Here is a 115,343-nt window from a genome sequence, read left to right as displayed (position 1 = left end):
TCGCCGACGGTCTCGCAGCTGAGCAGGTCTTCCTCCGACAGCGCCGCGCCCAGACGGTCCTCGATGGCCACCATGCCGACGGCGAAGGCCACCGAGTCCATGCCGACATCGTCGACCAGCCGGGAGTCCCGGGAGATCCGGCTCACGTCGATGTTGAGCTCGTCGCGCAGGATGGCCAGGAGCTCCGGATTGACCGCTTCGGGCTGTGACAGTTCCATGGTCGGCGACCCTACACCTGAGATTTTACTCAGGGTAGCCTTACCGAAGGTGGCGTCAGCGCGTCGGGTCGGCGAGGGCGAGGCCCCCGATTCGGTTGCCACCGTCGATGGTGATCATCGCGGGCACGACTTCACAGGTGACCAGGCCGTGTTCGGCGGTCAGCTCCTCGACCAGGTCGAAATGCGCGGCGATGCGGTCGGGGCGGTCCAACAGCACGGTTGTGACCGGGACCTGACGGCCGAGTTGAAACATCCTGTCGCCGTGTGGCTCGTGCTCGCCGTGGAAGCCCCAGATCCCACGCAGCACGGTGGCCCCGGCGGACGCCTGCCGGGTGCGCAGTTCCTCGACAATGCGGCGGTGCGCCGGCACCCCGGCGCTGCTGTGGACGGTGAGCTTCTGCCACAGCGGTAGCCCGCGCGCATCGGTTGCGGGTAGCTCGGCGGGCCGGCCGAGCAGTTCGCCGTCGCGTTTACACACCTGGATGCGCTCCACGGTCGTCACAGCCGTCGGCAGCAGTTCGCGCAGCCGGGGCAGCGCCGCGCTCACCTGCCCGACATCCCCGACCGCCAGGATCATCACCGGCACCTCGGTGTTGGTGCTGAAGAACCGGGCCCGCCGCCGGACGCCGTGCTCGGTGCCGTCCACCCCGAGAAACGTTGTGGCGCCCGTGAACCCGAGTTGCCGCAGCAGTGCGCAGATCTCCCGGTGGGCGGGCCGGCCGGCGATCCTGGTCTGGCGACCGACATACACCGTCAGCTTGGCCGAGCCGGATCCGAGGGGAGCGGTCGAGGCCCGCTCCAGGGTGAGCACGCCACGGCTCAGCGCCGCGGCCACCGGCCCGGCCAGCTCCTGGATGCGCTCGGCGCTGTCCACGGCGGCCAGCGCCACCGGCAGATCCTCTGACGTCGACAGCGTGCGGTCGGTCCGCAGCTGGTGGCTGGGCCCGAACCCGCCGATGCCGCGCAGCACGACACTGTCGGCCACCTCCGCCCGGGCGAACAGGTCCAACAGTTCGTCGGCGAGGAATCCGCGCGCCCCGCGCTGCCGCTCCCCGAAGTAGGCGGTCAGCTTCAACAGATCGGTACTCACACTGCGCGCCCCATCAATTGGCCCACCCAGGCCGCCGCCAGTCCGAGCACCACACTGGCGGCGATATTCACCACGGCGGGCCGGTTCCGGCGCTCCTCGGCCAGCCGGTGCGTCTCCAGCATCCAGGTCGAGAACGTGGTGTAGGAGCCGACGAAGGCGGTCCCGGCCAGCAGCGCGGCCTGCGGGCCCAGGGCCAGTGCGCCCAGGAACCCGAGCAGCCAGGCGCCGCTGACGTTCACCGCGAGCGTGCCGAGCGGGAATCCGGTCGCGAAGCGCCGCGACACGGCGCGGTCGACGAGGTACCGGCACACCGCGCCGAGACCGCCGAGGACCAGTACCGCGCCCCACAGCACGGCGGTCACCGCTGCCGCCTCATCGCAGGGTTGCCCGTCGAACCAGCCCGGTGCTCAGCTGCATGGCCAACAGGCCCAGCCCCAGGCTGGCCACGGTGTAGCCGGCGGCCAGTAGGTAGTGGCCGTGTTCCAGCATCCCGATGGTCTCGACCTGCATGGTGGAAAAGGTGGTGAGCCCGCCGCACAGCCCGGTGCCGAGCAGCGGCCGGCGGTAGGCCGACACCGGCAGCCGTTCCAGCAGCCGGGTGGTGAAGTAGCCCAGCAGTGCGGCGCCGGCGATGTTGACGACGAAGGTGGCCCACGGCCAGTGCCCGGGCGGCACCGCGAGCAGGTGGCTCAGTCCGGCGCGGGCCAGCGTGCCCAGCGCACCGCCGGCGAACACCGCAGCCAGTTCCCGCCGGTCCGTGAGCGCCACACCGCAAAGTATGTACGCCGGCGAGCCGACAAGTAAGGTCGGCTCACAATGATGGCGCACGATCAGCCCGCGGTGCGGATCTCGGTGCTGGGTCCGATCCGGGCGTGGGTCGGCGGGCAGCCGGTCGATCTGGCCGGGCCCAAACAACGTTCGGTGCTGGTGCGGTTGGTGCTCGCGCACGGCGACGTGGTGTCGGTGGACCGGCTCATCGAGGATCTGTGGGCGGGGGAGCCGCCGCCCAAGGCGCTGGCCGCGCTGCAGGCCTACATCTCGCACCTGCGCCGGGTGCTCGAACCCGGACGCGAGCGCCGCGCCCCGGCCCGGGTGATCGTCAGCGCCGCCCCCGGCTACTGCCTGCGGCTGCCGGACGACGCCGTCGACATCTGGTCGCTGGAAGCCCGGATCGCGGCCGCCGAACAGCACACCGATACCCGCGCCCGGGCGGCCGTGCTGGAGGAGGTGGTCGCCGACTGGTCCGGCGATCCCTATGTCGAGGTCCGCGACGCGCTGTGGGCCGCCCCCGAGGTGGCCCGGCTGACCGAGCTGCGGCTCTCGGTCATCGAGGCGCACGCCGCCGCGCAGTCCGCGCTGGGGCAGCACGCCGCGGTGGCCCGGGTGCTGGAGGCGCCGGTGCGCGATCACCCGGACCGGGAAACGGCGGCCTGCCTACTGGCCGTCGCGCGGTACCGGCTCGGGCACCAGGCCGCCGCGCTGGAGGTGTTGCGGCGCACCAGCGACTACCTGATCGACGAACTCGGCCTGGAACCCGGCCGCGCCCTGCGGGATCTGGAGCGCGATATCCTGCGCCAGGCCGAGCACCTGGAACCGATCGCGGCGGCACCCACGCCCGCCGCGGCACCGCCGGAAGCGCCGCACCCCGCCCCGGACAACCCCACCCGCGGCCGGGTCGATGAGCTCGCGGCCATCGAGGCGGCCGCCGCGGCGGCCCTGCGCGGCGGACTGCGGGTGGTGTGGATCGGTGGCGAAGCCGGAGCCGGCAAGACCACGGTCGTCGAGACGGCGGCCGCCCGGCTGCGCGATGCCGGGTGGACGGTGGCCGCCGGGCGCAGCCCCGAGGTCGACGGTGCCCCACCGGGGTGGGCCTGGACCGAGGTGCTGGTGCCGTTCACCGGCCGCATCGCCGGCACCCCGCACGCCGGGCCGCTGGCACCGCTGCTGCACGACGGCCCGTCGCCCGGCACGCAAACCGCCGACGGCACCGTGTTCTGGATCGCGCACGCCCTGGCCGAGGTACTCGGTCAGGCCGCCGCCGAGGCGCCGCTGCTCATCCTGCTCGACGACCTGCACCGCACCGACGGCCTGACCCTGGAGTTGTTGCGGCTCACCGCCGACCGGCTCGGCGAGGGCCGGGTGCTCGTCATCGGCACCTACCGGCCCTCGGAGTCCGGTACCGAACTCGGGCAGGCTCGGGCCGCGCTGGCCAACCACACCGCCGCCCACCTGATGCTGGCCGGGCTCGACGATGCCGCGCTCACCGCGCTGGCCACCGACTGCGGACTGCCCGCGGTCACACCGGAGACCCTGCGGCTGTTGCGCGAACATACCGGCGGCAACCCGCTTTTCGTGCGGGAGCTGGCCCGGCTGATGGTCGCCGAGGGGCTCGACGCCGCGCACGGCGGTGTGCCCGCCGGGGTGGGCGACGTGCTGCGGCGCAGGCTGGCCCGGCTGCCACCGCAGACCGCGACCGCACTGCGGCAGGCCTCGGTACTGGGACGTGAGGTCGACATCACCCTGCTCGGCGAGCTGGGCCGCGCCGACGACGAGGAACTGCTCGATGCGCTGGAACCCGCCGTGCTGGCCGGCCTGCTCGACGAGCCGGTTCCCGGTCGGATCCGGTTTGCGCACAACCTGATCCGCGACACCCTCTACGGCGACACCTCGGTGCTGCGGCGTTCCCGGCTGCACGCGGCGGCCCTGGAGCTGCTGCGCAGACCCGGCCGCGGCGCCGACGCCGCGTCGCTGGCGCACCACGCCGTCGCTGCCGCCACCGCCGACACCGCCACCGAGGCAGCCGGATTCGCGATGGCCGCGGCACGCGACGCCGATGCGGTGGGTGCCCCGGTCGAGGCGGCGCGGCAGTACCGGGCCGCGGTGCGCATGCTCGGCCTCGCCGGCGCCGACTACGCGGCCACCGTGGCGGCCCGGTGTGGCCTGATCGCGGCGTTGGCGCGGGCCGGTGACGCGCTCGGATCACGGGAAGAGCTGCACGACACCATGATCGCGGTCGTCGAGTCCGACGATCTCGCGGTGCAGGTGCTGACCGCCGCGGACAGCCCGCTGGTCTGGCGGGTCCGTGCCGGTGACCACATCGACCCCGTCATCGTCGACCCGCTGCGCCGCGCCCTGGCCCGTGAGCAACCCCCGCACACCCGGGCCCGCCTGCTGATCACCCTGTTCACCGAACTGGAGGGCGCCGAACACGGCGAGGCGCTGGCGGCCAGCACCGAAGCGCTGCAACTGGCCAGGACGCTGCACGCCCAGGACCCGGTCGCCCACCAACGGCTGCTGTGCGCCGCGCTCAACGTCCGGGCCTTCGCCTGCCTGGGACCGGACCACGCCGCGCAACGGGAAAGCGTTGTGGCCGAGTTGCTCTCGGTGTCGGAAGCCTATGACGCCATCGACTACCAGGCGGTCGCGCACTGGTTCGCGTTCCTGGACGCCGCCGGGCGTTCGGATCTGGCCGGCGCGGTCAAGCACGTCGACGCCGCGGTGGCACGCGCGGGTACCGGCCAGATCGGCTTCCTGCTCGGCGTGCTCGACGCGTTCGGCGCGCAACTGACCGTGCTGGCCGGGCGCACCGACGAGGGGGAGCGGCGCTACCTCGCGGTGGCCGCCAAACTGGCCGAGTACGGCGTCGCCAACGGCGCACTCGTCGGCTTGGTCGGGCGGATCAGCGCCAACCTGGTCCGCGGCAGCCTCGCCCCGATGGCCGACGAACTCGTCGCCGTGCACCGGCAGGTGTCACGGACCATCGCCGAGGGTGCCGCGCTGGCCCTGCACCAGGCGGGCAGACCCGCCGAGGCCCAACAGATCTGGGCGGAGCGGATACCGCTGGAACGGTCCTACTACTTCGTGGCGACCGCGACCCTGCGGGTGCATGCCGCCGTCGCGCTCGGCGACCTGGACACCGCCACCGCCACGGCCGCGGAGCTGCTGCCGTACTCCGGGCGGATGGCGGGGCTGGACAACGGCACCCTGCTCACCGGCCCGGTGGACGCGGCGCTGGCGGCCGTCGCCGAGGCCACCGGGGACACCGGGGCCGCCGCCCGGTACCGGCGGGCGGCCGCCGAGCTGACCGAGCGGCTGGCCGCGCAGGCGCGCGCCCTGATCGACTGAGGGCCTACCCGAACACCGCGCGTTCGAACGAACGGTGCCGCCACGCCATGCAGCGCAGCAACATCATCAGCGGGGCGGGCACAGCGGCGGCCAGCGTGGCGCGCTCGGGGTCGGTGGCGACCGCGAGGATCCGCGGCCCGTCGAACGACAACCGACCGGTGCGCTGCGCGGCCTTCTCCACCGCCTGCCAGTCCTGGATCGAGACGTACCGGCGGATCACCGGGAACAGTTCGCGCTCCTCGTCGGCGATGTGCGCATTCAGCAACCGATGCAGGTCGGCCAGCCCGGCCGCCAGCGGCCGGGCCATCTCGGGGTCACCGCTGCGCCCGAACGCGGCCGCGGCGGCCCGCAGCCGGTCCAGCCGCGGGTCCAGGGCGGCGTGATCCTCGGTCAGCTCGCTCAGATCGACGAAGTCGCCCGCCGCGGCCTCGATCACCGGCCACAGCACGTCGTCCTCCATCGTGTGGTGGTGGTGGATCGACTCGCACATCAACGTGACGTAGCGGGCGATGGCGCGGGCACGCCGCGGCGGGCAGGGCAGCCGGCGCTGGGCGACCGCGGTGGTCAGGTCCGCGAGCCGGGAGGTGTCGGTGACCATCGCGCGGTGCGTCAGGGTGATTCCGCTGAGGTCGAGTTCCGGATTCGCGACGCGGGCGGGCTGGGCTGAACGTGAGGTATCGGTCATGCCGGTCACTTTCACCCGGCCCACTTGCGACGAACTTGTGGTCGGCTTGGGGTCAGGACAAGACAGCGGCACCGAGGGTAGGACAGGATGGACCCATGGTGGCCAATCCGCGAGCCGGGCAGCCGGCACAACCCGAAGATCTCGTCGACCTCGCGCATCTGGTCACCGCGTATTACACGGTGCAACCCGATCCCGACGACGTCGCCCAGCAGGTGGTGTTCGGCACCTCCGGCCATCGCGGCTCGGCCCTGGACGGCGCGTTCAACGAGGCGCACATCCTGGCCACCACGCAGGCCATCGTCGAGTACCGGGCATCCCAGGGCACCACCGGCCCGCTGTTCCTGGGCCGCGACACGCACGCGCTGAGCGAGCCGGCCTGGGTGTCGGCGCTGGAGGTGCTGGCCGCCAACGACGTGGTCGCCATGATCGACGCCGCGGACCGCTACACCCCGACGCCGGCGGTCAGTCACGCCATCCTGACCTTCAACCGTGGCCGCGATACCGATCTGGCAGATGGAATCGTCGTCACCCCGTCACACAACCCGCCGCGCGACGGCGGCTTCAAGTACAACCCGCCCAACGGGGGCCCGGCCGACTCGGATGCCACCAGCGTGATCGCCAAGCGCGCCAACGAGATTCTGCGCGAAGGTATCCGGGCGGTGAAACGGGTCCCGTTGTCCCGGGCACTGCAGATCGCGCAGCGGCACGACTACCTCAACGCCTACATCGCGGATCTGCCCCACGTGGTGAACCTGCACGCGATCCGCGCCGAGGGGGTACGCATCGGTGCGGACCCGCTGGGCGGGGCCAGCGTCGACTACTGGGGCGCGATCGCCGAAACCCACAACCTGGACCTGACCGTAGTGAACCCGCTCGTCGACGCCACCTGGCGGTTCATGACGCTGGACACCGACGGCAAGATCCGGATGGACTGCAGTTCGCCGAACGCGATGGCCTCGCTGATCGCGAACCGGGACCGCTATCAGATCGCCACCGGCAATGACGCCGACTCCGACCGGCACGGCATCGTCACCCCCGACGGCGGGCTGATGAATCCGAACCACTACCTGGCCGTGGCCATCGACTACCTGTACACCCACCGGCCCGAGTGGGCGGCCGGCACCGCCGTCGGCAAGACCGCGGTCAGCAGCTCCATCATCGACCGCGTGGTGGCCGGGCTGGGCCGGGAACTGGTGGAGGTGCCCGTCGGCTTCAAGTGGTTCGTGGACGGATTGGTGACCGGGACAATCGGTTTCGGGGGCGAGGAGAGCGCCGGGGCATCGTTCCTGCGTACCGACGGGACAACCTGGACCACCGACAAGGACGGCATCATCCTGGCGTTGCTGGCCTCGGAGATCCTGGCCGTCACCGGCTCCACCCCGTCGCAGCGCTACGTCGAACTCGCCGAGCAGTACGGGGCACCCACCTATGCGCGCATCGACGCCCCCGCCGACCGGGACCAGAAGGCCCGGCTGGCCAAGCTGTCCGCCGAGCAGGTGAGCGCCACCGAGTTGGCCGGCGAGCCGATCACCGCGAAACAAACCGCCGCCCCCGGCAACGGCGCCGCGCTGGGTGGGCTGAAGGTGACGACCGAGAACGCCTGGTTCGCCGCCCGCCCGTCGGGCACCGAGGACGTCTACAAGATCTACGCGGAATCCTTCAAGGGCCCGGAGCATCTGGCCGAGGTCCAGCAGGCCGCCAAGGATCTGGTGAATACAGTCATCGGGTGAGTTCTGCGCCCGAAGACAGCGACTGTCCGACCCCGACCAAGCGGACGCTTCCGCGCGAGGTCTGGGTTCTGGTCGCGGCAAACGTGGTGGTCGCGCTCGGGTACGGCGTGGTCGCCCCGGTGCTGCCGCAGTACGCCCGGCACTTCGGGGTCAGCATCGCCGCGGCCACCTTCGTCATCACCGCCTTCGCCGTGATGCGCCTGGTCGGCGCCCCGCCGGCCGGGTTCCTGGTCCAGCGGCTGGGGGAGCGTCGCGTGTACATCGGCGGCCTGCTGATCGTGGCGGTGTCGACGGCGGCCTGTGCCCTTGCCGAAACCTATTGGCAGCTGCTGCTGTTCCGCTCGCTGGGCGGAATCGGCTCGGCCATGTTCACGGTGTCCTCGCTGGGCCTGATGATCCGCATCTCGCCGGCCGACGCCCGGGGGCGGGTGGCGGGCCTGTTCTCCTCGGGTTTCATGATCGGCTCGGTGGGCGGTCCGATCCTGGGCAGCCTGACCGCGGGATTCGGTCTGTCCGCGCCGTTCCTGATCTACGGTGCCGCCCTGCTGGTCGCCGCGGCCGTCGTCTTCGTCAGTCTGCGCCACTCGCATCTGGCCGCCGCCGAGGAGAACGTGGATCCGCCGGTGCCGTTCACGACGGTGTTCCGGCACGGGGCGTTCCGGGCGGCACTGCTGTCCAACTTCGCGACCGGGTGGGCGTCGTTCGGGCTGCGGATCGCGTTGGTCCCGCTGTTCGTGGTGGAGGTGTTGGGCCGCAGCCCGGGGGTGGCGGGGCTGGCGCTCACCGCGTTCGCGGTGGGCAACATCTCGGTCGTGATCCCCAGCGGGTATCTGTCCGACCGGTTCGGGCGGCGCAAGCTGGTGATCTTCGGGCTGCTGCTGGCCGCGGTGTCGACCGGTCTGGTGGGTTTCAGCGAGTCGCTGACGGTGTTTCTGGTCGCCGGCTATGTGGCGGGTGCGGCCACCGGAATCTTCGTCGCGCCGCAGCAGGCTGCGGTCGCCGATGTGGTGGGCAGCAAGGCCCGCGGGGGCACCGCGGTGGCCACTTTCCAGATGATGGCCGACGTCGGCTCGATCGGCGGGTCGCTGCTGGTCGGTCTGATCGCGCAGTACCTGTCGTTTTCCTGGGCTTTTGTGATCAGCGGGTTGATCCTGCTGTTGGCCGCGGTGGGCTGGATGTTCGCCCCGGAGACCCACCGGGAACCGCCCGCGGGTCACACCCCGGCCCGCTCGATCGGCCCGGAGGCCGGTGGAGAGGTGCCCTGACCAGCCGTTTTGAACCTGCACGGTGCAGTGGTGTACCTTTCAACAGCACCACAAACGGGGCTATGGCGCAGTTGGTAGCGCACCACACTGGCAGTGTGGGGGTCAGGGGTTCGAATCCCCTTAGCTCCACGTTTGAAAGAACCCGCTCCGGCTTCGGCCGGGCGGGTTTTTTCATCGGCGCGCGGGTTCCCACATTTGGCGGTAGAGCCCGCACTTGTCGTGTTATGCCATATTCACAACAATTGTCTGCGAACAATTTTCGTAATGGCGCAACACACATTTCTCGGATGGACCGCTAAAGTATTGCTGGTGTTTCTCCTCCGCCGTGTGCGCCGTGTCGGCGGGGATACGTTGGTGGTGACCTGACGTGCCCGCCAGCCTCAATGGCTTGGTGGATCTGACCGCCAAGCGGCTCTTCACCGCCACCAGCGAAAACGCGGTCGAGGTCAGTGAGTTGGTGCTGACCGATTTGGCCGCATATCTGGGTCTTGATGTCGCATTTCTGCGCCACAATGATCATGATATTCACGCCACTCGGCTGGTGGCGCAGTGGCCGATTCGTACCTTCGTCCCCGATCCGGACCCGATCGGGGTCGTTTACTTCGCCGACGCGGACCCGGTGTTCGCAATGGCCGAATGGCTCAAAGAGCCGCTGGTGATCCGGCCGGAGCCGAAAACCGACGAATATCAGCAAACAATTCAACAGGGCACCGAGGTGCCGCAGATCTCGCTGGCCTGCGTGCCGCTGCTGTCCCATGACGTGACCACCGGGACGCTGGGGTTCGTCAAGTACGGCGACCGGGAGTGGCTGGAAGAAGAGCTCAACGCGCTGAAGACGATCGCGACCATGTTCGCGCAACTGCAGGCGCGGTTGCTGGCGATCGACCGGCTGCAGTACCTGGCCGAACACGACGACCTCACCGGACTGTGCAACAACCGGGTGCTCGCGCAACATCTGGACCGACGGCTGGAGGCCGGGCAGGACGGCCCGGTGGCCGTCCTGTTCACCGATCTCGACCGGTTGAAGTCGGTCAACGACCTGTTCGGTCACACCTCGGGTGACGAGCTGATCGCCGAGTTCGCCGGGCGGTTGCGCGAATCGGTGGGCGACACCGCGTTTCTGGCGCGCCAGGGCGGCGACGAGTTCGTGATCGTGCCGCACGGGCCACTGGAACTGCCGGAGGCCGAAGCGCTGGCCGACCAGGTCCGGCTACTGCTCAAGGAGCCGTTCACGGTGGGCCGCGAGTTCGTCCGGCGCACCGCCAGTATCGGTGTGGCGGTGGGCCTCCCGGGCAAGGATTCGGCATCCGACGTGTTGCGGCACGCCGATCTGGCGCTGGTGGCGGCCAAGGGCTCGGGCGGCAACGACGTCGCCGTCTTCACCGATGCGATCGCCCTGAAATACCTACTGCTCAACGATGTTGAGCTGCATCTGCGCGACGGCATCGAAAGCGGCGCCTTCGTGGTGCACTACCAGCCCGAGGTGGACCTGCGCACCGGCGAGGTGGTCGCGGTGGAGGCGCTGGTGCGCTGGAACCACCCCACCCGGGGCATGCTGCTGCCGAGCGCGTTCATGCCGGTGGCCGAATCCTCCAATCTGGCTGCGGTGCTGGGCCGCAAGGTGCTGCACGACTCCTGTGCCCAGCTGCGGCAGTGGCGGTCGTCGGGCCTGGCCCGGGACGTGAAGCTGAGGGTCAACGTGTCACCGGTGCAGCGGGTGGCCTACGGCTTCGCCGACCATGTCGCCCGGGTGCTCGAGGAGTTCGACCTGGAACCGGCATCGTTGAGCCTGGAGATCTCGGAGAGCTTCGTCACCGACGATGTCGACCTCAACGGCGACACCCTCACCGAGTTGCGGGCCCTCGGGGTCAGCCTGGCGCTCGACGAATTCGGGGCAGCCTACAGCGATCTCAGCCGGCTCAAGGCCCTGCCGATCGACACCCTGAAAATCGACCGGACGTTCGTGCAGGAGCTACAGGACGGTTCCGACGATCTGGCCATCATCCGGGCCATCGTGTCACTGGGCGAGGCCTTCGGCCTCGGTCTGGTCGCCGTCGGCCTGGAGACCGAGGCGGCAGCACAGACCCTGGTGCAGCTGGGTTGTTTTCAGGCCCAGGGCTTTCTGCTGTCCCCGCCTGTCGATGCGGCCGCCATGGCGAAGATCCTGGCGGCCGGCACCATCGACTGGCGGCGCGACTAACCGGACTTGCGTGCGGAGAGCAGCAGCGCGGGCAACCTGACCCGGCCCTTCGCGTCGCTCTCGAAGCTGTGCTCCGGCAGGTTCGGGACATCGGGCAGTTTCACCGCCACGAACGCGGGCTGCACGTTCTCGATGGTCCAGACCCGCGAGACCACCTCGCGCAGTTCGGCCTCGGTCACCAGGTTGGGCACCGGGAAAGGGGAGTCCGGCGGCAGCGCATCGGTGGTGAACACCAGCATGTGCAGGACCGCGCCGGGCGCGGACACCTGGTGCACCCCGCGCAGGTAATCCTCGCGCGCCTCGACCGGCAGCGAGTGGAACAGCGTGCAGTCGACGATGGTGTTGAACGGTTCACCGTCGACGGTGAGCGTGCGCAGATCCCCTTGGATGAAGCGCACATTGGTCAGATTGCGGGACTCCGCGGCCCGGGTCGCCGCCTCGATGGCGACGGTGGAGATGTCGGCGCCCACCACGTCATAGCCGTGCTCGGCGAGCGCCAGCGAGACGTCGCCGACGCCGCAGCCGGCGTCCAGTACGGGGCCGGTGATCTTGCCGGCGTCGATCAGCGCCGCGATCTCGGGTTGCGCCTCGCCGATGTTCCACGGCGGTGGCCCCGCGAAAACGTTGTCGGAGTAAGCAGCATCCCAATCCATCACCTCGGCCATAGCTGGCCAGCGTAGCGCCTTCAGCGCAGATGTTCGTCGAAGAAGGTGAGGATCCGTCGCCAGGCGTCCTCGGCTTCGGGTTCGGAGTAGTTCATCGCCGCGAGCCGTTCGATGACGGTGAACGGCGCCGGGATGCCGAAGTCGTTCATGAAGGCGTGGCCGACGTTCTCGTATTCCTTGATGTCGCGGGTGACGCCGCCCCTGGCCAGCACGGTCTCCAGATCGGCGGCCGATCCGGTGCGCGTGATCCGGTCCTTGGCCCCGTAACTGGCGACCACCGGACAGGATTCGGCCAGGGCTTCGATGTTCTTGGGGTTCAGGCCATAGTTCGGTGCGCTCGCGTCGAACAGTCCACTGGGCGAAAGTTGCAGTACGAAACCCGCACCCATGCAGAACCCGACCAGGCCCACCTTGCCGGTGCAGCGCGGGTCGGCCAGCAAGTGATCGCGGGCCGCGACGATGTCGTCGAAGCTGTCGCCGGTACCGGCGAAATGGGTGCGGATGGTGGAGATCATGCACCTGATCTTGAGTCCGCGGCTGTACAGCGCGGGGGCCAGCGTGAGATAACCGGCCGCGGCCAGGCGATCGCTGATGCGGCGCAGGTCAGCGGTCATCCCGCGGACATCCTGCACCACGATCACCGCCGGCCACGGGCCTTCGGTCGGGGGCACGGCGAGGTATCCGCGCAGCGCCCCGGCCGGGGCCGGGTAGGTGACCTTGGGCATGTGATTCCGTTGCTGTTCAGGTGATCTGGCGACACATCGGCAGACGGTGCGGGTGTACCGTCCGCCCAGCTTGTCATACCGCCCCACGGTAGGCGCGCATTGGATCCCAAGTTGGCTGTATTGTCGAGCGCATGACGGTCTTCCTGAGACCGCGCGTGCCGCCCGAGCCGACGAGTATCGACCGGATCCGCGACGCGGCCGTGCGGACCCTTGCCGACAAGGGTGTGTCGGCGACCTCACTGCGCGCGGTCGCCGAGGAGGCCGGCGTGTCGATCGGCCTGGTGCAGCACTACTTCCGCAACAAGGCCGGACTGGTCGCCGCCGTCGACGACTACGTGCTGCAGGTGTTCGGCGAGATCATCGAGGCGACGCCGATGCCGGAGTCGGCGACCGACAATCCGCACGGCATGGGCAAGCGGTTCGCGCAGCTGGTCGACGAGCATCCAGACCTCACCAACTACATCGCCCACGCTCTCATCGAAGGCGACAAGATCGGCTCGGTCATCTTCGACGGTCTGCTGCAGATCAGCGCGGCTCAGGGGGAGAAGTTCGCCGAGGCCGGCCTGACCCGGCCCGACCTCGACCCGGTGTGGGGCTCGTTGAACCCGCTGATCCTGCGGGTAGGCGCGGTGATCCTGCGTCCGCACATCGAACGCCATCTGCCCGGACCGTTCGGGTCCCAAGCGCAGTTGCAGCGCTGGGATGCGGCCGTGACGGCGCTGATCCGCAACGGCCAGATGGCCGAGTCGGACGACGAGGACGCCGACGACTGACCACATGGCGAGCGTTGATCCCTGGTGCGGGTGTTCGTGGGGTACGCCCCACCAGGGGTCAACGCACGGTCACCCGGGCCGGGATCGGTCCGTCGGGCACCATGGTGAAGGGCACCGCGAGCGGAAAGTCGTTCTCCAGGGCGGTGATTCGTGCCCGCCCGATGATGGTGGCCACCGCCAGCGTGGCCTCCAACATGGCGAAGTGATCGCCGATGCACGACCTCGGCCCGCCGCCGAAGGGCAGATACTGCCAGCGGTCCCGGTCCTTCGACCGCTCGGCGCTGAACCGGTCGGGGTCGAACTCCAGCGGGTTCTCCCACAGCGACGGGTCCCGCTGCACCGACATCCGGCCGAACACCAGCATCGTTCCGGCCTGCACCCGGTAGCCGGCGACCTCCACATCCTCGGTGGCCATCCGGCTGCCCGTCGGCCCCGGCGGGCACAGCCGCAACGCCTCCTTGACGACCTGCACGGTGTAGCCGAGCCGGTCGACGTCGGCGGTGGACAGCCGACGCTCACCGAGCGCCGCGACCTCGGCGGCGACCCGGTCCTGGATCTGCGGATGCCGGCCCAGCGACCACAGCGCGTAGGTCAGGGTGGTGGCCGTGGTGTCCTGACCGGCGAACAGGAAGATGATCATCTCGTCGCGGATCTCGGCGTCCGACAACGGCCGGCCGGTCTCCGGATCCCGGGCCGCGATGAGGGCGTGCACCAGCGGGGCGTCCAGGTCCGGGTCGGCCCGGCATGCCGCGATGATCTCGTCGGCCAGTCCACGGATGGTCGCGGTGGCCGCGTGCGCCCGCTTGCGGGCCCGGGTCGGGAACCAGGACGGGGCGCGCACCGGGCGCAACGCGCGGCTCACGGCGTAACTGGTGGCCACCCGCAGCGGTTCGGCGACGGCGTCGGCCCGCTCGTCGAGATTCAGCCCGAGCACCGAGCGGCCCAGCACGCGCATCGACAGCAGCCCGCACTGTTCGGCCAGATTGATTGTGCGGCCACCGGGATCGCCGCCGTCGAGCCACGCACCGGCGATCTTCTCGGCCGCCTCGGCCATGTGCCCGGCGAACGAGTCGACCCGCTGCTTGGTGAAAACCGGTTGCAGAGTGCGCCGCCGAGGTAGCCATTCCTCGTGCGGCAAGACGAAAAGGTTCCCGCCGATGAGGCTGCGCAGCTGCGCGGCGACCGCGCTGGTCTTGTCGATGGAACCGTCGCGGACACTGTTGATATCGCGGATTCCCTGAGGTGAGGTGGCCAACACGATGGGCGGCATCAGCCACCGCGGGCCGAGGGTGAACCGGGTGACCGGGCCACCCGCATCACGCAGGATGTCGGTCCCGGTGTGGAAGTTGCGCAACGCATCACGTCTTTGCCGGTACGGGAGCGGATTGAGCGGAGCCAGTGGCAGTTCGGCGACAGTGCGGCCGTGCCTGGTGTCGGGCAAAGCGATACCTCCGTTGGGTCGATTACCCCGCCCCCGTTGAATCGGACCTAGTGTACGACCCGACACCCTTGGCGTTCCGGCGCCGAGGACGATGCCCAGACGATGAGGAAAGCATGCCGATCGCTTATCGCGCACAGATTCTGGACCCGGCCGAGCCCGCGGACAACGCGGTCCTCGACGAACTCCGCCGCGACCCCGGCATCGAATTCCTGGACTATCACGGGCTGCAACTGGCCAGTCTCGAGGCGATGCGCCCGGCGCCGCAGGCCGAACTGGTGCACGAGCCTGGGCGTTGGGCCTACTACCCGTGGCGGCGCACCGTCATATCGGTGCTGGGGCCGCGCGCTTTTCGCGCGCTGCGGCTCGACCGCAACCGCAACAACATCACCGCCGCCGAACAGGACCGGCTCGGCGAGCTCGTCGTCGGCGTCGCCGGTCTGAGCGTCGGGCACATCATCGCCCACACGCTCGCGATGCAGGGCGTGTGCGGGCGGCTGCGGCTGGCCGACTTCGACGAGCTGGAGCTGTCCAACCTGAACCGGGTGCCGGCCACCGTTTTCGACCTCGGGGTGAACAAGGCGCACGTCGCGGCGCGCCGCATTGCCGAGATAGACCCCTACCTGGAGGTGGAGGTCTTCGACACCGGCCTGGACGTCGACAGTCTCGACGCCTTCATCGACGGCCTGGACATCGCGGTCGAGGAATGCGATTCGCTGCACATGAAGGCGGTCCTGCGGGTTGCCGCGCAGCAGCGGGGAATTCCGGTGCTGATGGCGACCAGTGACCGCGGGATCGTCGACGTGGAGCGGTTCGACCTCGAACCGGGCCGGCCGATCCTGCACGGGCTGCTCGGCCAGCTCGACATCGACCTGCTGCCGGGCATGACCAACCGGGAGAAGATCCCGCACATCCTGCGGCACCTGGAGGCCGACCGGCTCTCGGCGCGCACCGCGGCGTCACTCATCGAGATCGACAAGTCGCTGTCGACGTGGCCGCAGCTGGCCGCCGACGTCACCGTGGGCGCCTCCGCCGTCACCGAAGCCGCCCGCCGGATCGGTCTCGGCGAGGAACTGCGCTCCGGCCGCACCCGGCTCGACATCGGCGCCGCGCTGGACCAGATCGACGAGCCCGAGATGGGCCACCACACTGCGGTGGTGAGCGAACCGGTCACATCGGTGGCCGGAGCCGTTACACCGGGCGACCTGCTCGACGATCTCGCCACCGCGGCGATGCGGGCGCCCTCGGGGGGTAACGTCCAGCCCTGGCGGATCGAGGTCGGACCCGACGAGGTCAGCATCGAGATCGCACCCGCGCTCACCTCCACCATGGACGTCGGTTTCCGCGGCAGCGCGGTGGCCGTCGGTGCGGCGCTGCTGAACACCAGGATCGCCGCGGCGGCGCACGGTGCGCTGGGGGAGGCCAGCATCGTCGAGGAGGCCGGCGGTGTGCCGCTGCGGGCGCGGTTGCGCATCGGGGCGGGTGCCGACGAGGAACTGGCCGGACTCTTCGGACCGATGGTGGCCCGCGAGACCAACCGCCATCACGGCGAACCGCAACCCCTCGACGCCGATCTGGTGGCCGCGCTGACGGCCTCGGCCGAACGTGAGGGCGGCCGGCTGCACCTGATCACCGACCGAGACGATATGGACACGGTGGCAACACTGTTCGCTGCCGCCGACCGGATCCGGTTCCTCACCCCGCACCTGCACCGCGAGATGATCTCGGAACTGCGCTGGCCCGGTGACTCCGACCCGGACGCCGGCATCGACGTGCGCAACTTGGAATTCGACGAGGGTGATATGGCCGTTCTCGGGGTGCTGCGCCGCCCCGACGTGATGGCCGAACTGGCGCGGTGGAACGAGGGTTCGGCGCTCGGCGACGATATGCGCGACCGGATCCGGGCCAGCTCCGCGCTGGCGGTGGTCAGTGTGGCGGGCACGACGCTGCGCGACTACGCCACCGGCGGCGCCGCGGTGGAAGCGGTCTGGATCGCCGCCGGGCAGCGCGGTGTCGGCGCGCAACCGGTGTCCCCGCCCTTCCTGTACGCCAGGACCGCCGCCGAACTGCACCAGCTGTCCCCGGACCATGCCGACGAATTGGGCCGTCTGCAAAAGGAATTCGTCTCGCTGGTCGGGATCGACCCGGATGATTCGATCGCCCTGACGCTGCGGCTGGCGGCAACCCCGCCGACCTCGCTGCCCAGCCGACGGGACACCGGCCGGATCTCGGTCGTGCGCTAACCGGCCGCGGACGGTGTCAACGTCTGCCGCAGCACCTCTTTGGCGACCTTGCCGTTGCCGGTGAGCGGCAGCGCGTCCACGAACTCCACCCGGCGGGGCCGCTTGAACGCCGCCAGGTGCGCACGCACGTGGGCGATCAGGTCCTCGGCCAAGGGCCGTGCGCCGTCGTGGGCGACGATGACCGCGCAGATCGCCTCGCCCCAGTACTCGTCGGGCACGCCGATCACCGCGGCCTGGTCGACACCGGGATGCAGGGACAGCACGTCTTCCACCTCACGCGAGGACACGTTCTCCCCGCCGGTGATGATGACGTCCTTGAGTCGGTCGGTGACCACGAGTCGTCCGTCCTCGCCGATGAACCCGGCGTCACCGGTGTGCAGCCAGCCGTCCACGGTGGCCGGCCCGTCCGGCCAGTACCCGGATGCGACCTGGGCACCGCGAACCAGGATCTCGCCGTCCGTACCGATGCGGAGCTCGACCTCGTCGTGCGGGCGGCCCGCGCTGCGCAGCACCTGCGCATCGTCGCTGAGGTGGTCGGCCGGTCCGAGAAAGGTGATGTTGCCGCCCGTTTCGGTCATTCCGTAGCCCTGGTGGAATCCGACGCCGAGCCGATCGACGGCCCGGCGCAACAGGTCGGCCGGGATCGCCGCGGATCCGTACGCGATATCGCGCAGCGTGGGTACTGCCGCCCCGGTGGCCTCGAGGTGGGCGAGCAGGCTGTGCAACATGGTCGGGGCCAGTGAGCAGGACGTCACCCCGTGCGCATTGATCGCGGCGACGAACTCGTCGGCCCGGAAGGCGGGTACCGGCAGCACGGTGGAGGCCACGCTGTGGTGCACCAGCATGTTGTACCCGGCGATGTGGCACATCGGGAACGGCAGCAGATAGACCCCGCCGGGGCGCACCGCGCGGCCGGCGACGGTCCCGCGCACCGCGGTGGTGATGGAGCGGTGGGTGTGCAGCACCCCCTTGGGGGCGCCGGTTGATCCGCTGGTGAACAGCAGCCATGCCGGATCATCCGGCGCCACAGCGATATCCGGTTCGGTGTCGGAGTCCCGGTGCCACTCGGGGTCCTCGAAGGACACCGTGGGCCCGGCGGCGCCGCGCAACGGTTCGGTGTACCGGGCGTCCCCGAGGACGAGCGAGGGCGCGGCGCGGCGCACCTGGTCGATGTGCTCGTGCACGCTGAGCCGCTGATTGATCATCGTGAGGATGCGGCCGCTGCGCGGCACCCCGTAGTACAGCCGGGCGTAGTCGGCGCTGTTGTCGGCCAGCACGGCGATCCGGTCACCCGGGCTGCTGCGGGCGGTGATCCAGGAGGCGGTGGCCCGCACCTGGGCATCGAATTGGGCGAAGGTGACCGTGCCGCCGTCGGCAGTGATGAGCGCGGGCCGCTCCGGTGCGCGCCGCGCCGCGGCGGCCACCAGGCCGTGGATCAGAGCAGGGGTCATCGGGGGAGTACCGGTGCGCATGGTCCCTCCTAGTGGGAGACCGGCGTCGCGGCGTCCTCCCGGAAATCGGCGGGGCGGGGCAGCATCCACCGGTAGACGGTGACGCCGGGAACCATCACCGGCCACAGCGCACCGAATACTCCACTCACCAGAATCAGAGCGAAGTTCGCGGGGCGGCCGGCGGTACGGATTACCCGCCAGAACCACGCCGCACAGAATGCGCCTACCACCAGGTAGGCGACCACAGTGAGCGGCGAAAGGTCCATCGGAAAATCAGCGTACCGTCCGGCGGCCGCGGTTCACAGCGAAGTCGCTGCCGGCCGGTCAGGGCCGGGTCAGCTCCGCGTACCGGGTGAGGTGGTGGTCGGTGGAACCGAACTCGTACTGCACCGCGGTGAGCCGCTTGAAGTAATGTCCGATCGCGAGTTCCTCGGTCATGCCCATGCCGCCGTGCAGTTGCACCGCGTTCTGGCCGACGAACCGGGCGGCCCGGCCGACGGTGGCCTTGGCCGCCGAGACCGCGCGGGCGCGCTGCTCCGGTTCGGCCTCCAGGTTCAGCACCGCCAGGTACACCGCCGCCACCGACTGCTCGAACTCCATGTGCATGTCCACCATGCGATGCTGCAGGGCCTGGAAGCTGCCGATCGGGGCGCCGAACTGCTGGCGCTGCTTGCAGTACTCGACCGTGTCGGCGACCACCTTGCGCATGTTGCCGACAGCCTCGGCGCACACCGCCGCGGCGCCCTCGTCGCGGGCGCGGGCCAGCGAATCCCAGGCCCCGCCATCCGGCCCGAGCAATGTGGCGGGCACCCCGGCCAGTTCGATGTCGGCCGCCCAGCGGTCGTCGACGGTGCGGTAGTGGTGCTGGGTGAGGCCGGCCGGTGCCTGGGTCGGATCGCTGCCGGCCAGGTCGACCAGGAACAGCGACAGCCCCGCCGGGGTGTTCGCGGTGACCAGCAGGTGGGTGGCCAGCCGGGCATGCAGCACCACGATCTTGGCGCCGTCGAGCACCCAGCCGTCGCCCTCGGCGCGGGCGGTGGTGGTCACGTCCTGCCAGCGGTCACCGGAGGCGGCCTCGGCGGCGGCCAGTGCGATGACGGCCTCCCCGGCGGTGATCTGCTCCAGCAGCCCGGTGGCGATGTCGCCGCCGGCGCGCTGCAGCAGGCCGCCGGCCACCACGACGGTGTCGACGTAGGGTTCGACGACCAGGGCGTGTCCCAGCGCCTCGGCGATCACCATGATCTCCACCGGGCCGCCGCCGATCCCGCCGATCTCCTCGGGCAGTGCGGCGCCCAGGATGCCGAGTTCGTTGGCGAAGGACTGCCAAATCTCGGGCTGCCAGCCCGCACCGAGTTTGATGGCGCGCCGGCTGGACTCCAGCCCGTAGCGGGAGGCCAGGAATTTCGAGAGACCGTCGCGGAGTAGTTCCTGCTCGTCGGTTAGCTTGAAGTCCATCTACAGTCCCAATTCTGCTTTGGCGAGGATGTTTCGCTGAATTTCGTTGCTGCCGGCGTAGATCGAGCCGGCGCGGTCGTTGAAGTAGCGCAGCGGTGCGACGGCCTGCCACGGCTCGCCGGACAGGTAGTCGTCCGCCGGCGGTTCGAAGTCGGCGATCGGGCCGCCGGGGCAGGCGGCGTGCGGCTGGTAGGCGCGCCCGCGCGGACCGGCCGCCTCCATGGACAGTTCGGTCAGTGTCTGGCTCAGCTCGGTGGAGATCACCTTGAGCATCGAGGACGCGGCACCCGGATGGCCGCCGCCGGCCAGCGCGGCCAGCACCCGGTACTCCAGGATCTCCAGCACCTCGGTGCGGATCCGGGCGTCGGCCAGTTTCCGGGCGAAGGCCGGATCGTCGATCAGCTTGCCGCCGTTCGGGCCGGGCTGCTCGGTGGCCACCGCGGCGATGTTCTCGGCCATCACCTGCAGTGCGGGTGCGGTGGCGCCGCCACCACGCTCGAACTCCAGCAGGTACTTGGCGACGGTCCAGCCCTCGTCGATCTGGCCGATCACATTGGCCTTGGGGATCCGGACCTCGTCGAAGAACACCTGGCTCTGGACCTCTTCGCCGGAGGTCATCACCAGCGGGCGGATCTCGATGCCCGGGGTCGTCATGTCCAGCAGCACGAAGGTGATGCCCTGCTGCTTCTTGCCGGTGCGGGAGGTGCGCACCAGGGCGAACATCCAGTTGGCCTCGGTGGCGTGGGTGGTCCAGATCTTGCTGCCGGTGCAGACCAGGTCGTCACCGTCGTCGACGGCCGCCATCGTCAGCGCCGCGAGATCCGAACCCGCCTCCGGCTCGGAGTAGCCCTGGCAGAAGAACACCTCGCCGGTGAGGATGCGGGGCAGGAAGAAGTCCTTCTGCTCCTCGGTGCCGAACTTGACGATCGCGTGCGCCACCATCCGGATGCCCATCGGGGACAGCGACGGGGCACCGGCCAGCTGGGACTCCCGGCTGAAGATGTAGTGCTGGGTCAGGCTCCAGTCGCAGCCGCCGTATTCGACCGGCCAGGCAGGTGCTGCCCAGCCGCGTTCGTGCAGGATCGCCTGCCAGGCCAGGCTCGCCTCGTGATCGCTGTACACGCTGGTCATCAGCCGTCCGGCGCGTTGGATTTCCGGGGTCATCTTCTCCGCCAGGAACTGGCGTACCTCGTCGCGGAACGCGGTGTCCGCATCCGACCAGCTCAGGTCCATGAGTGCCTGCCTCTCCGTATGCTGTCTAACTTAGATATATAAGTAGCAGTTCGGCGGCGGGTTGTGAAATCTATCGCTCCCGGGTGCGCCTGTGATGTGGTCGAGCCACGGGCGATCGGCCCGGGTGGCCACCGCGTCACCGCAGGTGGTGGCGGTTTGGGGGTGCTAGGGTGAATCACTGCCGCGATACGTGCTGGCAAATTTGCGACGTCTACGGGCGGCGGGTTGTGTGCATTCGCTGCCGCTGAGAAGGCTCGGAATCATTCGATGTGAGCGATCGAAACCAGCGCGGACAACGGTTACCCGCGTCGGCCGACATCGCGCGGGCAATGATCCAGAGCTATCAAAGGGTTGCTGACGCACTATGTGGGACGAGATGGTCGACGTGGTTGCGGTGGGTGCCGGACCGGGAGTACTGGCCTGCGCGATCGCCGCGGTCGACGCCGGGCTGGACGTGTTGGTGGCCCGGCCGGGCACGGGCACCCCGGTCGATGTCAGCGGTCCGCGCGGCTGGCTGCCGGTCCTCGACGATCCCGACAGCACGGCATACTTCGACGCCCTGGCGGAGGAGCTGCCCACCGTGACGCTCGCCGACGACGCCGCTGAGCTGCAGGTCCGGGCGCTGCACGAGGTCCGGGTGGACACCTCCCGGCGCGCTCAGGTGGAGACGTTCGTCGGCTCCCGCCTGGGGGTCTGGGCGGCGACCTGCATCGCCTCGCCGTACGGGTTGCTCTTCACCCGGGTCGACCACTGGCCGACGACCACCATGCGGACGTCGGGCGGAAAGTCGTTCGAGGTCGCCACCCTCGACGAGACCGGCCCGGCCGACCGCACGTTCACCGAGCGGCTGGACGCGCTCGTGGCGGACCGCGACATCGACGTGGTCGAGGACAGCCCGCTGCAGCGTTTCGTGTTCGAGGAGGGCGAGATCGCCGGCGTGGTCGTCGATTCCCCGGACGGGCCGTGGGCGGTGCAGGCCCGCGTCGGCATCGTGGTGACGTCGCCGAACCCGGCACCGGCCGACGAGCGGATCCTCGCCGCCGACAGCCGGATCAGCCTGGTCGGGCTGAAGGCCGGCCGGTTCGGTCGGGTGGAGGTGCTGAGCGCGACCGAGAGCCAGGACGGCTAGGTGTTGTGACCTTGGAGGTTGTTGACGGCGTGGCGGCTTGAAATGGGGAGGACCTCCTGACGGAGTGGATGTGTCTGGCATCTATCCGTAGGAGGTCCTCGTGTCTCACGTTAACGCTCGCACCAACCTGTTCGCACGTCGCTTGATCGTGGAGCGTGTCACCGCGGGCTGGCCGCCAGCTCATGTCGCTGAACAACTGGGCATTTCGCGGGCCACGGTCTATAAGTGGCTGCGCCGCCATCGAGAGGGCGGTGAGGAGGCGTTGGCCGACCGGTCCTCGCGTCCGCACCGGATGCCGACGCGCACCAGTGAACACGTCGAGCGCAAAGTGCTCAGAGCTCGGCAGCGCCGCAAGCGCGGCGCGGTCGTGCTGGCCGCCGAGCTCGGGATGCACGCCTCGACGGTAGGCCGTGTCTTGGCGCGCCATCAGGTGCCGCACTTGAGTGCGATCGACCCGATCACGGGGCAGCCGGTGCGCTCGTCGCGGCGCAGCCCCAACCGCTATGAGTACCGCACCCCAGGAGCAATGGTCCACGTCGATGTCAAAAAGTTGGGACGCATCCCCAAAGGTGGAGGGTGGCGCCTGCACGGCCGCGACGCGAAGGTGTCAGTTGCCAACCGGCACAAGAAGACCAAGATCGGCTATGACTATGTGCACACCGCGATCGATGACCGCACCAGGCTGGCATACAGCGAAGTACTGCCCGACGAGAAAGACCTCACGTGCGCAGGATTCTTGCACCGAGCGATGGTGTGGTTCGCCGGCCACGGTGTGCGGGTGCGGCGGCTGCTGACGGACAACGCTTTGGTCTACCGGCGCGGCACCAATTGGGGCTGGGTGTGCACGGCCTGGGGACTGCGACGCAGGTTCATCAAGCCCGGCTGCCCCTGGACCAACGGGAAAGCCGAGCGTTTCAACCGGACCCTGCTCAATGAATGGGCCTACGCCCGACCCTGGACCTCCAGCAGCGTCCGCAAACGAGCACTTGACCGATTCCTGCGTGTTGACGACGGTTGAAAATCCGGCCAGTCGCGACGGTTGAAAAGTAGGCCACCCAATCAGATTGGATGGGTGATCTCCTTGGAAGACTGGGCCTTGATCCGGCACCTTCACCGCAGCGAAGGGTTGTCGCAGCGGGCTATCGCACGAGAGCTGAGCATCGCGCGAGACACGGTGGCCAGCGCGTTGGCCAGTGATGGTCCGCCGAAGTACGAGCGGGCGGCAGGTCCGTCGGCGATCACCGAGGTGGAGCCGCGGCTTCGGGCGTTGTTGTCGGTTTATCCCCGGATGCCGGCGACGGTGCTCGCCGAGCGGGTCGGCTGGACCGGCTCGATCTCCTGGTTCCGGGAGCGGGTCCGGGCGATCCGTCCGGAGTATCTGCCTGCTGATCCGGTCGATCGCCTCGAGCATCCGCCGGGTCGGGTGATCCAGTGCGACCTGTGGTTCCCGGCACCGAGGATTGCGGTCGGGTTCGGTCAGGAGGCGATGCTGCCGGTGCTGGTGATGGTGGCCGCGTTCTCGCGGTTCGTCGCCGCGGTGATGCTGCCCTCGCGCCAAACCATGGACCTCGTGGCCGGGATGTGGCAGCTGCTCTCGCAGAACTTCACCACGGTGCCCCACGAGTTGTGGTGGGACAACGAAGCCGGGATCGGCCGTCGCGGCCGATTGAGCGAACCCGTGACGGCCTTGGTGGGCACGCTGGGGTCGCGACTGGTGCAGATGAAGCCTAACGACCCCGAATCCAAAGGAATGGTGGAGCGAGTCAACCGGTATCTGGAGACCTCGTTTCTGCCCGGTCGCAGCTTCAGCTCACCGCACGACTTCAATGATCAGCTCGGGCAGTGGCTTCCGCTTGCCAACAACCGACGGGTGCGGGTGTTGGATGGTCGTCCGGTCGACTTCCTCGATATCGATCGCGCGCACATGCTGGCGCTACCACCGGTGCCGCCGACCGTCGAGACGGTGACCTCGGTGCGGCTGGGACGCGACTACTACGTGCGGGTGGCCGGCAATGACTACTCCGTGGACCCCCATGCGATCGGCCAACTCGTCGAGGTGAGCACCACCCTGAGCCGTGTGACGGTGACCCGGTCAGGGCGCCTGCTGGCGGCTCACGACCGCTGCTGGGCGGCGCGACAAACCCTCACCGATCCCACCCACGTGCAGGCTGCCGCGGTGCTGCGCCACCAGTTCCAGGCCGGCCCGCCTCCGGCGGCAGGTGATCAGCTGGTGCGCGACCTGGCTGACTACGACCGGGCGTTCGGCGTCGACTTCACGACGGGCACAGTCACTTCCGATGGTGAGGTGGCATAAGCATGGCCGAGGATCCGATGAAGGCCGTCCTGCACTACGCCCAGGCTCTCAAGGCGCCGCGCATCCGCGACTCGGCTGCCCGGCTGGCCGAGCAAGCCCGCGACGCGGGCTGGACCCACGAGGAATACCTCGCCGCGGTCCTGTCACGGGAGGTCGCGGCCCGGGAAGCCTCCGGCGCGGCGACGCGTATCCGATCCGCCGGTTTCCCGACTCGCAAATCGTTGGAGGACTTCAACTTCGATCACCAGCCGGCGCTGAACCGGGACATGATCGCCCACCTGGGCACCGGCGCGTTCCTGGCCAAGGCCTCCAACGTCGTTCTCCTCGGGCCGCCCGGAACTGGCAAGACCCACCTCGCGATCGGATTAGCGGTCAAAGCTGCCCAGACCGGGCACCGCATCGCGTTCGCCACCGCGGTGGATTGGGTGGCCCGACTCAAAGCCGCCCACAACGCCGGGCGGCTCCCTGCCGAGCTGGTCAAGCTGCGGCGCATCGGTCTGCTCGTCGTCGACGAGGTCGGCTACATCCCCTTCGAGCAGGACGCGGCGAACCTGTTCTTCCAACTCGTCTCCAGCCGCTACGAGCACGCCTCACTGATCCTGACCTCGAACCTGCCCTTCGCCCGCTGGGGCGACGTGTTTGGAGACCAAGTGGTGGCCGCGGCGATGATCGACCGCATCGTGCACCACGCCGACGTCCTGACCCTCAAAGGCTCCAGCTATCGGCTCAAAGACACCGGAATCGACACCTTGCCCTCCGCCAGAGCCGACAACACGGCACAATAACCACGACCACGTGGCCTACTTTTCACCGTCGCTTCTGGCCTACTTTTCGACCGTCGTCAACACTGCGCCGATACAACACTCAACGAGGCCACTCCGCCCTCGGCGGGAAACCACCCATCACCAGACTCGCCGCCTGACAACAACGTGTCAGGTCACAACAGCTAGGCGGAGAAGTCCACCGGTATCGAGCCCCGGCGCAGCAGCGCCTCCATCTGGTCACTGGGAATCGGGCGCGAGAGCAGGAACCCCTGCGCGCGGTGGCACCCGTGCCGCAGCAGGGTGCTGGCGGCCGTCTCGGTCTCCACGCCCTCGGCCACCAGTTGGAGATCGAACGCCTCGGCCAGCGCGATGATCGCCCGCACGATGGCCAGGTCGCCCGGATCGGCACCGAGATCCCGCACGAAACTCTTGTCGATCTTGAGCGCGTCGACCGGAAGCGATTTCAGCAGGGACAGCACGCTGTACCCCGTCCCGAAGTCGTCGATCGCGACCTGCACCCCGGCCTCGTGCAGCTTGGCCAGCGTCACCCGGGTGATCTCGATGTCTTGTACGACAATGCTTTCGGTGATCTCCAGGCACACCGAGCCGGGCGGCAGGCCGAACTCGGCCACGATCGCGGCGACCGACTCCGCGAAACCGTCCGCGACGAGTTGAACCGGCGACACATTGACCCGCAGGACTGCGTCGAGCCCGACGCCGTTGGCCCGCCAGCGGGCGAACTCGCCGCAGGCCGTGCGCATCACCCAGCGTCCCAGTTCGCCTGCGAGGTTGATGGATTCGGCCACCCCGATGAACGAGTCCGGGGCGAGCAGACCGCGGGTGGGGTGCTGCCAGCGGACGAGCGCCTCGGTGGCGAGCACCTTGCCGGTCCGCATGTCCACCTCGGGCAGGTACCGCAGGAACAGCGCGCCCGTCTCGATGACGTTCTGCAGGTGCAGTTCGATGTCGTTGCGGAACTCGCTCTCCAGCGAGATCGCATCCGAGTAGATGATGACCTGATTGCCGCCGGAGTTCTTGGCGGTGAGCACGGCCTGATCGGCGTGCCGCAACAGATCCGAGGTGGTGTCCCGGCCGGGCACGCCGACCGCGACCCCGATACTGACCGTGCGGGTGACCATCTCACCGTCGATCGGCACCTTCTTCGACAGCACATGCTGGAGCCGGTGGGCGAGCTCCTCGGCCGCGTCCACACCGGTCGGCGCGGCGGGCACCACCACGAATTCGTCACCGCCAAGCCGGACGATCATGCTGGGTCCGGCGGCCTGCGCCAGCCGCTCGGCCAGCACCCGGATGAAGCGGTCTCCCGCGGAGTGGCCGAGATAGTCGTTGATCGCCTTGAGCCGGTCCAGGTCGAAGAACAGCGCGCTGACCGGGCCGGGCTGGTCGGGCCGGAGCCGGGCCTCCAGGTGTGCCATCAGCGCCCGGCGATTGTGCAATCCGGTGAGGTCGTCGTGCTCGGCCAGGAACCGCAGCCGGTCCTCGGCGTACACCCGCGCCTGAACCTGGGCGAACAAGGTGGCGATGGCGGTGAGGGCATGGAGTTCCTCGGTGCTCCAGTGCCGGTCTCCGGCCGTGACGAAGCCCAGCATCCCGGTCGTGACCTCGCCGGAGCGCAGCGGCACGCAGGCCACGGTGGTCCCGGTGTCGCCGGTTTCGGGCCCCAGCACCACCGGTTCCATCAGGTTCTCGGCCAGCGCGTACACCGGTTCGGCGTCGGCGAAGTGGATCAACGCCAGCGGATCGGGCTGGACGTCGACCGGCCGGGGTGGCCACTCGGCGATCAGCCGGGTCGCGTGAATGGTGTGGTCATGGTGGCGTAGGAAGCTGGAATCGACGCCGAAATAGGTCACCAGTTCGGCCAGAACGTGCTGGCTGACGCCGGTTGCGGTGGCGGCGTCGACGGCGATCAGACGTGTGGCGACCGCGGTGACGACGAGTTCGAGGCTGCGGGGCACCTAGACCTCTCTGTGTGACGCACCTGGTCCGGTGCCGAACGCGAAGCACGGCCCCGGAAATACGCAGTGTCGGGCGCGTCGCAGAATCCGCTTCGGCCCCTGCTGCCGGCGGGTTCCGGGCAGCCTGCGGAGAGTCTATTGCAGACACCGGCGCGCATGGTGACATCCGCCGGTCGTGGCGCACCTGTTCGTCGGCGGGTCTGTTCGGGGCTGTCGGGGGTTTGGCGGTGGGCCGGCCGCCGATCAGACCCCGAGCTGGACGGCGCCGCCGAATCCGCCGATGTCCTCGAGCAGGGGCAGCAACACGCGGGACTCCGCGCGGGTGGCGATAATCTGTTGTGGGTCCGCGGTTCTGGTGAACTCGGCCTGATCCCACCACATCATCTTGGTCTCGTAGCGCTCGTCGGGGTACGGCGTGGCCGGGATCCGGGAGGCGACCACACCGCCGGAGGACCGCCATCGATCCAGCACGTGCGCCGCGGCGGTGGCCATGGCGAACTTCGCACCGAGAATGAAGGTGGCGTGCAGCGGCATACGCGCCAGAACGGACGTCAGAGCGCGGCTGTGTGGGTGTCCGGCGTCGGACCACGCGGTCTTGATCTCCACCACGCCGAACGGCAGCCGGTCATCGATCATCTTGCGTACCAGGGGAAGTGCGTCCTGTCCGGCCCACTCGACCACTGCGTGGCTCTCCTCGGCTTCGCGGTACGGTCCCTGGGCGCGGACGCCACCCACCACCCGGCCGGCGTCGTCGATCGCGGCGAGGAACAACGACGTCGCGACGGGGTCGACGAGTGTGCTCGGCTCGATGGCGCGCTCCACCCCGTGTTTGCGGTAACTGCGCAGTGCGCCGTCGATGAAGTCGTCCCACAGTTCCGGTTCGGCGGTGGGGGTCGACAGCACGAGCGTGCAATCCGTTTCGCGATCCCACCACTGTGCGGATGCATTGTCAGAGAGTCCGCGAAACGCGGTTTCGGCGACAGACACGCTCATTCCCGGACCCACCGATCAGTTGCCGGAACGCGACCTTAACAGGGTACGTTCCAGGGAGGCTATTTTCGAATAGTGCAGTTAAGTATCGCTATATCTAGGTGAGATACCAGCGGTAATTTATTGCCGATGCTGACAATTCGTTGCTGATCGAGCGTAGGTGTGGATTTGGCAACGGTGGTATTTAGCTGTAGATAGTGGTTATCTGGTAAGAAATTAGCTAACTCGTTAGATTTGGCAAATATGATTTGCCCGTCGCGAAGTTTTCTATATCAATCGCGTATCTGACCGTTTTGTTGGCATTCACTGCCACATCGGTGTGGTTTCGGTTCGGTGTAGTCGGGACCCGGTGTCCGGCCCGTTCGCAATACCGACTATGCATGAACCTGAAAAGTCGACGGCGCGGCCGGAGGAGGAACAGTGCAGGTTTTCAAGAATCTTGACGAATTGGTGGGCGCCCAGGGTGCCGAACTGGGGCCGACGGAATGGTTGGAGATCGGCCAGGATCGGGTCAATAAGTTTGCCGATGCAACAGAAGACCACCAGTGGATCCACATCGACCCCGAGCGCGCGGCCGAGGGTCCGTTCGGCGGGACCATCGCGCACGGACTGCTGACCCTGTCGCTGCTGCCGCACTTCAGCCACCAGCTCTACCGGGTGGAGGGCATCTCGCTGGCGGTCAACTACGGCTACAACAAGGTCCGGTTCATCACGCCGGTGAAGGTGGGTGCCCGGGTGCGGGCCCGCGGTGTGGTCAACGACGTCACCAAGCTCGACGGCGCCGCCCAGTCCACGGTCACCATCACCGTCGAGATCGAGGGTTCGGAAAAGCCTGCGGCAGTTGCGGAGTCGATCATCCGCTACATCGCCTGACATATCGGGCACGTGCAGCACGAAGGCCTCGGGTTACCCCGAGGCCTTCGGCGTTTCACGGCTGCTGTCAGGACGAGGCTTTGGCCTTGCGCTGAGCCGCCTTCACCAGCCCGCCGCCGATGATGAGCCGCTGAATCTCGCTGGTGCCCTCGTAGAGACGCAGCAACCGCACCTCGCGGTAGATCCGCTCGACCGCCACCTCGCGCATGTAACCGCTGCCCCCGTGGATCTGCACGGCGAGATCGGCGACCTTGCCCGCCATCTCGGTGCAGAACAGTTTCGCCGAGGACGGCGCGATACGCCGGTCCTCCTCGGTGACCCACAGTCGCGCAGCCTCTCGGACCAAGGCGCGACCGGCCATCACCCCGGTCTGCTGATCGGCGATCATGGCCTGCACCAGCTGGAAGTCGCCGATCGGCGTGCCGCCCTGGGTGGCCGTGGCGGCGTAGGCGACCGACTCGTCGAGGGCGCGCTGTGCGGCACCCACCGCAAGGGCGGCGATGTGCACCCGGCCACGGGCCAGCGAGGTCATTGCCGCCCGGTAGCCGACATCCTCGCTGCCGCCGACCAGCGCGTCGGCGCCGACGCGGACGTCGTCGAAGCTGACGTCGGCGGTCCACGCGCCCTCCTGGCCCATCTTGGCGTCCTTGGCGCCGATGGTGACCCCGGGGGAGTCGGCGGGAACGAGGAATACCGCGATTCCGGCGCCGTCGGCATCGGCCGGGCGGGTGCGGGCGAAGGTCACGAACAGATCGGCGTTGGGGGCGTTGGTGATGAAACGCTTCTGGCCGGTGATCACCCAACCGTCACCGTCATTGATGGCCTTGGTCCGCAGACCCGCCGGATTCGATCCGGCACCGGGCTCGGTCAGCGCGAACGAGGCGACCACCGCGCCGGAGGCGATGCCCTCCAGCCAGCGGGATTTCTGCTCGTCGGTCCCGAACCCGACGAGCACCTGTCCGGCGATGCCGTTGTTGGTGCCGAACATCGAGCGCAGCGCCAGGCTGGTGTAGCCGAACTCCATGGCCAACTCGACATCCTGGGCCAGGTTGAGGCCCAGCCCGCCCCACTCCTGCGGAATCGCGTACCCGAACAGGCCCATCTCCTTGGTCTGCTCGCGGATGTCGTCGGGCACCCGGTCGGCGGCCATGATCTCCAGCTCGCGCGGGACCACCTGAGTGCGGACGAACTGCCGGGTGGCGGCGAGGATGTCGGCGAAGTCTTCGTCGGACACGGCGGCGGTCGGATTGGCGGCCATCAGCGGCAACTCCTGAGATCGGTGCGATGAACGGAGGGGCGATTTGATACCAGAAATATCATATTTTATGTTTGGAACAATCTGAGCTCCAGGAAAGGGATGGACTGCCATGGCTCTGCTTGACGGTCGCACCGCGGTGATCACCGGGGGTGCGCAGGGGATCGGGTTCGCGATCGCCGAACGGTTCGTTGCCGAGGGCGCCCGCGTGGTGCTCGGAGACCTGAACCCGGAGGTGACCGAGGCTGCGGTCGCGGCGCTGGGCGGACCGAGCGTCGCCAAGGCGGTGACCTGCAACGTGGTCGAGTCCGCCGAAGTGGAGGCGCTCGTCGGGGCGGCCGTCGACACCTTCGGCAGCCTGGACATCATGGTCAACAACGCCGGCATCACCCGCGATGCGACCATGCGCAAGATGACCGAAGAGCAGTTCGACCAGGTCATCGCCGTGCACCTGAAGGGCTCCTGGAACGGCACCCGGCTGGCCGCCGCCATCATGCGCGAGGCCAAAAGCGGTGCCATCGTGAACATCTCCTCGATCTCCGGCAAGGTCGGGCTGGTCGGCCAGACCAACTACTCGGCCGCCAAGGCCGGCATCGTCGGCCTGACCAAGGCCGCGGCCAAGGAGGTCGCCCATCTGGGCGTGCGGGTCAACGCGATCCAGCCCGGCCTGATCCGCTCGGCCATGACCGAGGCCATGCCACAACGGATCTGGGACCAGAAACTGGCCGAGATCCCGATGGGCCGGGCGGCCGAACCCAGCGAGGTCGCCTCGGTGGCACTGTTCCTGGCCTCGGACCTGTCCTCGTACATGACGGGCACCGTGCTCGAAGTGACCGGCGGGCGGCACATCTAGATGGCCGAGTTCACCCAGGAAGCGGTCATCTGCGAACCGGTTCGCACCCCGATCGGACGCTACGGTGGCATGTTTGCGTCCCTGACCGCGGTCGACCTCGGTGTCGCGGCACTGCAGGGCCTGCTGGCGCGCACCGGCGTACCGGCCGACGCGATCGAGGACGTGATCCTCGGGCACTGCTATCCCTCCAGCGAGGCGCCGGCCATCGGCCGCGTGGTGGCACTGGACGCCGGTCTGCCGATCACGGTGCCGGGCATGCAGATCGACCGCCGCTGCGGATCGGGTCTACAGGCCGTCATCCAGGCCTGCCTGCAGGTGTCCAGCGGCAACAACGAACTGGTCGTCGCCGGCGGCGCCGAATCGATGAGCAACGTGGCCTTCCACTCCACCGATATGCGCTGGGGCGGATCCCGCAATGGGGTGCAGATCCACGACGGTCTGGCCCGCGGCCGGGTCACCGCCGGCGGCAAGAATTACCCGGTGCCCGGCGGCATGCTGGAGACCGCGGAGAACCTGCGCCGCCAGTACGACATCTCCCGTGCCGAACAGGATGAACTGGCGGTGCGCTCGCACCGGAAAGCGATCGCCGCACAGACCAGCGGAGTGCTGGCCGAGGAGATCATCCCGGTGACCGTTCCGGGGCGTAAAGGCGACACCGTCATCGACACCGACGAGCACCCGCGCGCGGACACCTCGGTGGAGGCGCTGTCCAAGCTGCGGCCGGTTCTCGCCAAGTCCGATCCCGATGCCACCGTCACCGCAGGCAATTCCAGCGGCCAGAACGACGCGGCCTCCATGTGCATCGTCACCACCGCGAAACGTGCCGCCGAACTCAACCTCAAACCCCTTGTCCGGCTTGCCGCCTGGGGACTGGCCGGAGTAGCACCCAACATCATGGGCATCGGCCCGGTGCCGGCCACCGAGCGGGCGTTGGCCAAAGCCGGCCTCACCCTTTCCCAGATCGACGTCATCGAACTCAACGAAGCGTTCGCTGCCCAGGCGCTGGCGTGCATGCGCGAATGGCGGTTCACCGACGCCGATCTGGAGCGCACCAACGTGCGCGGGTCGGGCATCTCGCTCGGGCACCCCGTCAGCGCGACCGGCGGGCGGATGCTTGCCACCCTGGCCCGCGAACTCGAGCTGCGCGACGCTCGGTACGGGCTGGAGACCATGTGTATCGGTGGCGGCCAGGGCCTGGCCGCCGTATTCGAACGGATTTCTGCATGACCAAACTTGCCCAGACCCCCGGCCTGACCGACGTCCAGGCCGAGATCGTCGCCACCGTGCGCCAGTTCGTGGACAAGGAGATCATCCCGAACGCCCAGGAGCTGGAGCATTCGGATACCTACCCGCAGCAGATCGTCGACCAGATGCGCGAGATGGGTCTGTTCGGGTTGATGATCCCCGAGGAGTACGGCGGCCTCGGCGAATCACTGCTCACCTACGCGCTGTGCGTCGAGGAACTGGCGCGCGGCTGGATGAGTGTCTCGGGTGTGATCAACACCCACTTCATCGTCGCGTACATGATCCGGCAGCACGGCACCGATGAACAGAAGCAGCATTACCTGCCGCGGATGGCGACGGGGGAGTTGCGCGGCGCCTTCTCGATGTCCGAGCCGGAGCTGGGCTCCGATGTCGCCGCGATCCGCACCAAGGGTGTGCGCGATGGCGACGGCAACTACACCATCACCGGCCAGAAGATGTGGCTGACCAACGGTGGCAGCTCGACGTTGGTGGCCGCGTTGGTGAAAACCGATGAGGGAGCGGACAAGGCGCACCGCAACCTGACCGCGTTCCTGATCGAGAAGCCCGCCGGGTTCGGTGAGGTGCTACCGGGGCTGACCATTCCGGGCAAGCTGGACAAGCTGGGCTACAAGGGCATCGACACCACCGAGATGATCTTCGACGGTTACCGGGCCCAGGCCGGCGATGTGCTCGGCGGAGTGCCGGGCAAGGGCTTCTTCCAGATGATGGACGGTGTCGAGGTCGGTCGGGTGAACGTCTCGGCACGGGCCTGTGGGGTCGCGCTGCGGGCGTTCGAGTTGGCCATTCGCTATGCGCAGCAACGCGAGACGTTCGGCAAGCCGATCGCCGGACACCAGGCGATCGCCTTCCAGCTCGCCGAGATGGCGACCAAGGTCGAGGCCGCACACCTGATGATGGTCAACGCGGCGCGACTGAAGGACTCCGGCGATCGCAATGACGTGGCTTCCGGTATGGCGAAATACCTTGCCAGCGAGTACTGCGCGGAGGTCACCCAGCAGAGCTTCCGGATCCACGGCGGTTACGGCTACTCCAAGGAGTACGAGATCGAGCGCCTCATGCGGGATTCCCCGTTCCTGCTCATCGGTGAGGGCACCAGCGAGATCCAGAAGACGATCATCAGCAAGAATCTGCTCGATGAGTATCGGATCTGATCCGGACTTCGCGGCTCGCCCGCAACTGTCCGACGACGTCGCCCGGGTGGTGCGGCGCCGGATCTTCGACGGCACCTACCGCGCCGGGGAGTATCTGCGGCTGGATCAGCTGGCCGCGGATCTCGGGATCAGCGTCACCCCGGTGCGGGAGGCGCTGCTGAACCTGCGGGCCGAGGGTCTGCTGGTGCAGCACCCCCGTCGCGGGTTCATGGTGCTGGAGTTCACCGCGCGCGACCTCGCCGACGTCGCCCAGGTACAGGCCTACGTCGGCGGGGAACTCGCGGCACGGGCGGCCGAGAACATCAGCGCCGAACAGCTTTCCGAGCTCAAGAAGATCCAGGACCAGCTGGAGCGGGCGTACGGGGAGTCCGATCCGGAGCGCACGGTGCGGCTCAACCACGAATACCACCGGCTGATCAACGTCGCCGCCGCCTCGCCCAAGCTGACCCAGTTCATGTCCGGGATCACCCGATACCAGCCCGAATCGGTGTTCCCGACGCTGCCGGGCTGGCCGACGCAGTCCATCAAGGACCACCGCCGGGTGATCGCGGCGTTCGAGAACCGCGATCCCGATGAGGCCCGGACGGCGATGGCCGAGCACTTCACCATCGGGGTGGACCCGTTGTGCGAGCACCTGACCGAGCTGGGGGTCATCGCGCCTATTTGACGTGTGTCAGAACTTGTTGACGTGCGTCAGTGCGTCTGGGTAGTGTTCCGCATCACAGCGACCCCGAGGAGTGACTGTGGTGCGAAGCCAGCCGCGGACGGCGATCATCGGTGCCGGGATCAGCGGGCTGACCGCGGGCAAGATGCTCAAGGACTACCGGATTCCCTATACGACCTTCGAGATGTCCGACCGGATCGGCGGCAACTGGGCGTTCGGCAATCCCAACGGGCTCAGCAGCGCCTATCGCTCGCTGCACATCGACACCTCCAAACACCGGTTGTCCTTCAAGGACTTTCCGATGCCCGCTCACTACCCCTCGTTCCCGCACCACAGCGACGTCAAGGCCTATCTGGACTCCTACGCCGATGCGTTCGGTCTGCTGGAGAACATCGAATTCAACAACGGTGTGCGCCACGCCCGTCCGCGTCCCGGCGGAGGCTGGCTGATCGAGGATCAGGCCGGGACGACGCGCGAATTCGACCTGCTGGTGGTCGGCAACGGGCATCACTGGGATGCACGGTGGGCCGAGTTCCCCGGCGAGTTCAGCGGTGAGTCGATTCACTCGCACAACTACATCGACCCGCAGACACCGTTGGCGCTGACCGGCAAACGGATCCTGGTTGTCGGGATCGGGAACAGCGCCGCCGACATCACCGTCGAACTCTCGTCGAAGACCCTGCAGAACAAGGTGACGCTGTCGACCCGGTCGAGCGCCTGGATCGTGCCGAAATACCTTGCCGGACAGCCCGGGGACAAGATCTTCAAGACCACGCCCTACCTGCCGCTGTCCTGGCAGCGCAAGGCGGCACAGGCCTTCGCCCCGCTGGTGGGTGCCGACCCGACCAAGTACGGTCTGCCGCCGGCCAATCACAAACTGTTCGAGGCGCATCCGACCCAGTCGGTGGAGCTGCCACTGCGGCTCGGTTCCGGTGACGTGATCCCGAAGCCGAATGTGTCGAGGCTCGACGGGGACACCGTGCACTTCGACGACGGCACCTCGGACGAGTTCGACGTGATCATCTACGCCACCGGATACAACATCACCTTCCCGTTCTTCGATCCCGATCTGATCAGCGCCCCGGAGAACCAGATCCGGTTGTACAAGCGGATGTTCAAGCCGGGATTCGAGGACCTGGTGTTCATCGGTTTCGCGCAGGCCATCCCGACGCTGTTCCCGTTCGTGGAATGCCAGTCCCGGCTGCTGGCGGCCTACGCAGCAGGCAGGTACGCGCTGCCCTCCGTGGACGAGATGGAGCGCGTCATCGACGCCGACCAACAGCTGCATGCCGGGCACTGCACCAACCGGGCCCGGCACACCCAGCAGGTCGACTACTTCTACTACGAACACGACATCCGCACCAAGGAGATCCCGGCCGGGATCAAGCGTGCCGCCGCGGCCCGCCCGGAACTCGCGCCGGTATGAGGTCGCCGACCGACCGCAGGCCGGCGCTGCGCAGCGACGAGCGCCGCGAGGCGATCCTGGACGCGCTGGACTCCTGGTTGCAGGAATCCAGCCTCGACGCCGTGAACGTCGCCGAGATCACCGCGCAGGCCGGCGTCACGCGATCGGCCTTCTACTTCTATTTCGAGAACAAGGCGGCCGCGGTCGCCGCGCTGATCGAACGCCTGGTCGCCGAGATCTTCGTGGTCAGCGACAAATTCACCACCGGCAGTGGGGCGCCAAGGGAGCGGGTGTACGCGATGCTGGAAGGTCTGTTCGACAGTGCGGACCGGTACCGGCACGTGTTCAGCGCCATGCTGGAGGCGCGCGGATCCAGTGCCACCATCCGCGAGATCTGGGATGACGGGCGGGATGCCTTCAAACCGTCGGTGACCGAACTGATCCGCGCTGAACGGGCGGAGGCATCGCCCGATCCAGAGGTGCTGGCGGCGGTACTGCTGGAATTCAACGACCGGATGGTGGAGCGGTTCCTCTTCGGCGGATCGCTGACGCGGGATCAGTTGATCGACGGAGCGGCCGCCATATGGCTGAGCACAATTTACGGAGATGGCCGATGACGCACCAAGAGTTGTCCTTCCAGTCACACGGAACACGCTGTAGCGGATGGTATTTCCGCGCCGACGGCGACCACGCCCGGCCGGTCGTGGTGATGGCGCACGGCTTCGGCGGCACGAAGGATTCCGGGTTGGCGCCGTTCGCCGAACGGTTCGCCGAGGCTGGTCTCGACGTGCTGGCCTTCGACTACCGCGGTTTCGGGGCCTCGGACGGCGAACCGCGCCAGACGATCTCGCTGGAACGGCAGCTGGCCGACTACAACAGCGCGGCCGACACCGCGTTGGCGCTGCCGAACGCCGACCGGGTGGTGCTGTGGGGTGCATCGATGTCGGGCGGCAACGTGTTGAGAGTGGCGGCCGGGCGGGCGGACATCGCCGCGGTGATCGCGTTGACCCCGATGACCAGCGGGTTGGCGGCCGGCCGGTCTTCGCTGGCCTCCAGCGGGGTCCTGACCGCCGCGCGCTGGACCGCCATCGGTTTGCGGAGCAAGGCGGCGGTGGCCCGCGGCGGCACCGCCACCCTGATGCCCATCGTCGGACGCCCGGGGGAGCCCGGCGCGCTGACTCTGTCGGGCGCGTACGAAAGCTATACCGCCATGGCGGGTCCGACCTGGCGTAATGAGATCGATGCCGGGGTGGGGATGGAGTTGGGTCGGATGAGCACGAAGGCCGCGGCGCGCAGCCTGCGGTGCCCGGTGCTCGTGCAGATCGGCGATTTCGACCGGTATGTGCCGGCCGGGGCGGTGGCCAAGACCGCCGAGTTGGCCCGCGCCCAGGTGCACCGGTACGCGTGCGATCACTTCGACGTGTGGCCGGGCAACGAGTGGTTCGACAAAACCGTCACCGATCAGGTGACGTTCCTGCGCCGGGTGTTGCAGCTGGGTTGAGATCGTGGGTGCGAAAGTGCCTACCTCGCAGCGACATTCGCGCGACTTCTTGTCTCAGAAATTTCTTTGACCCCTTTTGTCTCTGGTGTCACATTCTGCCGTTTTCTGTCGGTGGTCGAACGTATGTTCTAGCCATGAAGATCGATGTGGTGGCGAGCCGGGAGACGGTGCAGCACGCCCTCTCCGATCACGCCGCGTCGGTCAAGGCTTTGTTGGATGCCGATTTCACGGTGTTCGACACCGCGGAGTTGTTGGCCATCCAGTCCGAACGCGAACTGCGCGCCCGCGCCGAGGCGGTGATCGACCACCGCATCCAGGCCGCGCTGATGGACCGGGCCACCCCGCACGAGATCGGCGGGAAATCCTGGATCGATGTGCTGGCCACCCGGATGCGGATCAGCCGCGCCGAGGCTGCCCGCCGCGTCCGCGACGCTAAGGTGCTCGGGCCGCGGCACGCGATGAACGGCGACGTGCTCGCCCCGGTGTTGCCGGCATGCGCGACCGCGCTGGCCGAGGGCAGCATCGCCGGCGAGCACATCGCGGTCGTGCGCGCGACATTAAAGTCCGCGTCGGGGCGGATGAGTGGTAGCGACCTCGCCGATTTGGAGGCCAGCCTGGTCGCCGCGGCCAAGACCACCAGCCCGGAAACGTTGAAAGAAGCCGCCACCCGGGTGCTCTACAAACTCAACCAAGACGGCGACGGCCCCGATATGGCCCGGCACCGGCGCGGGATCACCCTCGGCGCGCAGGACGCCGACGGGATGGTCCGCATCACCGGCTGGGTGGATGCGGAGTTGGCCGCCTATCTCGGTACCGCACTGGAGGTGTGGGGCCGGCCCGGGATCAACAACCCCGACGATCCCGAACCCAAGCTCAACCCGGACCCCAACCCACTCGACGACGAGGCCCAACCGGCACCAGAGTGTGGCCCGGTGGACGGTGACGGCGAAGCAGAACCCGCGGACACCCCCGGCGGCGGCGAAGACCCGCGCCCCGCCGATTTCGGTGCCCTGGCCGATCTGGCCACCGGCGATACCCGCACCCGCGCCCAGCGCCACCACGACGCCCTCAAAGCAATCCTGCGTGATGCCCTGATGGCCAAAAACCTCGGCCAACACAACGGCATCCCGGTCACCGTGGTCGTCTCCACCACGCTGGCGGAGTTGGAAGCCGGGGCCGGGATCGCGGTCACCGGCACCGGCACCCTCATGCCCATGCCCGACCTCATCCGCCTCGCCGAACAGGCCTACCACTACCTGGTGGTCTACCGACAACACACCGCCGAACCCCTCTACCTCGGCCGCACCCGACGCCTGGCCAGCAAGGCCCAACGCCTACTGCTCTACAACCGCGACCGCGGCTGCACCCGCCCCGGCTGCACCCAAGCCGCGTGTCACTGCCAGGCCCACCACGCCCAGCCCAGCTGGAACAACGGCGGGCGCACCGACGCCCCCACCCTCGCGTTGGGCTGCGGACCCGACAACCGCCTCGCCGAAATGGGCTGGACCACCCGCATCGACCCCGACACCGGCCGCACCCACTGGTACCCACCCCCACTCATGGACACCGGCCAAGACACCCTCAACCACCACTTCCACCCCGAAGAACTCCTCGGCCCGGACCGCGACGCGGGTGACGAGGTCGACCCGTGACCGGGGCGCCATCCCGCCATACTGTAATACTTACAGTGGAATATTCGACGGCGATGGGTGCAGGCATGCCAGGCGTTCTCGACGGGATACGGGTGCTCGATTACGGGCGGTTCATCGCCGCGCCGTGGTGCAGCGCCATCCTGGCCGATATGGGTGCCGACGTGCTGCGGGTGGAGAAGCGCGAGGGCGGGGAGGACCGCTGGGTGCAGGCCGTCACCGACGGCGGCGAGGGCGGGACCTTTCTGCAGTGCAACCGCAACAAGCGATCCCTGACGCTGGATTCCACCACTGCCGAGGGCGCCGAGATCACCCGCAGACTGGTGGCGGGCGCCGATATCGTCATCGCCAACATGCCGGCGGCCGGGATGCGGGCCAGCGGCCTGGACTACGACACGCTCAAGGCCGTCAAGCCGGACATCATCCTGGCCAGCGCGACCGCCTACGGGGAGGGCGGCCCCTACAGCGAGAAGATCGGTTTCGACGGCGCCGGGCAGGTGATGTCGGGCGCGGTGTACCGGCAGGGCCTGCCGGACCAGCCGATCCGGACCGTGGTGCCCTACGCCGATTTCGGGACCGCGCTCACCCTCGCCATCGGCGTCATGATGGCGCTGTATCACCGTGACCGCACCGGTGAGGGCCAGCACGTGGAGGGAGCACTGCTGCCCACCGCGCTGATGCTGTCCAACGCCTTCCTCATCGAACGCGAACTGCTGCAGACCGACAAGCCGCGGATGGGCAACCAGGGCGCCTCGGTGGCACCGTGCGATCTGTACCGCACCGCCGACGACCAGTGGGTGCTGCTGCAGGTCGCCGGACAGCCCATGTTCAAGCGCTGGTGCCGCCTCGTCGGCCGCGAAGAACTGTTCGACGATCCACGGTTCGCCGATGACGACACCCGCTGGGCGAATGGTGACATCCTCAACGACATCATGTCGCAGTGGTGCGCCGACAAAACCAGGGCACACGTTCTCGAACTGTTGGACAAGGCGAAAATGCCCGCCGCCCCGCTGCATTCGACCCAAGATGTGCTCGACGATCCGCACGTCGCGGCGATGGGTTACCTGCAGCGGGTCCCGTTTCCCGGCGCCCCGCGCGATGTACCGATCATCGAGACACCGTTCCGGATGTCCGCCACCCCGGGCACCATCCGCCGCCGCGCGCCGTTGCTCGGTGAGCACACCGTCGAGGTGCTCGGCGAGATCGGCTACAGCGCAGCGCAGATCGAGGAACTGCGGGCCGCCGGCATCGTCTAGTCCAGCGGCGCCGCGGTCAGCAGTGCGCGGGCTTCCAGGTTGCCGTCCAGTGCACGCGTCACCCGGCGGGTGATCTGCCAGCGGCCGTCGACCCGGCGCAGCGTGAAATGATTCGCGCCGGCACGCGCCACCGTCCAGCGTTCCTCGCGCCGCCGGATCAACAGCGATTCGCACACCGCGTAGGCGTCGTCGCCCTGCACGTTCACCTGGGCGGGCCCCAGGAAATGCGCTGCGCCACCGGCAATCAGGCTCTGGTGGGCATCGGAGGCCACCATGGAGTGCACCTCGGCGCGGTTGCGCATGTTCCAGCCCTCGACCTGGTAACTGCCGTCCTCGCTCCACAACGCGGCGACTTCGTCGGGGGAGCCGGCGTCGACCAGCGGGCCGTAGGAGGCGATCAGTTGTGTGATGGCCACCCGGTCGGAGAGTTCGTGCACCCGTTGTTCGAGAGCGTGGAGACGGGCCTGGATGGCGGTGTGGTCGGTCATAGCGGATGTCCGATCTCGTGTAGGGCACTGAGCTGATCGAGGTAGTGATCGCGATTATCGGCGCGCAGGACGCAGGTGGCCAGGGTGGCGCCGGCATCGCGCAGCCGCTCCAGTTGGCCGCGGGTCCCGGCCGCGTCACCGAGCGGATCGCATGCCCGGCCGGTGGAGAGGACCACGTCGAACCCGGTAGGAGCCGGGTACCGCGCCAGGTACCCGGCGATCGTCTCGGGGGAGAGGCCGAACGGCATCCACCCGTCGCCCAGTTCGACGGCGCGGCGCAGCGAGCGTAGGGTGCGCCCGCCCACCCAGGCGGTGAGATCGGTTGTGGTGGCGTGCGGTTGAATCGCCAGCCCGTCGACGACGGGCCGGCCCCAGGCGGACCTCAACCGGCGCAGGGCGGCGTCCGCCTCGGCGCCGCGGTCGGCCCATTCGGCGCCCAGCAGCTCGAACTCCTCGCGCAGCGATCCGACCCCCACGCCCAGAATGGTCCGTCCGCCGCTGAGGCGGTCCAGCGTCCCGTACCGCTTGGCCAGCGCGACGGGGTGGTGGTAACCCAGCACCAGCACCGAGGTGGTCAACCGGATGCGCCGGGTGTGCGCGGCCAGAAACGACAAGGTGGCCAGCGGATCCCAGTACACCGAGCCGCGGGTGTCGGCGGCCGCGGCCGGGATCCCGACGTGTTCGGAGCAGGTCAGGTGGTGAAATCCGAGGGAGTCCGCCGCCGCGGCGATCACCGCCAGGTCCGCCGGACCGGCGTCGGCCTCCCAGGGGGAGGCGATGCCCGGTTGCTGAATGACCACCGGGGTGGACAGTCCCAGCCTCACCGGTCGGCCCCGCCGATCAAGCGGCGCATCACCTCGTCGGTGCGCAGGATGGTCGCGGCACGGTCCGGATTGCCATGGGCCAACGCCACGTTCGCATGCTTGGCGACCACGTGCACCGGCCCCCTGCCGAGCGCGGCCAGCCCTTCGGCGGCAACCTCCGCGGGTTCGGAGACCGCAATCCCGGGCACGTCGAAGTTCAGGCCGACGCGCTCCATGGCCGGCGTCCGGGTCACCCCGAGCACAAGTTCGAGCACATCGACGTCGTGATCGCGCAGCTCCAGCCAGAGGCTTTCGGCGAAGACCCGCCCGAAGGCCTTGACCCCGCCGTAGACGGTGTGCCGGTTGGAACCGAGGTAACCCGCCACGGAGCCGACCAGCAGGATGCCACCGCGGCGTCGGCGCCGCATCGCGGCCCCGAAATGGTGCACCAGGGCCAGCGGAGTGGTGACGTTCAGATCGATGACCCGGCCGAAGGCGGCCAGATCACCGTCCAGGAACTGGGCACTGTGGGTGTTGGCTCCCGCGTTGTGGATGAGCAGGCCCACCTCGACATCGGACACCGCGTCGGCGACCGAGCCGACCGAGGACGGGTCGGACAGATCGGTGCTCAGCGTGCGGACCTGCACGCCGAAATCGCGGCAACGCCGGGCGGTCTCAATCAGCGGCCCGGCCTTGCGCGCCACCAGCAGCAGGTGCATCCCCGCGGCGGCCAATTGCCGCGCGAACGCCGCGCCGACGCCTTCGGAGCCGCCGGTGATCACCGCCCACGGCCCGTACCTGGTGGTGTCGAAAACGGGGGCGCCCGGCCCGGAACCTTCGTAGGTCATGGTTCTGTTGTAGCATCCTTTTCAGTAATTTATAGAATTCATTCTAGTTTTCTGGAGGGCTGGTCCATGCCGCGCATCGGTACGCCCCGCGAGCCGGGGCAGGCATCGACGCCCCGACAGCTGGCCCGTAATGCCGCGATCCTGCGCGCGGCGCGGCGGCTGGGACAGTTGCACGGTCTGGAACGGGTCCAGATGTCCGACGTCGCCGCGGACGCGGGCGTCGCGTTGGGGACGCTGTATCGGTACTACCCGTCCAAACACCATCTGTTCGCCGCGGCGCTGGCCTCGTCCATCGCGGACCTGCCCGCACCCGCCGGCGCCCCGGCGGACCCGGCGGCAGCCGTCCGCGACTTCCTGGGTGCCGCGGCGGCAGACCTGCTGGCCGAGCCGCAGCTGGCGCGGGCGATGCTGGTGTCGGTCAACGTCGTCAGGTCCGGCACCGATACACCCGCCGATCCGGTGATGCCACAGCGCATTCTGGCGATCGCCGGGATCGAGGAACCCTCCGAGGAGGACCTCCGCCTGGTCCGCCTGGTGGAACAGTGCATGTACGGCATCCTGACCTGGGCGACCGCCGGACAGCTGGAGTCCACCGCCGCCGTCGCCGACGTCCGCTACGCCTGCGAACTGCTGCTGGCGCCCTGGCAGGATCAGGGCTGAGCCGCGAATATCTCCCGCAAGGCGTTGTTGTCGACCTTGCCGGTCGCGCCGCGCGGGATAGCATCCTCGTCGTCGAGTAGCAACCACCGGCTCGGCACCTTGAACGGGCTCAGTAGGGTACGGGCGGCGGCCCGCAGCTCGTCGGTGTCCAGGGTGCCGACCACCGCCGCCGCGACCCGATTGTGCTGTCCATCAGGGACATTGATGACGAACGCGGAGCGCACCCCGGGTATGGTGCGCAGTGCGCGCTCCACCTCACCGGGATAGACGCATGCGCCGCTCACCTTGAACATGTCGTCGGAGCGGCCGCGGTAGAACAGAAACCCGTCCTCGTCCAGATATCCGAGATCACCGGTGGGGTAGAAACCGTCGGGCGTGAAGACCTCTTCCCGACTGCGCCGGCAGATCCCGCGCAGGATGTGCCGACCGCGAATCTGGATCTGACCGAGCTGCCCGGCCGGCAGCGGGCGGCCGCTCTCGACGTCGACGATGCGTACGTCGTTGCCGGGGAACGGTTTTCCGCAGCTCCCGCGCGCGGATTCCGGCAGATCCCGGTCGGCGGGATACCCGCTGTAGGGGCCGAACGATTCGGTCATGCCCAACAGGGCGGCGCGGGCTCCCGGAGCCGACCGCAGGCCAGGAGGCAGCAGCGCCTCCAGGCTGCCGACCTGGAGGTCGGGCAAGGACTGTTCGCCCAGATGCCGGGCCAGCGCGACGGCCTGATCCGGCCATCCGCGGAACAGGGTGACGCGTTCGCGGCGCAGCAGTTCCAGTGTCGACCGCGGTGACGGGATCGGTTCGGTCACCAGTGTCGCGCCGGCGAGCAGGGCGGTGAGAATCCCGGTCCCGAAGCCGCCCACCCAGAAGAACGGCAGCGGCAGATACAGCCGGGTGTCCTCGGTGACGCGGCGTACGGACAATCCGGAACGTGTCGCCGCCAGCGCATTGCCATGGGAATGCAGCACACCCTTGGGGGCACCGCTGCTTCCGGAGGTGAACATGATGACCAGCGGATCGGCGGGCCGGACCGGCGGCGCAGTGGCGCTTCCGCGCAAGGCCAGGATCTCGGACGGGGTCCAGATCCGCTGCAGCGAAGGCACCGGGTCCGGGACGTAGCGGCGGCCGCGGAACTCCTCGACCGCGATCAGGTGCTGAACCGATGCGGTGCGTAACTGCGCGGTGAGTTCGGGTGTGGTGAGCAGCGTGCTCAACGGAACCAGCACTGCCCCGATCCGGGTGGCGGCCAGTGCAATGCGCACCCAGTCGGCACAGTTCGGCATGATCAGACCGAGCCGGGTGCCCTTGCCTATCCCGGCATCGAGCAGGCCGGACGCCAATTCCGCGGTGCTGCTGTCCAGTTCGGCATAGCTGATCCGGGTATCCGGGTCGATCGCCATCGGCCGGTGGACACCGGAGCGGGCGCGCAGCAGCGCATCGATCGTGTCAGTCATCGAAAAGCCTTGCCAGTGCGGGCATATCGACCTTGCCGCTGGACAGCACCGGGAGCTCGTCCGGCCGGCAGACCGCGAACCGGCGGGGCACCTTGTAGGCCGACAGATCGGTGTGCAGTGCACGCTGCAGCGCACCGGTGTCCACCGGCTCGTCGCTGACGATCACGGCGGCCACGATCTGGCCGCGCTCATTGTCGGGCAGTCCGGTCACGTGCGCGGTGAAACCCTGTGCGGCGATGGCCTGCACCACTTCGGCCGGGGTGACGTTGGCGCCGGCGGTCTTGATCATCGAACCGGCCCGCGCCAGATAATAGAAGTAGCCGTCCTCGTCCACCCGCACCAGATCTCCGGTGTGGAACCAGCCGTCGGCGTCGAAACAATCCTCCCGGGCGCGACCCTGATACCCCAGCATGACGTACGGGCCGCGGATGCAGAGCTCCCCGGTGTCGAGCACCTTGGTCTCGAAACCCGGTGCGGGACGGCCGAAACTGCCCCGCCGGTGCTCCGGCTGGTCGGTTTCGTCCCCGTCGATCAGCAGCACGCTGCCGGCCTCGGTCATGCCCAGCATGTTGTGCCGCAACTCCGGGTCGGCGGGCCGGGCATCGGGGGCCATGATCGGGTACAGGTTGCCGCGCTGCGCCGTGAACCGGCGGTCGGCGAAGCTGGGGTGCCGGGTCAGGTGCGCGATACCCGCGACGAAACCATTGGTGATGGTGGGCCGCACCGTGTCCAGCAGGTCCAGCGTCGCACCGGCATCGGTGGCGTTCGAGCAGACCATGGTGGATCCGGCCGCCAGGGTGGCGAGCAGTCCGAACGCGAACCCGCCGATCCAGAAGAACGGTGAATTGCAGAACAGCACGTCCGACGGTCCGAGCCCGCGGATCCGGTTCAGGTTGCGCTGGTGGCCGATCAGTCCGGCGTGGGTGTGCACCGCACCCTTGGGTGGGCCGGTGGAACCGGAGGTGTAGATGATCGCCAGCACATCGCAACCGTCCACATCGGCTTCGATGGCATGCAGGGCATCGCTGACGCCGGCGGCCGGGGGATCGAAGAGCACGTGGCGCAGGCACGGAATGTCGGCGGTGTCCGACAGCCGGGCCCGGTAGTCGTGGGTGCGGTACGACCCGGCGGACAACAGGATCGACACATCGCCGTCGATCAGCTGGGTACGCAGCTCGGCGCCGGTGGCGAAGGTGGAGAACGGCACCACCACCGCACCGATCCGCGCGGCGGCCAGCATCGCCACCACGAACTCCGGTCCGTTCGGGTAGAGCAGCCCGATATGGGTGCCCTTGCCGGCGCCCAGCCCGAGCAACCCGGCGGCCAGCTCACCGGAACGGACGTCCGCCTCGGCGTAGGACAGTGTCTGATCATCACAGATCAGCAGCGGGTGCCCGCCCCGGTCAGCACGGGCGGTCAGCAGGGTGCCGACGGTGTCAGACACGGCTCGCGAAATGTTCGCGGACCGCGCCGAGATCGGCCTTCCCGGACGGTGTCCGCGGAATCGCGTCCACGATCGCCAGGTCGGTGGGGATCTCGTAGCGCGCCAGCCGACCGGCCAGATAGTCGACCAGCTCGTCGGCAGTGGCCGAGGCGCCTGGACGCAACTCCACCATGGCCACCGGTGTTTCGCCGAGACGCTCGTCGGCCCGGCCGATCACCGCGGCGCCCCGCACCGCGGCGTGGCTCTCCAGCGCGGTCCGGACGTCGTCGGGCATCACCTTGAACCCGCCGCGGATGATGGCCTGATCGGCGCGGCCCAGGATCCACACGAACCCGTCGGCGTCGATACGGGCCAGATCGGTGGTGCGGATCCACCCCGAGCCCGGATCCATCTGCGCCGGTTTGACTTCCAGCAACCCCTTCTCGTCGGGGCCGAGCACGGTGCCGTCCTCGGCCACCACCCGCAGTTGGGCACCCGGATTGGCCCGCCCCACACTGCCGCGCTTGGACCGCCAGTACTGCTGGTGATCGGCCAGCGTCCAGGACGCCACGCCGCCGCCGAACTCGGTGGCGGCGTAGGACGTCAGCACCGGGATGCCGAACTTCTCGGTGAAGGCGTCGGCGTCGTCGGCCGACAGCGGGGCGGTACCGGAGGTGACCGCCCGCACGCCCGCGAGGTCATCGCGGGTCAGATCGGAATGCAACACCATCCGCAGCGCGGCGGGCACCAGCGAGACCGCCCGCGGCTTGTGCTCGCGCACCGCATCCGACCACCGTTGCAGATCGAATTTGGGCAGCAGCACGAACGGCCGCGCCTCGGCCAGGCACAGCAGCACCCGGAACACGCCGCCCACGTGCACCAGCGGGGAGTTCACGATGGCCACGCCGCGACGCAGTTCGGTGGGTTCCTGCCACGGTTCGCGACCCAGGACGCTGCGGGCCAGCATGTCGTAGGTCAGGTCCACCCGCTTCGGCGGACCGGTGGTGCCGCTGGTGAGCATCCAGACCGCGACGCCGGGACGGGCGGCCGTGTCGGTGCCGGTATCCCCGACGACGGTCGGGGCGGTGTCCAGGTCGGCGATGGTGACCGCGGTCCCGGTGAATGCCGGGGGTAGCAGCGTGGCGAGATCGTCGGCCAGTCCGACGATGACCGGCAGTGCCAGGTCGGCGATATCGGCGCGGGTGCGGTCGTCCCCGCGGGACGGGTTGATGACCACCACGGTGCCACCGGCCTCCAGCACCCCGAGCAGCGCCGCCACGTGCGGCGGGCTGTTGCGCAGCATGATGCCGACCCGGGCCCCCGCGGTGAGCGCACCGATGCGACGGGCCAGCGTCGCGAGGTGGCCCCACGTCGACCACTGGCCGTCGAACTGCACCGCGGGCGCCGACGGGTCGAGGTCCAGCACGGTGCCGATGCGACGGGAAAGCGGATGTGTCATCAGCGAATCCGGTGCGGTGTCTTGGGAACCGGCCGGGCCGCGAGCTCCTTCTTGGCGATCGGATTGCCCACCCGGGTGTAGATGAGCCCCTGATCCATCGCCGCGCGGTACGGCTTGTCCAGGGATTCCCACACCGCCTTGACGGTGCCCTGGGTGGCCGTAGGCGGTTTGTTGGCGATCGTCGCGGCGATGTCGTGCGCGCGGGTCCACAGATCCTCGCGGCCCACCACCTCGGTGACCAGGCCGATCTGCAGGGCCGTCTCGGCACCGACCCGTTCGTCGTTGCCCATCAACGCCATCCGCAGGGTGTGCGCCAGGCCCACCCGGCGCATCAGTCCGATCGGTTCCAGTGCGGACACCAGACCCGAGGTGACGTGGGAGTCGAAGAAGGTGGCCTCCGGTGAGCAGATCACCACATCGGACTCGTTGACGAAGTACAGCGCGCCGGCGGTGCACATACCCTGCACCGCGCACACCACCGGCTTCCACATCTTCTGCCACTTGGGGCTGAGCAGCTCACCGGGATCCTCGTGGTTCCACACGATCTCGGGTTGGCCGTAGCTGGACTTGATATCCAGGCCCGCACTGAAGGCCCGGTCACCAGCGGCACGCAGCACCACCGCGTTGATGCCCTCGTCGTCCTTGATGAGGTGCCAGGCGTCGCGCATCTCGTGGCACATCTGCCGGTTGAAGGTGTTCAGCGCGTCCGGGCGGTTCAGCGTGACCGTCGCCACCCGGGCGTCGTGGTCGAGGTCGAGCAGGATGGTGTCCATGGCTTACCGCGCCTGCCAGTTGGGGGCGCGCTTCTCCACGAATGCCCGCGGTCCCTCCAGGGCGTCCTCGGTGCGGGTGACGCGCTCGCGGAACGTCTCGGCCAGGATCTCACCCTCGTGCAGCGGCAGGTCGAGGGTTTTGTGGATCGCCAGCCGGGTACCGCGAACGGCCAGCGGCGCATTGAGATTCACCGTGTCGGCGATCTCGTGGGCGCGCTCCAACAGCTTGTCGTGCTCCACGATCTCGGTGATCAGCCCGAGGTCGTAGGCACGCTGCACGGTCATCCGCTCGTGCTTGCCCATCAGCGCCATCCGCAGCGCCACCGACCGGGGTAGCGCCTTGGCCAGTCGCACCATCTCACGGGCGGCGACCAGGCCGATGCTGACGTGCGGATCGAAGAAGGTGGCCTTGTCGGAGGCGATGACGATGTCGCCGGTGGTGACCCAGTCCAGGCCGGCGCCGCAGCAGATGCCGTTGACGGCCACGATGACCGGTTTGGTCATGCTGCGGAAGGGCGGGGTGCCCTCCTGCGGTGCCTCCCACTGCTCATAGGTGGAAAGGTAGGGCCGCTCGTTGACGACCTTGCCGTCGCCGGGAATCTCCTTGACGTCGGCGCCGGTGCAGAAGGCACGACCGGTGGCGGTGACGATCATCAGCCACACGTTGTCGTCGTCCTCGGCCCGCTGATACGCCGCCCGCAATTCGGTGATCATGTGCGGGGACAACGCGTTGAGCGCGTCGGGCCGGTTCATCGTGATGGTGGCCTTGTGGCCGTCCACCTCGTACTTGATGGTCTCGTACATGCTCACCTTTCAGCGCCTGTGAAGTTCAGCGACCTGTGAAATGCGGATCGCGGCGTTCCCGGAACGCGGCGAGTCCCTCTTTGAAATCTGCGGTGCGGCAGGAGAGTTCCAGGTTGGACAGCTCCTGGGTCATGGACTGCGCCAGGGTGGCGTGCTGGCCGTAGCCGATCGCCTGCTTGGCCAGCCCGATCGCGACGGTGGGCCCGCCGGCCAACCGGGCGAGCAGCGCATCGACCGCCGTGTCCACTTCGTCGGCGGGCACCGCGCTGTGGATCAGCCCCCAGTCGGCGGCCGCTGCCCCGCTGACCTTCTCGCCGAGCAGCAGCATCCGCTTGGCCCGGGCGATGCCGGCCAGTCGGGGGAGCAGCCAGGTGGATCCGGTGTCGGGGGTGAAGCCGCGGGACAGAAACGGTTCCCAGAAGGTGGCGGCCTCGTCGGCGATGGTGAAATCGGCGGCCAGCGCGAGGTTGCAGCCCAGGCCGACGGCCCAGCCTCGGACGGTGGCCACCACCGGCAGTTGGATGGTGGCGACGAGTTCGACGATCCGGTTCGCGCCGTGCGGGATGCGGCGGACCAGGTCCCCGGTGCGGGGGCGTTCACCCGAGCTGTTGGTGGCGACCCAATCGGCCCCGGTGCAGAAGTGTTCGCCGGCGCCGGCGATGTGCACCGCACGCAGGGAATCGTCGCTGGCAGCCGCGGTGAGGATGCTGACCAGGTCGTCGATCATATGGTGGCTCAACGAGTTTCGCCGGTCGGGCCGGTCGATGATGATGTGCAGCACGGAGTCCGCGCGGGTGGTGTCCACCGAGCCGTCGCTCACCTGGCACCCGGCCTTCCCATATCCATACAGTTGCCCATACAGTAGGCGATGCGGTTACTATCTTGTACAAGTTAGCAAGGAAAGGTCGTCGATGGAAGGACGTGCCCGGCGGATCCGGCAGCCACGGGTTGCCGAGATCGTCGCGTCCAAACTCCGCGACGACATCCTGTCCGGGCGGTTGCGCGCCGGCGACATCCTGCCCACCCAAGAGAACTTGTACTCCGAATTCGGTGTCAGCCCACCGGCGCTGCGGGAGGCCATCCACCTGCTGGAGACCGACGGACTGATCTCGGTGCGGCGCGGCAACATGGGCGGCGCAGTGGTGCAACTGCCGTCGGCCGAGCGCACCGCGCACATGATCGGCATGGTGCTGCAAACCCGCTCGGCCACCCCGGCCGATGTCAGCGGCGCGCTGCTGCATCTGGAACCCATCTGTGCCGGCATGTGCGCGGCGCGCGAGGATCGGCTCACCGAGGTGGTCCCGTATCTGCAAGCCGAAATCGACGTGCAGACAGCACAGTTCGAGGATTCGGCACAGTTCGTGCGCAATGCCCGCCGGTTCCACGAGGCGCTGGTGGCCCGGTGCGGCAACGAACCGATGATCCTGCTGATCGGCTCCCTGGAGATGATCTGGTCGGCGCACGAATCCTCGGTGTGGGGTGACGACGTCACCGAACACACCATGCGCGCCGCCCTGCGTGACCATCAACGCCTGCTCGACGCGATCACCGACGGTAACCCCGCACGCGCGACCAAGCTCGCCACCGACCATCTCACCGCGGCGCGACGGACCACCCTGGCCGCCGGAACCGACAAAACAATCGAAGCGAGGCTGATTTCGCATGACCGATGACCGGGTGCTGTTCGAGGTCGATGCGGAGAATCGCATCGCCACCATCACGCTGAACAATCCCAAGCAGCGCAACTCCTATGACGCCGCGATGCGCGGCGAGATCGCCCGCTACCTCGACATCGTCGCCGAGGACGATGACATCACCGTGGTGCTGTTGCGCGGGGCGGAGGGTGTGTTCAGTACCGGAGCCGATATGAACAACGCCTACGGCTGGTATGGCGGGGAAGGCAAGGAGCCGCCCAAGAAGTCCCGGCCCAGCCAGCGTCGTCGGCTCACGGTGGACCGCAAATCGTTCGACTTCTACCACAATTTCCTGGGCTTCCCGAAGGTCACCGTCGGCGAGATCAGCGGCTATGCGCTGGGCGGCGGTTTCGAGATGGCGCTGATGACCGACATCTCGGTGATCGGCCGCGACACCTTGATCGGCATGCCCGCCACCCGCTTCCTGGGCCCGGCTTTGGGCAGCCTGCACATGTTCTTCCACCGGCTCGGCCCGGTGCTGGCCCGGCGGATGCTGCTCACCGGCGACATCATCGAGGCCGGCTCCATCGAACATCTGGGCATCTTCACCGATACCTGCGATGCGGCCCAGGTCGAGGCCCGCGCCCGGTACTGGGCGCTGAAGGCGGCGAAGATGCCCGCCGACGGCGTGGTGATCGCCAAGGAGGCGTTCCGGCTCGTCGAGCAGAGCCAGGCCTACCAGGGCGAGGAGGTGGCCAGCTACCTGTTCCATGCCTACGGCACCAACCTGCAGTTCTCGCCCGGTGAGTTCAACTTCGTCAAGACCCGCGCCGAACACGGCACGAAAGAGGCGTTCCGGCTACGTGACGAGCATTTCCACGTCCCCGAACCCAGCTGACCCTCCCGCCGCCCGAGCGAACAAACGGGCGGGAAAGTAGGAGTGGGTCACAACGTTCTGTCAGTCTCGGTAACCGACCGGGCATTACAAATGCTAGCGTTTCTGTAAGTACGATCGTCAATCGAGAGATTCGAGGTTCCGCCCATGCCCAGCCCCGTCATCGTCGGTGCTGCTCGCACCGCCATCGGCCGGTCCTTCAAGGGGACGCTGGTCAACACCCCGCCCGAGGAACTGCTCACCCCGGTGCTGGCCGAGGTCGTGCGTCGGGCCGGTATCGACCCCTCCGCGATCAACGACCTGATCATCGCCGAATCCCAGTATGGTGGCGGCGATCTGGCCCGCTACTGCGCCGACATCCTGGGCTGGCAGTGGGTGCCCGGGCAGGCGGTCAACCGGCACTGCGCCGGCAGTCTCACCGCCATCGGCAACGCGTCCGCGCACGTCGCCTCCGGCATGGAGCGCGTCGTGATCGGCGGCGGTGTGCAGTCGCTGTCGATGACCCCGTTGACCAACTGGCGCATCCCCGGGCCCGAGCTCAAGTTCGAAGAGCGCTGGATGACGCCCACCCACGTCGAGACCCCCGACGCCCCGATGAAGGACATGTCCATCACGGTCGGCTGGAACACCGCGCAGTCCGCGGGCATCACCCGCGAGGACATGGACGCCTGGGCCGCCCGTTCCCACCAGCGTGCCGTGGCCGCGCAGGACGCCGGCAAGTTCGCCGACGAGATCGTGCCGATCAAGGTCACCCAGGCCGACGGTTCGGTCATCGAGTTCAGCGTCGACGAGCACCCCCGCCGTGGCACCACCGCGGAGAAGCTCGCCGAGCTCAAGGTCCTGCATCCGGAGATCGAGGGATTCTCCATCACCGCGGGCAACAGCAGTGGCACCAATGACGCTGCCGCTGCTGTCGCGGTGGTCGCCGACGACTACGCGGCAGCGGAGAACCTCAACGTGCTGGCCAAGGTGAAGGCCTGGGGCTCGGTGGGCGTGGCCGCCCGCGACACCGGTCTGGGCGGTGTGAAGGTCATCGGCCACGTGCTGGACCGGGCCGGCCTGAAGCCCTCGGATGTCGCGCTCTGGGAGATCAACGAGGCCTTCGCCTCGGTGCCGATCGCCGCTGTGCGCGAGTACGGCATCGACGAGGAACTGGTCAACTTCTCCGGCAGTGGCTGCAGCCTCGGACATCCGATCTCGGCCTCCGGGGCCCGGATGGTGACCACCCTGATCTACGAACTGCAGCGTCGCGGTGGCGGTATCGGTGTGGCCGCGATGTGCGCCGGCGGCGGGCAGGGCGGCGGTCTCGTCATCGAAGTGTGATCAGCATCGAGGTCTTATCTCAGGCGAGCACTGAGCTACCCGGCGGATTTACCCCGGCCCTTCGGGGCCGGGGTTTTCGCTTTCGAGCCGCCCTCCAGCCGTCGGGAGGCGTGCTCCAGGATGCAGTCCAGACCGAACTCGAAGTTGTTCTCATCCGAGGCGCCGAAGCTGTGTCCCTCACCGGTCACCTGCGCGAGCAGCGGTGCGACCTCCGGATCGATCACCAGGGTCTGGTCGTAGGCGCCCGGGCCCTCGTCGCCGGCCTGGTTCTTCTCGGCCAGGCGCTGCAGCACCACCGACCCGCGCACGTGCAGGGTCACCGCCGAGTAGGTGTCGAAGGCGTCCTCGGGACTCAGGCCGGCCTCGACCAACCCCGAGATCGCCTTCTCCATCTCCAGCACGCCGACCTTGGCGGCGCGCGGGCTCAACGCGGCCCGGATGAGGATGAGATCACACAGGATCGGATTGCCGACGAAGGTCTTGCGCATGGTCCTGGCGTGGTTGCGCAGGGTCTCGCGCCAGTCCTTGGCCTCGACATACGGTGTGGCGAAGACATACTCGCTCAGCGCGCGGTCGGTCATCGCATTCAGCAGGTCGTCCTTCTTGCGGAAGTACCAGTAGATGCTGGTGACGCCGACGCCGAGATGCTTGCCCAGCAACGGCATGCTGAGGTTGTCGATGCCGACCTGCTCGGCGAGTTCGAAGGCGCCCTTGATGATGTCGTCGGGGTTGATCGATCCGCGCTCGCGTCGCTGTCGTTTCTCAGCGACCGGTTGCTTGGCCACGGCGGCACCTCTTTCACATCGGATAGTGAACCGTCAAGCTTACCGGTAGCCATACCGTCGTGCGGGTATGCCGATTCTCGGCGGATTCGGCAGGCTACCGTAATACCTATAGTAATGTTTTCCGGTACCCATCTGACTTACTCAACGCCGATAAGCGAGGTTCACGAGTGGCCGACGAAATCCTGACCGAGCGCCGGGGCCGCACCCTGGTCGTCACCATCAACCGGCCGGAGGCGCGCAACGCGTTCAATCTCCCGGTGGCACAAGGCCTCGCGGCCGCGATGGACGAGCTCGACGACAGCCCGGAACTGTCGGTCGGCGTGCTGACCGGCGCGGGTGGGAACTTCAGCGCCGGCATGGACCTCAAGGCATTCGCCTCCGGTGAGCTACCGTACGTGCCCGGTCGGGGCATCGGGTTCACCGAGCGTCCGCCGCGCAAACCGCTGATCGCCGCCGTGGAGGGCTACGCGCTGGCCGGTGGCACCGAGATGGTGCTGGCCACCGACCTGATCGTGGCTTCCCGGGAGGCCAAGTTCGGCATCCCCGAGGTCAAGCGCGGCCTGGTGGCCGGCGGCGGTGGTCTGTTGCGCCTGCCGCACCGCATCCCGTACCAGAAGGCGCTGGAGCTCGCGCTCACCGGTGAGAACTTCACCGCCGAGCAGGCCGTGGAGTGGGGCTTCGTCAACAAGCTGACCGAACCGGGCGAGGCACTGGCCGGCGCGCTGGAGCTGGCCGAGAAGATCACCGCCAACGGACCGCTCGCGGTCGCTGCGACCAAGGAGATCATCGTCAAGTCCGCGGAGTGGAGCCAGGCCGAGATGTGGGAGAAGCAGAACGCCATCATGGCCCCGGTGTTCGGATCCAAGGACGCCATCGAAGGTGCCACCGCGTTCGCCGAGAAGCGGGCACCCAACTGGACCGGAAGCTGAGCGCTCGGAAGGCCTGAGAAGCAATGGATCTGGGGTTTGCCGGAGCGGCCACCGTGGTGGTGGGCGGGGGCCGGGGCATGGGCCTGGCCACCGCGCAATGTCTGGCCGATGACGGCGCGCGGGTGGCTGTCCTCGGCCGGTCGGCAGAGGTGCTCGACGCCGCTGCCGCGGACCTGGCCCGGCGGGGGAGTCCGGACGCGGTGGCGGTCGTCGCCGACATCGGCGACGACGCTGCGGTGCAACGGGCGTTCGCCGATCTGGCGCAGCGGTGGGACGGGCAGCTCAACGCCCTCATCAACACCGTCGGACCCGATGCCGCGGGCACCTTCGACGAGCTGACCGATCAGCAGTGGCAGGAGGCCTTCGACGCCGGGCTGATGGGCATGGTGCGCTGTGTTCGGGCCGCCCTACCGCTGCTCCGCGCCGCGGAGTGGGCCCGCATCGTGAACTTCTCGGCGCATTCGACGCAGCGGCAGAGCACCCGGCTGCCGGCCTACACCGCGGCCAAGGCCGCGCTGAACAGCGTGTCGAAAAACCTTTCCCTGCAGTTGGCGCCCGACGAGATCATGGTCAACGTGGTGTCGCCGGGCAGCATCTCCTCGGAGGCGCTGCTGGGCTGGGCGGAGTCGGTCGGGGTGGACGGCAACGACCCGTACGCCCTGATGTCGGCGATCGACGAGCACTTCGGCCACCCGGCGCACCTGCCGCGGACCGGCATGCCCGCTGAGATCGGGCCGGTGGCAGCGTTCTTGGCGTCGAAGCGGAACTCCTACATGACGGGTGCGAACGTCAACGTGGATGGCGGTAGCGACTTCATCTAGAAGGGGTTCGGCATGGCCACAGCAGCTGAGGCCACCCCGTTCAGCGCGCTCAGCTGGGCACCGCCGGATATCTGCACGAGACGCCGAGCTGGTGTGGTCCGATCGGCTCATCGAGGCGATGGACTTCGCCCGGGAGTCCGGGCTGGACCGGTTCGGCATCGACATGGGCTCGTGGTTGACCTGCTATCCGGGTCGACCGGACTACTTCACGCATTGGGCCGGCGCGTTCAAATACGCGGCGTCGCTGCTGGGACTGCCGGTCGGGGACCACCCGCATTCCCGCCCACCTCAGGCAGAGCTGCCCGAGGCCGCGAAGACCCAGATCGAGAAGGCTTATCGCAACCTCGGATTGATCCACCCATGATCCTGGCTTTTATGCAGGTCGAGGGCCGCATAAGCGGGTTGCGGAATGCACTACCGATAGGTATACAGTATGTATGTCTGAACGGGAGGGCTCGACCCATGACTGTTGCTGACAGTGTCGGTTTCGAGGTCGTGGGCAACGACGCCGTGCTCTACGAGGTCACCGAGGCCGGCGTCGCCGTCATCACGCTCAACCGGCCGGAGCGACTGAACTCCTGGGGAGCCGACATCTCCAGCGGCGTCTACGCCGCCTTCGACCGCGCCGAAGCCGATCCTGCGGCCCGGGCCGTCGTGCTGACCGGTACCGGGAAGGGTTTCTGCGCCGGCGCCTACATGGGCGCCATGCAGGACCTGGGGGAGTCGATCAGCGGCGATACCGACGTCAGCAAGATCGTCGGCGAGCGACACCCGCACTTCCTGACCACCCTGCGCAAGCCGGTCATCGCCGCGATCAACGGTGCCTGCGTCGGAATCGGCCTCACACACGCGCTGATGTGCGATGTCCGGTTCGCCGCCGCCGGCGCCAAATTCGCGACCGCGTTCCCGCGCCGCGGACTGATCGGTGAGTACGGCATCACCTGGATCCTGCCGCGGCTGGCCGGCTGGGGGGTGTCCGCGGATCTGCTGTTGTCCGGCCGGACCTTCCTCGCCGAAGAGGCTCTGCAACTCGGTCTCGTCAAAGCGGTTGTGCCGGCCGAGGATCTGCTGCCCACCGCGATCGCCTACGCAGAAGATCTGGCGCGCAACTGTTCACCGGCCTCGATGGCGGTGATCAAAGGCCAGTTGTACGGCGATGCAGGAGACCCGGTGATGGACGTCAGTGCCCGCGCCGAGAAGTTGATGCACGAATCCTTGGTGCGGCCCGATCTCATCGAGGGCATCTCCGCGTTCCTCGAGAAGCGGCCTCCGAATTTTCCGCCTTTACAAGAGCTTTGAAAGGTTGACCAACATGTCCGACACCCCGGAACGCCTGCCCTACCTGGCCGTCGACGTCGACAACCACTACTACGAGCCGGTCGACGCGTTCACCCGGCATCTGCCCAAGGAATTCCGCAGTCGCGGTGTGCAGATGGTGCAGGACGGTAAACGCACGCTGGCCGTGATGGGCGGTACGGTCAACCACTTCATCCCGAATCCGACCTTCGACCCGATCATCGAACCGGGTTGCCTGGATCTGCTGTTCCGCGGCGAGATTCCCGAGGGCGTGGACCCGGCCTCGCTGATGAAGGTGGACCGCCTCGGGGACCATCCCGAGTACCAGAACCGGGACGCACGACTCAAGGTGCTCGACCGGCAACGCCTCGAAACCGTGTTCATGCTGCCGACTTTCGCGTGCGGTGTGGAGGAAGGTCTCAAACACGACATCGAAGCCACCATGGCGTCGGTCCACGCGTTCAACATGTGGCTGGATGAGGACTGGGGGTTCGACCGGCCCGACGGGCGGTTCGTCTCGGCGCCGATCATCTCGCTGGCCGACCCCGTCAAGGCGGTCGAGGAAGTGGAGTTCGTGCTGAGCCGCGACGCCAAGCTGGTGTGCGTGCGCCCGGCGCCGGTGCCGGGCGAGGTCCGGCCGCGGTCGCTCGGTGACCCGGTCCACGACCCCGTGTGGGCACGGCTGGCCGAGGCCGGCGTCCCGGTGGTGTTCCACTTGTCCGACTCCGGATACATGGCGGTGCCTGCACTGTGGGGCGGCAGCGGCGTGTTCAAGGGCTTCGGCAAGCGGGATCCACTCGACATGGTGATCATGGACGATCGCGCCATCCACGACACCATGGCCTCGATGATCGTGCATCAGGTGTTCACCCGGCACCCCAAGCTGAAGGTGTGCAGCATCGAGAACGGCTCCTACTTCGTCTACCGGCTGATCAAGCGGCTCAAGAAGGCCGCCAACAATGCGCCGTACCACTTCAAAGAGGATCCGGTGGAGCAGCTGCGCAACAACGTCTGGATCGCGCCCTACTACGAGGACGACGTCAAGCTGCTCGCCGACACCATCGGTGTCGACAAGATCCTGTTCGGATCGGACTGGCCGCACGGCGAAGGGCTGGCCGACCCGACCACCTTCACCGCCGATATCCCGCAGTTCCCCGAGTTCAGCCTGGAAGACACGCGAAAGGTCATGCGTGACAACGCACTCGAAATGCTGGGCGATGTGAACCGGGTCGCGCCCGGTGCCCGTGATCTGGCCGCAACGGTCTGACGTCCGTGACCGAATGGACCATCGGCGCTGTCATCGACGCCATCGCCGATGCGGTACCGGAGCGGGAGATGACCGTGTGCGGGGCCCGGCGCACCACCTTCGCCCAGGGCGCGGACCGGACCCGGCGGCTGGCCAACTTCCTGGCCGGCCGCGGGCTGGGTGCCCACACCGAACGCGGTGCACTGCAGCGGTGGGAGTGCGGTCAGGATCGCGTCGCGCTGGTCATGCACAACGACCTGTACCCGGACATGGTGATCGGGTGCCTGAAGGCCCGCACGGTCCCGGTCAACGTCAACTACTACTACTCGCCGGGTGAGGTCGCCGACCTGCTGGCCTACCTGCGGCCACGGGCGATCATCTACCACCGGTCACTGGGTGCGAAGTTCGCTTCCGTCCTGAATGCCGATCTGCTCATCAGCGTCGACGACGGGGAGGGCGACGAGATTCCCGGTTCGGTGTCCTTGGACGAGGCGCTGCGCCAGGGGGATTCGGACTGTGCGGGACCCGGATCGCCCGACGATCTGCTGATGATCTGTACCGGCGGCACCACCGGACGGCCCAAGGGCGTGCTCTGGCGCCAAGGGGACATCTACGTGTCCTCGATGAACGGGGCCGATCACGAAGAGGTCGGCGAAATCCACCAGAAGGTGGCGAATGCCGGGCCGCCGTGGTTCGCGGTCTCCCCGCTCATGCACGCCGCCGGCATGTGGACCGCGTTCTCCGGCCTGTTGTCCGGCCAGACGGTCGTCCTGCACGACACCAAGACCCGTTTCGACCCGCGCACCGTGCTGGAAACCGCCGAACGGGAGAAGATCGGTCTGATGACCATGGTCGGCGATGCCTACGCCGCACCCCTGGTCGAAGAGCTCGGCCGGCGCAGCTACGACCTGTCCTCGATGTTCGCCATCGGCACCGGCGGGGCGGCGACCAACCCGAAACACCAACGGGCGTTGCTGGAACACATCCCGCAGATCACCATCATCAACGGCTTCGGCTCCTCGGAGACCGGCAACATGGGCTTCGGGCACACCCAGCGCCAGACCGAGACTGCCGAGACCTTCCAGCTCCGGCCGGGCGGGCTGGTGCTCGCCGAGGACTACAAGCGGTTCCTCGACCCCGGGGAGACCGAGGTCGGCTGGGTGGCCCGCAACGGCCGGATCCCGCTGGGCTACTTCGACGATGCCGAGGCCACCGCGAGGACCTTTCCCGAGGTGGACGGGCAGCGGGTGGTGGTTTCCGGGGACCGCGCGGCGCTGGAATCCGATGGCACGCTGCGGTTGTACGGCCGCGACTCGCTGGTGGTGAACACCGGTGGGGAGAAGGTCTTCGTCGAAGAGGTCGAGGCGGTATTGCGGACGCACCCGGCGGTCGCCGATGCGCTGGTGGTGGGGCGGCCCAGCGAGCGCTGGGGTGAAGAGATCGTCGGTCTTGTGTCCCTCCGTGCGGATGTGACCGCCAAGGTCCTGCGCGAGCACTGCGCGACCGGCCTGGCGCGCTTCAAGATTCCCAAGGATGTGCTGTTCGTCGAGCAGATCCGTCGACTGGGCAACGGCAAGGCCGACTACCGGTGGGCGAAAGACCACGCGAGGAAACAACTGGAGACGACGTCATGACAGAGCGGGTGAACCGTGTGATCGATTGCCTGGCCAACGTGCATTTCGGTGAGACGGAGAACCAGCCCACCTTCATGAAGAAGGTGCGCGACGACTATTTCAAGGGCCCGAAGTCGCTGTATGACCCCATCGACCTGGGGCAGATGATCGACGAGATGGACACCCACGGAGTGCAGCGGGCGATCCTGATGGACTCGCTGGCCAAACCGTCGGTGACGGCCCGCAAGTTCGTCGAGGCACACCCCGATCGGTTCTCGTTGGCGATGGGCGGGGTCAACCTGTTGCGCCCGATCCCGTCCCTGCGCGAACTGGAGGCCATCTCCAAGGATCTTCCGGTGGTGTACACCGTTGTGGGACCGAGCTTCTGGGGGGACGGCCAGTACCCGCCCAGCGATGCGGTGTACTACCCGCTCTACACCAAATGCGCCGAGCTGGAGCTGCCGCTGTGCGTGAACACCGGTCTGCCCGGACCGCCGATCCCCGGTGAGGTGCAGAACCCGATCCATCTGGACCGGGTGTGCGTGCGGTTCCCGGAATTGAAACTGTGCATGATCCACGGTGCGGACCCGTGGTGGGACGTCGCGATCCGGATGTTGATCAAATACCAGAACCTGCGTCTGATGACCTCGGCCTGGTCGCCGAAACGGTTGCCGGAGAGCCTGATCCATTTCATGCGGACCCGTGGCAAGACGAAGGTCATCTTCGCATCCGATTTCCCGGTGTTGCGGATGGAACGCGTGGTGCCCGAGGCGCTGGCCCTCGATCTGCCCGACGACGTGATGGACAACTACCTCTACAACAATGCCCACGATTTCTTCTTTGGGGAAGGCAACTGATGGACCGTTACGAACTGCGCAGGCTGGACTACAGCCTGACCGAGGATCACAAGGACCTGCAGGCTGCCTACAAGCAATTCTTCAAGACCCACTGCGACATCGAGGCGGTGCGCGCGGCCGAGCCGGCCGGCTTCGACAAGAGTCTGTGGGAACGGCTGTGCGGTATGGGTGCAACGACCATGGGACTGCCCGAGTCGGTCGGCGGTGACGGCGCCACGCTGGTGGACCTGACACTGGTCGCCGAGGAGATCGGCCGCGCACTGGCGCCGGTGCCGTGGATCGACCACGTCGTCGCGGCCCGGCTGCTGGCCCGGCTCGGTGCGCTGGAATCCGCGGAGATCGTGGCGGGCACGCAGCTGGTGGCGCTCGATCCCCAGCAGGTCGCGCCGACCGGACCGCGGCTGATCCCGGCCGGGTCGATCGCCGACCACCTCATCGTGTGTGACGGCTCGGACATTGTGCAGCTCGGGTTCTCGACCCGGCCGGCCAAGGTGGACAACATCGGCAAGCTGCCGATGGCCTGGGTGGATCCCGGCGCCGCCGACACCCGGGTGGTGCTGGCCAGCGGCGCCGGTGCCCTGGCCGAATATCAACGGGCCCTGGACGAATGGCGATTGCTCACCGCCTCGGCGCTGGTCGGTCTGGTCGAGGAGACGATGACCATCGCCGCCGAGTTCTCCAAGACCCGCTACACCCTGGGGGTGCCGATCTCGACCCTGCAGGGCATCTCGCATCCGCTGGCCAATATCGCCATCACCGTCCAGGGCGGGCGCGGGCTGGCCCGCCGGGCCGCGTGGTTCCTGGACAACGAACCCGATGAGCGGCCCGAACTCGGGCCGTCGGCGTTCGTGTTCATGGCCGAGGAAGCCGCCAAGGCCGCCACCATGGCCGTACACGTGCAGGGCGGGCTCGGTGTCTCGGCCGAGGCTGCCGCCACCGCCTATCTGGTCCGGGCCCGCGGCTGGGCACTGGCCGGCGGTGACCCGGGCGCCACCGCAGTCCGCATCGCCCAGATCGTCTCGGCTCGCGAGAGCCAGGAGGGATAACCATGGATTTCTCGCGTGTCGAACTGTCCGATGAGGACCGGGCCTTCCAGAACGAGGTTCGCGAACTACTGTCCCGGGTGGTCACCGAGGACGTCATCCGCCGCGACCGGGAGACCGGCGACAATTTCGACGAGGACGTGCACCTGGCCCTCGGCGCCGCCGGCTACCTGGAACGCGAGTTCAAGTCCGAGGCGGACGGCGGGTTCACCCGCACCCAGCGCCGCATCTGGGCGCTGGAACGGCGCCGCGCCGAGGTGCCGTGGGTGACCTGGGGGACCACCATCATGATCGCCCGTTCGGTGGCCAAGTTCAGTACCCCGGAGGTCCGCGACGAGGTGCTGCGCGGCGTTTTCGACGGCACCATCCGGATGTGCCTGGGTTACACCGAACCCGAGGGCGGCTCCGATGTCGCCACCTGCAAGACTCGCGCGGTCCGCGACGGCGACCAATGGATCATCAACGGCTCCAAGATGTTCACCACCGGTGCGCACAACTGCCAGTACACGTTCTTGATCACCAACACCGATCCGGATGCGCCGAAGCACAAGAGCCTGACCATGTTCCTGGTCCCGCTGGACACCCCGGGCGTGGAGATCCAGGGCATTCGCACCGTCGACGGGGACCGCACCAACATCGTGTACTACTCGGACGTCCGGGTCGACGACAAGTACCGGATGGGGGAGGTCAACGGCGGTTGGACGGTGGTGCGTGAGCCGCTGGACGCCGAGCACGGGGCGGTCGCCGCGGCCGACGACGGCCTCGACGACGTCGCGATCATGACGCATCAGGCGATGTTCATGGCCAACGCGGCCGACAACGTCGCAGCCCTGGCCGCCCGGACCGGGTCCATCGAGGACGGGTCGGTCGCCTACCGGCTGGGCCGTGCGCACGCCCGGTTGGAGGTGGCGCTGTCCAGCCCGAGTATCTTCGGCCGGGTCGCGATCGCGCAGACCATGCGCGACATCTCCCCGGACCTGATGGACATCGCCGGATCGGTTGCGGCGCTGCCCATCGGCACCGACGGTGGTGCCGACGACCGCAGCGAGTACGTGTACCGCTTCGCGCCGTTGGTCGGCATCTACGGCGGCACCCTGGAGGTGTTCCGCAATATGATCGCCCAGCACGTGCTGGGGATGGGCAAGCCCAACTACTCGCCGCCGGCCAAGAAGGTCTCGTGATGGCGGTTGTCGCCGACCCCGATTTGAAGCTGTTCTGCGACACCGCCCGTCAGCTGGTGGTCCGCAGCAACCGCTCCAGCTAACCGGACGTCGCACAGACCTCGGCGGGGCGCGGCACGCGCCGGATGCCGGCCCGGTACTGGCCGGCCACGCTTAGCACGCCGATGGCGGCCCAGACGAAGTTGGAAACCGCACTCGGCCATGCGCCGTACAGGACGCAGGCGATCCCGGCCAACGTGCCGCCGACGATGTTCAGGGCGGTATAGCGCCTGGAGGCATTCGACAGCCAGCCGCGACTCAGGGACAGATACGCCACCAGCGTGCCTGCCGTCCCGATCCATCCCAGCGTTGCCGCGATCATCTGTCCGTCCTCGAACTCGTCGTTTCACGGAAAGTATCGAGCTCGCAGGCGTTAAACGCAATTGAATAGAAATGCACATCCGATGTAGCATTTCTTAATGGACTTGGACCCGCGGAGGCTGCGATATCTGCTGGCCGTGGCCCGGGCCGGCGGTGTGCTCGCCGCGGCGGATGAGCTGCACCTGACACCGTCTGCGGTGTCCCAGCAGATCTCCCGGCTGGAGCGCGAGACCGGCCGGGTGCTGATGACCAGAACCACGCAGGGATCGGCACTGACACCGGAGGGCTGGGCGCTGGCCGAGGCGGCCCAGCAGATCGAGCAGACGCTGGTGGCCGTCGAGTCCCGGCTGGCGCGTGGCGACGCCGAGGTCCACGGGACCATGCGGCTCGGCAGCTTCCAGAGTTTCCTCACCGCGGTGATCGCCCCCTCGTTGCCGGATTGGCGCAGACAACTGCCGGGCCTGAGTTTCGAACTCGTCGAGGCCGACGAGGAACCGCTGATGCGCGCCATGAAATCCGACGAATTGGATGCTGCCATCGTGGAATTGGATGCCGAGGAGTCGCGGCGCCGGTTACCCACTGGGATGGCCGAGGTGCCGCTGCTGGATGAACCCTGGAAGCTCGTGGTCCCGGCCGGGACCATCGCGGCCGACGTCGCCGATCTCGGCCGGTTGAACCTGCCCTGGCTGGGGGTCGGTCCGGCCGCGGCGAGCACCCGCGCGGTGGCGCGGCTGCGTCGGGCCACCGGTATGGACCAGCCCACCGCGCATCGCTATTTCGGGACGCAGACCGGCTTGGCCTTGGTGGCGGCTGGTGAGGGCATGGCGCTCATCCCGATGCTCGCACTGCAAGGCATGCCCCAGGACGGCGTCGAATGCCTCGACGTACCCGGGCTGGGCATGCGCAGGATCGTGCTGCGCAGCTACCCGCGCAGCAAGCAGGCCAGTGACCTGGTGGACTCGGTCGTGGGGCTGATTCGCGATGCGGTGCAGCAGATCGGCACCGAATCTGGCGTCTGACCGGCGCCGCGCTCAGGGAGCGGTCAACACCGGTGGCTCGACGGCCGCGGGATCGGGGTTGGCGATCGGCAGCCCCATGAACCGCCGCGCGTTGTCACCCATGAAGTCATAGGTGCGCCGCACGTCCATGCCCTCGGCGTACTTCCAGTAGCCCCGGGGCTCGGGCAGCCCCTCGGGGTGCGGGTAGTCCGAACCGAACATGACCTTGTCCCAGCCGACGGTGTTGACGACGTCGGACACGCAGCCCTCCCAGAACGGGCTGACCCAGATGTTGCGGCGGAACACGTCGTGCGGATGCTCCGGGAAGTTCTGCGGCATCTTCTTCTGCAGATCCTCGAAGTCGTTGAACAGCGGGAAGATCCAGCCGCTACCGTTCTCCACGCTGGCGATACGCAGCTTCGGGAAACGGGTCAGGGTGCCGTGGCAGATCAGTGCGGTGATCATGTCGGCGATCTCGCGGTGGCCCAGCACCATCCAGCGGAACGCGCTCTGGGTCATGAAGTTCTGGGTGTGCGCCGGTTCCCACTTGTTGACGTAGTCGTCCAGTGGCGGGTAGCTGGCGTGCAGCACGATGGGCAGGCCGGCGGCCTCCACGTCCCGCCAGAACGGGTCGAATTCCGGCAGCGCGGGCGAGCGCCAGCCGTACAGGCCGTTGACCGGGCCCGGCTTGATCAACGCCGCCTTGGCGCCGTGGTCCAGGATCCACTCCAGCTCCCGCTGGGCGGCGTCGACCTCGGACAGATTGAGGATCGGGGTGGTGAACAGCCGGTCGGCGTAGTTGAACGACCAGTGCTCATGGATCCACTCGTTGAGCGCGTGGACGATCGCCAGGGTCAGCGCCGGATCGTCGGCGCTGGAATGCTCCACCAGGCTGCCCAGCGTCGGATAGTTCAGTGCCTCGGTCACCCCCTGACGGTCCAGTTCGGCGACCCGCGCTTCGGGATTGCGGGTGGCTTCCGGTGCTTCGATGGCCTTGCCCTGCATCTCCCGAAGCGTCAGGCCGTCGGTGTTCTCGCCGGCGAAGAACTTCTCGTGTGCACCTGGGGCGGCGACCCGTTCGAAGGTTGGGTTGGGGATGAAATCGGTGACCCGATTGTTGATCACCACCCGGGTCTGCCTGCCGAACTGGGCGTACTGCACGGCACGGCTGTACTTCTCGGGCAGGAACTTAGTCAGTGCGTCGCCGGTCTCGTACATGTGCTGGTCGGCGTCGAAGATCGGCGCGTCCCGGAACTGCTCGGTCATGTGGGTGGGTTCCCTTCTCTCGCGAGCAGACGCGAAGGGTCGCTATTCGGGGTGACTTTGCGGCCATTCACGTCTGTTCGGCAATGAAAGTCAAAGAGTGAGCACGGTGGCGCCGGCGGTGCCGGGCGCGCCGTAGAGCTGGGCGAAGCCCACCCGCGGATTGCCGGGTACCTGCCGGTCGCCGGCCTCGCCGCGCAGCTGGCGGACCAGCTCGTGGATCTGGCGCAGGCCGGAGGCGCCGATCGGCTCGCCGTTGGCGATCAACCCGCCGTCGGTGTTGATCGGCAGCGAACCACCGATCTCGGTGGCGCCGTCGGCCAGCAGCTTTTCCTGGTCGCCGTCGGCGCAGAAACCGCACTCGGCCATGTGGATGATCTCCGCACCGGCGTCGGTGTCCTGCAGCTGCACGACATCCACGTCTTCGGGTGCCACACCGGCCTTTTCGAAAGCCGCCCGTGCCGCATAGACCGTCGGTGCGACGTCCTCCACCACCGGCGCGCAGGTGGTGTTCACCTCGTAGGCCCCGTACCGGCGGGTACGGACCTCGACGGCCCGCAGATACACCGGCTTGGCGGTGTACTTGTGCGCCAGGTCGGCCCGGCACATCACCACCGCGGCCGCACCCTCGTCGGGCGCGCAGAACATGTACTGGGTCAGCGGGTAGTTCAGCATCGTCGAGTTGAGGATGTCGTCCTCACTGATCGGTTTGCGCCGGAACGCGTTGGGATTCAGCGCCCCGTTGCGGAAGTTCTTGTTGGCGACCTTGGCCAGGGTGCGCGCCGAGATGTTGTGCTCGTGCAAATACCGGTTGGCCTTCATACCGAAGAACTGGGTGGTCAGGTACTGGCCATTCTCGGCGTACCAGCTCGGCATGCCCACCAGGGCGGGGTCCTCGGTGAACGCACCGCGGGGATGCTTGTCCAGGCCGACGGCGATCCCGATGTCGTAGTCGCCCAACCGGATACCGTCCGCACACGCCTTGGCGGCGCTGGCCGCCGTGGCGCACGCATTGAAGACGTTGGTGAACGGAATACCGGACAGCCCCACCATGCCGACGATGGCGTCGGGGTTGGCGACCGTCCAGCTGCCGCCCGTGGCGGCCCCGATGTCCTTCCACTCGACCCCGGCGTCGGCGACCGCGGCGAAGATGGCGTCGACGCCCATCTCCATCGCGGACTTCCCCTCGAACCGGCCGAACGGGTGCAGTCCGACCCCGATGATGGCTACTTCATGCATGATCAGGCTCCTTGGACGGGTGCGAAGGCGAAGGTGACGAGTTCGTCCCCGTCGGCGTCGGTGGCGAACGGAATCATGGTGAGCTCGACCTCCATGCCGAACTCCAGCGCGGCCGGGTCGTTCTCGGTGAGCCGGCCCTCCACCCGTAGGACATCCCCGAGTTGCACGAGTCCGACGCCGAATGGCACGAACTCCTTGCCGGTGGGTCCCTTGTAGGGGGGACCGGGCGGGAATCCCTGGGTGGTCCAGGCCACCAGCGTGCCGCGCCGGGGCAGGTGGTGCGGGCTCATCGCATCGCTGCTGCACGCCGGGCACCGGCGCTGTACCGGGAAGGTGGTCTGCCCGCAGGTACCGCAGCGGGCCCCGATCAACGAGGGCTCGGCGTCGGGCCATGTCGATATCTCCGGTGCCAGCGCTTTCTGCATTCGGTTCTCCTCAAAGCGACGAACTCCACACGGCTACTGTAATTCTTACAGTAGCGTATCTGGTGGACGTTCGGAGAAGCCACGGAGGTGCGGTCAATGGCGGCAGAAGTCATCGAGCACAAGGCCGAACCCGAATTCAAAGCCGGGCCCGAATTCAAAGCCGGGCCCGAATTCAAAGCCGGGCCCGAATTCAAAGCGACGTTCTGCCGAATCTGTGAACCGCTGTGCGGGATGATCGCCACGGTCGAGGACGGTCGGCTGACCGCGCTGCGCCCCGACAAGGAGCATCCGCTCTCGGCCGGGTTCGCATGCCAGAAGGGCATCGCCTTCGCCGAGGTGGTCAACGACCCCGACCGGGTCACCACGCCGCTGAAGCGGACCGCGAGCGGATTCTCCCCGGTCGGCTGGGACGAGGCGCTCGATGACATCGCCGCCCGCTGCACCGCCATTCACCGCGACCACGGATCCGGCGCGTTCGGCTGGTACATGGGCAATCCTGCGGCCTTCAGCTATTCCCATCTGTTCGGCGCGATGGCGTTCGCCAAGGGAATCGGCGCCGACAGTCACTTCTTCACGTCCTCGACCCAGGACACCAGCAGCCGGTTGCTGGCCAGCCAATTCCTCTACGGGTCGCCGATGGCGGTACCCATCCCGGATCTGACGCGTTCCGATCTGCTCGTCCTCATCGGCGCGAATCCCGTTGTATCGCACGGAAGTTTCCTCACCGCACCGCGGATCAAGGACCGCATGCACGACATCGTGCGGCGCGGGGGACGGGTGGTGGTGATCGACCCGCGGCGCAGCGAGACCGCCGCCCAGTTCGAATGGCTCGGCGTCCGCGCCGACAGCGACGCGTTCCTGCTGATGTCGGTGCTGCAGGTGCTGTTCACCGAAAACCTGGTCAGTGACGGCGCGCGGGAGCAGGCCGACGGGTTGGAATGGTTGCGGGCCGCGTGCGAACCGTTCACCCCGGAGCAGACCCACCCACGTACCGGGGTGGCACCCGAAGCGGTGCGTCGACTGGCCCGCGATCTGGCGGCGTCACCGCGCGCCGCGGTGTACGGCCGGCTCGGGACCTGTGTGGGGCGCCACGGCACGCTGGTCACCTATCTCATCGATGCGGTGAACCTGGTGGCCGGCAACCTCGATCGCCCGGGCGGCAGCGTTTTCAGCACGCTGGGCATCCCCGGCCAGAAGTGGAGCGCCAAGGTGATGGGCGCTTCCCTACGCCGGGCCTACCGCACGAAACGCACCCGGGTGGGCGGGTTCCCGGCCGTGATCGGCGCCGAACCGGCGGCGCTGATGGCCAAGGAGATGACCACCGGGGGCCAGCGGCAGATCCGGGCGATGTTCGTGGCGGCCGGTAACCCGGTGCTGTCGGTACCCAACGGCCGAGAGCTCGAGGACGCGTTGGAGTCATTGGATCTGCTGGTCGGGCTCGACCTGTATGTCAACGAGACCAATGCGCACTGCGACTACGTCCTGCCCGTCACCACCATGTACGAACGCGACGACTTCGCGGTCACCTTCCAGCAGTTCCAGGCCACACCGTTCCGCCAGGTGACCGACGCGGTGGTGGCACCTGCCGGGCAGGCCCGTACCGAGTGGGAGATCATCGCGGACCTGATCGCCCGGACCGCCGTTCGCACACCGGTGTTCACCGCGCTGCGGGCAGCGTGGCGGATCGCGGCACGGCGTGGCAAGCGGTTGAATCCGCGCCCGGTGGTCGACATGATGATCCGGCTGGCCGACGGGGGTGACCGGTTCGGCCTGCGCCGCGGCGGGTTGAACTTCCGCCGGTTGAGCACCGCCCATCCGCACGGGGTGGTGGTGGCACCACATATCCGCACCGGAGTGCTCGACGAGGTGGTGGCCTACCGGGCGGGCAGGGTGCAGCTGGAGCACCGCGAGATCGCCGCGGAGCTCACCGCGCTGGCGAAGCGCGAACTGCCCGAGGGATTCCCGATGCGGATGATCGGGATGCGTGAGCCCCGCTCGGAGAACTCGTGGATGCACAACTCGCCGCTGCTGATGCGCGGCGAGCGGACCCAACGCGCGCTCATGCACGTCGACGATGCGGCCGCGCGGAACATCGCCGACGGGGACACCGCCACCGTGCGATCCCCGTTCGGGGAGATCGCGGTGCCGGTGGCCCTGACCGCCGACATCATGCCGGGGACCATCGCCATCCCGCACGGATGGGGCCATCGCGGAACCGGCGGCTGGCGGATCGCCAACCGGGCCGGCGGCGTCAACGTCAACCAGCTGATGTCCAGCGATCCGGCCGACGTCGAGGCTTTGGCGGGGATGTCCTGGCTGACCGGCATTCCGGTACAGGTGGCCGCGACCACCGGCGTGCACTGAGTTACTGTAAGTATTACTGTTGATGTATCGGTCCGGGGAGGGCAACTGGTGAGTGACGTAGTGGCGGACGCGCCGAGCGTGGAGATCGGCCGCCGCGCGGCCGTGCGCGCCGAGACCCGCATGCTGATCGACGGCGACCTGGTCTCCGCCCTGTCCGGTGAGCAGTTCGACAACCTCAGTCCGGCAACGGGTTCGGTGCTCGGTAGCACCTCGTCCGCCGGCGCGGAGGACATGGACCGTGCCATCGGTGCGGCTCGCCGGGCCTTCGACGATTCCGACTGGTCCACCAACCGCGCGCTGCGGCAGCGGACGCTGCTGCAACTGCAGGAGGCGATCGAAGCCGAATCCGAGGATCTGCGCGAGGAACTGATCGCCGAGGTGGGCTGCCCGGCGATGACGACGCAGAACGCGCAGCTGGACTGGCCGCTGACCGACGCACTGCGCTACCCGGCACGGATGATCGACGAGTTCGAATGGGAGCGCCGCCTCGACGGCGGAGGGTTGTTCGGGGACCGCAACGCGCGCACCGTGGTGAAGGAGGCCGTCGGCGTCGTCGCCGCCATCACCCCGTCCAACTTCCCGATCGAGGTGATCCTCAACAAGCTCGGTCCCGCGCTGGCGGCCGGCAACACCGTGGTGCTCAAGCCCGACCCCAACACCCCGTGGAACGCCACCCGGCTGGGCCGGCTCATCGCCGAACGCACCGACATCCCGGCCGGCGTCGTCAATGTGGTGCCCACCGCATCGAACGAGGTGGCCGGGCTGCTGGGCACCGAGCCGCGGGTGGACATGGTGTCCTTCACCGGTTCCACCGCGGTGGGCAGGCACCTCATGCGGGTGGGCGCGGACACCATGAAACGCACCTTCCTCGAACTCGGCGGCAAGTCGGCGATGATCGTGCTCGACGACGCCAACCCGGGACACGTCATTCCCGGCGCCATCGGTACCTGCGTGCACGCAGGCCAGGCGTGCGCGGCGAACACCCGGATGCTGGTGCACCGCAGCCTGTTCGACGAGGCGGTCGCCAACGTGACCATGGCCTTCGCCGGCGTGCCGGTGGGTGACCCGGCGTTGCCGACCACGCTGGTCGGCCCGCTGATCAGTGCGGCGCAGAAGCAACGGGTGCTCGACGCCATCGAGGGTGCGCGCCGCGACGGCGCCGAGATCGCGGTCGGCGGCGGTGAGCCCGACGGATTGGCCGAGCATCTGCGCGGCGGTCATTTCGTGGCCCCGACGGTGATCGTCGGCGCCGACCCGAGATCCTCCGTCGCCCAGGACGAGGTGTTCGGCCCGGTGCTGGTGCTCATCCCGTTCGACGACGACGACGAGGCGGTGCGGATCGCCAACGACAGCGCGTTCGGTCTGGCCGGCGCGGTGGTGTCGAAGTCTCCGGAGCGGGCCATGGGGATTGCCCGGCGGATCCGGACCGGCGCCATCGGCGTCAACGGCGGGATGTACTACGGCGCCGATGCGCCGTTCGGTGGCTTCAAGAACAGCGGTGTCGGGCGGCAGTGCGGCATCGAGGGTTTCGCGCAGTACACCGAGACCAAGACCATCGGGTGGCGGCTGCCGCGTCAGGGCTGACGCGCCAGCGTCTCGGCGCGGTCGAGGATGCAGGTGAGCACGTACTCGAAGTTGATGTCGTCGGCGACACCCATCCGGTGACCGCGCCCGGTCGCCTCCGCGATGTGCGGGGTGGCGGCGGCGTCGATGAGGCTGCGCTCGCCGTCCTGGCGTGGGGCGATACCGGGCATCTTGTCCTGCAGGCGTTCCATGATGACGGTGCCACGGACGTGGGTGGCGATGGCCGAGTAGGTGTCGAACGCGTCCTCGGAGGACAATCCAGCGCGGACCAGTGCCGCCACCGGCGGCTCCAGTTTCTGGATCGCGCCCTGTACCGCCGCCCGCCCGTAGGACCCGCGGATCAGGATCAGGTCACACAGGATCGGATTGGCCCGGAAGGTTTTCCGCATGATCCGGGCGTGATGGGCCAGTGACTCGCGCCAGTTGCCGGCATCGATGCTGGGGGCGGTGAAGTCGTACTCGTCGAGAGCGCGGTTGGTCATCGCGTCGAGCAGGTCGTCCTTGCGGCGGAAGTACCAGTAGATGCTGGTGACGCCGACGTCGAGGTGTTTGGCCAGTTGCGGCATGCTGAGGTTGTCGATGGACACCTCGGCGGCCACCTCGAAGGCGCCGGTCAGGATCTCCTCGACGCTGATCGACCCGCGTTCACGACGCTGACGTTTGGCGGCGGGTCTGGCGGCCATGAGATCGCTCGGCTCAGGAGACCGGATCGAAGGTGACCGGGACCGCGGTGGGGGACCGGAACGGTTGGCCGAAGATGTGCGGATCGGCCGAGGTGTCGAGGTGGATGTTGGTCACCCGGTTGAGCAGGCATTCGACCGCGACGCGGGTCTCCATCCGGGCCAGGTGCAGGCCGAGGCAGGTGTGCTCACCGGCGGCGAAGGTGATGTGCGGCACCCGTTTCCGGAAGATGTCGAACTCGCCGGCGCGTTCCCAGCGGTTCTCGTCGCGGTTGGCCGACCCGATGCAGACGTCGATGACGGCACCCGCGGGCAAGGGCACACCGCCGAGTTCGGTGTCGACGTTGGCCGAGCGCTGCACCGTGGTCAACGGTGTCTCGTAGCGCAGCCCTTCCTCGATCGCCTGCCCGATCAGCTCGTGATCGGCCTGTACCGCGGCGAACTGGTCGGGGTGAGTGAGCAGCAGGTACAGCAGGTTTCCCGAAGACCGGAAGGTGGTCTCCAGGCCGGCCGGCAACAGCAGGCGCAGGAACGAATAGATGGCTTCGTCGGTGAGCTTCTCACCGTCGACCTCGGCGGTGACCAGATCGCCGATGATGTCCTCGGTCGGTTTGGAGCGACGCAACTCGATCTGGTTGAGGAAGTAATCCTTCAGTGCTGCGGACGCCTCGAAGGCGCGCTTGTACTTGACGTGGTAGCTGATCAGTTCCACGGCGCGCTGCCGGAACCAGGCGAGGTCCTCCTCGGGCAGGCCCAGTAGCTTGGAGATCACCCGGGTGGGGAACTCGAAGGTGAAGTCGCGGACCAGATCCGCCCGGCCGGTGTCGATGAACTCGTCGATCAGTTGCTCGCAGATGGGCCGGACGATCTCGGGTTCCCAGCGCACCAGCGATTTGGCCTTGAACGCGGTGGTGACGAGGTTGCGGTGGGCGCGGTGCAGATGGCCCTCCATGGCCAGGATGGACGGTCCGATGAACAGCCCGATGGTGTCGTCATAGATCTTGGAATTGAACGACTTTCCGTCCCGGAACACGGTGTTCACCGCGTCGTAGGAGACCGCCGCGTACTGGTGTCGGGGCCGGAACTCATCGGGGGTCTTGGACCAGTCCATCACGCTGCCCTGGAACACCCCGTGCCGGGCGCGGTGCGCATCGAAGTACGGGTACGGGTCGCGGAGCAGGCTGAAGGATTCCCCCAATTCCGCCAAGAGGTCGGTTTCGTCCTGCGTCTGGCTGTTCACCCGTCGCCCCTGTCATCGTCGCACTGACCGAAGAACTACTGTAACGCTTACAGTAACACATCCCGTCCGGACGAAACGTGCCCTTTCCTGTGGCGATGCGGTGCGGTTGGATGGGGGTACGGCTAGTACCGTGAGCATTACCGGAGGGAGTTCAGGAGATGAGCGCAACCGATGAGCGGGTCGAGCCCCAGGTGAGCACCCGCGTCCTGCTGGAGCGTCAGCGGCAGGCGTTCATCGCGGCGGGCCCGCCGAGCGTGGCGTTGCGGCGGAATCGGATCGACCGGCTACTGGCCCTGGTCCTGGACAACACCGACGCCTTCGTCGACGCCATGGCCACCGACTTCGGCACCCGATCGCGGGCGGCTTCCCTGTTCACCGAGGTGGTCGGCATCATCCCGGTCATCGAGCACACCAGATCGCATGTGCCGCAGTGGATGAAGGCCACCAAGTTGATGCGGGCGGCACGCGCGGCCGGGTTGCGGGCCGAGGTCGAACCCGCGCCGCTGGGCGTGGTCGGCATCATCGGGCCGTGGAACTTCCCGCTGAACCTGGTGGTGCTGCCGGCCGCCGCCGCGTTCGCCGCCGGTAATCGGGTGATGATCAAGATGTCCGAGGTCACCTCGCACACCGCAGAGCTGATGGCCGACCTGGCGCCGCAGTACTTCGAACAGACCGAACTCGCCGTCGTCACCGGCGGGCCCGAGGTCGCCGCCGACTTCTCCCGGCTGCCGTTCGACCACCTGTTCTTCACCGGGTCGCCGTCGGTCGGGTCGCTGGTGCAGCGCGCGGCGTCGGAGAACCTGGTGCCGGTCACGCTGGAACTGGGCGGCAAGAATCCCGTCGTGGTGGCACCCGATGCGGACATCAGGCGTTCGGCCGCGCGAATCGCGCAGGCCCGCATGGTCAATGGGGGACAGGTCTGTGTCTGCCCCGACTATGTGTTCGTGCCCGAGGGTAGTGTGGCCCAGTTCGTCGATACGGTGCGCCAGACCTGGCAGGGCATGTTCCCGACGATCATCGCCAACGAGGACTACTGCTCCAGCGTCAACGAGGCCAACTTCGACCGGGTGGTCGGACTCGTCGAGGACGCCCGCGCACTGGGGGCGACGGTGCACACGGTGTCGCCGGCGGCGGAGGCGCTGCCCGACCGGGCCAGCCGCAAGATCGCGCCGACCATCGTCAGCGCCGTCGACGACCGGATGGCGATCGCGTCGGAGGAAATCTTCGGCCCGGTGCTGTCGGTGCTGGGCTATTCGGCGCTGCCCGAGGTGATCGACTACATCAACGCGCGCCCGGCGCCGCTGGTGGCCTACTGGTTCGGGCCCGACGGCGACCGGTTCCGGACCTTCGTGCGCAACACCCGCAGCGGCGGGGTGGCCCGTAATGACTTTGCCGCGCAGATGATCCCGTCCGCCGCGCCATTCGGCGGGGTGGGGCGCAGCGGGATGGGCGCCTATCACGGCAAGGCCGGGTTCGACGCCTTCAGCCATCAGCGCACGGTGGTGGGCACCGACCTGCCGTTCAGCATGACCGGTTCGGCAGCGCCGCCGTTCCGGCGAGGAATGAAGATGTATGCCGATGCGTCGCTGGCGATGGCCCGGCGGCGCACCCGGCGCCGCCTCAGGGACCGGTAAGGGCCTGCTCGCGGGCCCACCGGTAGTCGGCCTTGCCCGCCGGGCTGCGCTCGATGACCGGTCGGAACACCACCGCCTTGGGCAGCTTGTAGCGGGCGATGGACTGCTCGGCGTGCCGGATGAGTTCCTCGGCGTCGGCCTGCGTACCGTCGGCCAGGGCCACGACTGCTACCACTTCGCTGCCCCAGCGCTCGCTGGGCCGGCCCGCCACCACGACGTCGGCGACCGCAGGATGGGAGGCGATGGCGGATTCGACCTCCTCGGCGAAGATCTTCTCCCCGCCGGAGTTGATGGTGACCGAATCCCGGCCCAGCAGTTCGATGGCGCCGGTGTCGAGGTGGCGGGCCCGATCGCCGGGGATGGCGTAGCGGACGCGATCGATGGTGACGAAGGTCGCCGCGGTCTTGGCGGCGTCGTTCTTGTAGCCCAGCGGGACATAGCCGCGTTGGGCCAGCCAGCCCAGGTCGTCATGCCCGGGTTCCAGCACCGCACTGAAATCCTCTGCCACCACGCAGGTATCGGAGCCGGCGTTGAAGGTGCCGGTGGACACCGCGCCGCCGGCGGACATGTGGTTGAGCTGGGCGCCGGTCTCCGAGGAGCCGACCCCGTCGATCACGACGAGTCCCGGCTTGGCATCGATCAGCTGCTGCTTCACATACGGGGTGAGTTGCGCGCCCCCGTTGGCCACCACCGCCAGCGAGGACACGTCCGCCGACCCGGCCTTGATCGCGGCCAGCAGCGGCCGGGCCATCGCATCGCCGACCACGGTCGCGACCATCACCTTTTCCCGCTCGATGGTGCGCACCACCTCGTCGGCGTCGAAGCGGTCGACGGTGCTCGGGAACACCAGCGTCTGGCCGGTGGTCAGTGCCGTCATGGCCGCCCACTGCGCGGCCCCGTGGATCAGCGGCGGCAGGATCAGCAGCTTGGTGCCCGGATTCTCGGCGACGCGGGTCGTGATCTCCTCGACCGAGCCGACCCGGTCGCCGGTCATCATGTTGCGGCCGCCGAACGAGGTCATGAAGATGTCGTGCTGACGCCACAACACGCCCTTGGGCATGCCGGTGGTGCCGCCGGTGTAGAGCACGTACAGGTCGTCCGGGGAATGCTGGAGGGCAGGGGCGACTGAGTCCGAGTCCATGATCGAGTCGTAGTCGACCGCCCCGTCGAGCAGGTCGTTGCCGGACCCGTCGGCGATCTGGATGAGCACCTTCAGATTCGGCAGCTCGTCGCGGATCTCGGCGACCCGGGGCGCGAATGCGGCGTGATAGAGCAATGCCGACGCCGCGGAATCGGCCAGCAGGTACTGCAGTTCGTTCTTGACGTAGCGGTAGTTGACGTTGAACGGCGCGACCCGCGCCGCGAACGAGCCCAGCAGGCCCTCGACGAACTCCGGCCCGTTGTAGGCGTAGATGCCGAGCAGGTCCTGGCCGGTCTCGTGACCGGCCAGTCCGGTGCGTTCGGTGTGGCAGCCCAAACCACGGGAATTCAGGTAGGCCGCCAGCCGGTTGGAGCGGTCCACGACCTCGCGGTAGCTGTACCGGCGGTCACCCTGGATGATCAGTGGGCGGTCGCCGACGGCCGCGGCGACGGCTGCGGCGACGGCCGGGACGGTGAACTGCGCGGGTGCCTGCGGGGATGACTCAGCCATGGCGGCTCCATTCCTCGATGAGGTCGTCGGTCGTGGTCACGGTGGCCAGCAGGGCGAGACTGTTGTCGATGACCGCCTGGCCGTAGTCGGCGGGGACCCCCGCAACGGCGTCGCGGGGGAGCACCACACGGTAACCGGCATTGACGGCGTCCATGACCAGATTGGGGATCGCGATGTTCAACGAGACCCCGACCGCGACGATGGTGCTGACACCGAGGTTGCGCAGCACCGCGTCCAGATCGGTGCCGCCCATCGGGCCGACCCCGTGCCAGCGGTACAGCATCAGATCGGTTGGCTCCGGGCCGAATTCGGGGAGCAGGGTGGCGCCCTCGCTGCCGGGGGTGATGTCGACGGACCGTTTGCCGGCCGCGAACAGCCGGGCATTGTGGTTGGAACCGAGCCCGTCGGGCCGACGCTGCACCAGGCAGTGCACGACAATATGGCCGGCCGCGCGGGCCGCCGGGAGCAGCCGGGCGATGTTGGGCAGCGCGAGTCGCCGCGCCTCGGAGGCCAGCACCGCCAGTCCGGCGTTCGGCCCGACCACCGCACCCTGGAGTTCCTGGGTGACGATCGCAAGGGTCACGCGTTGGTCTTCTCGACCGGGGGCACCTCGTAGAACTGCTCGGCCCATCGGCGCATGGCCATATAGGGTTTCGCGTCGATCTTGGACAGCGACGGCCGTTCCACATACTTCTGGTAGCGCCAGATGTCGAGGTCGTCCCAGACCGTCACCAGGTACTGCTTCTCGACGCGTTTGCGCACCTCTTCCGGTGGCACGTCGCCGGTGTCCCCGGGTTCCTTGGGCCACCAGATCGAATAGAACATGTTCGAGTTGTGGTCATCGACCGGGGTGCACGCGAAGATCAGCCGGTGATTGGCGGCGCCCTCGAACGCACTGATGGCGAAGCCCAGCCCGGAGAAGTGGCTGTGGATGTAGAGCGACATCTTGTCCGGATCGTCGCTGCGCGCGTCGGGCCAGCCGGTGAGGAACCGCCACTCGTTGTCCACGACCTTCCAGTCCAGGCAGACCGGGGTGACGGTGGCGCGGTGCACGTAGCGGAAATGTGCACTGTCGGGGCCGTTTTCGGCGACGACCTGGGGATGCACCGGTTCGTTCTCGGCGAACCGGGAGAACTCCGGGAACGGCCGGTAGTAGGCGTTCGGATCGGTCTCGAACTGGGGGTGCTTCTCGAAGATGTCGGGCAGCTCCCACTTCGGCGGCTCACCGTGCGGCTGGTACCACATGAACACCACCCCGTGCTGTTCGACGACGGGGTAGACCCGCAGCCGGACACCCCGGTTCGGTTTGTCGGGCTGATACGGGATGTAGCGATTGGTGCCGTCGGCGCCCCAGCGCCAGCCGTGGAACGGGCACTCGACGCAGTCGCCGACGACCTTCCCGCCGTGGCCGAGATGGGCGCCGAGGTGCTTGCAGTGCGCCTCCATCAGGTGCAGGGTGCCGTCCTCGTCGCGCCACGCCACCAGGTCCTCACCGAAATATTTGAGCGCTTTGGTCTCACCGGCGACGAATTCGGCCGACCAGCCGATGACGAACCAGCCAGTGACTTTCCAGGTGAACGGAACTTCCACGGGAATACCTTCCGGATCCGAACCAGATACTGAACAGCTTACAGTAGTATCGTCCGGAACGGTCGAAATGCAAAGGAGCACGATGCCAGGTTTGCTGACGGACAAGGTCGCCTTCATCACCGGAGCGGCCCGAGGGCAGGGCCGCGCGCACGCGGTCCGGATGGCCAGTGAGGGCGCCGACATCATCGCCGTCGACATCGCCGGCCCGCTACCGCCCAAGGTGCCCTATGACTCGGCCACCGCCGACGACTTCGCCGAGACGGTGGATCTGGTCAAGGCGACCGGACGGCGCATCTTCCACCGGGTCGTCGACGTCCGTGACTTCGACGGGCTGAAGTCCGCGGTCACCGACGGGGTGGCCGAACTCGGGCGGCTCGATGTCATCGTCGCGAACGCCGGCATCACCATCGCCGAAGCCTGGCACGACATCACCCCCGAGTCGTTCCGCGACGTGATGGACATCAATGTCACCGGCACCTGGAACACCGTGATGGCCGGCGCCCAGCACATCATCGACGGCGGCCGCGGCGGCTCGGTGATCCTGGTGAGTTCCCTTGCCGGGGTGAAGATGCAGGCGTTCATGGTGCACTACACCGCCAGCAAGCACGCCGTCACCGGGATGGCCCGGGCGTTCGCCGCGGAACTGGGCCGCCACCACATCCGGGTCAACAGCATCCACCCCGGCCCGGTGATCACCGCGATGGGCACCGGCGACATGGTGGTCGCGCTGAACAAGGCGTTCGAGACCAACCCCACGCTGGTGCAGATGGGCACCCCGTTCACCCCCAACTGGATCGTCGAACCCGAGGACGTGGCCGCTTCCGCGGTCTGGCTGGCCTCCGACGAGGCCCGGCACATCACCGCCGTCGCGCTGGCGATCGACAACGGAATGGCGCAGTTCTGATGAGCGACCGTGAAGAGACCCGCGAGGCCATCCGCCAGCTCAAGGCCCGGTACTGCCGGCTGCTGGACACCAAGGACTACGAGGCCTGGAAGAAGGTGTTCGCGCCCGACGTCGTGGTCAAGTTGGACATGGCCATCTCCGTCGGCGGCGCCGACGGCCAGACCGCACCTCCGCTGAACGGGCTGGAGGAGTTCCTGCCGGTGGTGCTCGGTGGCGTCGAGCACGCGCAGACCAAGCACCATGTGCACACCCCGGAGATCACGCTGACCTCGGACACCACCGCCTCGGCGATCTGGGCGATGGAGGACCTGCTGTTGTTTCCCGACGGCAGTGAGCTTTTCGGGGCCGGGCACTATCACGAGACCTACGAGAACCGGGACGGCGACTGGGTCATCACCAGCCTGCACCTGACCCGGACCATCATGCGATTCAGCCAGGCGAAGTAGCCGAGCGTCATGGAGCGGTACGACGTCATCGTGATCGGAGCCGGATTCTCCGGCCTGTACGCGCTGCACAAGCTGCGCGAACAGGGGCTGCGCGTCCAGATCCTGGAGAAGGCCGACGCGGTCGGCGGCACCTGGCTGGTCAACCGGTACCCGGGGGCGCGCTGCGATATCGAGAGCATCGAATACTCCTACAGCTTCTCCGAGGAGATCCAGCAGGACTGGGTATGGACGGAATCGATGCCGGCCCAGCCGGAGATCGAGGCCTACCTGAACTTCGTCGCCGACCGGCTCGATCTGCGCCGCGACATCGCCTTCGGCACCGAGGTGCTCGCCATGACCTTCGACGAGGCGCAGGCACAGTGGCTGCTGGAGACCTCCGGTGGTGATTACACGGCGCCGTTCGTGGTGGCCGCGTCGGGAATCCTGTCGGTGCCGCTGGAACCCGACATCCCGGGCACGCGATCCTTCGCCGGGCAGTCGCTGTACACCAGCCGCTGGCCCGACGGCGTCGACCTGACCGGTAGGCGGGTCGGGGTGATCGGCACCGGTTCGACCGGGGTACAGCTGATCCCGGTGGTTGCACGGGAAGCCGGTCATCTCACCGTGTTCCAGCGCTCGGCGGCGTTCACCCTGCCGTGGACCGTGCGCGAGTTCGCACCCGGAGAACTCGACACGCTCAAGGCCGACTACGCCGGCATCCGTGCGGCCCAACGGGAACACCCGGTCGGCGCCGCCCGGCTGTCCGCGTTCTCGGTGCTGCTCGACATGCTGGGCAGCCCCCCGATCAAGACGGCCACCCGCGAAGAACAGCTTCGGGCGATCCAGGAACGCGGTGTGATGGGCGCACTCAACTGGGGCGACGTGTTCTTCGACATCGAGGCCAACAGGATGGCCACCGCGCTGTACGGGGAGGCCATCGCCCGCATCGTGCACGACCCCGCGACCGCGGCTGCCCTGGTGCCGACCCATCCGTTCGCCTGCAAGCGGCCGATCATCGATCAGGGCTACTACGAGACCTTCAACCGGGACAACGTCACGCTGGTCGATCTGCGCAACGGGCCCATCGTCTCGGTGACCCCGACCGGGATCAGCACCGAACAGGGCGAGGTGGACCTCGACGTCATCATCTACGCCACCGGTTTCGACGCGATGACCGGCGCGTTGAGCCGGATGAAGGTGCGCGGTCGCCACGGTGTCCTGCTGGGCGACTACTGGGCCGAGGAAGGGCCGTTGTCCTACCTCGGCCTCGCGGTGGCCGGGTTCCCCAACCTGTTCACCGTGCAGGGGCCGGGAAGTCCCTCGGCGGCAACCAATTTCGTAGCCGCCATGGAGCAGCACATCGAATGGATCGCTGACTGCATCGGATATCTGCGGGCGCACGGCCACCGCAGCATCGAGGCCCGGTCGGACGCTCAGCATGAGTGGATCGAGCACGCCACCTCGCTGGTGGCGCCGACGGTGCTGGTGCACCCGTCCTGCAATTCCTGGTACAACGGCGCCAATGTGCCCGGCAAGAAGCGGATGTACATGGGCTACACCGCCGGCATACCCGAATACCGACGTCGCTGCGATGAGATCGCCGCCAACGACTATCAGGGATTCACCCTTGCATAGAGCCGTTCAGATCGCCTGGGAACTCGCCTGCGTGCTGCCGCGATCGGTCGGTGCTCTTGCCGCCTCCGGGGACTGGAACGGGTTGTCCGGTAGCGGGTTACGCCAGCTCGGCGAGGTTGCACTCGATGAGCTGGTGGTCACCGGGATGACCCTGACCGCGCCACCCCCACAGCTGCCGCGGCCGCTGTCCGCCTACGCATACGCGGCGGCAGAACTCGGGGCCTTGGGCATCGACGGGGCGCACCGCGACCCCGCGCCGTTGCGGGTCGCCGACGTGCAGCGGCAGCGGTTCGGGGCGCTGAGCTTCGAGGAACTCAGCTTCGAGCACGAACCGGCGCTGCCCACCTCGCTACTGGCCGACGGTCACGGCGGCCCGGCGACAGCGCGGGTGCGGCTGTACCGGTCGGATGAGCACCGGCCCTGGGTGGTGTGGATTCACGGTGCCGGGCAGGGCGACCCGATGGACCTGCTGGTGGCGCGCGTGCGCCGGTTGAACGCCCTGGGATTCAACGTCGCGCTGCCCGTACAACCCGGGCACGGGGTGCGTCGGCGTGAGTGGCCGGAGTACCCGGCCCGGGATCCGCTGGCCAACGTCGCCGGCATGATGCGGGTGGTATCCGAGGTCCGTGCGCTGCTGGGTTGGCTGGCGGCGCAGACGGATTCGATCACCGTGGCGGGACTGTCGCTGGGCAGTGCGGTCGCCGCGCTGGTGGCACACCTGGACGCCCGTGCGACCGGGGTCGCCTTGTACACACCGATCCTCGGGCTCAACACCATGATCGGACTGCACCTCGGTCGCTGGGGTGAGCCGGGCCGGGCCGCTGGTGAGCTGTTGTTGTCGGATACCGTCTCGGCGATGACCTCGGTGATCGACCCGCTGGGCACCGTGCCGGTGACCGCACGGCGGTTGATCGTCGGAGCGTGGCACGACCAGATGGCGATGCGGAGTTCGGCACTGGCCATGCACGACCGGTGGGGAGGCGAGTTGCACTGGCATGACGGCAGCCATGTCGGGCACCTGTTCTCCGGCGGGGTGCACCAGGTGACCGAACGGTTCCTCAGCGCGGTGTAGCGCCGTAGCTGGCGATGATTCGCTCTCGGACACAAGTGATCTCGTGATCGAGGTCGTGCTCCTCGGGCAGCGTCACCCACTGGAATGCGATACCGAAGATCGACGAGGTGATGTCTTGGCGCGCGGCCTCGACATCGAGGTCGGGGCGCAACGAGCCGTCCTGGATCCCGGCCCGCAGCGCGGCGTCGATCTTGACCGCGGCATTGGCCAGTTGCGCGCGCACGCTGTCGCGCAGCGGCGATGTGGTCTTGACGGCCTCGAACGCCGAGACGAACATCGCCCGGGTGACCGCCGGGTCCTCGGCGTGCAGGTGCTGGACCCGGTCGAAATGGGCGAGCACCCGGGCCAGCCCGTCGGCGTTCGGATCGGCTTCGGGATTGAGCTGGGTGACGTAGCCCTGCTGGAAAGCGTCCAGGATGGCGTCCTTGCTGCCGTAGCGCACGTGCACCATCGCCCTGCTGTAGCCGGCGCGGCGGCCGATCTCGGCGGCCGTGGTTGCCTCCCAACCTTTTTCGACGATCAGCTCAGCGGCGGCCTGCAGCAGCCGACGCGAGGACTGCTCGACGCGTTCCGGCTGGCTGAGGCCCTGGGCGGGGGACGGCACCCTTGCATATTAGACGCCCGACAACTAACTTAGTTGCTCTGCGTCAAATTTCTGCGGAGGTCGAGGATGACATCACCCGCTGTGCCCGTGCCGGTCCCGTCGAGTATCGACGAGGTGACCGCGCAGTGGCTGACCGCCGCATGGGGAGGCGCACCGACGATCACGGCGGTGCGCGCCGAACGGATCGCCGAGGACACCGGCTTCTCGGCACGGCTGTACCGGCTTTGGCTGACCGGCGACGAGCCCCCGGCCTCGGTGATCGTCAAACTGCCCGCGGAATCGGAGGCGCGCGGGGGCATGGAACTGCTCGGCGGCTATCGCCGGGAGTTCGCGTTCTACCGGCACATCGCGCCGACGGCGCCGCTGTCCACCGCGCACTGCCACATCGCCCGCATCGAGGGAGACACCTTTGTGCTGGTGCTCGAGGACCTTCAGGACTGGGATAACGCCGATCACCTGGCAGGGCTGTCGCTGGACCGCGCCCGGTTGTGTGTGGCAGCGCTGGCCGATCTGCACGCATGGTCGGTGCGCCGGGCCGACCCGGTTGCGCTGCAGGACTTCCCGGCCATCGACAACCAGTTGACCCGCGATCTGTTCCTGCCGGCCTTCACCCCGGGCTGGCACCTGTACCTGGACAAGACCGGCCGGTCAGTGCCGCCCGCGGTCGCCGACTTCGCCGAACGGTTCACCGAGCTGGCCCCGCAGGCGCTGAGCGCACTGACGGAACGACCGATGTTGCTGCACGGCGACATTCGTGCCGACAACATGTTCTTCCGGGGTGAGGAGCTCAAGATCGTGGACTTCCAGCTCGCGGTGCGGGGCGCGGGGGCCGCCGATATCGCCTACCTGGTCAGTCAGGGCCTGCCCTGTTCCGTGCGTCGGGGGCACGACGAGGCACTGGTGCACGGTTACCTGGAGGCCTTGGCGCAGCGCGGCGTCACCGACTACGGATTCGACGAGGCCTGGCGGCACTACCGCCTCGGTGTGGCCCTGCTGCTGTACATGCCGGTGGTGGCACTGCTCACCTGGGATGTGGTGCCGGAACGGTCACGACAGCTGTGCGTGACGTTGATCGACCGGGCGGTGGCGGCCATCGAGGACATCGGCGCATTGGAGGAGTTCGCATGACCCGCACCGCCCGTGAGGTCGTGGAGCTGTACAACCTGGTGGTGTGGAACGAGCGGGACTTCGCACTGGCCGACGAACTGATGGGGGACACCGTCATCCGCCACGATGTGGGGGAGGCCCAGACGCTCACCCACGACGAGGCCGTCAACCGCGTCGTCGACCACTGCGCGATGTTCGACAGCATCCGCTTCGACCTCAATCTGGTGGTCGCCGACGACGAGCACGTCGCGATCGTGTACCAGTCGCCGATGCGGACCACCGACGGGACCGAGCTGACCATCAGCAGTATGGAGATCTTCCGGGTGATCGACGGCCGTATCACCGAGGTCTGGAATTGTGGCTACAAACAAGGAGTGTGGGCGTGACGTCCAGCGGGCAGGAGCGAAGCGACATGGGTAATGACAAGGGCGTGCTGGACGAACTCGGGTACTACCTGCTGGCCGGGGCCGGCGGTGAGGGCCCGGCCACGCTGATGGACGAGGCGCGGCGCGGTGAGGAACTCGGGTTCGGCACCGGATTCATCTCCGAGCGCTGGAACGTCAAGGAGGCGTCCTCGCTGACCGGGGCGGCGTTGGCGGTCACCAGCAGGCTGCAGATCGCCACCGCGGCCACCAATCACAACACCCGCCATCCACTGATCACCGGATCCTGGGCCACCTCCATGCACCGGCTGTCCGGCGGGCGATTCACCCTCGGCCTGGGCCGTGGCATCGCCGCGATGTATGGGGCGTTCGGGGTACCGGCCGTGACGACGGCCCAGATGGAGGACTTCGCGCAGGTGATGCGCCGGCTCTGGCACGGGGAGCTGATCTTCAACCATGACGGGCCGATCGGCAAGTACCAGTTGCTGTTCCTGGACCCCGACTTCCGCGAGGACATCCGGCTGGCGATCGTGGCGTTCGGCCCGCAGACCCTGGCGCTGGGCGGCCGGGAGTTCGACGACGTCATCCTGCACACCTACTTCACCCCGGAGACCCTGCAGCGCGCGGTCAAGACGGTCAAGGACGCCGCCGAGAAGGCCGGCCGTGACCCGGCGCGCGTGCGGGTGTGGTCGTGCTTCGCCACCGTCGGCGATCACCTGCCCGAGGAGTTACGGCTGAAGAAGACCGTGGCCCGGCTCGCCACCTACCTGCAGGGCTACGGCGATCTGCTGGTGAGCACGAACAACTGGGATCCCGCTGTGCTGGAACGCTTCCGCGCCGATTCGGTGGTGCAGTCCGTCGCGGGCGGGATCGACCACAAGGCCACCGCCGAGCAGATCGAGCACATCGCGACGCTGATCCCGGATGAGTGGCTGGAACCGTCGGCCACCGGGTCCTCGCAGCAGTGCGTGGACCGGATCCGCCAGGAGTTCGACTATGGTGCCGACGCGGTCATCCTGCACGGCGCCACCCCGGACGAGCTGGAACCCATCGTCGCCGAGTATCGCGCGTCCGCGTAGTGATTTGTGGAGTTCTCGTCGGAATCATTGATACGAAAACTCCACAAATCGCAATGGATGGAACCGATCGGCGGGCTGCTGCGTCCACCTCAGTATGCTTGCCGACCTGCTGCGCAGCCACGACGGCGTCATCACCCTGGCTCAGGCGAACCAGGCCGGGCTCGGCCGTGACGATGTGCACTATCGAGTGCGCACCGGTCAGTGGCTACGGTGCGGGCGCGGAGTGTATTTCGCCGATGATCGCGAATACACCGACAGGGCGCGGATCCGAGCCGGGGTGTGGGCTTATGGCGAGGACGCCGTGGCCTCCGGGCTGACCGCAGCCTGGTGGCATCGCCTCACACAATTCGCACCGAACACAGTCGAGGTGACGGTGCTACGGAAACGCCGCCTGCGCATCAGTCCTGGCACCACACTGCGCCGTCGCGACCTCGATCCCGGTGAGGTGGTGGTACGGGACGGCCTCCGAGTGACATCGCTACCGCTGACAGTCGTCGAAGCGGCGGTGCGGCGGGGCGGCGGGGCCAAGCTGATGGATAACGCGCTGCAGCGCCACGTCGACCTGCGCGCGCTGTGGAAGGCGCACCTCAACAACAAGGGCCGCCATGGATCGCCCGCCGCACGAACATTGTTGCGCGCAGCCGAGGACGGAACCCGATCCGCTGCAGAGCGGCTGCTCGGGAAGCTCCTTCGCGGGGCGGGCATCACCGGGTGGAAAGCCAACTATCCGGTGGCCGGTTACAAGGGCGATTATGTGTTTCTCGACTGCAAGTTGATCCTGGAGACTGACGGTTTCGCCTTCCATAGCGATGTCGACGATTTCAACCGTGACCGGGTACGTCAGAACGCACTGATCCTCGCCGGCTATCAGGTGCTGCGATTCACGTGGCTGGACCTCACCGAGTACCCCGAACGTGTCATCGCCCAGATTCAATACGCGCTCACCCGGTGATTTGTGGAGTCCTCGTAGGAACCATTCCGACGGCAGCTCCACAAATCACGGCAGAATGACCGTGCGCTGTACCGGTTCGGCCGCGGCCTGCCGGGCCCGCAACCCGCGCTGCAGCGCGGACAGCAGCTGATCGCGGGTTTCGCGCGGATCGATCAGCTCGTCGAAGCCGAGGTGATCCGCGGAACGGTAGGACGCGGTCAGCTCGGCCTCGCGCAGCAGCGCCGAGAGATCGGCCTCGGCGTGCGAGGCCTTCGACAGCGCCGCGGCGCTCATCGCCCCCATCGTCGCACCCGGGAACGCGAACGTCGCCTCCTGGCTGTCGAATCCCAACAGCGACATCACCATTGAGCCGAAGCCGTATGCCTTGCGCAGTGTCACGTGCAGTTTGAGCGTCGTCGCCGCGGTCTGCGCGGCGAACATCCGTGCCCCGGCCCGCAGCACCCCGGTCTTCTCCGAGCGGCTGCCCGGCAGCATGCCCGGGTTGTCGGCCAGGAACACGATCGGCAGGTGGAACGAGTCGGCCACCATGATGAAATGCGCGGCCTTGTCGGCGGCGTCGGCGTCGATGGAACCGGCCAGCACGTTGGGCTGATTGGCCACCACGGCGACCGGGTGCCCGCCGAGATGGGCCAGCGCGCAGATGATCGCCTTGCCGAACTGAGGCTGGACCTCGAACCAGTCGGTGTTGTCGAAGATGACGTCGAGCACCGACCGCATGTTGTAGACCCGCCGGTTGTCGCGGGAGATGATCTCCAGCAGTTCCGGGGTGGGCCGCGGGGCGGCGTCCTCATCGAACGGCAGCGGTTCGGGGTAGGACCATGCGCTGGACGGAAAGTAGGACAGATAGCGGCGGATGTCGTCGATGACGGCCTCGTCGGTGTCCGCGTGGTTGTGCACGACACCGCTGTGCAGGGCGACGCTCGGCCCGCCGAGGTCCTCCTTGGTGATCTCCTCGCCGGTGGACTCGCGCACCACCGGCGGCCCGGCGGTGAAGATGGCGCCTTGGCTGCTCATGATCCGGAAGTCGCTGACGGGGGCGACCAGCGCGCCGTGGCCGGCCGACGGCCCGAGCACGGCGGCGACGGTGGGCACCCGGCCCGAGCATTGTGCCTGCGCGATCAGGTCGGTGGGGGTGCGGCCGTAATGCGCACCGGTGGGCCGGAATCCGGCGCCCTCCAGCAGCATCACCAGCGGGATCTTGTCGCGCACCGCGAGTTCGGCCAACCGGTAGCGTTTGGCGTTGCCGGTCGAGCCGATGCTGCCGGCCAGGGTGGTGAAGTCCTCGGCGCCCACCATGACCGGCGATCCGTTGATCAGTCCGGAGCCGGTGACGATCCCGTCCGCGGCGATCTCCCCGCCGGCGAACGTCCCGAACTCACGGAACGTACCGGGATCCAGGAGCCGGTCGATGCGGGCACGGACGTCGAGCTTGCCCTTGGCGCGATGCTTGGCGACACGGTCCGGTCCGCCCATGGCCAGGGTGTGCTCGCGACGACGCTCCAAATCGTCGAGGGTTTCCTGCCAGTCGGGGGTGTTCGTCATACAGGAGTCCTGTTCTCGGTGACCGTCGTCGGTTCGTTGACCATACTGAAGTGCTTACTGTAGCGTCCCCCGCATGGGTAATGTCGCCCGGCTGAGCATCGATCGTGGTATCCCGAGCGACCTCACTGCCGTCCCGGCGCGGGCACGCGAGATCGAGCAGCAGGGCTACGACGGCTGCTGGACCGGGGAGATCAATCACGACCCGTTCCTGCCGTTGCTGCTGGCCGCCGAGCACACCTCGCGGCTGCAGTTGGGGACCAGCATCGCGGTGGCCTTCGCGCGCAACCCGATGCTGGTCGCGCAGCTGGGCTGGGACCTGAACAGCTACGCCCAGGGCAGGTTCATCCTCGGGTTGGGCACCCAGGTTCAGGCGCACATCGAGAAGCGCTTCTCGATGCCGTGGAGTCACCCGGCCCGGCGGATGCGCGAGTTCGTCGCCGCGGTCCACGCGATCTGGGACACCTGGCAGAACGGGGTGCGGCTGAACTTCGAGGGCGAGTTCTACAGCCACCGGCTGATGACGCCGATGTTCACCCCCGAGCCGCAGCCCTACGGGGTGCCCAAGGTCTTCGTCTCGGCCGTCGGTGACCTGATGACCCGGGTGGCGGGGGAGATCGGTGACGGTCTGATCGCGCACGCCTTCACCACCCGCCGCTACCTGGACGAGGTGACCGCGCCGGCCCTGCAGGCAGGTCTGGACGCCGCCGGGCGGTCCCGAACGGACTTCGAGTTGTGCTGCCCGGTGTTCGTGGTGACCGGCGAGACCGAGGAGCAGTTCGCGGCGTCGGCGGCCGCGCACCGCAAGCAGCTCGCGTTCTACGGGTCCACGCCGGCGTACCGGAAGGTTCTCGATCTGCACGGGTGGGGCGGGCTGCACGACGAGCTGCACCGGCTGTCCCGGCTGGGGGAGTGGGACACCATGGCCACCCTGCTCGACGATGAGGTGCTGGAGACGTTTGCGGTTGTTGCCGAATTGCCGGATGTGGCAGAGGTTTTGGTGCGCCGCTGTGCAGGTGCCATCGACCGGGTGCTGCCCGGGTTCCCCGCCGGCATGTCGGAAGCCGCCATCGCGACGGTGCTGGATGAGGTTCGGCTACGCCGGGATGCCGTGAATGCCAATGCTGATGCGTGAGAAGAGGTTCACCGTGGACAGGATCGGCGGCAAGGCCGTGGCGATCACCGGCGCGGCTCGGGGCATCGGGTATGCCACCGCCGAGGCACTGCGCGACCGTGGCGCACGGGTGGTGATCGGCGACCGTGACGTCGAGGCGCTGCAGGCCGCGGTGTCGACGCTGGGGCCCGACCGGGTCAGCGGCCACCCGCTCGACGTCACCGACCGCGAGTCGTTCACCAGCTTCCTGAAGCACGCACACGTGGACGGCGGCGGACACATCGACGTGCTGATCAACAATGCCGGCGTGATGCCGATCGGCGGGCTCCTCGACCAGTCCGAGCAGGCACTGCGCTCGGCCATCGAGGTGAACTTCTACGGGGTGATCACCGGGTGCCAGTTGGTGCTTCCCGAGATGATCGACCGGGGTGCCGGCCATATCATCAATGTCGCCTCGCTGGCCGGTCTGATGCCGGTACCCGGTCAAACCGTTTACGCCGGAACGAAATCCGCGGTGATCAGCTTCTCCAGTGCGATGGCCGACGAATTCGCCGACCGCGGCATCCAGGTCAGCGTGGTGATGCCGCCGTTCACCCGCACCGAGCTGATCTCGGGCACCGCACAGACCCGGGCGAACCGGCCCGTCGAACCGCAGGACATCGCGGCGGCCATCGTGCGCGCACTCGACAAACCCAAGACGCATGTGTCCGTGCCCGGTGGAATCCGGTTCGTGCTCGGCCCGCTGGGGCTGCTCGGCCCGCGCGGCCGGCGGTGGGTGAGCCGCCGGGTCGGCACCGACAAGGTGTTCCTGGAATTCGACACCGCCGCCCGACAGGGCTATGAGCTACGCGCGCAGGCAGCCCTGGGCGTGGTGGGCGAGGAACTTCAACCGTGACAGCCGAATCAGTCGACGTGACCAACAGTGAGGAGCCGCCGGTGAGCACACCGACGATGGACGAGGCCGCAAAGGTCCTGGCCGACCCGAAGGCCTACACCGACGAGGCCGGGCTGCATGCCGCGCTGACCCACCTGCGGGCCAACGCCCCGGTGTCCTGGGTGGAGGTCGAGGATTACGCCCCGTTCTGGGCCATCACCAAGCACGCCGACATCATGGAGATCGAGCGCGCCAACGACATCTTCACCAACTCGCCGCGCCCGGTGCTGGTCACCAAGCAGGGCGACGAGCAACAGGCCGCGGTCGGCATCAAGACGCTGATCCACATGGACGATCCCCAGCACCGGGACTTCCGGGCGATCGGGGCGAACTGGTTCCGGCCCAAGGCCATGCGCGCGCTCAAGGACCGGGCCGACGAACTGGCGGTGCAGTTCATCGACAAGATGGCGGCCGAGGGCCCGGAATGCGACTTCGTCCAGCAGGTCGCGGTCAACTACCCGCTGTACATGATCATGACGCTGCTGGGGGTGCCCGAGTCCGACTTCGCCTCGATGCTGCGCTGGACGCAGGAACTGTTCGGCAGTGACGACGAGGAGTTGCAGCGCGGCACCATGGAGGAGAGCATGGGCGCGCTGCTGGAGATGTTCGGTTACTTCACCGAGCTGACCGCGTCGCGCCGGGCCAACCCGACCGATGACCTGGCCTCCACCATCGCCAACGCGACCATCGACGGCAAGCCGCTCGACGACATCGAAACCGTCTCGTACTACGCAATTCTGGCCGCCGCCGGGCACGACACTTCCAGCGCGAGCATCTCCGGGGGGATGGCGGCGTTGCTGCAGCACCCCGATCAGCTGGCGCGGCTGCGCAACGACATGAGCCTGATGCCGCTGGCGGTCGAGGAGATGATCCGCTGGACCACACCGGTCAAGGAGTTCATGCGGACCGCGCAGCGCGACTACGATCTGCGGGGCACCCGGATCAAGGCGGGCGAGTCGGTGTTGCTGTCGTACGTATCCGGCAACCGGGACGAGGACGTGTTCACCGACCCGTTCACCTTCGACGTGGGCCGCGATCCCAACAAGCACATCGCCTTCGGCTACGGGGTGCATTTCTGTCTGGGTGCGGCGCTGGCCCGACTCGAGATCAACAGCTTCTTCTCCGCGCTGCTGCCGCGCCTGGAGTCGGCCGAACTGGCCGGCGAACCGGCCCACATGGCCACTACGTTCGTCGGTGGGCTCAAGCACCTCCCGATCCGGTACCGGCTCAAGGACTAGTCAATCGTATGCGCGGTGGGTTCGCAGGTTGACCGCCCGCGGAGAGAGCAGATGGCTGCGTTCCTCTTCGGTCAGTCCTCCCCAGATGCCGTAGGGCTCTTCGAATCTCAGCGAGTGTTCATGGCAGTCGACCCGCACCGGGCACTGCCGGCACACCCTCTTGGCCCGTTCCTGACGGTTGTGCCGCGCCCGGCCCCGCTCGCCGTCGGGGTGGAAGAAGATCGACGGGTCCTCACCCCGGCATCGGGCGTCGGCATGCCAGCGCCAGGTGTCCGGGCCTGGCGAGTGCTGAGGGTGGCGCGGCATGAGATCTCCGATCCGTCACCGGGCGGTCCTGCGCTGCACCTGGGCGTAGGCCGCGGTCGCCGCCAGTGCCATCAGGCCGACCAGCAGGTACTGCCAGGCCTGTGACAGGTTCAGGAAGATGGTCGCGTTGCTGATCACCTGCAGCAGCAGCACGCCGAACAGCACACCGACGAAACTGCCACGGCCACCGAAGATCGATGCACCGCCGAGCACGACCGCGGTGATGGCGGCCAATGTGTAGGTGATACCGGCGGTGGGATCGCCGACCCCGATCTGGGCCATCAGCATCAGTGCACCGATCGCGGTCAACAGCGAGCTGGACACGTAGGCGATCATGTGCACCGCGTCGACCCCGACCCCGCGCTTGCGCGCCGCCGACTCGTCGGAGCCGGATGCCCGCAGGCGCAGACCGAAGGACGTACGGCGGGAGGCGAACTCGAAACCGACGAGCAGTGCGATGCCGACCAGCACGGCGATCGGGAAGGGGCCGATCCGGGTGTTGAGGGCCTCCACCACATCCAGCGCGATGATGCCGCCCGGGGCGTCACGCAACACCAGCGACAAACCCTGCAGGCCGGTGAAGGTGATGAGGGTGGCGACCACCGGCACCACCTTCGAATAGCGCACCATCGCGCCGTTGGCCAGCCCGACGGCGGCGGCCAGGGCGAACATCAGGACCAATCCCAATATCCACCAACCGAAACCGTAGCCCTCGACGATGAAGAACGATGCGACCACCACCAGCGTCCCGCTCAGCGGGCCGACCGACAGGTCGATCCCGCCGGTCAGCATGACGACCAACTGCCCGGCCGCCAGGAACAGGACCGGCGCCATCAGCATCAGCAGGTTGGCGATGTTGAACTCCGACAGGAACCTGCCGTTCACGGCGGTGGTCACCGCGCCGAGGGCAAGGATGACCGCCAGCAGCACCAGACTCGGTGACTGCTGGCTGCCGATCAGCCGCCGCCAACGCGATGGTGTGCCGACGCGCGGCGCCGTGGTGCCGGCACCGGTGCCATCCGTGGCGTCGGTGCGGTCTGCGGTCAGTGAGGCCTGGGTGATCGCGTGCTCGGTGACCTCGTCGCCGATCAGTTCGGCGACCACCTGCCCACGGGAGAAGACCAGCACCCGGTCGCACAGGCCGGCGAGTTCGACGTCGTCGGAGCTGAGCACCACCACCGGGGTGCCGTCGTCCGCGACCCCGCGCAGTCGGTGGTAGATCTCGGAGCGGACCCCGACGTCGATCCCCTGGGTCGGTTCGTCGCAGAGCAGCAGTTGCGGTTCGGACAGCAATGCCCGGCCCAGCACCACCTTCTGCTGGTTGCCGCCGGAGAGCGTGCCCACCTCGGTGTCGATGGTGGCGGTCTTGACGCCGAGCTCACACACCTGCCGTTCGGCGAGGTCGCGCTCGGCGGCGGAGGAGACGAAGCCACCGCGTGACACCTCGGGAAGCGTGACCAGAGAAAGGTTCTCGCGTACCGACAGGATCGGTGCCAGCCCCTCGATCCCGCGCTCCTGAGGCATCAGGATGATGCCCTTGTCGCGGGCGGTGCGCGGTGAGGACAGCCGCAGCCGCCCGCCGTCCATCGACAACTCGCCGTGCGAGGCCACCGCGCCGCCGAGAGCGCGGATGAACTCCCGCTGGCCGTTGCCCTCGACACCGGCGAGACCGAGGATCTCGCGCTTGCGGATGACGGTGGACACACCGGGGGCGCCGGCGGCGCCGAAGTCCGCCAGGACCACCGCATCCGGGCCCGGATCGGCGGCGCGGTCGGGGAACAGCGCCTCCACCGTGCGTCCCGCGATCAGCGTGACGATCTCGTCCTCGGTGACTTCGGCGGCGGCGAATCGGCCCCGGATCTGACCGTCGCGCAGCACGGTGATGCGGTCGGCGAGCTCGAAGACATCGGGCAACCGGTGGCTGATGTAGATGATCGCCACCCCGTCGGCGGACAACTCGCGGATCAGCCGGAACAGCCGGGCGGATTCGGCGGCGGCGAAGGGTTCGGTGGGTTCGTCGAGAATCAGCACGCTGGGGTTGCAGGCCAGCGCTCCGCAGATCTCGATGATCTGTTTCTCCGCCAGGCCCAGCTGCCCGGCCGGCCGCGTCGGGTCGATGGCGATGCCCATCGGGGTGAGTTTGCGGGTCGCCCAGGCATCCAGGTCGCCGAGCCGGGGCCGCAGGCTCGGCGGGACGGCCAACGCCAGGTTCTCGGCGACGGTCAGGTCGGGCAGGATCGCCGGAATCTGGTATGCGATCGCCAATCCGGCTTCCTTGGCCGCCCGCGGTGACGCCGACGTCAGCTCGTCGGCGCCGATGCGGACGGTGCCGCGATCGGGGGACAGGGCCCCCGAGGCGACGGCCATCAACGTCGACTTGCCGGCCCCGTTGCCGCCGACGAGAGCGTGCACCTCACCGGGTGCGGCTTCGAAGCTGACGTCGTCGAGCGCCGTGACGCCGGGGAAGGTCTTGGTGACGCCCGACACCGACAATCCGCGACGGGTGCTGGGGGACTGGGGGCTGGGGTGATTGGTCATCGGTAGATCTCCGCGAGTTTCTCGGTGCTCAACTGGGATGAGGTGACGGCGCTCGCGGGCAGGTCCGGGTCACACACCGGGGTGAGTGCGGGGTCCAGCGAGTCCATGACGAACGGCACGTTGACGATGTCGGGTTCGGGCTCGGGAATGCCCTGAGCCGCCGCGACCGCCTTGCGCAGCGCCAGCCTGATGATCCAGGTGCGGGCCGTGACGGCGACCGCCTCGAACTGCGGCTGGCTCGGTTTGTTCTCCAGATAGGCGCAGGCAAATCCGTTGTTGTCGTTGGCTGTCCATACCGGCAGCGGCCGGCCGGCCTGCAGGAACGCCCGGATGCCGCCCAGGGAGCTGTCGCCGGAATCGGTGATGACGGCGTCGATCTTGGGATACTTGGCCAGCAGCCCGGCGACCACCCGCTGGGTCTGGGCCGGATTCCAGCCGGTGTCGATCGGGGCACCCGGATCGTTGAGCAGCGTGACACCCGCACACTCGGGATTGTCGGCGAGTTCCTGCTCGATACCGTGAATCTCGCTGAGGCTCTGCGCATTACCGGGGGTTCCGCCGAGGAAGATGGCGTTGCCGCCCTCGGGCCCCAGCGCCTGGCACACCCACCGGGCCCATTTCGCACCGTCGGTCACGGTGTTGTGCCCGACGAAGGCGGTGTAGTCCACACCGGGTGTCCCACCCGGGCTGGCGGTGTAGGGCACCACGGCGACACCGGCTTCGAAGGCCTCCCGCAACGTCGGGATCAGGGCCGGACCGGCATCGGGGAACACCACCAGTGCCTGCACACCGAGTGCCACCAGCGCCTTGATGTCGCTGATCGCCTTCTGCGGGTTGTTCTGCCCGTCGGCGTAGGGCAACACCTCGATGTTGGGACACTTGGCGGCCTCGTCCTCGAACTCGGCGCGGGCTGTCTTGCGGAAGGCATTGTCGCCGACGCCGTCGGCGAGGGCCACCTTGATCGGGGCGTCACCACAGAAATCGGTGATCGGCCGCAGTTCGTCGACCGATCCGCTGAGGCTGGGGTCCAGGTAGACCGGGGCGACCTCGAAGGCCGCCGGCGCACTGAACGGCCCTCCGGCGCATGAGGTGACGGTGAGGCCGGCCAGCACTGCCGCGGCTGCCGCCCGGATTCGAGTGTTCACGCGAATTCTCCTGTGGTTCGGGATATCAGGACTGAGCCGAGGTGCTGCGGAAGCTGACGAAGCGTCGCCAGTCCACCCCACGCAGCACGATGGCGGCGGCCAGCACGAAGGCCTGGACGAGCAACTGCATGGCGGTCGAAGCGCCCGCGGCCAGCACCACCTGTCCCAGCTGGGTGAGGAACAGTGCTGCGATGGCGGTGGCGACGATCGACGACACACCGCCGCGCAACAGCGTGCCACCCAGTACGACCGCGGCGATGGTGGTGAGCTGATAGCTCTGGCCGAGTTGCAGATCGGGGGTGCGCAGGTAGGCAGCCAGCAGCATGCCCGCTGCGGCATAGGCGATGCCGGCCAGGACGTAGGCCATCACGCCGGTGGTCGAGGTGCGCAGACCGACCATGCGGGCGGCGGGCACACCGGCGCCGACGGCCACGAACCGCCGGCCCAGCGCGCTCTGCTTGAGCAGCAGTTGGGCGAGGATCACCATGACCACCGCGAGCAGGAACACGGTGGGGATGCCGGCGACCGAACTGACCGCGAAGGCGCTGACCGCCGGGTCCGCGGTGCCGGGGAAGCCACCCGAGATGACCAGGACCAGCCCGGTCAGCAGGGAGTTGACCGCCAACGACGCGACGAACGCGGCGACCGAGAAGTGCACCACCGCAACGCCTATGACCACCCCGGACAGTGCGCCCGCGGCGATCCCGAGCACGATGCAGGTGGCGGTGGGCAGGCCGCCCTCGGCGAGTTTGGACACGCACACCGCGGCGACGGCCATCACGCCGGGCACCGACAGGTCGATCCCGCCGTGGGTGATCACCAAGGTCTGGCCGAGCGCCGCGATCGCCATCACGCCGGCGAACGGCAGCATGGCCGTCAGAGCGGACGCCGTGATACTGCCGGGGGCGATCAGCGGGCTGATGACGAACACGACGACCGCGAGCAGCCAGATCGGGGCGAACCGATCGGTCCGGATCCGGTGCAGCAGGGCTGCGCCACCGGACGGTGCCTTTCTGTCCGGGTCGGTGTCTGAGGTGAGGGTTGGCATGTCGGATTCCTCGGGGTGTGAGTGGTCAGATGCTGGTGTAGCCGCCGTCGACCGCCAGGGCGGCGCCGGTGACGAAGCTGGCGTCGGGACCCAGCAGGAAGGCGATGGTCGAGGCGATCTCAGAGGCCTCGGCGATGCGCCCCATCGGGTGCGCGGCGTAGAGGGCTTGGCGGGCGGCCTCGGGATCGGGCTGTGATCCGAGGTATGTCGCCGACTGCCGGGTCTCCACCGTGCCCGGGCTCACGACGTTGGCCCGGATGCCGCGTGCGGCGTATTCGACCGCGATCTGGCGGGTCAACTGGGCGACGGCGCCCTTGGAGGCACAGTAGGCCGCCTGGTTGGGCAGCGCGACGGTGCCGGAGATCGAGGACAGGTTGACGATCGACCCCGACCGGTTCGCGGCGGTGAGCCTGCCGACGAATTCGCGGCAGATCAGGAACACCCCGGTGACGTTGACGGACTGCACGGTGTTCCAGTCCGCAAGGGTGGTCTCGGTCAGTGGTTTGGAGATCATCACCGCCGCCGAGGTCACCAACCCGTCGACCCCGCCGAAAGCGTCATAGCCCGCGTCCAGCGCGGCGCGTGCCGACCGCTCGTTGCTCACGTCGGCGGTCACGGTGACCACTTCCGAACCCGTGGCCCGCAGCTCGCGGGCGACGTCCTCGAGGTGATCGCCGTTGATGTCGACCAGCACCAGACGGTGTCCGCGCTGGGCCAGCAGCGCGGCGGTACCTGCGCCGATTCCGCTGGCCGCACCGGTGATGAGGGTGGTGTTCGCGGCGATCGCGGGGTCTTTTGTCATGAGGTGAAACGCCTTTCGACATACTGCATGCAGCACGTAGAGTATCCCAGGTCACACAGATTGACATGCTGCATGCAGCATGTCAATCTGGGGCGGCGGGAACGTGGAAGCGAGGAACAGGGTGTCGGAGACTGTGTCAGAACCGGGCGGTGTTGCCAGTTCGGCGCCGCAGGTCGCCGTCGCGCAGGTCCCTGCCGTGCTCGGCGATCCGGACGCCAATATCGCGTCGACCGCGCGCTGGATGGCCGAGGCCGCCGGGCGGGGCGCACAGCTGACGGTCTTCCCCGAATGTGCGCTGTCGGGCTACATGATGGACAGCCGCGCCCAGGTGGCGGCCGCCGCCATTCCGGCGACCGCGGAGCGGTTGGCCCCGCTCATCGAAACGGCCTCGGCGACCGGCACGTTCGCGGCGATCGGGCTGCTCGAACGCGATGGTGACCACATCTACAACTCCGCGGTGCTGGTCGGCCCCGACGGGCTGGTCGGTTCCTACCGCAAGCAGCACTTGCCGCGACTGGGCGCCGACAACTTCGTCGACCCGGGCGACGGCATCGCCCCGCGGGTGTACGACATCGGCGCGTTCCGGGTGGGAATGATGATCTGCTTCGACCTGCGCTTCCCGGAATGTGCCCGGGAGCTCGCCCTCGCCGGCGCCGATGTCATTGCCATGCCGACCAATTGGCCGATGACGGCGGGATTCCTGGCAGATCACATGACGCGGGTGCGGGCGGTGGAGAACCTGGTCTACCTGGCCGTCTCCGACCGCTGCGATCAGGAGGCCGGGATCGACTTCTTCGGCCGCAGCCAGGTGGTGGCCCCGGCTGGGGATGTGCTGGTGGATGCGGGACGCGCCGAGGGCATCGTCCTCGCGCCGATCGACGTCACCCGATCCCGCACCAAGACATTGACTTTCGACGATCCGCCGTACTCGTTGCCGGTGTTCGACGGCCGCCGCCCCGAGCTCTACTCGGCGCTCACCAATCCCATCGACAACTAGCAGAAAGAGGCCGACATGTGTGGCCCCGGCATCATCAACGAGCAGTCCCGCAACCTCATCGCCGCCCAAGCGGCGAAGTTCCGCGAGATCACCATGAGCCCGTTCGGCCCCGACGACGAGATCGGCATGCTCAACCTGATCAGCGCCGAGAAGTCGCGTGAGGTCATGCGTGCCGCCGACGGCGGCGCGGCCATCGACCTGTCGGTGGACTATTTCATCGGGATGCCGTCCTGGACGAAGGCCGGGGACCCCGGTTTTCAGCAGTGGATGACCCACACCCCGGCCGGCACTGTGCTCGACGACATCACCGGAGTCGGCGTGGACCAGAACCACCTGGTGGCCTACTCGGGTGATGCGATGTCGATGTACACCCACTGCGGCACGCATATCGACACGCTCAACCACTTCGGCTATCACGGCAAGATCTTCAACGGATACGAAGCGGCGCAATGTATCAGCTCGCGCCATTGGATCAAGTGCGGTGCCGACAAGTTCCCGCCTATCATCACCCGGGGCGTGCTGTTCGACATCGCCGGTCTGCACGGAGTGGACGTGCTGCCGGACAACTATGGTATCGGTGCGAAGGATCTTGCTGATGCGTTGAAGCGGCAGAACGTCGAATTCCATCCGGGCGATGTGGCATTGGTGCGCACCGGCCGGATGCGGTACTGGCCCGACAGCGACCGTTACATCGATGATGCCCCGGGCCTGAACCGTGCGGGCGCCGAGTTCCTCGCCCAGGCAGGTGCGGCCGTTATCGGCGGCGACAACCTCGCGCTGGAGCAGTCGCCGTCTCCGGATGCCGAGAACTGGCAGGTGGTGCACACCTACCTGCTGGCCGAGGCCGGTGTGCCGATCATGGAGGTCGTCGACTGCGAAATCCTGGCGGCCGAACGACTTTACGAGTTCGCGTTCATCGGTGCCTGCATGAAGGTGCGCGGGGCCACCGGCGCCCCGATGCGCCCACTGGCCATGCCCCTGCTGTCGCGTTGATTCGGCGCTCCGAGATCTGAGGAACCACATGTCTGACACTTCCGGCTACCAAGCCGGCACGTCCGCGGTCGACAGCAGTCGCACGTCCTACGGCGATGCGGGGTTCAGCCGCTACCTGCGCCGTGCCTTTCTGGCCTCGGCGGGTTATGACGACGAGAGCCTGGAACGGCCGATCGTCGGAATCGCGGTCACCCAATCGGATTACAACACCTGCCATCGGGACATGCCGGCGTTGCTGGCCGCGGTCAAGCGCGGCGTCGAGCAGGCCGGCGGCCTGCCGATGGACTTCCCGACCATCTCCCTCGGCGAGATTCTGACCTCGCCGACCACCATGCTGTTCCGCAATCTGATGGCGATGGACACCGAGGAGATGATCCGGGCCCTGCCGATGGACGCGGCGGTGCTGCTCGGTGGCTGCGATAAGACAGTGCCTGCCCAGCTGATGGCGGCCGCATCCTCCGACATTCCGGTGATGCTCGAGGTGGTCGGACCCATGATGACCGGGTCGTGGCGCGGTGAACGGTTGGGTGCCTGCACCGACTGTCGACGGTTCTGGGGTGCGCACCGCGGTGGAGAACTCGACGGTGACGAGATCGTCTCGGTGCGTCAGGAACTGGTGTCGACCACCGGAACCTGCACGGTGATGGGCACCGCGTCGACCATGGCGTCGCTCACCGAGACTCTGGGGATGATGCTGCCCGGCGGCGCGACCCCGCCCGCGGTGAGCGGGGCCCGGCTGCGTCACGCCACCGAAACCGGCAGGCGAGCAGTCGAACTGGCGCGTACGGGTGGTCCGCTGCCGCGCGAGGTGATGACCCGCGAGGCCTTCGAGAACGCGATCCGGGTGCTGGCAGCGATCGGTGGCTCGACCAACGCGCTGATCCACGTCATCGCGGTGGCGCGCCGGGCCGGGGTCGACCTGCAGATGTCGGACTTCGACACGATCGGTTCCGACACTCCGCTGTTGGTGGACTGCAAGCCCTCCGGCGCCGGTTACATGGAGGATTTCCACCGCGCCGGTGGAGTTCCCGCACTTCTGGCCGAACTCGCCCCGTTCCTGCACCGGGAACACCGCGGCGTCAGCGGTCGGTCGCTCGGCGAACTGATCGAGGAGACTGAGGCACCCGCCCAGTGGCAGAACACCATTCGCCATCTCGACGACCCGTTGGGCCCCCCGGGCGCGCTGGCGGTGCTGTCGGGATCGCTGGCACCCAACGGGGCGATCATCAAGGCGTCGGCGGCCAGTCCGGACCTGATGCAGCACACCGGCCCGGCACTCGTGGTGGACAACCCGGCCGACGCGGCTGCGATTCTCGACGATCCCGACCTGGATGTGACGCCCGACCACGTGCTGGTGATGCGGTACTCCGGGCCGGTGGCTGCCGGTATGCCGGAGGCCGGGGCGCTACCGATCCCGGCGAAACTCGCCAGGGCCGGAGTGCGTGACATGGTGCGGGTGTCGGATGCCCGGATGAGCGGCACCTCCTACGGCACCGTGGTGCTGCACTGTGATCCCGAAGCGGCAGTGGGCGGTCCACTGTCGGTGGTGCGCAACGGCGATCTGATCCGGCTGGATGTCCCGAATCGATCGATCGACCTGCTGGTCTCCGAAGAGGAGATCGCCGAGCGGTTGAAGTCGTTCACCCCACCGCCGCGTGCGGCACGGGGATGGCGGCGTCTCTACGAGGAGACCGTCCTGCCCGCCAGCCAGGGCGCCGACCTGTCATTTCTGTGAAATCTCGCCCGACACAGACAAAGGAAGTAGCACGGCGCATGCTGCATGCATTTATGCTGGCGGAAATGAGTCGGCACAGCAGGGAGACGTGAATCGTGTTCGACGCCGGGCAGGTATCGCTGACCGATCGAGTCTATGACGAGCTGATGCGCGCCATCCGGGCGGGTGAGCTGCAGCCCGGCACCATGCATTCGGTGGTGGAGATATCGGGCCGGCTCGGGGTATCCCGGACCCCGGTACGCGAGGCGCTGTTGCGTATGGCGAGTAACGGTATGGTCCGGTTCGAGCGCAGCCGCGGTGTCCGCATCCTGGAGGTGTCCACCCGCGACATCGAGGAGATCTACTCGCTACGCATGATGCTGGAGGTGCCGTCGGCCTACCGTGCCGCCGAGTTGCTCACCGACGAGCTGCTCGGCCCGGTCGAGGACGCTTTCGAACGCATGCGGGAGGCAACCGCGGCCGGGGACGAATCCCTGTTCCAGGCGGCCGATGTCGATTTCCACGCCGCGATCCTCAACGCTGCGGGCAACCGTCGGGTGACCGAGGTGGCGGCCAACACCAGGATCCAGATGATGGACAGGGGACTGTCCACGACGGCGACCCGAACCCTGGCCGACATTCTGTTGGTGCATGAACGCATCCTGGACGCGATCCGCGGCCGGGATCCGAGGGGGAGCGCCGAACGGATGCGCGATCATCTCGTCGAGACGACGCAGTTGCTGCTCACCCAATCCACCGGAGATGACACCCTGGCGAAGAAGTACCTGCCCCCGCCGCTGCCGGTCGACTGACCCGCGCTCGGGGAAACGGGGTCAGCAGCAGCGCGCGCCCGGGTTGGCATCGGCGGCGGCGTGCCGCATCCGCCAGTACTCCCGCTCACTGGGCACCGGCGCACCGGGATGCGCGCGGCCCAGATGTTCGACGTAGCGCCGATAGTGGTTGTCGCCCATCAATGATGCCCAGTACCAACCGATCTTGCCGATGACGGCGGCAACTCGTCCCATAGCTTGCTCACCTCCTTCTCGGTGGCCGTCGGCCGAAGGCCGGACGGGGCGAAGATCCGTGACGGCACCGGTTCGTCGTCGGTGAGCGGCCGGCCGACACCTCGGATCGACCGGATCGCCACGACCACCCCGGCAGCGAACACGATGAGCACCAGCACCGCGAACGCGATCGACAGCGTGCCCTGGATGAACGTATTGCGGATCACCGCGTCGATCTGCTCGGGTGTCTTGGCCGCACCGAAGGACGACTCACCGGCCTCCTTGGCCGCGACGTACTGCGAATGCTGCTTCCAATAACCGACTTTGGGGTCCGCGGAGAAGATCTTCTGCCAGGACGCGGTCATCGTGACCACCAGATCCCAGGCCAACGGCAGACCCGGTATCCAGGCCCATTTGAGGTAGCCCTTCTTGATGATCACCACGGTGACCACCGTCAGCGCGATGGCCGCCAGCAGCTGGTTGGCGATACCGAACAGCGGGAACAGGGTGTTGATACCACCCAGCGGGTCGGTCACACCCATCAGCAGGATGGAACCCCACGCCGCGACCACGACGACGCTGCACGTCCACGCGCCCACCCGCCAGCTCGGATCCCGCAGCTTCTTCAGCGGCCCACCGATGTTGGCCAAACCATCGGACAGCATGAAGCGCGCCACCCGGGTGCCGGCGTCGACCGTGGTGAGGATGAACAGCGCCTCGAACATGATCGCGAAGTGATACCAGAACGCCTTGAGGTTCGGGCCGCCGAACACCTGCAGCACCTCGGACATGCCGAAGGCCAACGTCGGTGCGCCACCCGTGCGGGAGATGATCGAGGACTCACCGACCCCCTCGGCGGCCGCGTCGATCTCGGCCGCGGTGATGGGCGCCCCGGACAACCCGAGGCCGTTGACGTAGTCCGCCGCGGATTCGGCCGCACCGCCGGTGGCCGCCGCCGGGGCGTTCATCACGAAGTACAGGTGCTGATTGAGGATGCACGCGGTGATCAGCGCCATGATGGCCACGAACGATTCGGTCAGCATCCCGCCGTAGCCGATCAGCCGCATCTGGCTTTCCTTCTCCAGCAGCTTCGGGGTGGTGCCCGAAGAGATCAGCGAGTGGAACCCGGATAGCGCGCCGCACGCAATGGTGATGAACAGGAACGGGAACAGCGCCCCGGCGAACACTGGACCATCCCCGCGAGTGGCGAACTGCGAGATGGCCGGGGCCTCCATGAGCGGGCGTGCGAGCACGATGCCGACGGCGAGCAGGGCGATGGTGCCGACCTTCATGAACGTCGACAGATAGTCCCGCGGGGCCAGCAGGAACCACACCGGCAGCACCGAGGCGGCCAGGCCGTAGATGATGATGCACCAGGACAGCGTCACCTTCGACAGCGTGAACCAGTCCGCACCCCAGGCGGTTTCGGCGACCCAGCCGCCGGACACCACGGCCAGCAGCAACAGCGCCACACCGATCAGCGAGACCTCGGACACCCGGCCGGGGCGCAGGAACCGCAGATACAGGCCCATGAAGATGGCGATCGGGATGGTCATCGCGATGGAGAACACCCCCCACGGGCTCTCGGCCAGGGCGTTGACCACCACCAGCGCCAGCACCGCCAACAGGATCACCATGATGATGAGCACGCCGACGATCGCCGCGACACCGCCGACGGCACCGAGTTCGTCACGCGCCATCTGTCCCAGTGAGCGGCCGCGCCGCCGCGTCGAGATGACCAGCACCAGGTAGTCCTGCACGCAGCCGGCCACCAGTGCGCCGACGATGATCCAGATGGTCCCCGGCAGGAAGCCCATCTGGGTGGCCAGCACCGGGCCGACCAGCGGACCGGCACCGGCAATCGCGGCGAAATGATGCCCGAACAGCACCCGCCGGTCGGTCGGCATGTAGTCCGTGCCGTTCTCGAAGATCTCCGCCGGCGTCGCGTTGTCGTCCCGCGGTTTGACGATCTTCATCTCGATCAGGCGGGCATAGAACCTGAAGCCGATGACATAGGTACAGATCGCGGCGATGACGAACCACACGGCGTTGACCGTCTCGCCGCGGAAGAACGCGATGATCGCCCACGCGATGGCGCCCGCCACCGCGATGACCCCGAAGATGATGCGGTGCCGCACGGTGATCGGGGACCGGTCGATGATCGCCACAGGCGGCAGATCCGGGTCGGTACGTACGAACGTGATGTCGCCGCGGTGCTCTTCAGTGCGTTCCGGGGCGCTTGGAGATGCCATGCTCTGAATCCTTGCACCGCACCTGCGCGACATTGGGATTTTCCGGTCATCCGTTGCGTTCGTAGTGTTCACGGACGGTGTCGACCGTGTCGGCCTCCTCGGCGGTCTTGTCCTCGCGGTAGCGCAGCACCCGGGCGAAGCGCAGCGCCATGCCGGCGGGATAGCGGGTGGAGCCCTGCACACCGTCGTAGGCGATCTCCACCACCTGCTCGGGCCGGACCTTGACCACGTACCCATCGGTCGGGCCGTCGGCCAGTTCGGTGAACCGCCGGGTCTGCCAGTCCAGCATGGTGTCGGTCATCCCCTTGAACGTCTTGCCGAGCATGACGTAGCCGCCGGTCTCCGGGTCGCGGGCGCCGAGATGGATGTTGGACAGCTTTCCGGTGCGCCGTCCCGAACCCCACTCCACGGCCAGGACCACCAGGTCCAGGGTGTGCACCGGCTTGACCTTCAGCCACGCCGCGCCGCGCCGGCCGGCCGCGTAGCCGGCACCGGGGTCCTTGGCCATCACGCCCTCGTGCCCGGCGGCCAGTGTCTGCTCCAGGAACCGCTGTGCGGCAACGGGGTCCGCCGTCGCCAGCCGACGCATGCGTTGCGACTCGGGCACCACCTCGTCGAGCGCAGCGAGCCGCTCGGCCATCGGTGCGTCCAGCAGGTCGACGCCGTCGCGGTGCAGCAGATCGAAGAAGAACACCGACAACGGCTCGCGGCGTACCTCGCCGGACCGGGTGCCGAACCGGGACGCGGTCACCTGGAAACGGTGCGGCCGGCCGTCCGGACGCAGCGCGATGGCCTCGGCGTCCGCGATCAGCCGGGTCACCGGTAGCGCGAGCGTCGCCGCGACCACCTCGGGCAGCCGCGCGGTGACATCGTCCAGGCTGCGGGTGTAGATCGAGACGGTGTCCCCGGCGCGGTGCACCTGCGCCCGGGCGCCGTCCAGCTTGGATTCGAACAACGCTGTGCCGCCGAGCTTGTCGAGCGCGTCCTGCACCGAGGTCGCGGTCTGGGCCAGCATCGGCCCGACCGGCCGGCCCACCTGCAGGGTGAACCGGTCGAGTGCGGACTCGCCGCCGGTGAGTGCGGCGGCCGCGACCACCGGCAGATCCCCGGCCAGCATGGCCGCCCGCCGCACCGCGGCCACCGGTACCGCGGCGGCCTTGGCGACGGAGTCGACCATCACCCCGGCCAGTGCGCCCTGTCTGAGCTCACCACCGAGCAGTCGCCGCAGGAACTGCTGTTCCTCGCCGGTGGCGGCGCCGAACAACGCCCGCAGCCGATCGGCGCGCTGGGCCTGAGACCCACGCCCGGCGAGTCCCTTGATCGCCGAGAACGCGGCGTCCACGGCCCCCACCGTGAGGGTGGGGGAGCCGGCCGGCTCGGGCAGGGTGCGCAGCGCGGCCCAGCCGACACCGATCTGGCGCTGCGGGAGCTCCCCGGACAACCACGCCACCACCACCGCGATCTCGGCCGGCGAGTCGAGCGCGGACAGCGTCTCGGCCACCCGCGTCACCTTGGCCAGGCGCGCGGACAGGGCGCCCACCGCGGTCGAGGTGGCCGCAATCTCGGCGAGTAGCATTCGTCCAGCCTGCCACCGGGGACCGACAGAACTTGAGGGAAAGCGTGCTCAGCAGCCGACTCAGTGGTTCCCTTGACGGTATGACCGCCTCAACGCACCTCCGCGCCCGGGAGCGCCGTTCATGAAACGGGGCCGCGGGCGTGGGCGGCGCTCTACCGAACTGCAGCACCGGACGGTGTGGCAGGGGGCCGCGATGCTGTTGGCGCGGCCGGATGACCGCCTGCCGGCCAGGCTGGCGGCCGTGGAGGAGATGCTCGGCCACCTCGACGGCGGGTACGCGCTGGCGTTGGGCCGGGCCGGGGCCGGTCTGCGCAGCCTCGATCTCAAGACCGCGATCCTGAGCTACGCGCTGACCTTCGAATCCGGCGGCCGACGCGGCCTGCTGCTCACGAACTGGATGGCCGAGGACAATCGCGACCGGGTGGTGTACCGGCAGGCATTCGTGGATGCCTACCGCGCGGCCGGGGTGCCCATCCCCGGCGGCGCGATGCCCGACCATCTCGCGGTGGTGCTGGAGTTCGCCGCGCACGCCGACCCGGACGCCGGCCGGCGACTGCTGGTCGCGCACCGGGTGCCGATCGCGGCCCTGCACCGGGTCCTCGACGAGGCCCATTCGCCGTACGCGTACGCCGTCGCGGCGGTGTGTGCCACGCTTCCCGAGGTGGCCGCGGAGGAACTGCACAGCCTGCCGATCGGCGGACCGACCACCGGAGCCGTCGAACAGCCCCACGTCCATCTGGACACCCCGCCGAACGGTCGCTGAACCCTCCTGCCCCGGGAATTCGCTGAGCCGGCCGCAGTAACACCTCGACAGGGCGGGGACAGCGGGCGGGTCGCCACAGCAAATCTCTGGTGTTTCGCTGTGCAGCAGAACACCGGGAAGATGCCCAAAACCCTACTGAGCTGCCGTTTCGGGTGGTTCGCTAGAACGTGTGAAAGCGGCGATCGAGCCGACCACCGGCTCCACGCGTACGGCGAACCTCGGGCTCGCCACCTGGGTCTCGGCCATCAACTTCTGGGCCTGGAACATGATCGGCCCGCTGTCGACCACCTATGCCGGCGATATGCGGCTGTCGAGCACCGAGGCCTCGATGCTCGTCGCGACACCCATTCTGGTCGGTTCGCTCGGCCGTGTGGTGGTGGGATCACTCACCGACCGGTTCGGCGGCCGCACCATGTTCATCGCGGTCTCACTGGCCTCGATCCCACCGGTGCTCGCGGTCGGGGCGGCCGGTGCGGCCGGTGCGGCGGGCTCCTACCCGCTGCTGCTGGTCTGCGGGTTCTTCCTCGGCATCGCCGGCACCATCTTCGCGGTCGGTATACCGTTCGCCAACAACTGGTATGAACCCGCCCGCCGCGGCTTCGCCACCGGCGTGTTCGGCATGGGCATGGTCGGCACCGCGCTGTCGGCGTTCTTCACACCCCGGTTGGTCGGCTGGTTCGGGCTGTTCAGCACGCACGTGATCGTGGCGGCAGCACTGGGACTGACCGCGCTGCTGTGCATCGTCGTCATGCGGGACTCGGCGGCGTTCCACCCCAACACCGACCCGGTGCTGCCCAAACTGAAGGTCGCGCTCAAACTCCCCGTCACCTGGGAGATGTCGTTCCTCTACGCCGTCGTATTCGGCGGGTTCGTCGCGTTCAGCAACTATCTGCCGACCTACATCAAGACCATCTACGACTTCTCGGCCGTCGACGCCGGTGCGCGCACGGCCGGGTTCGCGGTGGCCGCGGTCCTGGCCCGGCCGATAGGCGGCGCGTTGTCGGACCGGGTGCCGCCCAAGTACGTGGTGCTGACCTCGTTCGGCGGCACCGCCGTGCTGGCCGGTATCGCGATACTGCAGCCGCCGCCGGATCTCTGGTCGGCACTGACGTTCATCTCCCTGGCGGTCTTCCTGGGGATCGGGACCGGCGGGGTCTTCGCCTGGGTGGCGCGCCGCTCACCGGCCCGATCGGTGGGGTCGGTCACCGGAATCGTCTCCGCGGCAGGCGGTCTGGGTGGGTACTTTCCGCCGCTGGTGATGGGCTCCACCTACGACTCCGTCGACAACGACTACTCGATCGGCCTGGCGCTGCTGGTGGCGACGGCGCTGATCGCGCTGCTGTTCACCGCCCTGCGATTACACGCCCACGAACCGAAACCGGCCGAGGGGAGCCCGTCGTGACCAAACCGCGCACCGGTGGTGTCGTCGAGGAACTCCTCACCCGCAGCGGCCGGTTCTTCACGCCCGGAACGTTTTCCGATGACCTGCGCACCGTCAGCCGCAGCGGCGGCCGCGAGGGCGACATCTTCTATCGTGACCGCTGGAGCCACGACAAGGTGGTGCGGTCCACCCACGGCGTCAACTGCACCGGGTCGTGCTCGTGGAAGATCTACGTCAAGGACGGCATCATCACCTGGGAGACCCAGGAAACCGACTACCCCTCGGTGGGCGGGGACCGTCCGGAGTACGAACCCCGCGGGTGCCCACGCGGTGCGGCGTTCTCCTGGTACACATACTCACCCACCCGGGTCCGGTACCCGTACGCCCGCGGCGTGCTCGTCGAGATGTACCGGGAGGCCAAGGCGCGTGTGCGGGACCCGGTGTTGGCCTGGGCCGACATCCAGGCCGACCCGCAGCGCCGCCGGCGCTACCAGCAGGCCCGCGGCAAGGGCGGTCTGGTGCGGGTGAGTTGGGCCGAGGCCGCAGAGATGATCGCGGCCGCACATGTGCACACGATCAAGACCTACGGCCCGGACCGGGTGGCCGGGTTCTCGCCGATCCCGGCGATGTCGATGGTGTCGTTCGCGGCAGGCTCCCGGTTCATCGAGCTGCTCGGTGGCGTGATGACCTCGTTCTACGACTGGTACGCGGATCTTCCGGTGGCCTCCCCGCAGGTGTTCGGTGACCAGACCGATGTGCCCGAATCCGGGGACTGGTGGGACGCGGCCTATCTGATGATGTGGGGCTCCAATGTGCCGGTCACCCGCACACCGGACGCACACTGGATGGCCGAGGTGCGCTATCGCGGCACCAAGGTGGTCAGCGTCAGCCCCGACTATGCCGACAACACCAAGTTCGCCGACGAGTGGATGCCCTGCGCGGCCGGCACCGACGGGGCGCTGGCGATGGCGATGGGTCACGTGATCCTGTCAGAATGCTTTGTGCACAAACGTGTCCCGTTCTTCGTGGACTACGTGCGCAAGTTCACCGACCTGCCGTTCCTGATCAAGCTGGAGCAACGGGACGGCTTCCTGGTACCGGGTAAGAACCTCACCGCCGCCGACCTGGGCCACGACACCGAGAACGCGGCGTTCAAGCCGGCGCTGCTGGACGGCGCCAGCGACGCCGTCGCGGTCCCGCCCGGTTCACTGGGATTCCGGTACGGCGACAGCGGTGTCGGCAACTGGAACCTGGACCTGGAGAACCTGGAACCCGCCCTGACGGTGGCCGCCGAGGGTGGCGAGACCGCGACGGTGCGGCTGCCCCGGTTCGACACCGCCGACGGGCACGGCGAGACGATGGAACGCGGTGTCCCGGTGCGACGTGTCGGTGCGCACCGGGTGTGCACGGTGTTCGATCTGATGCTGGCCCAGTACGGGGTGGCCCGACCCGGACTGCCGGGGCACTGGCCGAGCGGTTACGACGACGCCGAGCAGCCCTACACCCCGGCCTGGCAGGAGGAGATCACCGGTGTCTCGGCCGCCCAGGCCATCCGGGTGGCTCGCGAATTCGCCCGCAACGCCGAGGAATCCCACGGGCGGTCGATGATCATCATGGGTGCCGGCATCTGCCAGTGGTTCCACGGCGACGCGACCTATCGTGCCGTGCTGGCGCTGTTGCTGCTGACCGGATCGATGGGGCGCAACGGGGGCGGCTGGGCGCACTACGTCGGTCAGGAGAAGTGCCGGCCGGTCACCGGCTGGTCGACCATGGCGATGGGCACGGACTGGTCGCGGCCACCCCGCCAGATGGCCGGAACCTCCTATTGGTACGTGCACACCGATCAGTGGCGCTACGACGGATACCGCGCCGACGCGCTGGCCAGCCCGCTGGGCCGCGGCCGGTTCGCCGGCAAGCACACCATGGACGTGCTGACCGCGGCCACCGCCATGGGATGGAGCCCGTTCTTCCCACAGTTCGACCGGTCCAGCCTGGACGTGGCCGACGAGGCCAGGGCCGCCGGCCGCGAGGTGGCCGAGTATGTGGCCGACCAATTGGCCGGGGGCGGACTGAAATTGGCGGTCACCGACCCCGACGATCCGGCCAACTGGCCGCGGGTGCTCAGCGTCTGGCGGGCCAATCTGCTGGGCTCCTCGAGCAAGGGCAACGAGTACTTCCTGCGTCACCTGCTGGGGACCACCTCCAACGTGCAGGCGCAGCCCGCCGCGGTGCGGCCCGCGAGCGTCACCCTCAGCCACGACATCCCGGAGGGCAAGCTCGACATGTTGATGTCGATCGACTTCCGGATGACCTCCACCACGCTGCTCTCGGATGTGGTGCTGCCGGCGGCGACCTGGTACGAGAAGGCCGACCTGTCCAGCACCGACATGCACCCCTACCTCCACGCGTTCAGCCCGGCGGTGGACCCACCCTGGGAAACACGTTCGGATTTCGACGCCTTCGGCGCGATCGCGCGGGTGTTCAGCACGCTGGCGGCCGAACATCTGGGCGTACGCACCGACGTCGTGCTCGGCACGCTGCAGCACGATACGCCCGGGGCAATGGCCTATCCGTCCGGGACCGAACACGATTGGCGGGTCACCGGAGAGGTACCGGTGCCGGGTAAGACCATGGGGCCGTTGACGGTGGTGGAACGGGATTACGGCGCGATCGCCGAGAAGTGGGCGGCGCTGGGCCCTCTCGTCGACACGTTGGGGGTGACCACCAAGGGGGTGACGACCCATCCCGACGATGAGGTGCGGGAGCTGGCCGCCAAGTTCGGTGTGATGGATTCCGGTGCCGCAGCCGGCCGGCCGGCCGTCACCACGGCCGAACGGATGGCCGACGTGATCCTCGCGTTGTCGGGTACCTCCAACGGGCGGCTGGCGGTGGAGGGGTTCCGGGCCCTGGAACGGCGGGTCGGCCGCAGGCTGACCCATCTGGCCGCAGGTAGCGAGGAGCGTCGGATCACCTTCGCCGACACCCAGGCCCGGCCGGTGCCGGTGATCACCAGCCCGGAGTGGTCGGGCAGCGAGACCGGCGGCCGACGCTACGCCCCGTTCACCGTCAACATCGAGGAACTCAAACCGTTCCACACCCTCACCGGCCGGATGCATTTCTACGTTGACCACGACTGGCTGGAGGAGCTCGGCGAGCAGCTGCCGGTCTACCGTCCGCCGCTGGACATGGCGCGACTGTTCGGGGAACCGCAGCTGGGCGGGCAGGGTGCCGGCGGGCTGGGCCTCACGGTCCGCTACCTGACCCCGCATTCGAAGTGGTCGATCCACTCCGAATACCAGGACAACCTGTTCATGCTGTCGTTGTCTCGGGGCGGCCCCACCATGTGGATGAGTCCGGTTGATGCGGACAAGATCTCGGTGCGGGACAACGACTGGGTGGAGGCGGTGAACCGCAACGGTGTCCTGGTGTGCCGTGCGATCGTAAGCCACCGGATGCCCGAGGGTGTGGTGTACGTCTACCACGCCCAGGAGCGCACCATCGACGTGCCGTTGACCGAGACCACCGGAACCCGGGGCGGGATCCACAATTCGCTGACCCGGTTGCTGATCAAACCCAGCCACCTGGCCGGCGGCTACGCCCAGCACAGCTTCGCCTTCAACTATCTCGGCCCGACCGGTAATCAACGCGACGAGGTGACCATGGTGCGCAGACGGTCACAGGAGGTGCGCTACCAGTGAAAGTCATGGCGCAGCTGGCGATGGTGATGAACCTCGACAAATGCATCGGCTGCCACACCTGCTCGGTCACCTGCAAACAGGCCTGGACGAACCGGGCCGGCACCGAGTACGTCTGGTTCAACAACGTCGAAACCCGCCCGGGGCAGGGCTATCCGCGCACCTACGAGGATCAGGACCGTTGGCGCGGGGGCTGGATACGGGACCGAAGGGGCCGGCTCCGGTTGCGCGACGGCGGCCGGTTGTCCAAGCTGGCCCGCATCTTCGCCAACCCGAAGATGCCCTCGATCGACGACTACTACGAGCCCTGGACCTACGACTACGAGAACCTCACCTCGGCACCGTTGGGTGAGCACATCCCGGTCGCCCCACCACGCAGCCTGATCACCGGTGAGCCGACCAAGGTGGCCTGGTCGGCGGCCTGGGACGACGATCTGGGCGGCTCGCCGGAGATCCTGCCCGGCGACCCGGTGCTCAAGCAGGTCAGCGAACGCGTCCGGCTGGAACTCGAGCAGACCTTCATGTTCTACCTGCCGCGCATCTGCGAGCACTGCCTGAATCCGTCGTGCGTGGCGTCCTGCCCGTCCGGGGCGATGTACAAGCGCGCCGAGGACGGCATCGTGCTCGTCGACCAGGACAGGTGCCGCGGCTGGCGCATGTGTGTATCCGGATGCCCTTACAAGAAGGTGTATTTCAACCACAAGACGGGCAAGGCCGAGAAGTGCACCATGTGCTATCCGCGGATCGAGGTCGGGCTGCCGACGGTGTGCTCGGAGACCTGCGTCGGGCGCCTGCGGTACCTGGGCCTGGTGCTCTATGACGTGGAACGGGTGACCGAGGCCGCCTCGGTGCCCGACGACAAGGACCTCTACGAGGCGCACCGGCGGATCCTGCTGGATCCCTCGGATCCCGCGGTGATCGCCGCGGCCCGTGCCGAGGGTATTTCCGACGAGTGGATCGAGGCCGCCCAGCGTTCGCCGGTATACAAACTGATCCACACCTATGGCGTTGCGCTGCCGTTGCATCCGGAGTACCGCACGGTGCCGATGGTGTGGTACATCCCGCCGCTGTCCCCGGTGGTGGACGCTGTCAGCCGGGATGGTCACGACGGCGAGGACATCGGCAACCTGTTCGGTGCGTTGGAGGCCCTGCGGATACCGATCGAGTACCTGGCCGGGTTGTTCACCGCCGGGGACGCCGATGTGGTGGCCGGGGTGCTGCGCCGGCTGGCCGCCATGCGATCCTATATGCGCGACATCAATCTGGGCCGGGAGACCCGGCCGGACATCCCGGCGGCCGTGGGGATGGGTGAAGAGCAGATGTATGAGATGTACCGGCTGTTGGCTCTCGCGAAATACGAAGAGCGCTATGTGATTCCGACGGCGTACGGTACCCAGGGCGGCGCGGCGGAGGAGCCCGGTTGCACCCTGGACTTCGACGGCGGGCCGGGAATGTACGAATCGGGACCATTCGGGGAGGCCAGCGGCGGGCCGGTACCGGTGGCGGTGGAGACCTTCCACGCGCTGCAGCACCGGCAGACCACCGAAGGGATGGCCGCCAATGCCGAACGGCCGTCCCGGGTGAACCTGCTGAACTGGGACGGGCGCGGAACGCCGTCGGGGATCTTCCCCGAGGACCGGCGATGAACCGGCGCGCCCGCGGTCGCGAGACCCTGCAGGACCGGCTGATCTGGCAGGCCGCCTCCCTGCTGTTGGCGTATCCGGACGGGCAGCGGACCGCGCGCCTGGACACCGTCGACACGCTGCTGGGACACCTGTCCGGCGGGCGGGGCGCGGCACTGCGCCGGACCGCCGCGGCGCTCCGCGAGCGTGACCTCCTGGCGGCGCAGCGCGACTACGTCGAAACCTTCGACCTGAGCCGGCGGCACACCATGCTGCTGACCTTCTGGACGGCCGGCGACACCCGTAACCGCGGTGTGCAGATGCTGGCCTTCGCGCAGGCCTACCGGGCCGCCGGGGTGCAACCGCCGCCCGTCGAGGCGCCCGATCACCTGCCGGTGGTGCTGGAATTCGCCGCCACCGTGGACCCCGACGCCGGGCGGCGCCTGCTCGTCGAGCACCGGGTGCCTATCGACGTGCTGCACCGGTCACTGGCCGACGCCGGATCCGTGTATGCCGATGCGCTGGCGGCGGTGAGTGCCACCCTGCCGGCCGCGGGCCCGGACACCGTGGCACGTCTGCTGGCCTCCGGGCCGCCATCGGAAACCGTTGGGCTGCAACCATTCCAGCTGACGGTGCCACCGCGTCGGGTCGGGGGAGGCGTCTGACATGTCGGGATGGGTGATTTTCTGGGACACGGTGCCCTACGTGACGCTGGCGATCGTCATCGTCGGCACCTGGTGGCGCTACCGCTACGACAAGTTCGGGTGGACCACCCGCTCATCGCAGCTCTACGAATCGCGGCTGCTGCGGATCGGCAGCCCGCTGTTCCACTTCGGCATCCTCGTCGTCTTCATCGGGCACGTCATCGGACTGGTGATCCCGGAGTCGTGGACCAGCATGGTCCTCAGCGACCACCTCTATCACCTGCAGGCCGTCATTCTGGGCGTGCTCGCCGGGGTGGCCACCCTGGTCGGTGCCGGGCTGCTGATCTACCGCCGGCGCACCCGGGGCCCGGTGTTCATGGCGACCACCGTCAACGACAAGGTGATGTACCTGGCACTGGTCGCGGCGATGGTCGCCGGCTTCGCCTGCACGCTGCTGGGTGCCACACCGACCGGGACCGAGCACGACTACCGGGAGACGGTCTCGCCGTGGTTCCGGTCGATCTGGATCCTGCAACCCCGCGGAGATCTGATGGTCGAGGCGCCGCTGCAGTTCCACATCCACGTCGTCATCGCGCTGGTGCTGTTCTGTCTGTGGCCGTTCACCCGGCTGGTGCACGTCTTCAGCGCCCCGATCGGCTACCTGTTCCGCCCCTACATCGTCTACCGCAGCCGCGATGTCGCGGCCGGTGGTGAATTGGTGGGGTCCCAGCCGCACCGGCGGGGGTGGTGAAATCTCCACATCGGGACCTTCGGCCCTGCCGCGCGCGGCGGCCGTCACGCAAACTCGAGGCGGGACCCGCGCCCGCGGGGCGTACGCCGCCAGGGAAAGGTGACGACGATGTCGCACGGCCAGCAGCTCGACGAACTCAATCGCAGGCAGTGCCTGGACAGGCTGGCGCAGGTCAGGGTCGGCAGGCTGGTGTTCACAGCGGACGCGCTGCCGGCGATCCAGCCGGTCAACTTCCGGTTGTGGCACGACGACGTGGTGATCCGGGTGGCCGGCGGAGCCAAGCTGGAGGCGGCCACCGCACATCAGGTGGTGGCATTCGAGGCCGACGACCTCGATCCCGACCTGCGCAACGGCTGGAGCGTCACCGTCGTCGGGCAGGCCGAACCGATCACCGAGATCGACGATCTGGTGGCGGTGGCCGGGACCTTCATCGAGCCGTGGGTGCAGGGGCGCCGTGAGCATTTCATCCGGATCCGCACCGACCGGATGACCGGACGGGAGTTCCGCGAGGACGCCGGGCCGCAGTATCGATCGTGACCGGCACCGGCCATGATGGGGGAATGCCCGTGGTGAAGGTATTCCTGGTCGACGATCACGAAGTGGTGCGCCGCGGGCTCATCGACCTGCTCGGTTCCGATCCCGATCTGGAGGTGGTCGGCGAGGCCGGCACGGTCGCCGAGGCGCTGACCAGGATTCCCGCCGCGCGGCCCGATGTGGCGGTGCTCGATGTGCGGCTGCCCGACGGCAACGGCATCGAACTGTGCCGCGATCTGCTCTCGGACCTGCCCGACCTGCGGTGCCTGATGCTGACCTCGTTCACCTCCGACGAGGCCATGCTGGATGCGATCCTGGCCGGGGCGAGCGGGTTCGTGATCAAGGACATCAAGGGCCTCGAACTCGCCCGGGCCATCAAGGATGTCGGAGCGGGACGATCGCTGCTGGACAACCGGGCCGCGGCCGCGTTGATGGCCAACCTGCGCGGCGCCGCGGAGAAGGACGACCCGTTGACCGGGCTGACCGAGCAGGAGAAGACCCTGCTGCATCTGCTGTCGGAGGGGCTGACCAACCGGCAGATCGCGGCCCGGATGTTCCTCGCGGAGAAGACGGTGAAGAACTACGTGTCGCGGTTGCTGGCCAAGCTCGGCATGCAACGCCGAACGCAGGCAGCGGTTTTCGCATCCAAGCTGGAGCAGTCAGCGCAACTGCGGGGACCCGGCGACGACCGCTGACAACGGCAACCGCGGTGTGGACGGTAGCGGGTCCGCGTTCACCGGCGCCCAACCCACCCGCAGCAGCATCTGCGGATGACCGCTGTCGCCGAACACGTCGTCGCGCACCGCGGCCCGGGTTTCGTCGATCTCCAGTGGCTCGGTGATCGGGCAACTGGCCAGCCCGAGCGTCGTCGCGGTGAGCAGCACCAGGCT

Annotated in this window: 104 protein-coding genes, 1 tRNA gene and 1 pseudogene (2 of these 106 only partly in view); 61 read left to right on the top strand and 45 right to left on the bottom strand. The window is 68.0% G+C overall.

Annotated elements, in window-relative coordinates; translation table 11 throughout:
- The 4 genes in view from V4U86_RS18875 to crcB (V4U86_RS18860) are tightly spaced (at most 31 nt apart) and all read right to left on the bottom strand, a layout consistent with a single transcriptional unit that may run on beyond the window.
- On the bottom strand, positions 1–242 hold the 5' portion of the coding sequence (locus V4U86_RS18875) for an acyl carrier protein (RefSeq protein ID WP_395312112.1). It extends 52 nt beyond the left edge of the window; the window shows 242 of its 294 coding nt (coding positions 1–242); the start codon lies at positions 240–242; its stop codon lies beyond the left edge, outside the window.
- 31 nt (positions 243–273) lie between these two features.
- Positions 274–1,308 (bottom strand): DUF190 domain-containing protein, encoded by a 1,035-nt coding sequence (locus V4U86_RS18870; protein ID WP_395307466.1) that lies wholly within the window; start codon positions 1,306–1,308, stop codon positions 274–276.
- A complete protein-coding gene (crcB, locus tag V4U86_RS18865; RefSeq protein WP_395307465.1) occupies positions 1,305–1,670 on the bottom strand; it encodes a fluoride efflux transporter CrcB in 366 nt (121 codons plus the stop codon). The genes V4U86_RS18870 and crcB (V4U86_RS18865) overlap by 4 nt, the downstream gene beginning before the upstream one ends.
- A gap of 10 nt (positions 1,671–1,680) precedes the next feature.
- Positions 1,681–2,076, bottom strand: coding sequence for a fluoride efflux transporter CrcB (gene crcB / locus V4U86_RS18860; RefSeq protein WP_395307464.1), 396 nt, complete (start codon positions 2,074–2,076; stop codon positions 1,681–1,683).
- Between the two features lie 51 nt (positions 2,077–2,127).
- On the opposite strand from crcB (V4U86_RS18860), the gene V4U86_RS18855 reads away from it, so the two are divergent.
- Entirely contained in the window at positions 2,128–5,433 is a 3,306-nt protein-coding gene (locus tag V4U86_RS18855; RefSeq protein WP_395307463.1) for a BTAD domain-containing putative transcriptional regulator, read from the top strand.
- Between the two features lie 4 nt (positions 5,434–5,437).
- Here V4U86_RS18855 and V4U86_RS18850 read toward each other — a convergent pair whose 3' ends face one another.
- Entirely contained in the window at positions 5,438–6,118 is a 681-nt protein-coding gene (locus tag V4U86_RS18850) for a hemerythrin domain-containing protein (protein WP_395307462.1), read from the bottom strand.
- 95 nt (positions 6,119–6,213) lie between these two features.
- Between V4U86_RS18850 and pgm the strand changes: the two genes are divergently transcribed.
- The 4 genes from pgm to V4U86_RS18830 all read left to right on the top strand — a co-directional run bounded on the left by pgm (position 6,214) and on the right by V4U86_RS18830 (position 11,313).
- On the top strand, positions 6,214–7,848 hold the full coding sequence (gene pgm, locus V4U86_RS18845) for a phosphoglucomutase (alpha-D-glucose-1,6-bisphosphate-dependent) (RefSeq protein ID WP_395307461.1): 1,635 nt from the start codon (positions 6,214–6,216) through the stop codon (positions 7,846–7,848).
- On the top strand, positions 7,845–9,113 hold the full coding sequence (locus tag V4U86_RS18840) for an MFS transporter (protein ID WP_395307460.1): 1,269 nt from the start codon (positions 7,845–7,847) through the stop codon (positions 9,111–9,113). Before pgm ends, V4U86_RS18840 begins: the two co-directional genes overlap by 4 nt.
- A gap of 56 nt (positions 9,114–9,169) precedes the next feature.
- A tRNA-Ala gene (locus V4U86_RS18835) sits at positions 9,170–9,242 on the top strand.
- A 238-nt stretch (positions 9,243–9,480) separates the two neighbouring features.
- Positions 9,481–11,313, top strand: a complete 1,833-nt coding sequence (locus V4U86_RS18830; protein WP_395307459.1) for a putative bifunctional diguanylate cyclase/phosphodiesterase — start codon at positions 9,481–9,483, stop codon at positions 11,311–11,313.
- On the opposite strand, the gene V4U86_RS18825 is transcribed toward V4U86_RS18830, so the two are convergent.
- Complete coding sequence (locus V4U86_RS18825; RefSeq protein ID WP_395307458.1) at positions 11,310–11,978, bottom strand: class I SAM-dependent methyltransferase; 669 nt, start codon at positions 11,976–11,978, stop codon at positions 11,310–11,312. The genes V4U86_RS18830 and V4U86_RS18825 overlap by 4 nt on opposite strands.
- Before the next feature lie 20 nt (positions 11,979–11,998).
- Complete coding sequence (locus V4U86_RS18820; protein ID WP_395307457.1) at positions 11,999–12,703, bottom strand: dienelactone hydrolase family protein; 705 nt, start codon at positions 12,701–12,703, stop codon at positions 11,999–12,001.
- 131 nt (positions 12,704–12,834) lie between these two features.
- Here V4U86_RS18820 and V4U86_RS18815 point away from each other — a divergent pair, with 131 nt between their 5' ends.
- Positions 12,835–13,476: a TetR/AcrR family transcriptional regulator gene (locus V4U86_RS18815; protein ID WP_395307456.1), complete on the top strand. Its 642-nt coding sequence runs from the start codon at positions 12,835–12,837 to the stop codon at positions 13,474–13,476.
- Between the two features lie 58 nt (positions 13,477–13,534).
- Here V4U86_RS18815 and V4U86_RS18810 read toward each other — a convergent pair whose 3' ends face one another.
- Positions 13,535–14,917: a cytochrome P450 gene (locus tag V4U86_RS18810; RefSeq protein ID WP_395307455.1), complete on the bottom strand. Its 1,383-nt coding sequence runs from the start codon at positions 14,915–14,917 to the stop codon at positions 13,535–13,537.
- A 113-nt stretch (positions 14,918–15,030) separates the two neighbouring features.
- Between V4U86_RS18810 and V4U86_RS18805 the strand changes: the two genes are divergently transcribed.
- The gene (locus V4U86_RS18805; protein WP_395307454.1) at positions 15,031–17,157 is read left to right on the top strand and encodes an Rv1355c family protein; all 2,127 of its coding nucleotides are present in this window, start codon (positions 15,031–15,033) and stop codon (positions 17,155–17,157) included.
- Here the strand turns inward: V4U86_RS18805 and V4U86_RS18800 are convergent.
- The 4 genes from V4U86_RS18800 to V4U86_RS18785 are packed head-to-tail and all read right to left on the bottom strand — an operon-like array spanning position 17,154 to position 21,296.
- Entirely contained in the window at positions 17,154–18,629 is a 1,476-nt protein-coding gene (locus tag V4U86_RS18800) for an AMP-binding protein (RefSeq protein ID WP_395307453.1), read from the bottom strand. The genes V4U86_RS18805 and V4U86_RS18800 overlap by 4 nt on opposite strands.
- Positions 18,630–18,637: 8 nt before the next feature.
- Positions 18,638–18,874 (bottom strand): hypothetical protein, encoded by a 237-nt coding sequence (locus V4U86_RS18795; protein WP_395307452.1) that lies wholly within the window; start codon positions 18,872–18,874, stop codon positions 18,638–18,640.
- 58 nt (positions 18,875–18,932) lie between these two features.
- Positions 18,933–20,063 (bottom strand): acyl-CoA dehydrogenase family protein, encoded by a 1,131-nt coding sequence (locus V4U86_RS18790; protein WP_395307451.1) that lies wholly within the window; start codon positions 20,061–20,063, stop codon positions 18,933–18,935.
- Complete coding sequence (locus V4U86_RS18785; RefSeq protein ID WP_395307450.1) at positions 20,064–21,296, bottom strand: acyl-CoA dehydrogenase family protein; 1,233 nt, start codon at positions 21,294–21,296, stop codon at positions 20,064–20,066.
- Between the two features lie 364 nt (positions 21,297–21,660).
- Between V4U86_RS18785 and V4U86_RS18780 the strand changes: the two genes are divergently transcribed.
- The 4 genes from V4U86_RS18780 (at position 21,661) to istB (ending at position 25,524) form a co-directional block, all read left to right on the top strand.
- Entirely contained in the window at positions 21,661–22,425 is a 765-nt protein-coding gene (locus V4U86_RS18780) for an FAD-binding protein (protein ID WP_395307449.1), read from the top strand.
- Between the two features lie 100 nt (positions 22,426–22,525).
- A complete protein-coding gene (locus V4U86_RS18775; protein ID WP_395307448.1) occupies positions 22,526–23,443 on the top strand; it encodes an IS481 family transposase in 918 nt (305 codons plus the stop codon).
- A gap of 63 nt (positions 23,444–23,506) precedes the next feature.
- The gene (istA, locus tag V4U86_RS18770; protein WP_395311938.1) at positions 23,507–24,739 is read left to right on the top strand and encodes an IS21 family transposase; all 1,233 of its coding nucleotides are present in this window, start codon (positions 23,507–23,509) and stop codon (positions 24,737–24,739) included.
- Between the two features lie 2 nt (positions 24,740–24,741).
- Positions 24,742–25,524 carry an IS21-like element helper ATPase IstB gene (gene istB, locus V4U86_RS18765; RefSeq protein WP_395307447.1) on the top strand — a complete coding sequence of 261 codons (783 nt, stop codon included), beginning with the start codon at positions 24,742–24,744 and terminating at the stop codon, positions 25,522–25,524.
- Between the two features lie 161 nt (positions 25,525–25,685).
- Here the strand turns inward: istB and V4U86_RS18760 are convergent, their stop codons facing one another.
- Positions 25,686–27,479 carry a putative bifunctional diguanylate cyclase/phosphodiesterase gene (locus V4U86_RS18760; RefSeq protein WP_395307446.1) on the bottom strand — a complete coding sequence of 598 codons (1,794 nt, stop codon included), beginning with the start codon at positions 27,477–27,479 and terminating at the stop codon, positions 25,686–25,688.
- 243 nt (positions 27,480–27,722) lie between these two features.
- Positions 27,723–28,382 carry a hypothetical protein gene (locus V4U86_RS18755; RefSeq protein WP_395307445.1) on the bottom strand — a complete coding sequence of 220 codons (660 nt, stop codon included), beginning with the start codon at positions 28,380–28,382 and terminating at the stop codon, positions 27,723–27,725.
- A 507-nt stretch (positions 28,383–28,889) separates the two neighbouring features.
- Here V4U86_RS18755 and V4U86_RS18750 point away from each other — a divergent pair.
- Complete coding sequence (locus V4U86_RS18750; RefSeq protein ID WP_395307444.1) at positions 28,890–29,342, top strand: MaoC family dehydratase; 453 nt, start codon at positions 28,890–28,892, stop codon at positions 29,340–29,342.
- A 67-nt stretch (positions 29,343–29,409) separates the two neighbouring features.
- Here the strand turns inward: V4U86_RS18750 and V4U86_RS18745 are convergent, their stop codons facing one another.
- Positions 29,410–30,600, bottom strand: a complete 1,191-nt coding sequence (locus V4U86_RS18745; protein WP_395307443.1) for an acyl-CoA dehydrogenase family protein — start codon at positions 30,598–30,600, stop codon at positions 29,410–29,412.
- A 109-nt stretch (positions 30,601–30,709) separates the two neighbouring features.
- Between V4U86_RS18745 and fabG the strand changes: the two genes are divergently transcribed.
- From fabG to V4U86_RS18700, 9 genes are all read left to right on the top strand, one after another.
- On the top strand, positions 30,710–31,450 hold the full coding sequence (gene fabG / locus V4U86_RS18740; RefSeq protein WP_395307442.1) for a 3-oxoacyl-ACP reductase FabG: 741 nt from the start codon (positions 30,710–30,712) through the stop codon (positions 31,448–31,450).
- On the top strand, positions 31,451–32,677 hold the full coding sequence (locus V4U86_RS18735; protein WP_395307441.1) for an acetyl-CoA C-acetyltransferase: 1,227 nt from the start codon (positions 31,451–31,453) through the stop codon (positions 32,675–32,677).
- A complete protein-coding gene (locus V4U86_RS18730; protein ID WP_395307440.1) occupies positions 32,674–33,867 on the top strand; it encodes an acyl-CoA dehydrogenase family protein in 1,194 nt (397 codons plus the stop codon). The genes V4U86_RS18735 and V4U86_RS18730 overlap by 4 nt, the downstream gene beginning before the upstream one ends.
- On the top strand, positions 33,851–34,534 hold the full coding sequence (locus V4U86_RS18725) for a GntR family transcriptional regulator (protein ID WP_395307439.1): 684 nt from the start codon (positions 33,851–33,853) through the stop codon (positions 34,532–34,534). Before V4U86_RS18730 ends, V4U86_RS18725 begins: the two co-directional genes overlap by 17 nt.
- Before the next feature lie 76 nt (positions 34,535–34,610).
- Entirely contained in the window at positions 34,611–35,957 is a 1,347-nt protein-coding gene (locus V4U86_RS18720) for a flavin-containing monooxygenase (RefSeq protein ID WP_395307438.1), read from the top strand.
- Positions 35,954–36,553: a TetR/AcrR family transcriptional regulator gene (locus V4U86_RS18715; RefSeq protein WP_395307437.1), complete on the top strand. Its 600-nt coding sequence runs from the start codon at positions 35,954–35,956 to the stop codon at positions 36,551–36,553. The genes V4U86_RS18720 and V4U86_RS18715 overlap by 4 nt, the downstream gene beginning before the upstream one ends.
- Positions 36,550–37,437, top strand: a complete 888-nt coding sequence (locus V4U86_RS18710) for an alpha/beta hydrolase (protein WP_395307436.1) — start codon at positions 36,550–36,552, stop codon at positions 37,435–37,437. The genes V4U86_RS18715 and V4U86_RS18710 overlap by 4 nt, the downstream gene beginning before the upstream one ends.
- 134 nt (positions 37,438–37,571) lie before the next feature.
- Complete coding sequence (locus tag V4U86_RS18705; RefSeq protein ID WP_395307435.1) at positions 37,572–39,089, top strand: HNH endonuclease signature motif containing protein; 1,518 nt, start codon at positions 37,572–37,574, stop codon at positions 39,087–39,089.
- Between the two features lie 65 nt (positions 39,090–39,154).
- The gene (locus V4U86_RS18700; RefSeq protein ID WP_395307434.1) at positions 39,155–40,342 is read left to right on the top strand and encodes a CaiB/BaiF CoA transferase family protein; all 1,188 of its coding nucleotides are present in this window, start codon (positions 39,155–39,157) and stop codon (positions 40,340–40,342) included.
- On the opposite strand, the gene V4U86_RS18695 is transcribed toward V4U86_RS18700, so the two are convergent.
- Genes V4U86_RS18695 through V4U86_RS18685 form a run of 3 tightly spaced genes read right to left on the bottom strand, consistent with a single transcriptional unit; the run spans position 40,339 to position 42,481 of the window.
- Complete coding sequence (locus V4U86_RS18695) at positions 40,339–40,830, bottom strand: nuclear transport factor 2 family protein (protein WP_395307433.1); 492 nt, start codon at positions 40,828–40,830, stop codon at positions 40,339–40,341. The genes V4U86_RS18700 and V4U86_RS18695 overlap by 4 nt on opposite strands.
- Complete coding sequence (locus tag V4U86_RS18690; RefSeq protein WP_395307432.1) at positions 40,827–41,654, bottom strand: TIGR03619 family F420-dependent LLM class oxidoreductase; 828 nt, start codon at positions 41,652–41,654, stop codon at positions 40,827–40,829. The genes V4U86_RS18695 and V4U86_RS18690 overlap by 4 nt, the downstream gene beginning before the upstream one ends.
- Positions 41,651–42,481 (bottom strand): SDR family NAD(P)-dependent oxidoreductase, encoded by an 831-nt coding sequence (locus tag V4U86_RS18685; protein ID WP_395307431.1) that lies wholly within the window; start codon positions 42,479–42,481, stop codon positions 41,651–41,653. The genes V4U86_RS18690 and V4U86_RS18685 overlap by 4 nt, the downstream gene beginning before the upstream one ends.
- A gap of 66 nt (positions 42,482–42,547) precedes the next feature.
- Here V4U86_RS18685 and V4U86_RS18680 point away from each other — a divergent pair, with 66 nt between their 5' ends.
- Positions 42,548–43,141: a TetR family transcriptional regulator gene (locus V4U86_RS18680; RefSeq protein WP_395307430.1), complete on the top strand. Its 594-nt coding sequence runs from the start codon at positions 42,548–42,550 to the stop codon at positions 43,139–43,141.
- On the opposite strand, the gene V4U86_RS18675 is transcribed toward V4U86_RS18680, so the two are convergent.
- Genes V4U86_RS18675 through V4U86_RS18650 form a run of 6 tightly spaced genes read right to left on the bottom strand, consistent with a single transcriptional unit; the run spans position 43,132 to position 49,871 of the window.
- The gene (locus V4U86_RS18675) at positions 43,132–44,592 is read right to left on the bottom strand and encodes a class I adenylate-forming enzyme family protein (RefSeq protein ID WP_395307429.1); all 1,461 of its coding nucleotides are present in this window, start codon (positions 44,590–44,592) and stop codon (positions 43,132–43,134) included. The genes V4U86_RS18680 and V4U86_RS18675 overlap by 10 nt on opposite strands.
- Positions 44,585–46,036, bottom strand: a complete 1,452-nt coding sequence (locus V4U86_RS18670; RefSeq protein WP_395307428.1) for a class I adenylate-forming enzyme family protein — start codon at positions 46,034–46,036, stop codon at positions 44,585–44,587. The genes V4U86_RS18675 and V4U86_RS18670 overlap by 8 nt, the downstream gene beginning before the upstream one ends.
- Entirely contained in the window at positions 46,029–47,474 is a 1,446-nt protein-coding gene (locus V4U86_RS18665; RefSeq protein ID WP_395307427.1) for a class I adenylate-forming enzyme family protein, read from the bottom strand. The genes V4U86_RS18670 and V4U86_RS18665 overlap by 8 nt, the downstream gene beginning before the upstream one ends.
- Positions 47,474–48,247, bottom strand: a complete 774-nt coding sequence (locus tag V4U86_RS18660) for an enoyl-CoA hydratase/isomerase family protein (protein ID WP_395307426.1) — start codon at positions 48,245–48,247, stop codon at positions 47,474–47,476. Before V4U86_RS18660 ends, V4U86_RS18665 begins: the two co-directional genes overlap by 1 nt.
- A 3-nt stretch (positions 48,248–48,250) precedes the next feature.
- A complete protein-coding gene (locus V4U86_RS18655; protein ID WP_395307425.1) occupies positions 48,251–49,051 on the bottom strand; it encodes an enoyl-CoA hydratase/isomerase family protein in 801 nt (266 codons plus the stop codon).
- A gap of 25 nt (positions 49,052–49,076) precedes the next feature.
- Positions 49,077–49,871, bottom strand: coding sequence for an enoyl-CoA hydratase/isomerase family protein (locus V4U86_RS18650; protein ID WP_395307424.1), 795 nt, complete (start codon positions 49,869–49,871; stop codon positions 49,077–49,079).
- Between the two features lie 91 nt (positions 49,872–49,962).
- Here V4U86_RS18650 and V4U86_RS18645 point away from each other — a divergent pair, with 91 nt between their 5' ends.
- From V4U86_RS18645 to V4U86_RS18635, 3 genes are all read left to right on the top strand, one after another.
- Complete coding sequence (locus tag V4U86_RS18645) at positions 49,963–50,724, top strand: FadR/GntR family transcriptional regulator (RefSeq protein WP_395307423.1); 762 nt, start codon at positions 49,963–49,965, stop codon at positions 50,722–50,724.
- Positions 50,714–51,583 (top strand): enoyl-CoA hydratase/isomerase family protein, encoded by an 870-nt coding sequence (locus V4U86_RS18640; RefSeq protein WP_395307422.1) that lies wholly within the window; start codon positions 50,714–50,716, stop codon positions 51,581–51,583. The genes V4U86_RS18645 and V4U86_RS18640 overlap by 11 nt, the downstream gene beginning before the upstream one ends.
- Positions 51,584–51,727: 144 nt before the next feature.
- Complete coding sequence (locus tag V4U86_RS18635; RefSeq protein WP_395307421.1) at positions 51,728–52,903, top strand: thiolase family protein; 1,176 nt, start codon at positions 51,728–51,730, stop codon at positions 52,901–52,903.
- A 35-nt stretch (positions 52,904–52,938) separates the two neighbouring features.
- Here V4U86_RS18635 and V4U86_RS18630 read toward each other — a convergent pair whose 3' ends face one another.
- Positions 52,939–53,688, bottom strand: a complete 750-nt coding sequence (locus V4U86_RS18630) for a TetR/AcrR family transcriptional regulator (RefSeq protein ID WP_395307420.1) — start codon at positions 53,686–53,688, stop codon at positions 52,939–52,941.
- Between the two features lie 167 nt (positions 53,689–53,855).
- Here V4U86_RS18630 and V4U86_RS18625 point away from each other — a divergent pair, with 167 nt between their 5' ends.
- The 9 genes and pseudogenes from V4U86_RS18625 to V4U86_RS18585 all read left to right on the top strand — a co-directional run bounded on the left by V4U86_RS18625 (position 53,856) and on the right by V4U86_RS18585 (position 62,674).
- Positions 53,856–54,617, top strand: coding sequence for a crotonase/enoyl-CoA hydratase family protein (locus tag V4U86_RS18625; RefSeq protein WP_395307419.1), 762 nt, complete (start codon positions 53,856–53,858; stop codon positions 54,615–54,617).
- Positions 54,618–54,640: 23 nt separating this feature from the next.
- Positions 54,641–55,438: an SDR family NAD(P)-dependent oxidoreductase gene (locus V4U86_RS18620; RefSeq protein WP_395307418.1), complete on the top strand. Its 798-nt coding sequence runs from the start codon at positions 54,641–54,643 to the stop codon at positions 55,436–55,438.
- A gap of 47 nt (positions 55,439–55,485) precedes the next feature.
- Positions 55,486–55,802: pseudogene (locus V4U86_RS18615) on the top strand (dihydrodipicolinate synthase family protein); the annotation flags it as partial.
- A 98-nt stretch (positions 55,803–55,900) separates the two neighbouring features.
- Positions 55,901–56,737 (top strand): enoyl-CoA hydratase, encoded by an 837-nt coding sequence (locus tag V4U86_RS18610; RefSeq protein ID WP_395307417.1) that lies wholly within the window; start codon positions 55,901–55,903, stop codon positions 56,735–56,737.
- 13 nt (positions 56,738–56,750) lie between these two features.
- Entirely contained in the window at positions 56,751–58,001 is a 1,251-nt protein-coding gene (locus V4U86_RS18605; RefSeq protein ID WP_395307416.1) for an amidohydrolase family protein, read from the top strand.
- 5 nt (positions 58,002–58,006) lie between these two features.
- Entirely contained in the window at positions 58,007–59,614 is a 1,608-nt protein-coding gene (locus tag V4U86_RS18600) for an acyl-CoA synthetase (RefSeq protein ID WP_395307415.1), read from the top strand.
- Entirely contained in the window at positions 59,611–60,450 is an 840-nt protein-coding gene (locus V4U86_RS18595; protein ID WP_395307414.1) for an amidohydrolase family protein, read from the top strand. Before V4U86_RS18600 ends, V4U86_RS18595 begins: the two co-directional genes overlap by 4 nt.
- Positions 60,450–61,496, top strand: a complete 1,047-nt coding sequence (locus V4U86_RS18590; protein WP_395307413.1) for an acyl-CoA dehydrogenase family protein — start codon at positions 60,450–60,452, stop codon at positions 61,494–61,496. Before V4U86_RS18595 ends, V4U86_RS18590 begins: the two co-directional genes overlap by 1 nt.
- 2 nt (positions 61,497–61,498) lie before the next feature.
- Positions 61,499–62,674 carry an acyl-CoA dehydrogenase family protein gene (locus V4U86_RS18585; protein ID WP_395307412.1) on the top strand — a complete coding sequence of 392 codons (1,176 nt, stop codon included), beginning with the start codon at positions 61,499–61,501 and terminating at the stop codon, positions 62,672–62,674.
- Positions 62,675–62,753: 79 nt separating this feature from the next.
- Here V4U86_RS18585 and V4U86_RS18580 read toward each other — a convergent pair whose 3' ends face one another.
- On the bottom strand, positions 62,754–63,035 hold the full coding sequence (locus tag V4U86_RS18580) for a CBU_0592 family membrane protein (RefSeq protein WP_395307411.1): 282 nt from the start codon (positions 63,033–63,035) through the stop codon (positions 62,754–62,756).
- A gap of 97 nt (positions 63,036–63,132) precedes the next feature.
- Between V4U86_RS18580 and V4U86_RS18575 the strand changes: the two genes are divergently transcribed.
- Positions 63,133–64,053, top strand: coding sequence for a LysR family transcriptional regulator (locus tag V4U86_RS18575; RefSeq protein ID WP_395307410.1), 921 nt, complete (start codon positions 63,133–63,135; stop codon positions 64,051–64,053).
- A gap of 12 nt (positions 64,054–64,065) precedes the next feature.
- Here the strand turns inward: V4U86_RS18575 and V4U86_RS18570 are convergent, their stop codons facing one another.
- The 3 genes from V4U86_RS18570 to V4U86_RS18560 form a co-directional block, all read right to left on the bottom strand.
- Complete coding sequence (locus V4U86_RS18570; RefSeq protein ID WP_395307409.1) at positions 64,066–65,298, bottom strand: amidohydrolase family protein; 1,233 nt, start codon at positions 65,296–65,298, stop codon at positions 64,066–64,068.
- Positions 65,299–65,388: 90 nt separating this feature from the next.
- Positions 65,389–66,534: a thiolase family protein gene (locus V4U86_RS18565; RefSeq protein ID WP_395307408.1), complete on the bottom strand. Its 1,146-nt coding sequence runs from the start codon at positions 66,532–66,534 to the stop codon at positions 65,389–65,391.
- Positions 66,535–66,536: 2 nt separating this feature from the next.
- Positions 66,537–66,959 carry a Zn-ribbon domain-containing OB-fold protein gene (locus tag V4U86_RS18560; protein WP_395307407.1) on the bottom strand — a complete coding sequence of 141 codons (423 nt, stop codon included), beginning with the start codon at positions 66,957–66,959 and terminating at the stop codon, positions 66,537–66,539.
- 231 nt (positions 66,960–67,190) lie between these two features.
- On the opposite strand from V4U86_RS18560, the gene V4U86_RS18555 reads away from it, so the two are divergent.
- Together V4U86_RS18555 and V4U86_RS18550 are read left to right on the top strand one after the other, a co-directional pair.
- Complete coding sequence (locus V4U86_RS18555) at positions 67,191–69,323, top strand: molybdopterin-dependent oxidoreductase (protein WP_395312111.1); 2,133 nt, start codon at positions 67,191–67,193, stop codon at positions 69,321–69,323.
- A 48-nt stretch (positions 69,324–69,371) separates the two neighbouring features.
- A complete protein-coding gene (locus tag V4U86_RS18550; protein ID WP_395307406.1) occupies positions 69,372–70,907 on the top strand; it encodes an aldehyde dehydrogenase family protein in 1,536 nt (511 codons plus the stop codon).
- Here V4U86_RS18550 and V4U86_RS18545 read toward each other — a convergent pair.
- The gene (locus V4U86_RS18545) at positions 70,898–71,590 is read right to left on the bottom strand and encodes a TetR/AcrR family transcriptional regulator (protein ID WP_395307405.1); all 693 of its coding nucleotides are present in this window, start codon (positions 71,588–71,590) and stop codon (positions 70,898–70,900) included. The genes V4U86_RS18550 and V4U86_RS18545 overlap by 10 nt on opposite strands.
- Positions 71,591–71,603: 13 nt before the next feature.
- Positions 71,604–72,794: a cytochrome P450 gene (locus V4U86_RS18540; RefSeq protein ID WP_395312110.1), complete on the bottom strand. Its 1,191-nt coding sequence runs from the start codon at positions 72,792–72,794 to the stop codon at positions 71,604–71,606.
- A gap of 191 nt (positions 72,795–72,985) precedes the next feature.
- Here V4U86_RS18540 and V4U86_RS18535 point away from each other — a divergent pair, with 191 nt between their 5' ends.
- The gene (locus tag V4U86_RS18535; RefSeq protein WP_395307404.1) at positions 72,986–74,461 is read left to right on the top strand and encodes a coniferyl aldehyde dehydrogenase; all 1,476 of its coding nucleotides are present in this window, start codon (positions 72,986–72,988) and stop codon (positions 74,459–74,461) included.
- Here V4U86_RS18535 and V4U86_RS18530 read toward each other — a convergent pair.
- Genes V4U86_RS18530 through V4U86_RS18520 form a run of 3 tightly spaced genes read right to left on the bottom strand, consistent with a single transcriptional unit; the run spans position 74,448 to position 77,702 of the window.
- Positions 74,448–76,112, bottom strand: coding sequence for an acyl-CoA synthetase (locus V4U86_RS18530; RefSeq protein ID WP_395307403.1), 1,665 nt, complete (start codon positions 76,110–76,112; stop codon positions 74,448–74,450). The genes V4U86_RS18535 and V4U86_RS18530 overlap by 14 nt on opposite strands.
- Positions 76,105–76,695, bottom strand: a complete 591-nt coding sequence (locus tag V4U86_RS18525) for an isochorismatase family protein (protein ID WP_395307402.1) — start codon at positions 76,693–76,695, stop codon at positions 76,105–76,107. Before V4U86_RS18525 ends, V4U86_RS18530 begins: the two co-directional genes overlap by 8 nt.
- The gene (locus V4U86_RS18520) at positions 76,692–77,702 is read right to left on the bottom strand and encodes a Rieske 2Fe-2S domain-containing protein (RefSeq protein ID WP_395307401.1); all 1,011 of its coding nucleotides are present in this window, start codon (positions 77,700–77,702) and stop codon (positions 76,692–76,694) included. The genes V4U86_RS18525 and V4U86_RS18520 overlap by 4 nt, the downstream gene beginning before the upstream one ends.
- Before the next feature lie 82 nt (positions 77,703–77,784).
- On the opposite strand from V4U86_RS18520, the gene V4U86_RS18515 reads away from it, so the two are divergent.
- The 4 genes from V4U86_RS18515 to V4U86_RS18500 are packed head-to-tail and all read left to right on the top strand — an operon-like array spanning position 77,785 to position 81,738.
- Complete coding sequence (locus V4U86_RS18515) at positions 77,785–78,606, top strand: mycofactocin-coupled SDR family oxidoreductase (protein WP_395307400.1); 822 nt, start codon at positions 77,785–77,787, stop codon at positions 78,604–78,606.
- Positions 78,606–79,052, top strand: coding sequence for a nuclear transport factor 2 family protein (locus V4U86_RS18510; RefSeq protein WP_395307399.1), 447 nt, complete (start codon positions 78,606–78,608; stop codon positions 79,050–79,052). Before V4U86_RS18515 ends, V4U86_RS18510 begins: the two co-directional genes overlap by 1 nt.
- A gap of 9 nt (positions 79,053–79,061) precedes the next feature.
- Complete coding sequence (locus tag V4U86_RS18505; protein WP_395307398.1) at positions 79,062–80,666, top strand: flavin-containing monooxygenase; 1,605 nt, start codon at positions 79,062–79,064, stop codon at positions 80,664–80,666.
- Positions 80,623–81,738: an alpha/beta hydrolase gene (locus tag V4U86_RS18500; RefSeq protein WP_395307397.1), complete on the top strand. Its 1,116-nt coding sequence runs from the start codon at positions 80,623–80,625 to the stop codon at positions 81,736–81,738. The genes V4U86_RS18505 and V4U86_RS18500 overlap by 44 nt, the downstream gene beginning before the upstream one ends.
- Here V4U86_RS18500 and V4U86_RS18495 read toward each other — a convergent pair.
- Positions 81,725–82,342, bottom strand: coding sequence for a TetR/AcrR family transcriptional regulator (locus V4U86_RS18495; RefSeq protein WP_395307396.1), 618 nt, complete (start codon positions 82,340–82,342; stop codon positions 81,725–81,727). The two genes, V4U86_RS18500 and V4U86_RS18495, sit on opposite strands and share 14 nt — an antisense overlap.
- A gap of 66 nt (positions 82,343–82,408) precedes the next feature.
- On the opposite strand from V4U86_RS18495, the gene V4U86_RS18490 reads away from it, so the two are divergent.
- From V4U86_RS18490 to V4U86_RS18475, 4 genes are all read left to right on the top strand, one after another.
- Complete coding sequence (locus V4U86_RS18490; protein WP_395307395.1) at positions 82,409–83,470, top strand: phosphotransferase; 1,062 nt, start codon at positions 82,409–82,411, stop codon at positions 83,468–83,470.
- Positions 83,467–83,835, top strand: a complete 369-nt coding sequence (locus V4U86_RS18485) for a nuclear transport factor 2 family protein (protein ID WP_395307394.1) — start codon at positions 83,467–83,469, stop codon at positions 83,833–83,835. Before V4U86_RS18490 ends, V4U86_RS18485 begins: the two co-directional genes overlap by 4 nt.
- A 26-nt stretch (positions 83,836–83,861) precedes the next feature.
- Positions 83,862–84,911 carry a TIGR03857 family LLM class F420-dependent oxidoreductase gene (locus V4U86_RS18480; RefSeq protein ID WP_395312109.1) on the top strand — a complete coding sequence of 350 codons (1,050 nt, stop codon included), beginning with the start codon at positions 83,862–83,864 and terminating at the stop codon, positions 84,909–84,911.
- A 94-nt stretch (positions 84,912–85,005) separates the two neighbouring features.
- Positions 85,006–85,863: a DUF559 domain-containing protein gene (locus V4U86_RS18475; protein ID WP_395307393.1), complete on the top strand. Its 858-nt coding sequence runs from the start codon at positions 85,006–85,008 to the stop codon at positions 85,861–85,863.
- Between the two features lie 45 nt (positions 85,864–85,908).
- On the opposite strand, the gene V4U86_RS18470 is transcribed toward V4U86_RS18475, so the two are convergent.
- Positions 85,909–87,405, bottom strand: coding sequence for an acyl-CoA carboxylase subunit beta (locus V4U86_RS18470; protein ID WP_395307392.1), 1,497 nt, complete (start codon positions 87,403–87,405; stop codon positions 85,909–85,911).
- Positions 87,406–87,478: 73 nt separating this feature from the next.
- Here V4U86_RS18470 and V4U86_RS18465 point away from each other — a divergent pair, with 73 nt between their 5' ends.
- From V4U86_RS18465 to V4U86_RS18455, 3 genes are read left to right on the top strand one after another with little or no spacing between them, the layout of a single operon-like run.
- Complete coding sequence (locus V4U86_RS18465; RefSeq protein WP_395307391.1) at positions 87,479–88,537, top strand: LLM class F420-dependent oxidoreductase; 1,059 nt, start codon at positions 87,479–87,481, stop codon at positions 88,535–88,537.
- A 13-nt stretch (positions 88,538–88,550) separates the two neighbouring features.
- Positions 88,551–89,411 carry an SDR family oxidoreductase gene (locus V4U86_RS18460; RefSeq protein WP_395312108.1) on the top strand — a complete coding sequence of 287 codons (861 nt, stop codon included), beginning with the start codon at positions 88,551–88,553 and terminating at the stop codon, positions 89,409–89,411.
- Positions 89,412–89,452: 41 nt separating this feature from the next.
- Entirely contained in the window at positions 89,453–90,688 is a 1,236-nt protein-coding gene (locus V4U86_RS18455; RefSeq protein ID WP_395312107.1) for a cytochrome P450, read from the top strand.
- Here the strand turns inward: V4U86_RS18455 and V4U86_RS18450 are convergent, their stop codons facing one another.
- The 5 genes from V4U86_RS18450 to V4U86_RS18430 are packed head-to-tail and all read right to left on the bottom strand — an operon-like array spanning position 90,689 to position 96,527.
- Positions 90,689–90,994, bottom strand: coding sequence for a WhiB family transcriptional regulator (locus V4U86_RS18450; RefSeq protein ID WP_395307390.1), 306 nt, complete (start codon positions 90,992–90,994; stop codon positions 90,689–90,691). It abuts the gene before it with no gap.
- 15 nt (positions 90,995–91,009) lie between these two features.
- Positions 91,010–93,532: an ATP-binding cassette domain-containing protein gene (locus V4U86_RS18445; RefSeq protein WP_395307389.1), complete on the bottom strand. Its 2,523-nt coding sequence runs from the start codon at positions 93,530–93,532 to the stop codon at positions 91,010–91,012.
- On the bottom strand, positions 93,529–94,677 hold the full coding sequence (locus tag V4U86_RS18440; protein ID WP_395307388.1) for a substrate-binding domain-containing protein: 1,149 nt from the start codon (positions 94,675–94,677) through the stop codon (positions 93,529–93,531). Before V4U86_RS18440 ends, V4U86_RS18445 begins: the two co-directional genes overlap by 4 nt.
- 25 nt (positions 94,678–94,702) lie before the next feature.
- Positions 94,703–95,725: an ABC transporter permease gene (locus V4U86_RS18435; RefSeq protein WP_395307387.1), complete on the bottom strand. Its 1,023-nt coding sequence runs from the start codon at positions 95,723–95,725 to the stop codon at positions 94,703–94,705.
- Between the two features lie 25 nt (positions 95,726–95,750).
- The gene (locus tag V4U86_RS18430; RefSeq protein ID WP_395307386.1) at positions 95,751–96,527 is read right to left on the bottom strand and encodes an SDR family NAD(P)-dependent oxidoreductase; all 777 of its coding nucleotides are present in this window, start codon (positions 96,525–96,527) and stop codon (positions 95,751–95,753) included.
- A gap of 133 nt (positions 96,528–96,660) precedes the next feature.
- On the opposite strand from V4U86_RS18430, the gene V4U86_RS18425 reads away from it, so the two are divergent.
- From V4U86_RS18425 to V4U86_RS18410, 4 genes are all read left to right on the top strand, one after another.
- On the top strand, positions 96,661–97,524 hold the full coding sequence (locus tag V4U86_RS18425; RefSeq protein WP_395307385.1) for a carbon-nitrogen hydrolase family protein: 864 nt from the start codon (positions 96,661–96,663) through the stop codon (positions 97,522–97,524).
- Between the two features lie 15 nt (positions 97,525–97,539).
- Complete coding sequence (locus V4U86_RS18420; RefSeq protein ID WP_395307384.1) at positions 97,540–98,517, top strand: cyclase family protein; 978 nt, start codon at positions 97,540–97,542, stop codon at positions 98,515–98,517.
- A gap of 28 nt (positions 98,518–98,545) precedes the next feature.
- Positions 98,546–100,252, top strand: coding sequence for a dihydroxy-acid dehydratase (locus V4U86_RS18415; RefSeq protein WP_395307383.1), 1,707 nt, complete (start codon positions 98,546–98,548; stop codon positions 100,250–100,252).
- Positions 100,253–100,347: 95 nt separating this feature from the next.
- Entirely contained in the window at positions 100,348–101,043 is a 696-nt protein-coding gene (locus V4U86_RS18410; protein ID WP_395307382.1) for a GntR family transcriptional regulator, read from the top strand.
- A gap of 21 nt (positions 101,044–101,064) precedes the next feature.
- Here the strand turns inward: V4U86_RS18410 and V4U86_RS18405 are convergent, their stop codons facing one another.
- The 3 genes from V4U86_RS18405 to V4U86_RS18395 are packed head-to-tail and all read right to left on the bottom strand — an operon-like array spanning position 101,065 to position 105,063.
- Complete coding sequence (locus V4U86_RS18405; RefSeq protein WP_395307381.1) at positions 101,065–101,256, bottom strand: YbdD/YjiX family protein; 192 nt, start codon at positions 101,254–101,256, stop codon at positions 101,065–101,067.
- Positions 101,202–103,487: a carbon starvation CstA family protein gene (locus V4U86_RS18400; RefSeq protein WP_395307380.1), complete on the bottom strand. Its 2,286-nt coding sequence runs from the start codon at positions 103,485–103,487 to the stop codon at positions 101,202–101,204. The genes V4U86_RS18405 and V4U86_RS18400 overlap by 55 nt, the downstream gene beginning before the upstream one ends.
- Positions 103,488–103,533: 46 nt before the next feature.
- The gene (locus V4U86_RS18395) at positions 103,534–105,063 is read right to left on the bottom strand and encodes an ATP-dependent DNA ligase (protein ID WP_395307379.1); all 1,530 of its coding nucleotides are present in this window, start codon (positions 105,061–105,063) and stop codon (positions 103,534–103,536) included.
- A gap of 121 nt (positions 105,064–105,184) precedes the next feature.
- Here V4U86_RS18395 and narJ (V4U86_RS18390) point away from each other — a divergent pair, with 121 nt between their 5' ends.
- From narJ (V4U86_RS18390) to V4U86_RS18355, 8 genes are all read left to right on the top strand, one after another.
- Positions 105,185–105,826 carry a nitrate reductase molybdenum cofactor assembly chaperone gene (gene narJ / locus V4U86_RS18390; protein ID WP_395307378.1) on the top strand — a complete coding sequence of 214 codons (642 nt, stop codon included), beginning with the start codon at positions 105,185–105,187 and terminating at the stop codon, positions 105,824–105,826.
- A gap of 265 nt (positions 105,827–106,091) precedes the next feature.
- On the top strand, positions 106,092–107,228 hold the full coding sequence (locus tag V4U86_RS18385) for a nitrate/nitrite transporter (protein ID WP_395312106.1): 1,137 nt from the start codon (positions 106,092–106,094) through the stop codon (positions 107,226–107,228).
- Positions 107,225–110,905: a nitrate reductase subunit alpha gene (locus V4U86_RS18380; protein ID WP_395307377.1), complete on the top strand. Its 3,681-nt coding sequence runs from the start codon at positions 107,225–107,227 to the stop codon at positions 110,903–110,905. The genes V4U86_RS18385 and V4U86_RS18380 overlap by 4 nt, the downstream gene beginning before the upstream one ends.
- Entirely contained in the window at positions 110,902–112,548 is a 1,647-nt protein-coding gene (narH, locus tag V4U86_RS18375) for a nitrate reductase subunit beta (RefSeq protein WP_395307376.1), read from the top strand. The genes V4U86_RS18380 and narH overlap by 4 nt, the downstream gene beginning before the upstream one ends.
- The gene (narJ, locus tag V4U86_RS18370; protein ID WP_395307375.1) at positions 112,545–113,189 is read left to right on the top strand and encodes a nitrate reductase molybdenum cofactor assembly chaperone; all 645 of its coding nucleotides are present in this window, start codon (positions 112,545–112,547) and stop codon (positions 113,187–113,189) included. The genes narH and narJ (V4U86_RS18370) overlap by 4 nt, the downstream gene beginning before the upstream one ends.
- 1 nt (position 113,190) lies before the next feature.
- Positions 113,191–113,919, top strand: coding sequence for a respiratory nitrate reductase subunit gamma (gene narI / locus V4U86_RS18365; protein WP_395307374.1), 729 nt, complete (start codon positions 113,191–113,193; stop codon positions 113,917–113,919).
- A gap of 108 nt (positions 113,920–114,027) precedes the next feature.
- A complete protein-coding gene (locus tag V4U86_RS18360; RefSeq protein WP_395307373.1) occupies positions 114,028–114,456 on the top strand; it encodes a pyridoxamine 5'-phosphate oxidase family protein in 429 nt (142 codons plus the stop codon).
- Positions 114,457–114,485: 29 nt separating this feature from the next.
- On the top strand, positions 114,486–115,148 hold the full coding sequence (locus tag V4U86_RS18355; protein WP_395312105.1) for a response regulator: 663 nt from the start codon (positions 114,486–114,488) through the stop codon (positions 115,146–115,148).
- On the opposite strand, the gene V4U86_RS18350 is transcribed toward V4U86_RS18355, so the two are convergent.
- Positions 115,113–115,343, bottom strand: partial view of an Acg family FMN-binding oxidoreductase gene (locus tag V4U86_RS18350; RefSeq protein ID WP_395307372.1) — the end only. Its footprint extends 756 nt past the window's final position; only the last 231 of its 987 coding nucleotides appear in the window; the start codon falls outside the window, past its right edge; its stop codon occupies positions 115,113–115,115. The two genes, V4U86_RS18355 and V4U86_RS18350, sit on opposite strands and share 36 nt — an antisense overlap.

Source organism: Mycobacterium sp. AMU20-3851, assembly GCF_043974665.1.
GTDB lineage: Bacteria > Actinomycetota > Actinomycetes > Mycobacteriales > Mycobacteriaceae > Mycobacterium.
This window is presented reverse-complemented; position numbering and strand designations above follow the sequence as displayed.

What these genes read in the sequence shown, in the direction of transcription:
- V4U86_RS18450 (WP_395307390.1), bottom strand. Translation starts at nt 90,994, where the DNA reads ATGCCGCGCCACCCTCAGCACTCGCCAGGCCCGGACACCTGGCGCTGG.
- V4U86_RS18680 (WP_395307430.1), top strand. Translation starts at nt 42,548, where the DNA reads ATGCCGCGCATCGGTACGCCCCGCGAGCCGGGGCAGGCATCGACGCCC.
- V4U86_RS18645 (WP_395307423.1), top strand. Translation starts at nt 49,963, where the DNA reads ATGGAAGGACGTGCCCGGCGGATCCGGCAGCCACGGGTTGCCGAGATC.
- V4U86_RS18500 (WP_395307397.1), top strand. Translation starts at nt 80,623, where the DNA reads ATGAGATCGCCGCCAACGACTATCAGGGATTCACCCTTGCATAGAGCC.
- V4U86_RS18505 (WP_395307398.1), top strand. Translation starts at nt 79,062, where the DNA reads ATGGAGCGGTACGACGTCATCGTGATCGGAGCCGGATTCTCCGGCCTG.
- V4U86_RS18705 (WP_395307435.1), top strand. Translation starts at nt 37,572, where the DNA reads ATGAAGATCGATGTGGTGGCGAGCCGGGAGACGGTGCAGCACGCCCTC.
- narJ (WP_395307375.1), top strand. Translation starts at nt 112,545, where the DNA reads ATGAACCGGCGCGCCCGCGGTCGCGAGACCCTGCAGGACCGGCTGATC.
- V4U86_RS18730 (WP_395307440.1), top strand. Translation starts at nt 32,674, where the DNA reads ATGACCAAACTTGCCCAGACCCCCGGCCTGACCGACGTCCAGGCCGAG.
- fabG (WP_395307442.1), top strand. Translation starts at nt 30,710, where the DNA reads ATGGCTCTGCTTGACGGTCGCACCGCGGTGATCACCGGGGGTGCGCAG.
- V4U86_RS18715 (WP_395307437.1), top strand. Translation starts at nt 35,954, where the DNA reads ATGAGGTCGCCGACCGACCGCAGGCCGGCGCTGCGCAGCGACGAGCGC.
- narI (WP_395307374.1), top strand. Translation starts at nt 113,191, where the DNA reads ATGTCGGGATGGGTGATTTTCTGGGACACGGTGCCCTACGTGACGCTG.
- V4U86_RS18790 (WP_395307451.1), bottom strand. Translation starts at nt 20,063, where the DNA reads ATGGACTTCAAGCTAACCGACGAGCAGGAACTACTCCGCGACGGTCTC.
- V4U86_RS18710 (WP_395307436.1), top strand. Translation starts at nt 36,550, where the DNA reads ATGACGCACCAAGAGTTGTCCTTCCAGTCACACGGAACACGCTGTAGC.
- V4U86_RS18675 (WP_395307429.1), bottom strand. Translation starts at nt 44,592, where the DNA reads ATGACTGACACGATCGATGCGCTGCTGCGCGCCCGCTCCGGTGTCCAC.
- V4U86_RS18660 (WP_395307426.1), bottom strand. Translation starts at nt 48,247, where the DNA reads ATGGACACCATCCTGCTCGACCTCGACCACGACGCCCGGGTGGCGACG.
- pgm (WP_395307461.1), top strand. Translation starts at nt 6,214, where the DNA reads ATGGTGGCCAATCCGCGAGCCGGGCAGCCGGCACAACCCGAAGATCTC.
- V4U86_RS18420 (WP_395307384.1), top strand. Translation starts at nt 97,540, where the DNA reads ATGTGTGGCCCCGGCATCATCAACGAGCAGTCCCGCAACCTCATCGCC.
- V4U86_RS18385 (WP_395312106.1), top strand. Translation starts at nt 106,092, where the DNA reads ATGATCGGCCCGCTGTCGACCACCTATGCCGGCGATATGCGGCTGTCG.
- V4U86_RS18685 (WP_395307431.1), bottom strand. Translation starts at nt 42,481, where the DNA reads ATGACCTACGAAGGTTCCGGGCCGGGCGCCCCCGTTTTCGACACCACC.
- V4U86_RS18815 (WP_395307456.1), top strand. Translation starts at nt 12,835, where the DNA reads ATGACGGTCTTCCTGAGACCGCGCGTGCCGCCCGAGCCGACGAGTATC.
- V4U86_RS18785 (WP_395307450.1), bottom strand. Translation starts at nt 21,296, where the DNA reads ATGGACCTGAGCTGGTCGGATGCGGACACCGCGTTCCGCGACGAGGTA.
- V4U86_RS18805 (WP_395307454.1), top strand. Translation starts at nt 15,031, where the DNA reads ATGCCGATCGCTTATCGCGCACAGATTCTGGACCCGGCCGAGCCCGCG.
- V4U86_RS18855 (WP_395307463.1), top strand. Translation starts at nt 2,128, where the DNA reads ATGGCGCACGATCAGCCCGCGGTGCGGATCTCGGTGCTGGGTCCGATC.
- V4U86_RS18665 (WP_395307427.1), bottom strand. Translation starts at nt 47,474, where the DNA reads ATGACACATCCGCTTTCCCGTCGCATCGGCACCGTGCTGGACCTCGAC.
- V4U86_RS18475 (WP_395307393.1), top strand. Translation starts at nt 85,006, where the DNA reads ATGCTTGCCGACCTGCTGCGCAGCCACGACGGCGTCATCACCCTGGCT.
- V4U86_RS18620 (WP_395307418.1), top strand. Translation starts at nt 54,641, where the DNA reads ATGGATCTGGGGTTTGCCGGAGCGGCCACCGTGGTGGTGGGCGGGGGC.
- V4U86_RS18565 (WP_395307408.1), bottom strand. Translation starts at nt 66,534, where the DNA reads ATGCATGAAGTAGCCATCATCGGGGTCGGACTGCACCCGTTCGGCCGG.
- V4U86_RS18445 (WP_395307389.1), bottom strand. Translation starts at nt 93,532, where the DNA reads ATGACCAATCACCCCAGCCCCCAGTCCCCCAGCACCCGTCGCGGATTG.
- V4U86_RS18795 (WP_395307452.1), bottom strand. Translation starts at nt 18,874, where the DNA reads ATGGACCTTTCGCCGCTCACTGTGGTCGCCTACCTGGTGGTAGGCGCA.
- V4U86_RS18575 (WP_395307410.1), top strand. Translation starts at nt 63,133, where the DNA reads ATGGACTTGGACCCGCGGAGGCTGCGATATCTGCTGGCCGTGGCCCGG.
- V4U86_RS18515 (WP_395307400.1), top strand. Translation starts at nt 77,785, where the DNA reads ATGCCAGGTTTGCTGACGGACAAGGTCGCCTTCATCACCGGAGCGGCC.
- V4U86_RS18485 (WP_395307394.1), top strand. Translation starts at nt 83,467, where the DNA reads ATGACCCGCACCGCCCGTGAGGTCGTGGAGCTGTACAACCTGGTGGTG.
- istB (WP_395307447.1), top strand. Translation starts at nt 24,742, where the DNA reads ATGGCCGAGGATCCGATGAAGGCCGTCCTGCACTACGCCCAGGCTCTC.
- V4U86_RS18590 (WP_395307413.1), top strand. Translation starts at nt 60,450, where the DNA reads ATGGACCGTTACGAACTGCGCAGGCTGGACTACAGCCTGACCGAGGAT.
- V4U86_RS18560 (WP_395307407.1), bottom strand. Translation starts at nt 66,959, where the DNA reads ATGCAGAAAGCGCTGGCACCGGAGATATCGACATGGCCCGACGCCGAG.
- V4U86_RS18545 (WP_395307405.1), bottom strand. Translation starts at nt 71,590, where the DNA reads ATGGCCGCCAGACCCGCCGCCAAACGTCAGCGTCGTGAACGCGGGTCG.
- V4U86_RS18610 (WP_395307417.1), top strand. Translation starts at nt 55,901, where the DNA reads ATGACTGTTGCTGACAGTGTCGGTTTCGAGGTCGTGGGCAACGACGCC.
- V4U86_RS18400 (WP_395307380.1), bottom strand. Translation starts at nt 103,487, where the DNA reads ATGGCATCTCCAAGCGCCCCGGAACGCACTGAAGAGCACCGCGGCGAC.
- V4U86_RS18480 (WP_395312109.1), top strand. Translation starts at nt 83,862, where the DNA reads ATGGGTAATGACAAGGGCGTGCTGGACGAACTCGGGTACTACCTGCTG.
- V4U86_RS18360 (WP_395307373.1), top strand. Translation starts at nt 114,028, where the DNA reads ATGTCGCACGGCCAGCAGCTCGACGAACTCAATCGCAGGCAGTGCCTG.
- V4U86_RS18800 (WP_395307453.1), bottom strand. Translation starts at nt 18,629, where the DNA reads ATGCGCACCGGTACTCCCCCGATGACCCCTGCTCTGATCCACGGCCTG.
- V4U86_RS18605 (WP_395307416.1), top strand. Translation starts at nt 56,751, where the DNA reads ATGTCCGACACCCCGGAACGCCTGCCCTACCTGGCCGTCGACGTCGAC.
- V4U86_RS18490 (WP_395307395.1), top strand. Translation starts at nt 82,409, where the DNA reads ATGACATCACCCGCTGTGCCCGTGCCGGTCCCGTCGAGTATCGACGAG.
- V4U86_RS18700 (WP_395307434.1), top strand. Translation starts at nt 39,155, where the DNA reads ATGCCAGGCGTTCTCGACGGGATACGGGTGCTCGATTACGGGCGGTTC.
- narJ (WP_395307378.1), top strand. Translation starts at nt 105,185, where the DNA reads ATGAAACGGGGCCGCGGGCGTGGGCGGCGCTCTACCGAACTGCAGCAC.
- V4U86_RS18530 (WP_395307403.1), bottom strand. Translation starts at nt 76,112, where the DNA reads ATGGCTGAGTCATCCCCGCAGGCACCCGCGCAGTTCACCGTCCCGGCC.
- V4U86_RS18585 (WP_395307412.1), top strand. Translation starts at nt 61,499, where the DNA reads ATGGATTTCTCGCGTGTCGAACTGTCCGATGAGGACCGGGCCTTCCAG.
- V4U86_RS18430 (WP_395307386.1), bottom strand. Translation starts at nt 96,527, where the DNA reads ATGACAAAAGACCCCGCGATCGCCGCGAACACCACCCTCATCACCGGT.
- V4U86_RS18640 (WP_395307422.1), top strand. Translation starts at nt 50,714, where the DNA reads ATGACCGATGACCGGGTGCTGTTCGAGGTCGATGCGGAGAATCGCATC.
- V4U86_RS18735 (WP_395307441.1), top strand. Translation starts at nt 31,451, where the DNA reads ATGGCCGAGTTCACCCAGGAAGCGGTCATCTGCGAACCGGTTCGCACC.
- V4U86_RS18695 (WP_395307433.1), bottom strand. Translation starts at nt 40,830, where the DNA reads ATGACCGACCACACCGCCATCCAGGCCCGTCTCCACGCTCTCGAACAA.
- V4U86_RS18470 (WP_395307392.1), bottom strand. Translation starts at nt 87,405, where the DNA reads ATGACGAACACCCCCGACTGGCAGGAAACCCTCGACGATTTGGAGCGT.
- V4U86_RS18510 (WP_395307399.1), top strand. Translation starts at nt 78,606, where the DNA reads ATGAGCGACCGTGAAGAGACCCGCGAGGCCATCCGCCAGCTCAAGGCC.
- V4U86_RS18570 (WP_395307409.1), bottom strand. Translation starts at nt 65,298, where the DNA reads ATGACCGAGCAGTTCCGGGACGCGCCGATCTTCGACGCCGACCAGCAC.
- V4U86_RS18580 (WP_395307411.1), bottom strand. Translation starts at nt 63,035, where the DNA reads ATGATCGCGGCAACGCTGGGATGGATCGGGACGGCAGGCACGCTGGTG.
- V4U86_RS18850 (WP_395307462.1), bottom strand. Translation starts at nt 6,118, where the DNA reads ATGACCGATACCTCACGTTCAGCCCAGCCCGCCCGCGTCGCGAATCCG.
- V4U86_RS18395 (WP_395307379.1), bottom strand. Translation starts at nt 105,063, where the DNA reads ATGCTACTCGCCGAGATTGCGGCCACCTCGACCGCGGTGGGCGCCCTG.
- V4U86_RS18635 (WP_395307421.1), top strand. Translation starts at nt 51,728, where the DNA reads ATGCCCAGCCCCGTCATCGTCGGTGCTGCTCGCACCGCCATCGGCCGG.
- V4U86_RS18415 (WP_395307383.1), top strand. Translation starts at nt 98,546, where the DNA reads ATGTCTGACACTTCCGGCTACCAAGCCGGCACGTCCGCGGTCGACAGC.
- V4U86_RS18405 (WP_395307381.1), bottom strand. Translation starts at nt 101,256, where the DNA reads ATGGGACGAGTTGCCGCCGTCATCGGCAAGATCGGTTGGTACTGGGCA.
- V4U86_RS18535 (WP_395307404.1), top strand. Translation starts at nt 72,986, where the DNA reads ATGAGCGCAACCGATGAGCGGGTCGAGCCCCAGGTGAGCACCCGCGTC.
- V4U86_RS18435 (WP_395307387.1), bottom strand. Translation starts at nt 95,725, where the DNA reads ATGCCAACCCTCACCTCAGACACCGACCCGGACAGAAAGGCACCGTCC.
- V4U86_RS18745 (WP_395307443.1), bottom strand. Translation starts at nt 30,600, where the DNA reads ATGGCCGCCAATCCGACCGCCGCCGTGTCCGACGAAGACTTCGCCGAC.
- V4U86_RS18780 (WP_395307449.1), top strand. Translation starts at nt 21,661, where the DNA reads ATGTGGGACGAGATGGTCGACGTGGTTGCGGTGGGTGCCGGACCGGGA.
- V4U86_RS18595 (WP_395307414.1), top strand. Translation starts at nt 59,611, where the DNA reads ATGACAGAGCGGGTGAACCGTGTGATCGATTGCCTGGCCAACGTGCAT.
- V4U86_RS18725 (WP_395307439.1), top strand. Translation starts at nt 33,851, where the DNA reads ATGAGTATCGGATCTGATCCGGACTTCGCGGCTCGCCCGCAACTGTCC.
- V4U86_RS18820 (WP_395307457.1), bottom strand. Translation starts at nt 12,703, where the DNA reads ATGCCCAAGGTCACCTACCCGGCCCCGGCCGGGGCGCTGCGCGGATAC.
- V4U86_RS18655 (WP_395307425.1), bottom strand. Translation starts at nt 49,051, where the DNA reads ATGTACGAGACCATCAAGTACGAGGTGGACGGCCACAAGGCCACCATC.
- V4U86_RS18465 (WP_395307391.1), top strand. Translation starts at nt 87,479, where the DNA reads ATGGGTAATGTCGCCCGGCTGAGCATCGATCGTGGTATCCCGAGCGAC.
- V4U86_RS18825 (WP_395307458.1), bottom strand. Translation starts at nt 11,978, where the DNA reads ATGGCCGAGGTGATGGATTGGGATGCTGCTTACTCCGACAACGTTTTC.
- V4U86_RS18555 (WP_395312111.1), top strand. Translation starts at nt 67,191, where the DNA reads ATGATCGCCACGGTCGAGGACGGTCGGCTGACCGCGCTGCGCCCCGAC.